104 protein-coding genes and 6 pseudogenes (1 of these 110 only partly in view) are annotated in these 112968 nt (G+C 71.9%); 63 read left to right on the top strand and 47 right to left on the bottom strand.

The window, feature by feature from the left end:
* Together Asi02nite_RS16425 and Asi02nite_RS16420 are read right to left on the bottom strand one after the other, a co-directional pair.
* Window positions 1-1031 carry the 5' portion of a GuaB1 family IMP dehydrogenase-related protein gene (locus tag Asi02nite_RS16425; protein ID WP_203713818.1) on the bottom strand. 409 nt of this gene lie to the left of the window's left edge, so only the first 1031 of its 1440 coding nucleotides appear in the window; the start codon lies at window positions 1029-1031; its stop codon lies off the left edge, out of view.
* A gap of 33 nt (window positions 1032-1064) precedes the next feature.
* Window positions 1065-2822, bottom strand: a complete 1758-nt coding sequence (locus tag Asi02nite_RS16420; RefSeq protein ID WP_203713817.1) for an acetyl/propionyl/methylcrotonyl-CoA carboxylase subunit alpha — start codon at window positions 2820-2822, stop codon at window positions 1065-1067.
* A gap of 70 nt (window positions 2823-2892) precedes the next feature.
* Between Asi02nite_RS16420 and Asi02nite_RS16415 the strand changes: the two genes are divergently transcribed.
* From Asi02nite_RS16415 to Asi02nite_RS16400, 4 genes and pseudogenes are all read left to right on the top strand, one after another.
* Window positions 2893-3510 (top strand): PadR family transcriptional regulator, encoded by a 618-nt coding sequence (locus Asi02nite_RS16415; RefSeq protein ID WP_239126755.1) that lies wholly within the window; start codon window positions 2893-2895, stop codon window positions 3508-3510.
* A gap of 62 nt (window positions 3511-3572) precedes the next feature.
* The gene (locus Asi02nite_RS16410) at window positions 3573-4532 is read left to right on the top strand and encodes an ATP-binding cassette domain-containing protein (RefSeq protein WP_203713844.1); all 960 of its coding nucleotides are present in this window, start codon (window positions 3573-3575) and stop codon (window positions 4530-4532) included.
* A gap of 5 nt (window positions 4533-4537) precedes the next feature.
* Complete coding sequence (locus Asi02nite_RS16405; protein WP_203713816.1) at window positions 4538-5302, top strand: ABC transporter permease; 765 nt, start codon at window positions 4538-4540, stop codon at window positions 5300-5302.
* Window positions 5266-6318 (top strand): annotated as a pseudogene (locus Asi02nite_RS16400) (MFS transporter); the annotation flags it as partial. The gene Asi02nite_RS16405 and the pseudogene Asi02nite_RS16400, both read left to right, overlap by 37 nt.
* Before the next feature lie 142 nt (window positions 6319-6460).
* Here Asi02nite_RS16400 and Asi02nite_RS16395 read toward each other — a convergent pair.
* From Asi02nite_RS16395 to Asi02nite_RS16380, 4 genes and pseudogenes are all read right to left on the bottom strand, one after another.
* A pseudogene (locus Asi02nite_RS16395) lies at window positions 6461-7155 on the bottom strand (nucleoside triphosphate pyrophosphatase).
* Between the two features lie 6 nt (window positions 7156-7161).
* Entirely contained in the window at window positions 7162-8250 is a 1089-nt protein-coding gene (locus Asi02nite_RS16390; RefSeq protein ID WP_239126754.1) for a S8 family serine peptidase, read from the bottom strand.
* A gap of 1173 nt (window positions 8251-9423) precedes the next feature.
* Window positions 9424-9825 carry a hypothetical protein gene (locus tag Asi02nite_RS16385; protein WP_203713812.1) on the bottom strand — a complete coding sequence of 134 codons (402 nt, stop codon included), beginning with the start codon at window positions 9823-9825 and terminating at the stop codon, window positions 9424-9426.
* Window positions 9826-9918: 93 nt separating this feature from the next.
* A complete protein-coding gene (locus Asi02nite_RS16380) occupies window positions 9919-10119 on the bottom strand; it encodes an acyl-CoA carboxylase subunit epsilon (RefSeq protein WP_203713810.1) in 201 nt (66 codons plus the stop codon).
* 83 nt (window positions 10120-10202) lie between these two features.
* Here Asi02nite_RS16380 and Asi02nite_RS16375 point away from each other — a divergent pair, with 83 nt between their 5' ends.
* The 5 genes from Asi02nite_RS16375 to Asi02nite_RS16355 are packed head-to-tail and all read left to right on the top strand — an operon-like array spanning window position 10203 to window position 14776.
* A complete protein-coding gene (locus tag Asi02nite_RS16375; RefSeq protein WP_203713808.1) occupies window positions 10203-12335 on the top strand; it encodes a serine/threonine-protein kinase in 2133 nt (710 codons plus the stop codon).
* Window positions 12336-12385: 50 nt separating this feature from the next.
* A complete protein-coding gene (locus tag Asi02nite_RS16370) occupies window positions 12386-12586 on the top strand; it encodes a hypothetical protein (RefSeq protein ID WP_203713806.1) in 201 nt (66 codons plus the stop codon).
* A 14-nt stretch (window positions 12587-12600) separates the two neighbouring features.
* Window positions 12601-13341, top strand: coding sequence for a M50 family metallopeptidase (locus Asi02nite_RS16365; protein ID WP_203713805.1), 741 nt, complete (start codon window positions 12601-12603; stop codon window positions 13339-13341).
* A gap of 36 nt (window positions 13342-13377) precedes the next feature.
* The gene (locus Asi02nite_RS16360) at window positions 13378-13872 is read left to right on the top strand and encodes a SigE family RNA polymerase sigma factor (protein WP_203713803.1); all 495 of its coding nucleotides are present in this window, start codon (window positions 13378-13380) and stop codon (window positions 13870-13872) included.
* Complete coding sequence (locus Asi02nite_RS16355; protein ID WP_203713801.1) at window positions 13865-14776, top strand: hypothetical protein; 912 nt, start codon at window positions 13865-13867, stop codon at window positions 14774-14776. The genes Asi02nite_RS16360 and Asi02nite_RS16355 overlap by 8 nt, the downstream gene beginning before the upstream one ends.
* On the opposite strand, the gene Asi02nite_RS16350 is transcribed toward Asi02nite_RS16355, so the two are convergent.
* Complete coding sequence (locus tag Asi02nite_RS16350) at window positions 14773-15279, bottom strand: MarR family winged helix-turn-helix transcriptional regulator (protein WP_203713800.1); 507 nt, start codon at window positions 15277-15279, stop codon at window positions 14773-14775. The two genes, Asi02nite_RS16355 and Asi02nite_RS16350, sit on opposite strands and share 4 nt — an antisense overlap.
* An 85-nt stretch (window positions 15280-15364) precedes the next feature.
* Here Asi02nite_RS16350 and Asi02nite_RS16345 point away from each other — a divergent pair, with 85 nt between their 5' ends.
* Window positions 15365-17074, top strand: a complete 1710-nt coding sequence (locus Asi02nite_RS16345) for an LLM class flavin-dependent oxidoreductase (protein ID WP_203713799.1) — start codon at window positions 15365-15367, stop codon at window positions 17072-17074.
* A 72-nt stretch (window positions 17075-17146) separates the two neighbouring features.
* Here the strand turns inward: Asi02nite_RS16345 and Asi02nite_RS16340 are convergent, their stop codons facing one another.
* A complete protein-coding gene (locus Asi02nite_RS16340) occupies window positions 17147-18736 on the bottom strand; it encodes an acyl-CoA carboxylase subunit beta (RefSeq protein ID WP_203713798.1) in 1590 nt (529 codons plus the stop codon).
* A gap of 102 nt (window positions 18737-18838) precedes the next feature.
* Between Asi02nite_RS16340 and Asi02nite_RS16335 the strand changes: the two genes are divergently transcribed.
* Genes Asi02nite_RS16335 through Asi02nite_RS16325 form a run of 3 tightly spaced genes read left to right on the top strand, consistent with a single transcriptional unit; the run spans window position 18839 to window position 21506 of the window.
* A complete protein-coding gene (locus Asi02nite_RS16335; protein ID WP_203713797.1) occupies window positions 18839-19996 on the top strand; it encodes a hypothetical protein in 1158 nt (385 codons plus the stop codon).
* A 9-nt stretch (window positions 19997-20005) separates the two neighbouring features.
* Window positions 20006-20890 (top strand): biotin--[acetyl-CoA-carboxylase] ligase, encoded by an 885-nt coding sequence (locus tag Asi02nite_RS16330; protein WP_203713796.1) that lies wholly within the window; start codon window positions 20006-20008, stop codon window positions 20888-20890.
* Between the two features lie 55 nt (window positions 20891-20945).
* Window positions 20946-21506, top strand: a complete 561-nt coding sequence (locus tag Asi02nite_RS16325) for a PH domain-containing protein (protein ID WP_203713795.1) — start codon at window positions 20946-20948, stop codon at window positions 21504-21506.
* Here Asi02nite_RS16325 and Asi02nite_RS16320 read toward each other — a convergent pair.
* The 4 genes and pseudogenes from Asi02nite_RS16320 to Asi02nite_RS16305 form a co-directional block, all read right to left on the bottom strand.
* Entirely contained in the window at window positions 21503-22684 is a 1182-nt protein-coding gene (locus Asi02nite_RS16320; protein WP_203713794.1) for a GNAT family N-acetyltransferase, read from the bottom strand. The genes Asi02nite_RS16325 and Asi02nite_RS16320 overlap by 4 nt on opposite strands.
* A 157-nt stretch (window positions 22685-22841) precedes the next feature.
* Window positions 22842-23286, bottom strand: a pseudogene (locus Asi02nite_RS16315) (GtrA family protein); the annotation flags it as partial.
* A gap of 70 nt (window positions 23287-23356) precedes the next feature.
* Window positions 23357-23911, bottom strand: coding sequence for a GtrA family protein (locus tag Asi02nite_RS16310; protein ID WP_203713790.1), 555 nt, complete (start codon window positions 23909-23911; stop codon window positions 23357-23359).
* Window positions 23912-24112: 201 nt separating this feature from the next.
* Window positions 24113-24868 carry an RNA polymerase sigma factor gene (locus Asi02nite_RS16305; RefSeq protein WP_203713788.1) on the bottom strand — a complete coding sequence of 252 codons (756 nt, stop codon included), beginning with the start codon at window positions 24866-24868 and terminating at the stop codon, window positions 24113-24115.
* A 391-nt stretch (window positions 24869-25259) separates the two neighbouring features.
* Here Asi02nite_RS16305 and Asi02nite_RS16300 point away from each other — a divergent pair, with 391 nt between their 5' ends.
* Genes Asi02nite_RS16300 through Asi02nite_RS16285 form a run of 4 tightly spaced genes read left to right on the top strand, consistent with a single transcriptional unit; the run spans window position 25260 to window position 29933 of the window.
* Window positions 25260-27089: a phosphoenolpyruvate carboxykinase (GTP) gene (locus Asi02nite_RS16300; protein ID WP_203713786.1), complete on the top strand. Its 1830-nt coding sequence runs from the start codon at window positions 25260-25262 to the stop codon at window positions 27087-27089.
* A gap of 48 nt (window positions 27090-27137) precedes the next feature.
* Window positions 27138-27998 carry a hypothetical protein gene (locus Asi02nite_RS16295; RefSeq protein WP_203713784.1) on the top strand — a complete coding sequence of 287 codons (861 nt, stop codon included), beginning with the start codon at window positions 27138-27140 and terminating at the stop codon, window positions 27996-27998.
* A gap of 2 nt (window positions 27999-28000) precedes the next feature.
* A complete protein-coding gene (locus tag Asi02nite_RS16290) occupies window positions 28001-29152 on the top strand; it encodes a geranylgeranyl reductase family protein (protein WP_203713840.1) in 1152 nt (383 codons plus the stop codon).
* 10 nt (window positions 29153-29162) lie between these two features.
* A complete protein-coding gene (locus Asi02nite_RS16285) occupies window positions 29163-29933 on the top strand; it encodes an isoprenyl transferase (protein ID WP_203713782.1) in 771 nt (256 codons plus the stop codon).
* 14 nt (window positions 29934-29947) lie between these two features.
* Here the strand turns inward: Asi02nite_RS16285 and Asi02nite_RS16280 are convergent, their stop codons facing one another.
* Window positions 29948-30937: a quinone oxidoreductase family protein gene (locus tag Asi02nite_RS16280; protein ID WP_203713780.1), complete on the bottom strand. Its 990-nt coding sequence runs from the start codon at window positions 30935-30937 to the stop codon at window positions 29948-29950.
* Between the two features lie 74 nt (window positions 30938-31011).
* On the opposite strand from Asi02nite_RS16280, the gene Asi02nite_RS16275 reads away from it, so the two are divergent.
* Window positions 31012-31638 carry a TetR/AcrR family transcriptional regulator gene (locus tag Asi02nite_RS16275; protein ID WP_203713778.1) on the top strand — a complete coding sequence of 209 codons (627 nt, stop codon included), beginning with the start codon at window positions 31012-31014 and terminating at the stop codon, window positions 31636-31638.
* A gap of 47 nt (window positions 31639-31685) precedes the next feature.
* Window positions 31686-32162, top strand: a complete 477-nt coding sequence (locus Asi02nite_RS16270; RefSeq protein WP_203713776.1) for a hypothetical protein — start codon at window positions 31686-31688, stop codon at window positions 32160-32162.
* Between the two features lie 123 nt (window positions 32163-32285).
* Here the strand turns inward: Asi02nite_RS16270 and otsB are convergent, their stop codons facing one another.
* The 3 genes from otsB to Asi02nite_RS16255 all read right to left on the bottom strand — a co-directional run bounded on the left by otsB (window position 32286) and on the right by Asi02nite_RS16255 (window position 34166).
* Window positions 32286-33110 (bottom strand): trehalose-phosphatase, encoded by an 825-nt coding sequence (gene otsB / locus Asi02nite_RS16265; RefSeq protein ID WP_203713774.1) that lies wholly within the window; start codon window positions 33108-33110, stop codon window positions 32286-32288.
* Between the two features lie 85 nt (window positions 33111-33195).
* A complete protein-coding gene (locus Asi02nite_RS16260; protein WP_203713772.1) occupies window positions 33196-33564 on the bottom strand; it encodes a hypothetical protein in 369 nt (122 codons plus the stop codon).
* Window positions 33565-33725: 161 nt separating this feature from the next.
* A complete protein-coding gene (locus tag Asi02nite_RS16255; protein ID WP_203713770.1) occupies window positions 33726-34166 on the bottom strand; it encodes a helix-turn-helix domain-containing protein in 441 nt (146 codons plus the stop codon).
* A 270-nt stretch (window positions 34167-34436) separates the two neighbouring features.
* On the opposite strand from Asi02nite_RS16255, the gene Asi02nite_RS16250 reads away from it, so the two are divergent.
* The 3 genes from Asi02nite_RS16250 to phoH2 all read left to right on the top strand — a co-directional run bounded on the left by Asi02nite_RS16250 (window position 34437) and on the right by phoH2 (window position 36914).
* Entirely contained in the window at window positions 34437-34793 is a 357-nt protein-coding gene (locus tag Asi02nite_RS16250; RefSeq protein ID WP_203713768.1) for a hypothetical protein, read from the top strand.
* Window positions 34794-34809: 16 nt separating this feature from the next.
* Window positions 34810-35142, top strand: coding sequence for a hypothetical protein (locus Asi02nite_RS16245; protein ID WP_203713767.1), 333 nt, complete (start codon window positions 34810-34812; stop codon window positions 35140-35142).
* Between the two features lie 383 nt (window positions 35143-35525).
* Window positions 35526-36914: an RNA 5'-3' helicase PhoH2 gene (gene phoH2, locus Asi02nite_RS16240; protein WP_203713765.1), complete on the top strand. Its 1389-nt coding sequence runs from the start codon at window positions 35526-35528 to the stop codon at window positions 36912-36914.
* 39 nt (window positions 36915-36953) lie between these two features.
* Here phoH2 and Asi02nite_RS16235 read toward each other — a convergent pair whose 3' ends face one another.
* Entirely contained in the window at window positions 36954-37544 is a 591-nt protein-coding gene (locus Asi02nite_RS16235; RefSeq protein WP_203713763.1) for a dihydrofolate reductase family protein, read from the bottom strand.
* Between the two features lie 220 nt (window positions 37545-37764).
* Between Asi02nite_RS16235 and Asi02nite_RS16230 the strand changes: the two genes are divergently transcribed.
* From Asi02nite_RS16230 to Asi02nite_RS16215, 4 genes are all read left to right on the top strand, one after another.
* Window positions 37765-38439: an aggregation-promoting factor C-terminal-like domain-containing protein gene (locus Asi02nite_RS16230; protein WP_203713762.1), complete on the top strand. Its 675-nt coding sequence runs from the start codon at window positions 37765-37767 to the stop codon at window positions 38437-38439.
* 77 nt (window positions 38440-38516) lie between these two features.
* Window positions 38517-39320 (top strand): S1 family peptidase, encoded by an 804-nt coding sequence (locus tag Asi02nite_RS16225; RefSeq protein WP_203713761.1) that lies wholly within the window; start codon window positions 38517-38519, stop codon window positions 39318-39320.
* A 27-nt stretch (window positions 39321-39347) separates the two neighbouring features.
* Window positions 39348-39950: a rhomboid family intramembrane serine protease gene (locus Asi02nite_RS16220; RefSeq protein ID WP_239126752.1), complete on the top strand. Its 603-nt coding sequence runs from the start codon at window positions 39348-39350 to the stop codon at window positions 39948-39950.
* A gap of 90 nt (window positions 39951-40040) precedes the next feature.
* The gene (locus tag Asi02nite_RS16215) at window positions 40041-41009 is read left to right on the top strand and encodes an NAD(P)/FAD-dependent oxidoreductase (RefSeq protein ID WP_203713760.1); all 969 of its coding nucleotides are present in this window, start codon (window positions 40041-40043) and stop codon (window positions 41007-41009) included.
* Window position 41010: 1 nt separating this feature from the next.
* Here Asi02nite_RS16215 and glpX read toward each other — a convergent pair whose 3' ends face one another.
* Window positions 41011-42039, bottom strand: a complete 1029-nt coding sequence (gene glpX, locus Asi02nite_RS16210; protein ID WP_203713759.1) for a class II fructose-bisphosphatase — start codon at window positions 42037-42039, stop codon at window positions 41011-41013.
* A gap of 147 nt (window positions 42040-42186) precedes the next feature.
* On the opposite strand from glpX, the gene Asi02nite_RS16205 reads away from it, so the two are divergent.
* The 3 genes from Asi02nite_RS16205 (at window position 42187) to Asi02nite_RS16195 (ending at window position 44733) form a co-directional block, all read left to right on the top strand.
* Window positions 42187-42735: a DUF4245 domain-containing protein gene (locus Asi02nite_RS16205; protein ID WP_203713758.1), complete on the top strand. Its 549-nt coding sequence runs from the start codon at window positions 42187-42189 to the stop codon at window positions 42733-42735.
* A 389-nt stretch (window positions 42736-43124) separates the two neighbouring features.
* Entirely contained in the window at window positions 43125-43886 is a 762-nt protein-coding gene (locus tag Asi02nite_RS16200) for a hypothetical protein (protein ID WP_203713757.1), read from the top strand.
* Window positions 43887-43959: 73 nt separating this feature from the next.
* Window positions 43960-44733, top strand: coding sequence for a hypothetical protein (locus tag Asi02nite_RS16195; RefSeq protein ID WP_203713756.1), 774 nt, complete (start codon window positions 43960-43962; stop codon window positions 44731-44733).
* A 39-nt stretch (window positions 44734-44772) separates the two neighbouring features.
* Here the strand turns inward: Asi02nite_RS16195 and Asi02nite_RS16190 are convergent, their stop codons facing one another.
* Both Asi02nite_RS16190 and xseA read right to left on the bottom strand, forming a co-directional pair.
* The gene (locus Asi02nite_RS16190; RefSeq protein ID WP_203713754.1) at window positions 44773-44982 is read right to left on the bottom strand and encodes an exodeoxyribonuclease VII small subunit; all 210 of its coding nucleotides are present in this window, start codon (window positions 44980-44982) and stop codon (window positions 44773-44775) included.
* On the bottom strand, window positions 44979-46229 hold the full coding sequence (gene xseA / locus Asi02nite_RS16185) for an exodeoxyribonuclease VII large subunit (protein ID WP_203713752.1): 1251 nt from the start codon (window positions 46227-46229) through the stop codon (window positions 44979-44981). The genes Asi02nite_RS16190 and xseA overlap by 4 nt, the downstream gene beginning before the upstream one ends.
* An 89-nt stretch (window positions 46230-46318) precedes the next feature.
* On the opposite strand from xseA, the gene Asi02nite_RS16180 reads away from it, so the two are divergent.
* A complete protein-coding gene (locus Asi02nite_RS16180; RefSeq protein WP_203713831.1) occupies window positions 46319-47302 on the top strand; it encodes a 4-hydroxy-3-methylbut-2-enyl diphosphate reductase in 984 nt (327 codons plus the stop codon).
* Here the strand turns inward: Asi02nite_RS16180 and Asi02nite_RS16175 are convergent.
* From Asi02nite_RS16175 to Asi02nite_RS16165, 3 genes are read right to left on the bottom strand one after another with little or no spacing between them, the layout of a single operon-like run.
* Complete coding sequence (locus Asi02nite_RS16175) at window positions 47291-47881, bottom strand: hypothetical protein (protein WP_203713750.1); 591 nt, start codon at window positions 47879-47881, stop codon at window positions 47291-47293. The two genes, Asi02nite_RS16180 and Asi02nite_RS16175, sit on opposite strands and share 12 nt — an antisense overlap.
* A 28-nt stretch (window positions 47882-47909) precedes the next feature.
* The gene (locus Asi02nite_RS16170; protein ID WP_203713748.1) at window positions 47910-48356 is read right to left on the bottom strand and encodes a hypothetical protein; all 447 of its coding nucleotides are present in this window, start codon (window positions 48354-48356) and stop codon (window positions 47910-47912) included.
* Between the two features lie 56 nt (window positions 48357-48412).
* Entirely contained in the window at window positions 48413-49561 is a 1149-nt protein-coding gene (locus tag Asi02nite_RS16165) for a DNA recombination protein RmuC (RefSeq protein WP_203713746.1), read from the bottom strand.
* 53 nt (window positions 49562-49614) lie between these two features.
* Between Asi02nite_RS16165 and Asi02nite_RS16160 the strand changes: the two genes are divergently transcribed.
* Both Asi02nite_RS16160 and Asi02nite_RS16155 read left to right on the top strand, forming a co-directional pair.
* Complete coding sequence (locus Asi02nite_RS16160) at window positions 49615-50388, top strand: hypothetical protein (RefSeq protein ID WP_203713744.1); 774 nt, start codon at window positions 49615-49617, stop codon at window positions 50386-50388.
* A 76-nt stretch (window positions 50389-50464) separates the two neighbouring features.
* Window positions 50465-51121 carry a hypothetical protein gene (locus Asi02nite_RS16155; RefSeq protein ID WP_203713743.1) on the top strand — a complete coding sequence of 219 codons (657 nt, stop codon included), beginning with the start codon at window positions 50465-50467 and terminating at the stop codon, window positions 51119-51121.
* 121 nt (window positions 51122-51242) lie between these two features.
* Here Asi02nite_RS16155 and valS read toward each other — a convergent pair whose 3' ends face one another.
* The 5 genes from valS to Asi02nite_RS16130 all read right to left on the bottom strand — a co-directional run bounded on the left by valS (window position 51243) and on the right by Asi02nite_RS16130 (window position 59346).
* Window positions 51243-53780, bottom strand: coding sequence for a valine--tRNA ligase (gene valS / locus Asi02nite_RS16150; protein WP_203713742.1), 2538 nt, complete (start codon window positions 53778-53780; stop codon window positions 51243-51245).
* Complete coding sequence (locus Asi02nite_RS16145; protein ID WP_203713741.1) at window positions 53740-55863, bottom strand: transglycosylase domain-containing protein; 2124 nt, start codon at window positions 55861-55863, stop codon at window positions 53740-53742. The genes valS and Asi02nite_RS16145 overlap by 41 nt, the downstream gene beginning before the upstream one ends.
* Before the next feature lie 94 nt (window positions 55864-55957).
* Window positions 55958-56458, bottom strand: coding sequence for a nucleoside deaminase (locus Asi02nite_RS16140; protein ID WP_203713740.1), 501 nt, complete (start codon window positions 56456-56458; stop codon window positions 55958-55960).
* A gap of 11 nt (window positions 56459-56469) precedes the next feature.
* Window positions 56470-57555, bottom strand: a complete 1086-nt coding sequence (ychF, locus tag Asi02nite_RS16135; RefSeq protein WP_203713739.1) for a redox-regulated ATPase YchF — start codon at window positions 57553-57555, stop codon at window positions 56470-56472.
* Between the two features lie 702 nt (window positions 57556-58257).
* Window positions 58258-59346, bottom strand: coding sequence for an MBL fold metallo-hydrolase (locus Asi02nite_RS16130; RefSeq protein ID WP_203713738.1), 1089 nt, complete (start codon window positions 59344-59346; stop codon window positions 58258-58260).
* A 135-nt stretch (window positions 59347-59481) separates the two neighbouring features.
* Here Asi02nite_RS16130 and Asi02nite_RS16125 point away from each other — a divergent pair, with 135 nt between their 5' ends.
* The 10 genes from Asi02nite_RS16125 (at window position 59482) to Asi02nite_RS16080 (ending at window position 71520) form a co-directional block, all read left to right on the top strand.
* Entirely contained in the window at window positions 59482-60900 is a 1419-nt protein-coding gene (locus tag Asi02nite_RS16125) for a DNA-3-methyladenine glycosylase 2 (protein WP_203713736.1), read from the top strand.
* Window positions 60897-61388 (top strand): methylated-DNA--[protein]-cysteine S-methyltransferase, encoded by a 492-nt coding sequence (locus Asi02nite_RS16120; protein ID WP_373312267.1) that lies wholly within the window; start codon window positions 60897-60899, stop codon window positions 61386-61388. The genes Asi02nite_RS16125 and Asi02nite_RS16120 overlap by 4 nt, the downstream gene beginning before the upstream one ends.
* A gap of 27 nt (window positions 61389-61415) precedes the next feature.
* A complete protein-coding gene (locus Asi02nite_RS16115) occupies window positions 61416-63179 on the top strand; it encodes an ABC transporter ATP-binding protein (protein ID WP_239126751.1) in 1764 nt (587 codons plus the stop codon).
* Window positions 63176-65014, top strand: a complete 1839-nt coding sequence (locus Asi02nite_RS16110) for an ABC transporter ATP-binding protein (protein WP_203713734.1) — start codon at window positions 63176-63178, stop codon at window positions 65012-65014. Before Asi02nite_RS16115 ends, Asi02nite_RS16110 begins: the two co-directional genes overlap by 4 nt.
* Before the next feature lie 1247 nt (window positions 65015-66261).
* Window positions 66262-66645: a hypothetical protein gene (locus tag Asi02nite_RS16105; RefSeq protein WP_203713732.1), complete on the top strand. Its 384-nt coding sequence runs from the start codon at window positions 66262-66264 to the stop codon at window positions 66643-66645.
* A 21-nt stretch (window positions 66646-66666) separates the two neighbouring features.
* A complete protein-coding gene (locus Asi02nite_RS16100; RefSeq protein WP_203713730.1) occupies window positions 66667-67146 on the top strand; it encodes a helix-turn-helix domain-containing protein in 480 nt (159 codons plus the stop codon).
* Window positions 67147-67219: 73 nt separating this feature from the next.
* Window positions 67220-67600 carry a hypothetical protein gene (locus tag Asi02nite_RS16095; protein WP_203713728.1) on the top strand — a complete coding sequence of 127 codons (381 nt, stop codon included), beginning with the start codon at window positions 67220-67222 and terminating at the stop codon, window positions 67598-67600.
* A gap of 9 nt (window positions 67601-67609) precedes the next feature.
* Entirely contained in the window at window positions 67610-67870 is a 261-nt protein-coding gene (locus Asi02nite_RS16090; RefSeq protein ID WP_203713726.1) for a YciI family protein, read from the top strand.
* A 57-nt stretch (window positions 67871-67927) separates the two neighbouring features.
* On the top strand, window positions 67928-68314 hold the full coding sequence (locus Asi02nite_RS16085) for a toll/interleukin-1 receptor domain-containing protein (protein WP_203713724.1): 387 nt from the start codon (window positions 67928-67930) through the stop codon (window positions 68312-68314).
* Window positions 68311-71520 (top strand): NACHT domain-containing protein, encoded by a 3210-nt coding sequence (locus Asi02nite_RS16080; protein WP_203713723.1) that lies wholly within the window; start codon window positions 68311-68313, stop codon window positions 71518-71520. The genes Asi02nite_RS16085 and Asi02nite_RS16080 overlap by 4 nt, the downstream gene beginning before the upstream one ends.
* Here the strand turns inward: Asi02nite_RS16080 and Asi02nite_RS16075 are convergent.
* Window positions 71508-71876: a PH domain-containing protein gene (locus Asi02nite_RS16075; RefSeq protein ID WP_203713722.1), complete on the bottom strand. Its 369-nt coding sequence runs from the start codon at window positions 71874-71876 to the stop codon at window positions 71508-71510. The two genes, Asi02nite_RS16080 and Asi02nite_RS16075, sit on opposite strands and share 13 nt — an antisense overlap.
* A 45-nt stretch (window positions 71877-71921) precedes the next feature.
* Between Asi02nite_RS16075 and Asi02nite_RS16070 the strand changes: the two genes are divergently transcribed.
* Window positions 71922-72680, top strand: coding sequence for an SDR family NAD(P)-dependent oxidoreductase (locus Asi02nite_RS16070; RefSeq protein WP_203713721.1), 759 nt, complete (start codon window positions 71922-71924; stop codon window positions 72678-72680).
* Here the strand turns inward: Asi02nite_RS16070 and Asi02nite_RS16065 are convergent.
* Both Asi02nite_RS16065 and Asi02nite_RS16060 read right to left on the bottom strand, forming a co-directional pair.
* On the bottom strand, window positions 72652-72849 hold the full coding sequence (locus tag Asi02nite_RS16065; protein WP_203713720.1) for a hypothetical protein: 198 nt from the start codon (window positions 72847-72849) through the stop codon (window positions 72652-72654). The genes Asi02nite_RS16070 and Asi02nite_RS16065 overlap by 29 nt on opposite strands.
* Window positions 72850-72856: 7 nt before the next feature.
* Window positions 72857-73168, bottom strand: coding sequence for a 4a-hydroxytetrahydrobiopterin dehydratase (locus tag Asi02nite_RS16060; RefSeq protein ID WP_203713826.1), 312 nt, complete (start codon window positions 73166-73168; stop codon window positions 72857-72859).
* Between the two features lie 180 nt (window positions 73169-73348).
* Here Asi02nite_RS16060 and Asi02nite_RS16055 point away from each other — a divergent pair, with 180 nt between their 5' ends.
* Entirely contained in the window at window positions 73349-73786 is a 438-nt protein-coding gene (locus Asi02nite_RS16055) for a (deoxy)nucleoside triphosphate pyrophosphohydrolase (protein WP_239126750.1), read from the top strand.
* A 357-nt stretch (window positions 73787-74143) separates the two neighbouring features.
* Here Asi02nite_RS16055 and Asi02nite_RS16050 read toward each other — a convergent pair.
* The 6 genes and pseudogenes from Asi02nite_RS16050 to Asi02nite_RS16025 all read right to left on the bottom strand — a co-directional run.
* Window positions 74144-74900: pseudogene (locus Asi02nite_RS16050) on the bottom strand (succinate dehydrogenase/fumarate reductase iron-sulfur subunit); the annotation flags it as partial.
* Window positions 74900-76810: a fumarate reductase/succinate dehydrogenase flavoprotein subunit gene (locus Asi02nite_RS16045; RefSeq protein WP_203713718.1), complete on the bottom strand. Its 1911-nt coding sequence runs from the start codon at window positions 76808-76810 to the stop codon at window positions 74900-74902. The pseudogene Asi02nite_RS16050 and the gene Asi02nite_RS16045, both read right to left, overlap by 1 nt.
* Before the next feature lie 10 nt (window positions 76811-76820).
* Window positions 76821-77624 (bottom strand): succinate dehydrogenase subunit SdhC, encoded by an 804-nt coding sequence (gene sdhC, locus Asi02nite_RS16040; RefSeq protein ID WP_203713717.1) that lies wholly within the window; start codon window positions 77622-77624, stop codon window positions 76821-76823.
* Window positions 77625-77742: 118 nt separating this feature from the next.
* Complete coding sequence (locus tag Asi02nite_RS16035) at window positions 77743-78210, bottom strand: hypothetical protein (RefSeq protein WP_203713716.1); 468 nt, start codon at window positions 78208-78210, stop codon at window positions 77743-77745.
* Between the two features lie 181 nt (window positions 78211-78391).
* Complete coding sequence (locus Asi02nite_RS16030) at window positions 78392-79774, bottom strand: TldD/PmbA family protein (RefSeq protein WP_203713714.1); 1383 nt, start codon at window positions 79772-79774, stop codon at window positions 78392-78394.
* Window positions 79774-81201 carry a TldD/PmbA family protein gene (locus tag Asi02nite_RS16025; protein WP_203713712.1) on the bottom strand — a complete coding sequence of 476 codons (1428 nt, stop codon included), beginning with the start codon at window positions 81199-81201 and terminating at the stop codon, window positions 79774-79776. Before Asi02nite_RS16025 ends, Asi02nite_RS16030 begins: the two co-directional genes overlap by 1 nt.
* A gap of 251 nt (window positions 81202-81452) precedes the next feature.
* Here Asi02nite_RS16025 and Asi02nite_RS16020 point away from each other — a divergent pair, with 251 nt between their 5' ends.
* From Asi02nite_RS16020 to Asi02nite_RS16010, 3 genes are all read left to right on the top strand, one after another.
* A complete protein-coding gene (locus Asi02nite_RS16020; RefSeq protein ID WP_203713710.1) occupies window positions 81453-82469 on the top strand; it encodes an ABC transporter permease in 1017 nt (338 codons plus the stop codon).
* A 9-nt stretch (window positions 82470-82478) separates the two neighbouring features.
* Complete coding sequence (locus tag Asi02nite_RS16015) at window positions 82479-83474, top strand: ABC transporter permease (protein WP_203713708.1); 996 nt, start codon at window positions 82479-82481, stop codon at window positions 83472-83474.
* A 126-nt stretch (window positions 83475-83600) separates the two neighbouring features.
* Complete coding sequence (locus Asi02nite_RS16010) at window positions 83601-85364, top strand: ABC transporter substrate-binding protein (RefSeq protein ID WP_203713706.1); 1764 nt, start codon at window positions 83601-83603, stop codon at window positions 85362-85364.
* A gap of 46 nt (window positions 85365-85410) precedes the next feature.
* Here Asi02nite_RS16010 and Asi02nite_RS16005 read toward each other — a convergent pair whose 3' ends face one another.
* Window positions 85411-86214, bottom strand: a complete 804-nt coding sequence (locus Asi02nite_RS16005) for an Fpg/Nei family DNA glycosylase (RefSeq protein WP_203713704.1) — start codon at window positions 86212-86214, stop codon at window positions 85411-85413.
* 3 nt (window positions 86215-86217) lie between these two features.
* The gene (locus Asi02nite_RS16000; protein ID WP_203713702.1) at window positions 86218-88203 is read right to left on the bottom strand and encodes a S9 family peptidase; all 1986 of its coding nucleotides are present in this window, start codon (window positions 88201-88203) and stop codon (window positions 86218-86220) included.
* Between the two features lie 77 nt (window positions 88204-88280).
* Between Asi02nite_RS16000 and mshB the strand changes: the two genes are divergently transcribed.
* The 4 genes from mshB (at window position 88281) to Asi02nite_RS15980 (ending at window position 92214) form a co-directional block, all read left to right on the top strand.
* Window positions 88281-89174, top strand: coding sequence for an N-acetyl-1-D-myo-inositol-2-amino-2-deoxy-alpha-D-glucopyranoside deacetylase (gene mshB / locus Asi02nite_RS15995; protein ID WP_203713700.1), 894 nt, complete (start codon window positions 88281-88283; stop codon window positions 89172-89174).
* A 5-nt stretch (window positions 89175-89179) separates the two neighbouring features.
* A complete protein-coding gene (locus Asi02nite_RS15990; RefSeq protein WP_203713699.1) occupies window positions 89180-89659 on the top strand; it encodes a hypothetical protein in 480 nt (159 codons plus the stop codon).
* 115 nt (window positions 89660-89774) lie between these two features.
* Window positions 89775-91706 carry a VanW family protein gene (locus Asi02nite_RS15985; protein WP_203713698.1) on the top strand — a complete coding sequence of 644 codons (1932 nt, stop codon included), beginning with the start codon at window positions 89775-89777 and terminating at the stop codon, window positions 91704-91706.
* A gap of 43 nt (window positions 91707-91749) precedes the next feature.
* A complete protein-coding gene (locus Asi02nite_RS15980) occupies window positions 91750-92214 on the top strand; it encodes a hypothetical protein (RefSeq protein ID WP_203713697.1) in 465 nt (154 codons plus the stop codon).
* Here the strand turns inward: Asi02nite_RS15980 and Asi02nite_RS15975 are convergent.
* Window positions 92183-93160: a GNAT family N-acetyltransferase gene (locus Asi02nite_RS15975; protein ID WP_203713696.1), complete on the bottom strand. Its 978-nt coding sequence runs from the start codon at window positions 93158-93160 to the stop codon at window positions 92183-92185. The genes Asi02nite_RS15980 and Asi02nite_RS15975 overlap by 32 nt on opposite strands.
* A gap of 80 nt (window positions 93161-93240) precedes the next feature.
* Between Asi02nite_RS15975 and fdxA the strand changes: the two genes are divergently transcribed.
* Genes fdxA through Asi02nite_RS15960 form a run of 3 tightly spaced genes read left to right on the top strand, consistent with a single transcriptional unit; the run spans window position 93241 to window position 95319 of the window.
* The gene (fdxA, locus tag Asi02nite_RS15970; protein ID WP_239126749.1) at window positions 93241-93567 is read left to right on the top strand and encodes a ferredoxin; all 327 of its coding nucleotides are present in this window, start codon (window positions 93241-93243) and stop codon (window positions 93565-93567) included.
* A gap of 5 nt (window positions 93568-93572) precedes the next feature.
* Window positions 93573-94676, top strand: coding sequence for a succinyldiaminopimelate transaminase (gene dapC, locus Asi02nite_RS15965; RefSeq protein ID WP_275410347.1), 1104 nt, complete (start codon window positions 93573-93575; stop codon window positions 94674-94676).
* Window positions 94669-95319 (top strand): SIMPL domain-containing protein, encoded by a 651-nt coding sequence (locus Asi02nite_RS15960; protein ID WP_203713694.1) that lies wholly within the window; start codon window positions 94669-94671, stop codon window positions 95317-95319. The genes dapC and Asi02nite_RS15960 overlap by 8 nt, the downstream gene beginning before the upstream one ends.
* On the opposite strand, the gene Asi02nite_RS15955 is transcribed toward Asi02nite_RS15960, so the two are convergent.
* Together Asi02nite_RS15955 and Asi02nite_RS15950 are read right to left on the bottom strand one after the other, a co-directional pair.
* Window positions 95316-95954 carry a DNA-3-methyladenine glycosylase family protein gene (locus Asi02nite_RS15955; protein WP_203713692.1) on the bottom strand — a complete coding sequence of 213 codons (639 nt, stop codon included), beginning with the start codon at window positions 95952-95954 and terminating at the stop codon, window positions 95316-95318. The genes Asi02nite_RS15960 and Asi02nite_RS15955 overlap by 4 nt on opposite strands.
* Window positions 95951-96271 carry a nitroreductase/quinone reductase family protein gene (locus tag Asi02nite_RS15950; RefSeq protein ID WP_203713690.1) on the bottom strand — a complete coding sequence of 107 codons (321 nt, stop codon included), beginning with the start codon at window positions 96269-96271 and terminating at the stop codon, window positions 95951-95953. The genes Asi02nite_RS15955 and Asi02nite_RS15950 overlap by 4 nt, the downstream gene beginning before the upstream one ends.
* Before the next feature lie 83 nt (window positions 96272-96354).
* Between Asi02nite_RS15950 and Asi02nite_RS15945 the strand changes: the two genes are divergently transcribed.
* On the top strand, window positions 96355-96984 hold the full coding sequence (locus tag Asi02nite_RS15945) for a nucleoside/nucleotide kinase family protein (RefSeq protein WP_203713688.1): 630 nt from the start codon (window positions 96355-96357) through the stop codon (window positions 96982-96984).
* 80 nt (window positions 96985-97064) lie between these two features.
* On the opposite strand, the pseudogene Asi02nite_RS15940 reads toward Asi02nite_RS15945, so the two are convergent.
* Both Asi02nite_RS15940 and dapD read right to left on the bottom strand, forming a co-directional pair.
* A pseudogene (locus tag Asi02nite_RS15940) lies at window positions 97065-98135 on the bottom strand (Hsp70 family protein); the annotation flags it as partial.
* Between the two features lie 135 nt (window positions 98136-98270).
* Window positions 98271-99221, bottom strand: a complete 951-nt coding sequence (dapD, locus tag Asi02nite_RS15935) for a 2,3,4,5-tetrahydropyridine-2,6-dicarboxylate N-succinyltransferase (protein WP_203713686.1) — start codon at window positions 99219-99221, stop codon at window positions 98271-98273.
* Window positions 99222-99245: 24 nt separating this feature from the next.
* Between dapD and dapE the strand changes: the two genes are divergently transcribed.
* Window positions 99246-100319, top strand: a complete 1074-nt coding sequence (gene dapE / locus Asi02nite_RS15930) for a succinyl-diaminopimelate desuccinylase (protein WP_203713684.1) — start codon at window positions 99246-99248, stop codon at window positions 100317-100319.
* A 22-nt stretch (window positions 100320-100341) separates the two neighbouring features.
* On the opposite strand, the gene Asi02nite_RS15925 is transcribed toward dapE, so the two are convergent.
* Window positions 100342-100506: a hypothetical protein gene (locus Asi02nite_RS15925; RefSeq protein WP_203713683.1), complete on the bottom strand. Its 165-nt coding sequence runs from the start codon at window positions 100504-100506 to the stop codon at window positions 100342-100344.
* 227 nt (window positions 100507-100733) lie between these two features.
* On the opposite strand from Asi02nite_RS15925, the gene Asi02nite_RS15920 reads away from it, so the two are divergent.
* The 4 genes from Asi02nite_RS15920 (at window position 100734) to Asi02nite_RS15905 (ending at window position 108983) form a co-directional block, all read left to right on the top strand.
* Complete coding sequence (locus Asi02nite_RS15920; RefSeq protein WP_203713681.1) at window positions 100734-101555, top strand: LOG family protein; 822 nt, start codon at window positions 100734-100736, stop codon at window positions 101553-101555.
* A 4-nt stretch (window positions 101556-101559) separates the two neighbouring features.
* Complete coding sequence (locus Asi02nite_RS15915; RefSeq protein ID WP_203713679.1) at window positions 101560-102096, top strand: LOG family protein; 537 nt, start codon at window positions 101560-101562, stop codon at window positions 102094-102096.
* A gap of 63 nt (window positions 102097-102159) precedes the next feature.
* On the top strand, window positions 102160-105666 hold the full coding sequence (locus Asi02nite_RS15910) for an ATP-dependent helicase (RefSeq protein WP_203713677.1): 3507 nt from the start codon (window positions 102160-102162) through the stop codon (window positions 105664-105666).
* On the top strand, window positions 105663-108983 hold the full coding sequence (locus Asi02nite_RS15905) for an ATP-dependent helicase (RefSeq protein WP_203713675.1): 3321 nt from the start codon (window positions 105663-105665) through the stop codon (window positions 108981-108983). Before Asi02nite_RS15910 ends, Asi02nite_RS15905 begins: the two co-directional genes overlap by 4 nt.
* Here Asi02nite_RS15905 and Asi02nite_RS15900 read toward each other — a convergent pair.
* Entirely contained in the window at window positions 108957-110144 is a 1188-nt protein-coding gene (locus Asi02nite_RS15900) for a M20 metallopeptidase family protein (protein ID WP_203713673.1), read from the bottom strand. The genes Asi02nite_RS15905 and Asi02nite_RS15900 overlap by 27 nt on opposite strands.
* Window positions 110144-110551: a pilus assembly protein CpaE gene (locus Asi02nite_RS15895; protein WP_203713672.1), complete on the bottom strand. Its 408-nt coding sequence runs from the start codon at window positions 110549-110551 to the stop codon at window positions 110144-110146. The genes Asi02nite_RS15900 and Asi02nite_RS15895 overlap by 1 nt, the downstream gene beginning before the upstream one ends.
* 35 nt (window positions 110552-110586) lie before the next feature.
* Here Asi02nite_RS15895 and Asi02nite_RS15890 point away from each other — a divergent pair, with 35 nt between their 5' ends.
* The 3 genes and pseudogenes from Asi02nite_RS15890 to Asi02nite_RS15880 all read left to right on the top strand — a co-directional run.
* Complete coding sequence (locus tag Asi02nite_RS15890; protein ID WP_203713671.1) at window positions 110587-111432, top strand: hypothetical protein; 846 nt, start codon at window positions 110587-110589, stop codon at window positions 111430-111432.
* A 50-nt stretch (window positions 111433-111482) separates the two neighbouring features.
* The gene (locus Asi02nite_RS15885; RefSeq protein WP_203713823.1) at window positions 111483-112778 is read left to right on the top strand and encodes a M16 family metallopeptidase; all 1296 of its coding nucleotides are present in this window, start codon (window positions 111483-111485) and stop codon (window positions 112776-112778) included.
* Window positions 112775-112968 (top strand): annotated as a pseudogene (locus Asi02nite_RS15880) (M16 family metallopeptidase); the annotation flags it as partial. The gene Asi02nite_RS15885 and the pseudogene Asi02nite_RS15880, both read left to right, overlap by 4 nt.

Genomic DNA, 112968 nt, shown 5'->3' with positions numbered 1-112968 from the left:
TCCCGCGGGTGTCGCACGCCGCCGTCGGCCCAGACATGGCGTCCGAGTGAACGGGCCGCGACCGCGCAGTCGAGCACCGCGGAGAACTGCGGCCGCCCGACGCCGGTCATCATCCGGGTCGTGCACATGGCGCCCGGCCCGACGCCGACCTTGATGATGTCGGCCCCGGCGTCGACCAGGTCCCGCACCCCGGCCGCGGTCACCACGTTGCCGGCGACGAGCGGCACGGCCGGGTCGAGCGCGCGCACCGCGCGCAGCGCCGTCAGCATCCGCTCCTGGTGACCGTGCGCCGTGTCGACCACCAGCGTGTCGACACCGGCCTCCAGCAGCGCCTCGGCCTTGCCCGCGAAATCGCCGTTGATCCCGATGGCGGCCGCGACCCGCAGCCGGCCCTTGGTGTCCAGCGCCGGCCGGTAGAGCGTCGCCCGCAGCGCGGCGGCCCGGGTCAGCACACCGACCAGCCGGCCCTCCACGTCGATCACCGGCGCGATCCGGCGGCGGCCGGCGGAGAGGGCGTCGAAGCCGCGCCGCGGGTCGGCCTCGGCCGGCACGGTCAGCAGTTCCGTCGACATCACGTGCCGCACCTGGGCGAACCGGTCGACGCCGACGAGATCCGCCTCGGTGACCACGCCGACCGGGCGGTGCGCGGCGTCGACCACGACCACCGCGCCGTGTGCCCGCTTGGGCAGCAGGTGGATGGCGTCACCGACGGTGTCGGTCGGGCCGAGCGTGATCGCCGTGTCGTGCACCAGGTGCCGCTGCTTGACCCAGCCGACCACGTCCGCGACCACGTCGATCGGGATGTCCTGCGGGATCACCGCCATCGCGCCGCGCCGGGAGACCGTCTCGGCCATCCGGCGGCCGGCGACGGCGGTCATGTTGGCCACCACCAGCGGGATCGTGGTGCCGCTGCCGTCGTCGGTGGCCAGGTCCACGTCGAGACGGGACATCAGCTCCGACCGGTTCGGCGTCATGAAGACGTCGTTGTAGGTCAGATCGTGCCCGGGTGCGTTGCCGTCGAGAAACTTCACCCGAACATCATTCCCGGGTACGGCCGGAGAACACTAAGCGATCGTGCAGATGGGAGCCCCGGCACTCACGGTGGCCCCGACCGTCGCCGCCAGCCCGGAGACCGTGCCGGCCTGGTGCGCGTTGATCGGCTGCTCCATCTTCATGGCCTCGAGTACGACGATCAGGTCACCCTCGGCCACCTCGTCACCGTCAGCGACGGCCACCTTGACGATCGTGCCCTGCATCGGGGAGGTCAACGTGTCGCCGCCGGCGGCGCCGGGGCCGCTGCGGGCACCCGCCCGCCTGCTGGAGCGCACATTTGGAGATCCGCCCGAGTTGGCGCCCGTACCCTGGGAAAAGCCGGCGGGAAGACGCACCTCGAGCCGTTTTCCGCCCACCTCGACCACGACGGTCTCGCGTTCCTCCTCCGCCGCCACGGCAGCGGCCGGCGCGTCGAAGGGCGGCACGCCGCCTGCCCACTCCGTCTCGATCCACCGGGTGTGCACGCGGAACGGCTCGTCGGTGAAGGCCGGATCGCGGACGACCAGCCGGTGGAAGGGCAGCGCCGTCGCCATCCCCTCGACCACCATCTCGTCCAGCGCCCGGCAGGAGCGCTCCAGCGCCTCGGCCCGCGTCTCGCCGGTCACGATGACCTTGGCGAGCAGCGAGTCGAAGTTGCCGCCGATGACGTCACCCTCAGTGATGCCCGCGTCGACCCGGACGCCCGGACCGGCCGGCATCCGCAGCTTCGTCACCGTGCCGGGCGCGGGCAGGAAATTGCGGCCGGGGTCCTCGCCGTTGATCCGGAACTCGATCGAGTGGCCGCGCGGCGTCGGGTCCTCGGTGTGTCGCAGCGGCTCGCCGGCCGCGATCCGGAACTGCTCGCGGACCAGGTCGATGCCGGACGTCTCCTCGGAGACCGGGTGCTCGACCTGCAGCCGGGTGTTGACCTCCAGGAACGAGATCGTGCCGTCGGCGCCGACGAGATATTCGACGGTGCCCGCGCCCTCGTACCCGGCCTCGCGGCAGATCGCCTTGGCGCTCTCGTGGATCTGCTTGCGCTGCTCGTCGGTCAGGAACGGCGCGGGCGCCTCCTCGACCAGCTTCTGGTGGCGGCGCTGCAGGGAGCAGTCGCGGGTGCCCACGACGACCACGTTGCCGTGCCGGTCGGCCAGCACCTGGGCCTCGACGTGCCGCGGCTGGTCCAGGTAGCGCTCCACGAAGCACTCGCCCCGGCCGAACGCCGCGACCGCCTCGCGGGTGGCGCTCTCGAACAGCGCCGGGATCTCCTCGATCGTCCGGGCCACCTTGAGGCCACGGCCGCCGCCGCCGAACGCCGCCTTGATCGCGACCGGGAGGCCGTGCTGCTCCGCGAACGCGACGACCTCGTCGGGGCCCTGGACCGGGTCGGGCGTGCCCGGGACCAGCGGCGCGCCGGCGCGCTGGGCGATGTGCCGGGCGGTGACCTTGTCGCCGAGGTCGCGGATGGCCTGCGGGCTCGGGCCGATCCAGGTCAGCCCCGCGTCGATCACGGCCGTCGCGAAATCGGCATTTTCACTCAGGAAGCCATAGCCAGGGTGTACGGCGTCGGCGCCGGCTCTGTGCGCGACGTCGATCAGCTTCTCGATGCGCAGGTAGGTGTCCGCGGCGGTGGCGCCGTCCAGCGCGTACGCCTCGTCGGCGAGCACCGCGTGCGGGGCGTCCCGGTCGGAGTCGGCGTAGACGGCGACGCTGCCCAGCCCGGCGTCCCGGCAGGCGCGGATGACCCGTACCGCGATCTCGCCTCGGTTGGCAACCAGAACCTTTCGCATATTCGGGAGTGTATCGGCGAGGATGATCAACTTGCCCGGGAGTCGCTGTGGGATGTGCAACGCTTGTGGCGTGTCGGCAACCCGGATGATGATCCTCGGCGCGGTCCGCCTCATGCAGCCCGTCCACGGCTACGACGTGCGCCGTGAGCTGCTGAGTTGGGGTGCCGACCGGTGGGCGAACGTACAACCTGGATCGATCTATCACGGCCTGCGCAAGCTCACCGAGGAGTCGATGCTGCGGGAGGTCGCCACCGAGGAGGTCGGTGGGCGGCCGGCGCGGACGTCGTACGAGATCACGGCCAAAGGCGAGGCCGAGTTCGAGTCGCTGCTGCGGGACCTGTGGTGGAACATATCGATGCCGCCAGATCCGTTCTTCGCGGCTTTCGCGTTCATCGATGCCCTGCCTCGGGAGGAGGCGGCGGCCGCGCTGCGCAACCGGGCGACGGTGCTGCGGGCGTCGATCGAAGGTTTGCGTGGGTCGCTCTCGTCTCGGTGGATCAGTGAGCTCAAGCCGACCTATGTGGGCTGGATGTTCGAGCTCAGCATCGTCCGCATGGAGGCCGAGGTCGCCTGGTGCGAGAAGACCGTCGATCTTGTCGAGTCAGGAATGTCGTACTACCCGCCTAGCCTGCGTGAGTCGCCCGAGTTTCGCGACTATCTCGAAAGGTCAAGCAATACTCAACGTTGACCAGTCGAGTTATATCGCGTTAGAGTCCTGGACGACAACGGTCGATCCGGGGGTGTTTCGTGATCATCGAGACCAGGGGGCTGCGGAAGTCGTTCCGCTCCCGCCAGGGGAGAGAGAAGAAGACGGTCGAGGCCGTGCGCGGCGTCGACCTGCGCGTCGACGAGGGGGAGATCTTCGGCTTCCTCGGCCCCAACGGCGCGGGCAAGACCACCACGTTGCGGATGCTCGCGACGCTGATCGTCCCCGACGGGGGCGAGGCCACGGTCGCGGGCGCCGATCTGCTGCGCGACCCGGGTGAGGTGCGTCGGCGCATCGGCTACGTCGCCCAGGGTGGCAGCACGTGGGACGACTCGACCGCGCGCGAGGAACTGGTGCTGCAGGCGCGGCTCTACGGGATCGGCAAGTCGGCGGCGCTGGAGCGGGCCGCGCGGGCTTTGTCCGCTTTCCAGCTGTCCGAATACGCTGACCGGAAGTGCAAGACCTACTCCGGTGGGCAGCGGCGGCGGGTCGACATCGCGCTGGGCATCATCCACGAGCCGCGGGTGGTGTTCCTCGACGAGCCGACGACCGGCCTCGACCCGCAGAGTCGGGCCCACATGTGGGACGAGATCCGCCGGCTGCGTTCCGAGGGCATGACGGTCTTCATCACCACGCACTACCTCGAAGAGGCCGACGCGCTCTGCGACCGCATCGCGATCATGGACAACGGCGAGGTCGTCGCGGAAGGCACGCCCGACTCGCTCAAGCGGTCGATCTCGCACGACGTGATCACGGTCGGGCTCAACGGCGCGACGGCCGATGCCGCCGCCGTGCTCGACTCGGTCGCCTTCGTCGCGCGGCTGGAGAAGCTCGACACCGGCGAGGGCCTGCGGCTCTTCGTCGAGGACGGCGCCACGGCGATGCCGCAGGTGCTGCGCGAGCTCGAGCGCAACGGCGTCACGCTGAAGTCGATCGAGCTGCACCGGCCGAGCCTCGACGACGTCTTCCTGACCAAGACCGGCCGTTCGCTGCGGGAGAAGTGACCCTGATGAAGTTCCTCCGTGACTGCTGGCTGATCTTCGCCCGGCAGATGCAACTCCTGCTGCGCAACCCGATCTGGGTCTTCGTCGGCGTCTTCCAGCCGGTGATGTACCTGCTGCTCTTCGCGCCGCTGCTCAAGCCGGCGCTGTCCCCGCTCGGCGTGACCTCCGACGCCGAGGCCTACCGGGTGTTCGTCCCCGGCCTGCTGGTCCTGCTGGCGATCTTCGGCGGCCTGTTCCAGGGCTTCGGGCTGATCGCCGAGCTACGGGCGGGCGTCATCGAGCGGTCCCGGGTGACCCCGGTGAGCCGGTTCGCCCTGCTGCTCGGCCGGTCGCTGCGCGACGTGGTGTCGCTGATCGCGCAGGCCGGCATCATCACGATCCTGGCCCTCTTCTTCGACCTGCGGGTGTTCATCGGCGACCTGCTGCTGGCCTATCTCATGCTGGCGCTGATCGCCCTGATGACCTCGGCGGTCTCCTACGGCGTCGCGCTCGCGGTCAAGAGCGAGGACGCGCTGGCCCCGCTGATGAACACCGTGGCGCAACCGGTCCTGCTGCTCTCGGGCATCCTGCTACCCCTGCAATTCGCCCCGGGCTGGCTGGAAGACGTCGCCAAGTGGAACCCGTTCTCCTGGGCGGTCGACGGCACCCGCGCCCTGTTCGCCGGCGACATCGGCAACGACCGGGTCTGGCAAGGGCTTCTGATCGTCTCGGTGCTGACCGTGCTCTCGGTCTGGTGGGCGGCGCGCGAGTTCGCCCGCAGCGTGCGCTGACCTCGGCGGCGGTGCCCGCGGGCCACGGGGCCGCGGGCACCGCCGCGTACGGTGTGGGCGTGCCCCGCCTAGTCCACGACCGAGTGACGCTGCTCCTCTACGCGCAACTCGGGGTCTGGGGCTTCTTCCTGTACGGGTTCGGCCCGGTCGTCCCGTTGCTCCGCGACGAGCAGGGTGTCAGCGCGGCGCTGGCGAGCCTGCACGGCACCGGCCTGGCGGCGGGCGTCCTGATCGCGGGGTTCGTCTTCTCGCCGCTGTCCCGCCGGATCGGCCGCGGCGCCACGATCTGGACGGGCATGGCCGGCGTGGTGCTGGTGATCGGCATGCTCTGGGTGGCGCGGCCGCTGCCGTTGACGGTCACCGCGGCGGTGCTGGTCTCGGTCTTCGGCTCGTTCATCGTCAACGGCGTCAACGCGGCGCTCTCGGACCATCAGGGCCCGGCGGCGCCGGCGGCCCTCAGCGAGGCGAACGCGACGGCGGCTTTCACGGGCGTCGTGGCACCGCTGGTGGTGGGTGCCTTCGTCGCGGCGGGCCTGGGCTGGCGCCCGGCGCTCTCGCTGGTGGTGCTGCTCATCCTGGGCGTGCTGCTGCTCGGCACGCTGCTGCGGGTGTCGGTCCCGGCGCGTCCTACGCCGGCCGACGGTCCGGCTGCCGGCGGCCGGCTGTCCCGGGCCTACTGGATCACCCTCGTCCTGCTCGCCGCCACCTCGTCGATCGAGGTCTGCTTCTCGCTCTGGTCGGTCGACGTGCTGCGCACCCACGCGGGCATGGCCTCGGGCCCGGCGGCGGCCGGCTTCGCGGCGGTGCTGGCGGGCATGTTCGTCGGCCGCCTCGCGGCGGGCCGGGTGGCGCTGCACATCGCCTCGGTCCGCCTGTTGTTGCTGTCGCTGGCCCTCACGCTGGTGGGCTTCACGGTGTTCTGGGTGGCGACGGCCCCGTGGCTGGCGGTCACCGGCCTGTTCGTGGTGGGTCTGGGCATCGCGGTGCAGTACCCACTGGTGATCTCACTGGCCCTGGCGGCGGCCCCGGGTCAAGCAGACCGCGCCGCGGGCCTGACGTCGTACGCCGTGGCATTCGGCTTCGGCCTGGCCCCGGTCCTCCTGGGCGCGCTGGCGGACCTGTCGGGCACGCACACGGCTTTCCTGGTGCTGCCGGCCTTCATAGCGGCGGCGGCAGGGTTGACGACCTGGCTGGCGCGGGCGCTGTCCCAGCCGCGGGCGTCAGCTTTTCCAGAGATCGGTCAGCCGCACGCCGAGATCGTCGAGTAGGTGCCGCAGGAGCGGCAACGAAAGCCCGACGACGGTGCCGTGATCGCCTTCGATCCGCTCGACGAACGGCCCACCGAGCCCGTCGATGGTGAACGCGCCGGCAACATGCAGTGGCTCCCCGGTCCCGACGTAGGCGGCGATCTCCTCGTCACTGAGATCGGCGAAGTGCACGGTGGTCGACCCGACGGCCCCGACGGTGACGCCCGCGAGATCGATCAGGTAGTGCCCGGTGTGCAGAACCCCGGACCGCCCCCGCATCCGCTGCCACCGCTGCACAGCGTCATCGGCGCTGGCGGGTTTGCCGTAGATCTGCCCGTCGAACTCGAGCACGGAGTCACACCCGAGCACAAGCAGCCGCGTGCCAGGGCTGACGCTGAGCCCTTCGACGCCAAGCCGCCGAGCAACTTCGGTGGCCTTCATCCGCGCGAGGGTCAAGCACAGCTGCTCGGCCGAGGGCTCCTTGACGGCTTCTTCGTCGACACCACTGACCACGACTTCGACATCGATCCCGGCGGCCTTGAGCAGAGCCCGCCGGGCGGGACTCGCCGACGCCAACACCAACGTTGTAGATCCAGCGGTACGCACGGAGAGCTACGCTACCGGTCCTCTACCCACCCGATGCCGACGGGCACGCAGATGGAGAGCGACGAGCCCGATAACGACCGCAACCCCAACCAAAGCCACAACCCCAACCCACAACCCACCATCGGAGGGCGGGATAGCTTCGGCGGTAATCGGCGGCGGCGAAGTTGGAGCCGCAGATGCTGGCGGTACATCTGTAGACAGCGCGGCGACAACGTTCAGCACTCCATAGCCATACACGTCGTCGCGGCCAGGTGGGCCTTTGTCTGTTGCAGTGGCTGTAAGCCGGCGTATCACCTCGGCGGCCTCAAGGCTAGGAAACCGGCTTCGAATCAAGGCGACTGCACCGGAGACAATCGCAGTTGAGTCCGACGTTCCAGTCCCGACGCCGTAGCCAGAGTTTAATCGGGTCGTCATTATGTCAACCCCGGGCGCGACGAGAACCAAGCCAGGACCCCGGGTCGATATGCCCGCGACAGAGCCGCTTCGATCGGATGCTCCGACCGCCACCACGCCCGGATAGTTCGCAGGGAACCCGATGATCGGCGACGGGGCGTTGCCCGCTGCGGCGACGACGACCACGTCTTCTCGCCGTGCTCTCTCGATCGCACGCTGCAGTCTCTCGGTTGGCCCGCCACTGGCGGATATGTTCACAACCGTCGCGCCGCGATCGATGGCTGCATTGATCGCGTCAGCGGTGAGGTCCGGATTTGTCGACCTGCCCGAAACAGTGTCGACGACAGGAAGGATCTGGGCGGCCGGCGCGATGCCCAGCACGCCCTTACTTCCCCTGCCGTGACCCGCGATCAAGCCAGCCATAGCCGTGCCGTGACCGCTCAAATCCGTGTTCCCGTCGCCGCTCCCGGCGGGGTCCAGCACAGCTCCAGGAAGGACACTGCCGGCCAAGTCAGGATGGGCGTCGACGCCGGTATCCACAACTGCGACGGTGACGCCCTCCCCCTTCGTCAGCTCATGGGCCTGATCGATGTTCAGGAACCGCAGGTGCCATTGCTCGTCCCGGATGTTGTCAACACCAAGGGGAAGGATTGCCACGATGATTGAGGTAGGAACCGCTGCTAGCTTTCGCAGCGTTCTCACCGGTCGAGTCCGATCGCCGGGCCGGGGTCGATTCGGACGTTGACCGCAGGTGGCAAGACGACAGACGGTACTCCTTGTCGGACCTCCCACTGATCCTCTGCGAGACGTTGCTGGATGGCGGACTTGCCGTCGTCGCGGGCCCTTCCTGGACCACCGATAGGGGCAGCGACATATGGTGTTTCGGACCGCGGCGCGATGACGGCGCTGGACACTTCAGGCCGTCGATGCGCGGTCGGGCTTTTGGATCCCGAGGGCGCGATGACGCCCCCGGTCGGCGCCACGTGCGGAATAGTTGTGCCACGGTAGGCGGTGGCCGGGCCCACGGGCTGGAGCCCGCGGGGTTGCGTCGAGGTCGTTCTTTCCCCCGCAGCGCGACCGCTTGCGGCAGCCGATACCGAGCGAGTTGCTAGGTCCTTCGGAGCCAAAGGCCGCTGAGGGTTCTGGTCGGCAACATCAGGAGCGAGCGCGGGTACTGTTCCTAATTGGGGTGTCTGCGTGAACGTGGTTTGGTTGGGTGGGCGACGAGCCGGCTCAAGGGACGTAACACGCGGAACCGCTGGTGGCGGTTGAATCGTTGGGCCGCCTTCGCGGCGTTGCATGCCAAACGGCGTCGGGCTGCTGAGCTGCCGTTCTGCCAGCACGAGGGTGCTGCTGAGACTTGACATGACCGAGCGGGCCTTGGCGTTTAGGCGCTCTAGATCCGTGTCGGTGGCGGGGGGTGGACCGATTACTGTGCCTGGCAACTGGGAGGCCTTCGTCTGCGCTATCAATGCGTCGTAGGTTTTCCTGGCCTGCAGTTTTTCCGAGTACTCGTTGTGGATCGCGGCTACCTGGGTGCGGGCCGTGTCCAGTGTGGTTGTCGCTGTCGTTAGGGCCGTGTAGTTCGTGGCCGCTACCTCGTGTGTCTGGCGGACGTGGCCGATCAGGTAGTCCAGGCGCGCGATGAATGTTCTTGCAGCCGGGCTTTTCTCCGGGGGCCAGGCCTCCGCCAACTGGTCGCGGTAGACCTGCAGGCGTGCCATGTGGATGGCAGTTAGCTCCGTCAACTTGCGCAAGCCTGCCGCGTGGCGCCAGTGGGCCTCGGTTTCCTGGGGTGCGAGCATTCGCCACATCGATGGTGCGTCGTGGCGTGCCCAGTCCGTGGCCGTCGGCGGTGGGCCTTCGGTCGGTGCGTCACGCATCGGTGCTCCCGGCTGCCGTCTTGCCGAGCGCCGTCTTGACGTCCGCTACCCGCGCGGCCGAGAAGGCGTCCGCGTCGCGGTAGTTGCGGCTCACCTCGCCGGCCGCGACGGCGAAGCCGCCTGTCACGTCCTGGTAGTAGTAGACCGTATAAGCCGTGTCCTGCGCCGATGCCGCATGGCTCTGGAGGAAACCCAACAACTCCGGAAAATCCGAATATGCTCCGGGCAACTCGGTCAGGATGTCGTCGAAGATGGGCGCGACGTGGGGAGCGAAGTTGTCGCGGACCTCGGCGTCCAGTTGGGTGGCGAAGTCTTCCAGGCGTTGGATGTCGGCCTCTATCGCCGCGTAGTCGCGGAGCCACGTCGGTGGGAGGTCCTCGTTGGACAGCGCCACCAGAGACACCTCCCCGAGTGGTCACCAAGTGGTTGCTGACCGTGAGGCTAGACCGACAGCACCATCAAGCGCAGCCCTGAATGTGCGACGACTTCAGCGCGGCAAGCCTGATGCGCGCCAGGCGCCGGGGCCGCGCAGCAGCGGGCCGGGTCTGGCGGATCGCAACCAAAGCGACGTATCCGGCACAGCCGTCGGGGGAGCGGGGCGACGGGTGGCCAGGGCCCCCACCAGCGCAGCCAGTTCCTCGGCCGTGGGGGCTCCGCGGGTGACCCTGAACAGGGGTACGTCCGACATACCGCCAGCGTACGGTCGGTCTACGTCACATGAGCAACTGCCGCCCGTGTGGCGTTCGGCGGGCACAGGTACGGTTTTGGGTGATGTCGATGACTCAGCCGCCGCTCGTCGCCGACCGGTATCGACTCGTCGAGCCGCTCGGGCAAGGTGGCATGGGCCGGGTTTGGCGTGCCCTCGACGAGGTTCTGCACCGCGAGGTCGCGATCAAGGAACTTGTCCCGCCGCCGGGACTGACCGACGACGAGCGTCGGGAGATGCGGGAACGCTCTCTGCGCGAGGCGCGGGCGATCGCCCGCCTCAACCATCTCAACGTCGTCCGCATCTTCGACGTCCTGCGTACCGACGGTGATCCGTGGATCGTCATGGAGTACGTCGCGTCCCGGTCGCTCCAGGACGTGATCGCCAACGACGGACCCCTCCCACCGGTACGCGTCGCGGAGATCGGGCTCGCCATGCTCGCCGCCCTGCGCACCGCGCACCGGGCCGGCGTCGTGCACCGCGACATCAAGCCCGCCAACGTCCTGCTCGCCGAGGACGGTCGGGTCGTGCTCACCGACTGGGGCCTGGCCACGATTCCGGGCGACCCCACCGTCACCCGCACCGGCCTCGTCCTCGGCTCGCCCGCCTACATCGCGCCCGAGCGCGCCCGCGACGGCACCTCCGGGCCGCGCACCGACATGTGGTCCCTGGGGGCGACGCTCTACGCCGCGGTCGAGGGCCAGTCGCCGTTCGCCCGGCCGTCGGCCCTCGCCACCCTCGCCGCGCTGGCCACCGAGCCGCCGGCGCCCGCGCGCCGGGCCGGGGCGCTCCGGCCCGTCCTCAATGGACTGCTCCGCAAGGATCCCGCTGACCGGATCGATCCGGACGAGGCCGACCGGCTGCTGCGCCGCGCGTCCGGCCGCAAGACCGTGCAGCGACGCCCGCTCCTCGACGGTGTACGCCGGCCCACCGCGTTCCGCGACCGCCAGGGCTTCCCGCCGCTCCCCGCGGCCCCCGCCTCCCCGGCCGCGCCCGCACCCCGGAGCCCGGCCGCACCCCAGAGCCCGGCCGCACCCGAGAGCCCAGCCGCCGCCCAGAGCCCCGCGCCGGCCGCACCCCGCACCCCGCGCCCGCGCACCCCGCACGACCCACCCGGCGCCGGCGTCTGGCCGATCTCCCCTGCCGCCGCCCCCACGAGCCCGGCCGCGCCCACCAGCCCGGCCGCGCCCACCAGCCCGGCCGCGCCGACGTCCGCGGCCGCAGCCGGCGTCGCAGCGGCCCCGACCTCGGCGCCGCCCGCCACCCAGCCCCCCGTCGTGCCCGGCTCCCCGGCAGGCCCGACCGCCCGCCCGGTCTCCCCGGCGACCCGCCCGACCTCCCCGGCGACCCGCCCGGTCTCGCCGGCCGCCCGCCCGACCTCCCCGGCCGCCCGACCTACCTCACCGGCCGGGCGCGCCGCGGTCCCACCGCCGCCGCCGCCCACCGACGTTCCACAGCGGACAGACCGACGCCCGGACCCGCAGCCCGCCAAACGCAACCAGCGGAACCCCTCCCTGGCCATCCTGGCGGCGGCGCTGGCGGCCGTCGTACTCATGATGACCGTCGTCCTGCTCATGCTCCGCAACGACGACGACCAGCCCACCAACCGCGGCGCCGGCACCGATCCCACGACCGGCACCAGCACCGGCACCAGCCAGAGCACCCCGGCCGCGACCACGCCCGCCGCCACCCAGCCGGCAACGGCCCCGCCGACAGCCCCGCCCTCCCCGGCCGGCCCGCCCGCGTTCACCCTGCCCGCGGGCTGGCGGATGCGCGACGACGGCAGCGGCTTCCAGGTGCCCGTGCCCGAGGGTTGGACGTTCAGCCGCGACTCCGGCGGCCGCGCCCGGTGGTCCGAGCCCAACGGCAACCGCTTCCTGCTGATCGACCAGACCAACAACCCGAAGCCCGATCCCAAGAAGGACTGGGAGACCAACGAGCAGTACCGGCGCAGCGGCTACGCCAACTACCGCCGGATCCAGATCGAGACCGTCGACTACTGGAAAGCCGCCGCAGACTGGGAGTTCACCTACACCAGCAACAGCGGGACCCGCCTGCACGTGCTCAACCGCGGCTTCGTCACCGCGCGGAACAAGGCGTACTCGATCTACTGGAGCACGCCCGACAGCCAGTGGCAGGCCAGCCGGCCGATGCTCGACGTCATCATCGAGGGGTTCAAGCCAGCACGGCGGGACTGAAAAGCCTTCCGGTGGGTAATGACACCCGCGCACCGGAAGGAGGTGACGACATGGTTCACCGGCGACACGGGACTCTCCCGAGCTATCTGCTCTGGGCGCTGGTCGCCCTCGGCGACCTCATGCTCGTCGTGGTCAACGCGGGACTCACCGCGCTGATCGCCCTTCTCTGCGTAGCCACCGGTGGCGTCGCCTTCGGCTGCAGGTCGCGGTTCCGTAGGGCGCACAAAGTGCCGGTCGCGCGCGACGCGTAGTACTGTCGCGGGCCATGCGGCTCGACGAGGTCACCGACATCTGGGATCGCCTGTTCGGCGCCCAGCCCGACCCACCTTCCTGGCTGGTCGTGGTGACCGCCGTGCTGGCGCTCGTGGTGGTCGCGGTGCGCGGCCCGTGGCGGGTGGCGCGCAACGCGATCACGATCGCGCACGAGGGCGGTCACGCCTTGGCGGCGCTGCTCACCGGCCGCCGGCTGCGCGGCGTCCGGTTGCACTCCGACACGTCGGGCCTGACGCTCTCCGCGGGGCGGCCGACCGGGCCGGGGATGGCGGTCACCCTGTTCAGCGGGTACGTGGCTCCGTCACTGCTCGGCCTCGGGGGCGCGGTGCTGCTCGGCGGAAACCACATCACGCTGCTGCTCTGGGTCACCGTCGTGCTGCTGCTGGCGATGCTGGTGCTGATCCGCAACCCGTACGGCGTCTTCTCGGTCGTCCTGACGGGTGCGGTGGTGTTCGCGGTGTCCTGGTTCGGCTCACCGCAGGTGCAGGCCATCTTCGCGTACCTCGCGGTCTGGTTCCTGTTGATCGGCGGCGTCCGCCCGGTCGGCGAGTTGCAGACGCTGCGCAGCCGCGGCCGTCTGCCGGACTCCGACGCCGACCAGCTTGCCCGGGTCACCCACGTGCCGGCGCTGCTCTGGGTCACGCTGTTCGGCGCCGTCGCCCTGCTCGCCCTGGTCGTCGGTGCGTATCTGCTCGGTGACCCGATCCTGTCGGCTGCGGGAATCACCACCTGAGGCAACCGATCGCGCAACCCACGCGTGTAGCTCTTCGTGGACAGCACCGACTTCGACGAGTTCTACCGGGCCAGCCGGCAGCGGCTGCTCGGCTTCGTCTACGTGCTGACCGGCGACCTGTCGGAGGCGCAGGACGCCGTCCAGGAGGCCTACATCCGGGCCTGGCAGCGCTGGTCGACGGTGCGTGACTACGACGACCCCGAGGCGTGGATGCGGGTGGTGGCCGCCCGGATCGCGGTGAGCCGCTGGCGCAGCCTGCGCAGCCGGGCCCGCGCCTACCTGCGGCACGGAGCCGTCGAGTCGGTGCCGCCGCCGACGACCGACACCGTCGAGGTGGTCGCCGCGCTGCGCCGCCTGCCCGAGGAGCAGCGCACCGCGATCGCGCTCTACTACCTGATGGGCATGCCGGTCGCCGAGGTGGCGCGGGAGACCGGCGCGCCCGAGGGCACGGTCAAGGCCCGCCTCGCCCGCGGCCGGGTCGCGCTGGCCGGGCTGCTCTCCGTCGAGTTGGGGGAGGTGGCCGATGCCTGACGACAGCGACCTGGCCGCCCGGATCGCCGCCGACCTGGGCCAGGTGCGGTGGCCGGCGGCCGAGGAGATCCGCCGGTCGGCCCGTCGCCGTACGCGTCGGAGCGTTCTGGCCGCCTCGCTGTCCGTACTCGTGCTGTTCACGGGTGTCTGGGTGGCCGCGACGCGCCCCTTCGATCAGCCACCGGCGACCCAGCCGGAGTTCGCCGCCCAACCGTCGCTGCCGGAGCCCGTCGCGACCACGGTCGGTCCCGGCGACCCGGCCTGGATACCGCCCGAGGCGCTCCTCGGCCCCGAGGACGTCGGCGCGGGCCTGGTCGTCTCCCGCGTCGAGGTCGACCAGGACCGGCCGGTCGACGGGCTGGTGTTCGCCCTCGAGCCGTGCCCCGCGTACCCGAAGGTGCGCACCTACCAGGGCGCGTACCAGTTCCGCCGCCAGCAGACCGTGGGATATCCGCCGAAGGTCCCGGGACAGCCCGAGACCGCGATGGCGGTGCTGCACCAGACGGTGTTGCGGCTGCCCGACGGCGGGGCGCGCGAGTTGATGACCGAGGCCGTCCGGGGCGCCGAGGTGTGCGGGAAGTACGTCTCGTCCGGGACGCTGTCAGCCACCAACGACGAGGCCGGCGGCGCCGTGGTCAAGCAGATGAAGGTGGAGACGGCGCACACCTGGTCGCTGCTCGACCGGGGCTTCGCCGGCGACGACTCGTTGCTGTTCGAGCACCGGATGACCGCGTACGCCGGCCGGATGGACACCGACCTCGGTGTCTCGACCGTCGTCGTGCTCCGCGTCGGTGACCTGGTCGCCACCGTCGAGCAGGTGAACGGCGATCCGCCGGACAGCACCCGCAAGCTGGCCACCCGGGCCGCCGCCTGGCTCTGCACCGCGGCGACGCCGCCCTGTTAGACCGCCCGCGCGAGCTCCGCGGCCGCGCGCAGGTGCGCGTCGTCCTCGGCCAGCCGGGCCAGCACCGCGCCACTGATCTCGGTGAGCGCGTCGAGTTGCTCGGGCGTCAACAGATCGAGGAGGTACGTCCGGACGGCCGCGACCCGGTCGCCGGTGGCCGCCTCGACCGCGGCCTTGCCCTCCGGGGTGAGCTGGAACACGGCACCGCGCGAGTCCTCGACGCACTCCTCGCGGACCACCAGCCCGCGGGTCTGCATCCGGCCGAGGTGGTGGGAGAGGCGGCTCTTCTCCCACTGCACCTCACAGCGCAGCGCCAGCCCGCGCAGCCGGTGCCTGGGGGCGCCGAGCAGCGCGGAGAGGATCGCGAAGTCGGCGTCCGAGAGCCCGGTGTCGGCCATGAGCTGCCGGTTGAGCTGGCTGGAGAGCAGCCCCTGCATGCGGCGGTAGCCGTCCCAGGCCCGCTCCTCCCGGGGAGTCAGCGGGCGCGTGCCGTTGGTGGCCATGCTGTGACGATAGCCATTGGTTGACGCATCATCCAGTTGCGTTATGGTTGACGCGTCAACCGTGTCTGATCGAGGAGTACCCCCAGTGACCGACTACGGGCACGATCTCTTGTTCGGGACGTTCATCACCCCGCGCGCCGACGCGCCGGAGCGGGTCGTCGCGCTCGCCCAGCTCAGCGAGCAGGCCGGCCTCGACCTCGTCACGGCGCAGGACCACCCGTACCAGGCGGGGTTCCTCGACACCTGGACCCTGCTCTCGATGATCATCGGTCGGACCGAGCGGATCCGGGTCTCGCCCAACGTGGCCAACCTGCCGCTGCGCCCGCCGGCCGTGCTCGCCCGCTCGGCCGCCAGCCTCGACCTGCTCAGCGGCGGGCGGGTCGAGCTGGGCCTGGGCGCCGGCGCGTTCTGGGACGCGATCGTCGCCAACGGCGGCCCGCACCGCACCCCGGCCGAGTCGGTCGAAGCGCTCGAGGAGGGCATCGCGGTGATCCGGGGGATCTGGGGCCAGACCGGGCGTTCGGTACGCGTGGACGGCAAGCACTACCAGGTACGCGGTGCGAAGGTCGGTCCCGAGCCCGCGCACGACATCGACATCTGGGTCGGCGCCTACAAGCCGCGGATGCTCCGCCTGATCGGCCGGCTCGCGGACGGGTGGCTGCCGACGCTCGGCTACGTGCAGACCGAGCAGCTGCCGGAGATGAACAAGCTGATCGACGACGCTGCCGTGAAGGCGGGCCGGTCGCCGGCCGACATCCGGCGGCTGGCCAACTTCGGCGGCGGGTTCGGGCGCGGAGCGGGTGGTGTCGTCAGTGGGACCGCCGACGAGTGGGCGGAGCAGCTCGCGGAGTTGGCGCTGGTGCACGGCCTGAGCACGTTCATCCTGGCCGGAGACGACCCGACGTCGATCCAGCGGTTCGGGGTCGAGGTGGCGCCGGCGGTGCGGGAGTTGGTGGCCGCGGAGCGGGCGCGCCCTAAGCCGACCGGAGCGACGGAATCGACCGGAGCGACAGAACCGACCGGAGCTACGGAATCGACTGGAACCACGGGGCCGACTGGAACCACAGGGCCGACCGGAGCCACGGGGCCGACCGGGGCGGGGGAGCAGACCGGGGCAGCCGGCTCGACCGGCGCCGGCGAGCCGGGCGGGCGGGCGGGAGCGAACCGGGAGTCGATCACCGTCGCCGGCGGGATCCCCGGCTTCGGGGTGACACCGACCCCGGACGACGGCAAGCGGCTCTCCGCCCGGACGGTCTGGGACGAGAGCGCCCGCCCGATCGCGCCGCGGATCGACGAGGAGCACGCGTACACGCGGCACGAGCTGGCCCGCGGACAGCAGCTCGTCGACATCCACGACCACCTGCGCCAGGAGCTGGCCCAGGTGCGCGACCTGGTCGACCAGGTCGAAGCCGGGATGCTCGGCATCGGCGAGGCGCGCTCGGCGATCAACGAGATGACGCTGCGCCAGAACAACTGGACGCTCGGCACCTACTGCGAGTCGTACTGCCGGCTGGTCACCACGCACCACACCATCGAGGACGCCTCGATGCTGCCGAACCTGCGCCGCGCCGACGCCCGGCTGGCCCCGGTGACGCTGCGGCTCGAGGAGGAGCACAAGGTCATCCACGAGGTGATCGAGGCGGTGGACCGGGCGCTGGTCGCGCTGGTGGGTGGCAAGGGCGACCTGAAGGGCCTGCGCGACGAGGTCGACCTGCTCACCGACACGCTGCTCTCGCATCTGTCCTATGAGGAGCGTTCGCTGGTCGAGCCGCTGTCGCGGTACGGCGCGCACTGACGCGCGCGGCGCGCGCGTTAGGAACGGTCCGTTCCAATCGGAATCCGATTGGAACGGACCGTTCCTAACGGCTCAGAGCGGGATGTTGCCGTGCTTCTTCGGCGGCAGCGTCTCGCGCTTGGTGCGCAGGGCCCGCAGCGCGCGGACGATCTGCGTACGCGTCTCGTGCGGCGGGATGACCGCGTCGACGTAACCACGCTCGGCCGCGATGTACGGGTTGGCGAGGGTGTCCTCGTACTCCTGGATCTTCGCGGCGCGCAGCGCGACCGGGTCCTCGGCCTCCGCGAGCTCGCCGCGGTACAGGATGTTCACCGCGCCCTGCGCGCCCATCACCGCGATCTGCGCGGTCGGCCAGGCGAAGTTGAGATCGGCGCCGAGGTGCTTCGAACCCATCACGTCGTACGCACCGCCGTACGCCTTGCGGGTGATGACCGTGACCTTCGGGACCGTGGCCTCGGCGTACGCGTAGATGAGCTTGGCGCCGCGGCGGATGATGCCGTCCCACTCCTGGCCGGTGCCGGGCAGGAAACCGGGAACGTCCACAAAGGTCAGCACCGGGATGTTGAACGCGTCGCAGGTGCGCACGAACCGGGCCGCCTTCTCGGACGCCGCGATGTCGAGCGTGCCCGCGAAGTGCATGGGCTGGTTGGCCACCACGCCGACCGGCCGGCCCTCGACCCGGCCGTAGCCGACCACGATGTTCTGCGCGTAGAGCGGCATCACCTCGAGGAACTCGCCCTCGTCGAGGACGTGCTCGATGACCGTGTGGATGTCGTACGGCTGGTTGGCCGAGTCGGGCACGAGCGTGTCGAGCTCGTGGTCGGTGTCGGTGATCTCGAGGCTGGCCGGCGCGGGGAGGACCGGCGGCTCGTCGAGATTGTTCGAGGGCAGGTAGGACAGCAGCGCCTTGACGTAGTCGATCGCGTCGTCCTCGTCGCTGGCCAGGTAGTGGGCGTTGCCGCTGCGGGTGTTGTGCGTGCGGGCGCCGCCCAGCTCCTCCATGCCGACGTCCTCGCCGGTGACCGTCTTGATCACGTCGGGGCCGGTGATGAACATGTGCGAGGTCTGGTCGACCATCACGGTGAAGTCGGTGACCGCGGGCGAGTAGACCGCGCCGCCCGCGCACGGACCCATGACGAGCGAGATCTGGGGTACGACGCCGGAGGCGCGGACGTTGCGGAAGAAGATCTCGCCGTAGAGGCCGAGCGAGACCACGCCCTCCTGGATCCGGGCGCCGCCGGAGTCGTTGATGCCGATGACGGGACAGCCGGTCTTCATCGCGAGGTCCATGACCTTGACGATCTTCTCGCCGAAGACCTCGCCGAGGGAGCCGCCGAACACCGTGAAGTCCTGCGCGAAGACGCAGACCTGGCGACCGTCGACGGTGCCGTAGCCGGTGATCACGCCGTCGCCGTACGGGCGGGTCTTCTCGAGTCCGAAGGCGACGGAGCGGTGCCGGGCCAGCTCGTCGAGCTCCACGAAGCTGCCCTCGTCGAGCAGCATCTCGATCCGCTCGCGGGCGGTCTTCTTGCCGCGCGCGTGCTGTTTCTCGACCGCGCGCGCCGATCCCGCGTGGGTCGCGTCGTCGCTCCGGGCCGCGAGGTCGGCAAGCCGCCCGGCGGTGGTGCGGATGTCGACGTCGGCGCTGCGTTGATCTGTCACGGCCCGATCGTAACGACGGTTCAGGCGCGGGGCCTTGTGCGGTTGGTCTCGACGCGTCGCTAGCGTTTCGCGGTTAATGCCCCATTCGTTATAGCTCTCGTGATGATGGTCGTCGGACTGCTGTTCCTCATCGGAGGCGTCGGCATCCTCCTCACGATGAACCGCCTCCTCTGGCCACTGGCCGACGGCCCCGCGCCGTCTGTGGCCCCGGAGAAGCTCAGCCATTCCGGGGGCGGGCGGGTGGCGGGCGACCGGCCGGGGTCGCCCCGCCAGCCGCACCAGAACGGCCGGGCCCGCTCGACAGCCGTGTACGGACGCCGCACCCCCGCGGACCACGATCCGTCCGCGGCCCTTCCCGCGCAGCCACCCGCGGGCGCGCAGATCGCCGCGCGGCGGATGGCGCCGCCGCGGGTGGAGGACGGCCCGGCCGTCGCACCGTCATCGGCGCGTTCGCGCCTGCGCGCGGTGCCCGCCGCGGAGCATGGCGTGGCGTCGGCGGCGGACCGTGGTGCGGCCGCGTCGTCGTCGGCGCGGTCGCGGTTCGCTCGGCCGGCGGGTGCGGATCGCGGCCCGGCCGTGGGCGCGGCTGCGCCGTCGTCGGCGCGGTCGCGGTTCGCCCGCTCCTCGGGCGGTGGGAGCGGCCCGGGCGCGGACGCGGATACGTCGTCACCCGGGCGCTCGCGGGTTGCCCGCCCGCCGGTTGCCGTGCCGGCGGTGGACTCCGGCCAAGCGGCGGACGCGGCTGCGTCGTCGTCCGCGCGGTCGCGGTTCGCCCGCTCGGCGGGTGGGGCGTCGGGCTCGGATCGCGGCTCGGTCGTGGGCGCGGATGCGTCGTCGCCTGGGCGGTCGCGGGTTGCCCGCCCGCCGGTTGCCGTGCGGGCGGTGGACTCCGGCCCGGCGGCGGAGGCGGCGGCTGCGTCGTCGTCCGCGCGGTCGCGGTTCGCTCGCTCATCAGGTGCGGCGCCGGGCGGGGCGCGCGGCCCGGTAGCGGACGCTGCTGCGTCGGCACCTGGACGCTCGCGGTTTGGTCGCCCGCCGGGGACCGCGCCGCCCGCGGAGCGCCGCCCGGAGGGGAGCCACGCCGCACCGCCGCAGGCCGCTCAGCCACAGGGACCGCAGGCCGCGCGGGCCGAGCCGGCTCGGGCCCGGCTGCGGGTCGTCACCGTGCCCGACCGGCAGGCCGCGCACACCGCGCCGGTCGCGGGTGGCCAGGTCTACGGCGGCCGCCGCGCGGCGGGGAGTGGCAACCGCTGGTCGTAGGCTTGGCGGGTGCCCGGCTCCCCCTATACCGATCTTGATCGCCCGCCCCTCAACGCTCGTGCGCTCGAGCGGGCCCTGACCGGGCCCGGGCAGCTCTGGACCCGGATCGATCTGCGGGCCGAGACACCCTCGACCAACGCCGACGTGGTCGAGGCCGCGCGGGCTGGGGAGCAAGAAGGGCTCGTCGAGGTCGCCGAGCGGCAGACCGCCGGCCGCGGCCGGCTGGGGCGCGTCTGGATGTCGCCCGCCCGCGCCGGCATCGCGGTCAGCGTGCTGCTCCGGCCCGGCATGCCCGACGAGGAGCGGGGCTGGCCGGCGCTGCCGGCGAAGGCGTACGCCTGGCTGCCCCTGCTCGCCGGCGTCGCGCTGGCCGAGGCCGTGAACCGGCTCGCCGAGCTGCCCGACGGCGTGCTGCCCGAGCTCAAGTGGCCCAACGACCTGCTGATCGGCGGCGCCAAGTGCGCCGGCATCCTCGCCGAGGGCGTGCCCGACGGTGGTCCCGGCGGGCCCGCCGTGGTGCTCGGCATCGGCCTCAACGTGACGCTCCGCGAGGACGAGCTGCCCGCGAGCCCGACCGGGCTGCCGGCGACCTCGCTGCGGCTGGCCGGCGCCGAGGTGACCGACCGTGATCCGCTGCTGCGGGCGACGCTGCGTGGGCTGGCCACCTGGTACGAGCGGTGGCGCGAAGCCGGCGGCGACGCGGCGGCCAGCGGGCTGCGCGGCGCCTACCTGAGCCGGTGCGCCACCGTGGGCCGCGACGTGCGCGTGCTGCTGCCGGGCGGCGAGCACTTCACCGGCGCCGCGACGGGCGTCGACGAAAGCGGCCGCCTGGTCGTGCGTACCCGGGAAGGCGACCGGACCGTCGCGGCCGGTGACGTGCTGCACGTGCGCTGAGACCCGACAACATCCGGGGGTACGCCCTGCGCGGGCGAGGCAGTAGGTTCTCCCCGTGGCTTTCCCCGACGACGTGCTGACCAGTGAGGAACGGGTGGTCCTCCACCTGCATCCGCACTGGAAGACGCTCGCCCGCCCCATCCTGCTCGCCGTCGTGGTGATCGCCGCGGCCGTGGTCGCGCTGGTCTTCGTGCCGAGCGGTCTCGGCAAGCTGATCATCGGTGCCGCGGCGCTGGTCGTGCTGGTCTGGTTGCTGCTGCGGCCCGTGCTGGTCCGGCAGACGACCCACTACGTCTTCACCGACCAGCGCATCCTCGTGCAGGTCGGGATCTTCAACCGCGACCGGCGGGACATCCCGCTGAGCCGCGTCAACGACCACTCGATGAACCAGCACTTCCTCGAGCGCCTGCTCGGCACCGGCACGCTGGTCATCGAGTCGGCGGGCGAGCGCGGCCAGCAGGTGCTGCAGGACATCCCGCGCGTCGAGAAGGTGCAGACGCTGCTCTACGAGCTCGTCGAGGCCGACCACGACAAGGGCACCCTCGACGAGGGCGAGATGCGCGACATCATGCGCGAGCACCGCGAGGCCAAGGCCGGCGACGCCGAAACCGTCTAGAACTCCGCGCAGACGAACGGCGGCCGGGCCGGGAACAGGTCCCGGAGCGCCTCGGCGGCCTCGAGCGGGATCGTGCCGAGCCCGCGCAGGGCCACCTCGGTCGGGTCGAGCACCCCGTAGACCAGGGCGGACAGGCCCGCCGCGGTCAGCGACGCCGCGGGCGGGGCGTCGGTCGCGTCGACCAGCAGCGTGCCGCCGGTGCCGTCGAGGTGCCAGCGGCCGGCCAGCAGCGCGTCGTCGACCACGTCGACGGTGATCGCCGCCGGGCCGGCCTCGATGCCCTCGATGCCCTCGACCGAGAGCACCCGGGCCATCGGCGCGTTGGTGCCGAGGGTGCGTACATCGGCCTTGGTCTCCACGCGGATGTCGTCGGCCCACAGCTCCGGCGTGTCACCCGGCAGCAGCCCGAGCTTGACCCGGTCGACCTGGTCGGCGTGCCGGGCCAGGAAGCTCAGCAGCAGGAGCCGGCCGGCCGGCCCCGTGTGCAGCAGCGTGTCGGCCTGCAGCTCACCGAGGTGGTCGTCGATCCGGTAGCTCAGGGCGCCCGCGACCGCGCCGTCGACGTGCGCGGTGACGACCCACTTGCGGTCGTCCCGCAGCGACACCGCGCGGAAGTCGGGGAACGTCGCGAAGCCGTGCCGCTCGCCGAGCAGCCGCATCGTCAGCGCCCGGTGGTCGGCGTAGCCCTCGGCGATCCGCCGCCAGCGCAGCTCGCCCGGCAGGTCGGCGCGGAGCAGGCCGCCCAGGCCCTCGGGGGAGAACGTGGCGGAGCGGTGCTGCGGCAGCGTCACGTACCCGAACCGCGCGTAGAACGACGGGCGGAACGGGTAGAGCACCGAGACCGGGTTGCCGTCGTCCCGCATCTCCTCGAGGAGCTGGTTGAGCAGGGTGCGGACGAAGCCGCGACGGCGGGCCAGCGGATGGGTCGCCACACCCGCGACGCCGGCCATCGGCAACACCAGGCCGCGTACGTTCTGCTGCATCGGGATGCCGGACACCGCGGCGACCGTCGCGCCGTTCTCCTCCGCGACCAGCGTGTGGTTACCCGAGTGGTACGGCAGGAAGTCGCGGTAGTGCTTCGAGACGTCCTGGTCGGTCGGCGACCGGTCGAACGCGTACGACTGGAGCGGGAACGAGGTCGTCAGCCGCTCGTCGCCGCTGACCCGGCGGACTCTCAACGCCGGCGGCGCGCCGTGCCGGCGGACTCGAACTCTTCGACGACCTCGGCCAGCTCGGCGACGGGGTCGAAGGTGGCGATCACGTCGCCGTCGATCGGGTGGTGCGCGGGCTGCTTGACCGTCGCCGCCATGGTGGCGGGGCCGGTCGGCGCGACCGCGGCGGGCTTGGGCGCGGCCCGGAAGACGAAGGTCCGGTAGGTGTAGAACCGGAAGACGGTGGCCAGGCCGAGGCCGAGGAACTTGAAGACGTTGAGGACGAGCAGGCTTTCGGTGCCCAGGCCGTATTTCGCGATGCCGAGCACGCCGAGCTCGATGACCAGACCCGTCGCGTTGAAGAGCACGAACAGCGTGGTCTCGCGGCGGATCGCCGACTTCGGCCGGTCCTTGTAGGTCCAGTGCCGATTCATGAAATAGGACGTGAACGTCGCGAAGACCGTTGCCACCACATTGGCCTTCAGCTGCCCGCCGTGGAACACGGTGAGCGCCAGCGCATTGAAGACCGCGAAGTTGATCACGGTGTTGACGCCGCCGACGATGCCGAACTTCAGCGCCTCACGGAGAAGTTTGTTCCACCGCTCGGGCAGGAGTCGGTCCACGCGCATTTGGCCACCTTACGGGAGACGAACGGTTCAGTTCGTGCCAACGGCGGGCGCTGGGGGAGAAGTCACTCCCTTAATCACCCTTGGTTACCGCCGCTGAAGCGGACGGTGTTCGTGGTGCTGCCGTCGCATCGACGAAAACGAACCGCCGGTAGGACCAGAAACGGAAAAGTGTGCCGGCCGCCGTGCCGACCAACTGGCCGGAAACGTTGTCGGCCAGTGTGGTCTGGAAGATGTGCGGCCAGAAGTTGCCCAGGATGTAATGACTGATACCCAGGCAGGCCAGGCCTATGCCGAGGCCGACGGCATTGAAGAAGAAATAGAGCAGGTATTCGCGGCGCAGGCCGTTGCGCTCGCGGTGCCGCCAGGTCCAGAACCGGTTGCCGACGAAGGCGAGCGTCGCCGCGATCACCGTGGAGATCGTCTTCGCGATCAGCGGCGGTGTGCCCGCGCCCGAGATCAACAGGTTGAAGATCAGCAGGTCGACGAGGAACGCGATGCCACCCACGGTGCCGAACTTGCCGAGCTCCTTGACCAGGTGGCCGAAGCGCTCACGCAGCCGCGCCACCACCCCGGAGGGTGGTGCGGCCGAAGATGACGACTCGTCGTCGGCAACGGTTGCGGACACGGGCCGAGACTACCGTCTGTGTGCACCCCCCGTTCGCCGCGCCGGATTTGTTAACCAGACTGTGCTGCCGCCGATGCCTGGACTGACAGTCGGCATGGAGAATCCAGGCCAACGGTGCTGACGGCCGTGGTCAGCCGGGGCTAGCACGTCGGCTGGCGGCCGTGATCAGCCGGCGGCTGGCACGTCGGCTGCTGGCCGTGGTCAGCCGGCGGCTGGTAGGTCGGAGAGTTCGTCCAGGGCCGCGCGGCACTGGGCGCAGGTGGCCAGGTGGCCGTCGACCGAGGTGCGGGCCCGGCGGGCCAGGCGGCCCCGCAGGTAACCGGCCAGCCTGGTGGCCACCTGCCGGCACGCCGGCGCGTCTCCGGGCGCCACGTGCTGTTGCAGGTAGATCTGGCGCAGCCGCTCGCGGGCCCGGAAGGCCAGCGCGGCCACCCCGCCCGGCGTCAGGCCCAGCCGGCCCGCCACCTGGGCGGGCGACTCGCCCTGGACGGCGGTGTGCCAGAGCACCGCCCGCCACCGCTCGGGCAGCCGGGCGAAGGCCTGGGCCGCGAAGATCCGGTCGAGCTGGGCCACGGTGGGGTCGGCGAACGGCACCCCCGCCTCGTAGCGGCTCAGGTCGTCGGTGAACTCGACCTTCTGCTCCGCGCGGAGTCGGTCGTACCGCAGGTGTCGCAGTGTCGTGTAGAGGTAGGGCCGGAACGCGTGGGCCGGGCCGCGGCCGGCCCGGAGCGTGGCGAGCACCTTGGCGAACGTCTCCGCGACGAGATCGTCGGCGTCGGCGCGGTCCCGGACCAGGGTGCCCGCGAGGCGACGGGCGCCCCTCGCGTGCCGGACGTAGAGGGTGCCGTAGGCCCCGGTGTCACCGGAGCGGACGGCGTCGACGAGATCCGCGTCGGAGGGCTCGTCATCGCCCTCCGGGGGCTCGGGTCGCTGGTCGGTGGTCGTCGGACTGGTCATGCCGCCTCCAGGGGGAGGAATGGGGCGGAAATGCCTATAGGGAATGTGAGGGAGAAAACCCTCGTTATGAGGAAAAGCGTAGGTCACTCCGTAGCGTGAGGGAAGAGGCGTTTTGGCAGCGTGGGGCGCCGATGGGTGGGTCCGCCGCAGCCGGCCGTAGACCCGGATGAGGGACGTCTATGGGTGCCGTGCGCGAATGTGCGCGGAAGAGCGCGACATCCAGCGCTCAAAACCAAACCCACCGTCCCTTGTGCAGATTTTCACAACCGGCCGCGCTGCCCTTAACGCTGGTTCGGTTTAGTCTGAGTTGAACCCCGAGATGCACTGGCGTGGCGCGAGCCCGCCCTGGTTCGTGCACCCATAGGTCAGCGTCGACCGCGAGGAGTTCACCATGACTGCAAGCCCGGCCACCCTTCCCGGCGCCGACGAAGCCCCGACTTCGCATCCGCGCCTCCTCGCCTGGGTGAAGGAGGTCGCCGAGCTCACCACACCCGATCGCGTGGTGTGGGTCGACGGGTCCGAACAGGAGTGGACCCGGCTGACGGAGGAGCTCGTCGAGGCCGGCACGCTCGTCCGTCTCAACGAGACGAAGCGCCCCAACTCCTTCTGGGCGCGCACCGACCCCACCGACGTCGCGCGGGTCGAGGAGCGCACCTTCATCTGCTCGGTCGACGAGGCCGACGCCGGGCCCACCAACAACTGGATGGCGCCCGGCGAGATGAAGCGGGAGATGACGGAGCTCTACCGCGGCAGCATGCGCGGCCGCACGATGTACGTCATCCCGTTCTGCATGGGCCCGATCGAGGCCGCCGACCCGATGTTCGGCGTCGAGATCACCGACAGCGCGTACGTGGTCGCCTCGATGCGCATCATGACCCGGATGGGCACCACGGTGCTGCGCGCGATGGGCGACGACGCCGACTTCGTGCCGGCGCTGCACTCGCTGGGCGCGCCGCTCGAGCCGGGCGAGCCGGACGTGGCGTGGCCGTGCAACCAGACCAAGTACATCTCGCACTTCCCGGAGACAAGGGAGATCTGGTCGTACGGGTCGGGCTACGGCGGCAATTCGCTGCTTGGCAAGAAGTGCTACTCGCTGCGAATCGCCAGCGTCATGGCGCGCGACGAGGGCTGGCTCGCCGAGCACATGCTCATCATGAAGCTGACGTCGCCCGAGGGCGTGGTCAAGTACGTCGCCGGCGCCTTCCCGTCGGCCTGCGGCAAGACCAACCTCGCGATGCTGGAGCCGACCATCCCGGGCTGGAAGGTCGAGACGATCGGCGACGACATCGCCTGGATGCGGTTCGGTCCCGACGGGCGGCTCTACGCCGTCAACCCCGAGTTCGGCCTGTTCGGCGTCGCGCCGGGCACGGACTACAGGACCAACCCCAACGCCATGCGTACGCTCGCCCGCGGCAACTCGGTCTTCACCAACGTCGCGCTGACCGACGACGGCGACATCTGGTGGGAGGGCATGGGCGAGCCGCCCGCGCACCTGACCGACTGGAAGGGCAACTCGTGGACCCCGGACAGCGGTGAGCTGTCGTCGCACCCCAACAGCCGGTTCTGCACGCCGATCGAGCAGTGCCCGATCATCGCGCCGGAATACACCGACCCACAGGGCGTGCCGATCGACGCGATCCTGTTCGGTGGCCGCCGCAAGACGACGATCCCGCTGGTCACCGAGGCGCGCGACTGGGTGCACGGCGTCTACCTCGGCGCGACGCTCTCCTCGGAGACCACCGCCGCCGCCGCGGGCCAGGTCGGCGTGGTGCGCCGCGACCCGATGGCCATGCTGCCGTTCATCGGCTACAACGCCGGCGACTACTTCGCCCACTGGATCGAGATGGGCAAGGGCGCGGGCGCCGACACGGCGAAGCTGCCGAAGATCTTCTACGTCAACTGGTTCCGGCGCGACGCGGACGGCGGTTTCCTCTGGCCGGGCTTCGGCGAGAACTCGCGCGTGCTCAAGTGGATCGTCGAGCGGATCGAGGGTCGCGGCGAGGCGATCGAGACCGCGGTCGGTCACGTGCCGACGCCGGAGGCCCTCGACCTGTCGGGTCTCGACATCGACCCGGCCGCGGTGGCCGCCGCGCTGCGCGTCGACGCCGACGAGTGGCGGGCCGAGATCCCGCAGGTCACCGAGTGGTTCGAGAAGTTCGGCGACAAGCTGCCGGGCGTCCTCTGGGCGGAACTCGACGCCCTCAAGGCCCGATTGAGCTGATTTTCGTCGGGGAGGCTCGCGGGCGCGGGCCTCCCTACACTCAGCGGCATGCCCCCCACGGTGCGCGCCCTCATCGCGCTCCTCTACGCGACGGCCGCGGCCACCGTCGCGGTCGAGTTGGTCAACTGGGCCTACGCACCCGAGCAGGGGTTCGGTCTCGGTGTGCGGACGGGCTGGGCGTTGCTGCGGTCCTTCGGCTTCCTGATCCTCGTCTGGCACGTGCGCCGCGGCCGGGCCGGCGCCAAGCCCCTCGGCCTGATCCTCGCCGTCACCACCGTCTTCGCCGTCGGCCGGCTGATCGTCCCCCGCTCCGGCGTGCCGCCGCTGCCGGGCGCGCTCGGCTTCGCGGTGCTCACCGCGCTCTGCCTCGCCGTGGTCGTGCTGCTCTACCGGGCGCCCACCGTGGACGCTCACCTCGTACGCCATCCGCATCGGCTCGTCGTCGACCGGCGCGGGATCGGCTGGCAGGAGAGCGTGCCGCGCCGCCCGCCGGTCGCCGCCTGGAACCTGACGGCGCGGGTGGCGGCGTTCACCTATCCGGCCCTGATCGCGGTGCCCGCGCTGGTGGCGCTGGGGCAGGGCGGCCTGCGCCGGCTGCCGGTCACGCTGCTCTGGCTCGGCGTCGCGGTGGTGGTCGGCAACGTGCTGCTGCCGATCGCCGTCTTCCTCGTCCGCGACCGGGGCTGGGCCCGGGTCGCGCTGGTGGTCGTCACGGTCCTGGTGCTCGCGGTCGACCTGCCGCTCTGCTATTTCCTGCTGGGCGTCGACGGGCTGGTCCGCGACGGCGGCCCGTTGCTGGTGGCGGCCGGCGTCGCGCTCTGGGCGGTAGCCCGTGCCAAGGTGGCGGCCGCCACGGTGCGGGTGCCTTCGCCGCGCGCGGAGCGCCCCGTCCCGGATACGGTTCCGTAGTGATCGATTACGACGTGCTCGTGGTCGGCGCCGGGCCCGCCGGTGCGACGGCGGCGGTGGCCGCGCGGCGGGCGGGTGCCAGCGTGCTGCTGCTCGACCGGTCCAGCTTCCCGCGCGACAAGACCTGCGGTGACGGCATCGCGCCGCACGTGCTCGACGTGCTGGGCGCGCTCGGCGTCGAGGACGTGGCGGCCGGCTACGCGCCCGTGCGCGCCCTGAGCCTGGAGACACCCGACGGCTGGGCGGGCGGCGAGTTGCGGAGACCCGACTACACGATCCCGCGGTACGTCCTGGACGCGCGGATCGTCGACGCGGCCGTCGGTGCCGGGGCGGAGTTGCGCCGGCACACGGTGCGGTCGGTGCGGGTCGAGGCCGACCGGGTCGTGGTCGACGACACGATCGCCGCCAAGGTGGTGATCGGCGCCGACGGGGCCGGGTCGCTGGTGCGCCGTGCGTTGGGTCACCCGGCCAACCGTGGCCGGCACCTGGCGGTGGCGATGCGGGGCTACGTGGCCTTCCCGGGCCTGACCGATCAGCGGATCGTCACCTCGGGACCGCGGTGGCCCGCGTACGCCTGGGCGTTCCCGATCGGCGACGGCACGGCGAACGTCGGCTACGGCGAGGTGATGCGGGGTCGACCGCTCAGCCGGGCCCACCTGCTCGACCGGATGGCCGACCTGTTGCCCGAGATCGATCTCGCCGACGTCACCCGGTTGCGGGCCCATCACCTGCCGCTGTCGACCCGGCGGCCGCCGCACGGCACCGGCCGCGTCCTGCTGGTCGGCGACGCGCAGTCCCTGATCAACCCGTTCACGGGCGAGGGCATCTTCTACGCGGTGCTGTCGGGCTCGCTGGCCGGGCACGCGGCCGCGGTGGCGCCGGCCCGGGCGGCCCAGGCGTACGGTGCGGCGCTGCGCCGGCGGCTCGGCCGGCACCTGCGGCACAGCGCCGCGGCGGCCTGGCTCGCCCGCACGCCCGCCGTGATCCAGGCCGCGGTCCGGGCCGCCGGGAACGACCGCCAGGTCTTCGACTCGATCGTCGAGTTGGGTCTCGGCGACGGTCTGTTACAGCCCCGTACGCTGGGGCGCATCGCCCGCGAGTTGACCGTTCGGACAGAACAAGCTCGTCCGTTCGTCCATGGCGGAGGTCGTTAGTCTGCAAGTGATGAATCTGCGTGATCTCGTCTATTCGATCTACGAACGGCGGCTGACCTCCCGGCTGACCGGCAGGCCGGTGCCCCGGCACGTCGGCGTCATGTGTGACGGCAACCGCCGGTGGGCGAAAGAGATGGGCTACGTCGACCCCAACGACGGTCACCGGGTCGGCGCCGCGAAGATCAAGCACCTGCTCGGCTGGTGCGACCAGGCGGGCATCGAGCACGTCACGCTCTACCTGCTCGCCACCGACAACCTGCGCCGCCCGGCGGCCGAGCTCGACCCGCTCCTGCAGATCATCGAGGACCTGGTGGTCGAGCTGGCCGAGGACGCCAACCCGTGGCGGCTGCGCATCGTGGGCGCGCTCGACCTGCTGCCCGCCCAGACCGCGGCCGCGCTGAAGGCCGCCCAGGAGCGCACCCAGGACCGGGTCGGCGGCGCCGAGGTCAACATCGCGGTCGGCTACGGTGGCCGCCGGGAGATCGCGGACGCGGTGCGCTCGCTGCTCCAGGAGCACGCCTCCCGCGGCGGCACGCTCGAGGAGCTGGCCGAGGTGCTCGACGTGGACCACATCGCGGAGCACCTCTACACGCGCGGCCAGCCGGACCCGGACCTGGTCATCCGCACGAGCGGCGAACAGCGGCTCTCGGGCTTCCTGCTCTGGCAGTCGGCCCACTCGGAGTTCTACTTCTGCGACGCGAACTGGCCCGACTTCCGCCGCGTCGACTTCCTGCGGGCGCTGCGCTCGTACGCGAGCCGCCAACGCCGCTACGGCGCCTGAGGCCCGCCCGGTCGCTAGCCCGCGATCTTGACCACGATCTTGCCGGGTGGCGGGGTGGTCTGCTCGGCGATCATGTCCGGCACCTGGTCGAAGGACCAGACCTTGCCCACCGGCGTACGCAGCAGGCCCTGCTCGGCCAGCTCCGCCAGGCGACCCCAGGCCGCCTCCTCGCCCGCCGGTGAGTGCGCGTCGGCCAGCACGCCGACCGCCGTGTAGTTGCGCAGCAGCATGTCGACCGGGTCCAGGGCGACCGGGGCGCCGGAGGCGAAACCGACGATCGCGATCCGGCCGTGCCGCGCCAGCGCCCTGACCGCGGTGCCGGCGGTCTCGCCACCCACCACGTCGAAGACCAGGTCGGCGCCGCCGCCGGTCGCCCCCCGCAGCTCCTTCGCCAGATCCTGGTCGCGGTGGCTGACCGCGTGGTCGGCACCGATCGACCGGCAGAACGCCACCTTCTCGGGGCTGCCCGCCACCGCCGTCACGGTCGCGCCGAGCGCCTTGCCGAGCTGGATCGCGGCGACACCCGAGCTGCCGGCGCCGCCGAGCACCACGAGTTGCTCCCCGGCGGTCAGGCCGCCGCGCTCGACCAGGCCGGCGTACGCGGTGCGGTAGGCGATCGGGAAGCCGCCCGCCTCCTCGTCGGTCAGCGGGGCCGGCACGGGGATGGCCGAACCTTCCCGGACGTACGCGTACTCGGCGTAACCACCCCAGCCGCGCAGGAAGGCCGTGATGCCGAGGATCCGGTCGCCGACCGTGAACCGCGAGCCCGGCCCGACCGCGACGACGTCGCCGCAGACCTCCTCGCCCAGGCCGAACGGCGGCTCACCCAGCAGCGGGAACGCGCCGGCGGCCATCATCGCGTCCGGGTAGCCGGCGCCGGCCGTGCGGGCCCGCACCAGCACCTCGCCGGCCATCGGATCCGCGTACCGAAGCTTCTCCTGCCGGACCCCCGTGCGCGGATCGCCGAACGCCGTCAAGCGCCACGCCAAACCCTCGGTCACCACGTGTGTTCTCCCATCGGACATGTTGTCGGACACTATGTCCGACGGAATCTACCCGGGCCGCCTAGGATCAGGGGGTGGCCTCGATCACCCGCCGGCCGGCGGCCGACCCCAGTCGACGGGCCGCCGTCGAGGCCGACGTGCTGGCCGCCACCGAGCGCCTGCTCGCCGGCGGCGCGCGGTTCACGGAGCTGGGAGTGCAGCGCATCGCGGCCGAGGCCGGGGTCGCGCGGTCGACGTTCTACCTCTACTTCCGCGACAAGACCGAGCTGCTCCTGCGGCTCGCGGCCACCCTCGGCGACCTCGCGTACGGGATGGTCGGCACCTGGTCCCCGGCGGCGCCTGACGCCCTCGACCGCCTGGCCGCGACGCTGCTCGAGGTGGTCCGGTTCTACCGCGACCGCCGGCACGTGCTGGCCGCGGTGCTCGAGGTGGCCGGCTACGACCGCGTGATCAACGAGTTCTGGGAGGCGCAGCTCGGCCTCTTCGTCGCGCGGGCGGAGGAGCTGCTGCTGGCCGAGCAGCAGGCGGGCCGGGCGCCGGCTGATTTGCACGCGGCGACGGCGAGCCGGGTGATGATCTGGGGCGGCATGCGGGTGATCGCCGACCAGGTCGCCAACAGGCCGGCGGAGGAGGACGCGGCGGCGGCCCGCGAGCTGGCGGCCAACGAGTGGTGGGGCGCCTTCCGCCGCCCGGAAAGCTGATCTTCGCGGGTGGCGGCCGTCGATGCGGCGCGGCAGACTCTGTGGACATGAGGCTGCGCGGTGTGCTCCAGGTCGGGCTCGTGATCGCGGCCGGGGCGCTCGCCCTCGGCTGCACGTCCACGGTGGATCGCCAAGCCGCACCCCGGCCGGGCGGCACCAGCGCGCCCGCCGCGCCGACGACGGGGCCGGCGACCGAGCCGACCGCCGCGACGGGGCCGACGGCGACCAGCGTGCCCGGCACCGAGATGACGCCGCCGCAGGACCGCAACGTCTGCGGCCGGGTCCGTACGGCTACCAACGACTACTCACGGTCCTACGACAACGCGGCGCAGGGCGACAAGGCGATGATTGGCAAGAAGTGGTCGGGCTTCATCCGCGAACGCGCGAAGGAGGCGAAGGACCCGAAGCTCGTGGCCGACCTCGACAAGGTGGCCGACGAGATCGACCGCTGGCGCCCAGGACAGCCGGACCTGCGCGCTTACACGAGCCTGCTGAACACGGCCTGCGCCCGCTGGGCGGCCTGAGCGGCCTGCGCCCTGCGGCCTGAGCGGCCTGCGGCCTGAGCGGCCTGCGGCCTGAGCGGCCTGCGGCCTGAGCGGCCTGCGGCCTGAGCGGCCTGCGGGCCCGCGATTCGAGCGGCCTGCGGGCTAGCGCAGGGCCGCGACGGCCTCGTCGAGGAAGTCGCCGAGCGCCTCGGGAGACTCGAACGTCAGGTCCGCGGCGCCGGCGACAGCCTGGCCGGTCTCGGGGTTGGCCACCGCGACGCAGACGCCGAAGAACGACGGGTCGCGCTGCTCGCGGTCGCGCAGGGCGGCGAAGGCCTTGAGGTCCGAGACGTCGTCGCCGAAGTACCAGGCGCAGCCGGCCGAGGCCACCGCCTCGCCGATCACCAGGCCCTTGTCGCGGTCGACCGGTGGCTTGAGCTCGAGCACCATCCGGCCGGTCTGCACCTTGAGGCCGAGCCGCTCCGCCTCGGCGCTGCCCCAGCGGGAGACCTCGCCCGCCAGTTCCGGGGCGGTGCGGTAGTGCAGCGCCACCGAGAGTCGTTTGTATTCGATCAGGATCTCGGGCGGCAGCTCCGCCCGCGCCCGCTCGGCCAGGTCGGCCATCGCGGGCACCCACGGCAGCGCGGCGGGCTCCGTGACCGTCGGGCCGGCGCCGTGGCTGTGTTCCAGGCCGTAGAGACCGTAGAGGTCCACGTCGGCCGCCCCGTGGAAGCGGTCGCGGAGGAAGTCGACCGGGCGGGCCGAGACGATCGCGACCCGGCGGACCACGGCGGCGAGCGCCGAGATCGCGGCGAGCGCCCGGGGCACCGGGCGCACCGCCGTCGGATCGTCTTCCACTGGCGCCAAGGTGCCGTCGAAGTCGAAGAAGAGCACACACTCGTCGGCCCTGTCGGCGGTCGCCCGCCACGCGCTCTGCGCACTCAGCGGGCGGTCATCGCGCCCGTGGCCCTGATCTGACCCCCGCACAGCACAAAGCCTACCGGGTGCGGGTCGGCCTCGGAGCCGACGGTTCAACCGGTTGACAGTAGATCGTTTGTAGTTGTCGAACCCCTCAGTCGTCGATCAACCCCGTGCGGCGCGCCGGCCGGCTGCCGAACGGGACGATGGCGCCGGTCGCCTGCTCGCCGTGGCTCAGCAGGTAGCCCTCCACGAATCCGGCGTTCCGGTCACCCGTGTGCGCGTCGACCTCGTTGAGACGGGCCGCCACGAACTCGGCGAGGGCGTTGAGCCGCACGTTGACGCGGTTGTAGAGCTCGGCCAGCACGGCCAGGATGACCCCCACCGACGTGGCCGCGACAGTCACCAGGTTGAAGGCGACGGGAAGTTCGTTCTCGTCCAGCAGTCCGACAATGATGTTGGCGCTCGCGAACATCGTCGCCGAGATCACGGCGACGACGACCGACCCCCATTTCAGGGCCATCGATAGACCCCTCCTCCTTGTCCCGCAGGGCTTTGGCTGACCTCCGGTGCTAGCCACCCGACCCGAGCCCGAGCAGTACAAGGGCGCAGGTTACTGCGCGACAGGGGTAAAGATCGTGCCATTCGCTACTTGAGTTGCAGCTTCTTTCGCCATTTGCCGAACTAGACGGCCCTACCGCGCTTCTGCGGGCGATCGGACGGCAACAACGGGCGGTACGCCAGATAGCGAATGGTCTCGCGGATGTGGAACTTCTCCGCGTCCGAGACGTTCGGATCGACCAGCCGGCGCAGCAGCGCCTCGACGTCCGGATCCATCGGCGGAGCGGCCGGCGCGGGCCGCCCGGCGCCGCCGGTGTCCCAGCCGAGCACGCCGAAGGCGACCGACGGGTTGAGGCCGAGACCCGTGCAGAACGCGACCACCCGCTCCGCCTCGGGGTCGCTGGACCAGTCGGCCCGGACCCAACGGTTGACGGTCTGACGGGAGACGCCCGTGCGACGGGACACTTCGGACCCGCTCCAGGCGCGCGTGGTGCGGGCGTCCTCGAGCGCCTTACGGACGAATGCGGCGAACGCGATCTTGCGTCCCGGGGAGGTGTCCGGCACCGGGTGACGGTACGGCCAGTTCTCGATCTTCCCGCCGAATGCGCCGGAGGTGTATCGCGTGCGTGACGGCTCCGACCGGGCGCCGGTAAACGATCGAGCAGGCTTTTCGTCGGGCGTCACGTGGTCAGAGTAGGGCGCCGCAGGTTCCGTGCTAATCGCCCGAAAAGCCGATGCTGTCACGCACGCGATACGCCTTACGGTGTGTCACGTGAACGAGACAGAACGTGCGAATGGGCGTCACTTCGACGTGACAGCACAAGGATTCGAGCGGTGACCGGGCTGGCCACCCGCGAGGAGGCGTTCGAGCTGATCGCGGCCGGCGTTGCCGCCGGCATCGCGGCGCCGTGGCGGCTCTACCTCGCCCGCGGCTGCCGGTACGTGTCGCTGCGGGTCGCCGACACCGCCGAGTGGGACGCGTGGCGGATCCACCTCGGCTGCGCCGACCTGCGGATCCGGGTCTATGACACCGGCGCCGAGGTGCGCCGCAGCTCGGTGGCCGAGGTCGTCATCGACGACTGCCGGGTCGCCGTCGAGCTCCTCGAGGAGGTCGGCGTCGACGACATCGACCACCTGCTGGCCGGCCAGCCCCGGATCGACCGCGCGCCGCGCTACCCGGACGAGCCGTGAGGGGCAGCACGGACCGATGACGCTGTACTTCGCGATCTTCCTCGTGCTGCTGCTGGGCTCGTCCAGCTACGCGATGGGCCGGTTGCACGGTGGCTTCAACTACCGCACCGGCTACCGACACGGCTACTACGACGGCGACCGGGGCGCGTGGAACCGCCGGCGCCGGGAGGTGCAGAAGGTGGCCGTCACGGCCCGGACGGAACCGCGGCAACGGTCCGCATCGGACGTGCCGACCACCTTGATCGGTTCGGGAACCACCTATCTCAGCGCCTCCTTCGTGGGGACCACAACCGACGGCGGACGGCACGCCGTAGGGGCCCGCGTGATCGCGGGTCAACCCGCGGCGTGAGTGGTAACCCACGAGCGCGGACCGTTCGGTGACCGACGGTTCGCGCACCCGGGATCGGGCCAGTCCGGTGGCCTGATCCCCACGGCCACGACGCGTGAGGGGCGCGCGTCGTTGCCGGTGGCCGGCCCGGCGAGCGCCCGCCGGGTCGGCCAACCCCTATGCGAAATCCCGGTAAACGAAGGCTGCTTAGTTCGGCGTGTACTTCCCCAGGACGGCCGACGCCAGTTAGCGTCTAGCCATGGCGAGGGGTCATCCCACGCCAGCCGGCCGGCCCGGACCTGCGACGACATCGCCACGGGGCCCGCATCCGACCCCGTGCTCCCGGGCACCGGACGAGGCGGAACACGCGGGCGGTCCGGGTGCACGCTCGCCGGAGCAGGCCTGTGACGACTCAGCGCACCACTTCCCGGGCCACCCAGGACACCCCCGCGACCGGCCGCGCCACTCGCGCGCGCAAGGCCGCGGCGAAGGAGGACGGGCCAGGCAGGCCCGTCTTCGTCCTGGACACCTCGGTCCTGCTGTCCGACCCCGCGGCCTTCCGCCGCTTCGACGAGCACGAGGTCGTGCTCCCGCTGGTGGTGATCACCGAACTGGAGGGCAAGCGCCACCATCCCGAGCTCGGCTGGTTCGCGCGGCAGTCGCTGCGCATGCTCGACGAGTTGCGGATCAAGCACGGGCGGCTCGACCAGCCGGTGCCCATCAACGACCTCGGCGGCACGCTGCGCGTCGAGCTCAACCACTCCGACGACGGCGTGCTGCCGCCGGGCTTCCGCAACGAGTCCAACGACGCGCGGATCCTGTCGGTGGCCCTCAACCTCGCCGGTGAGGGGCGGCCGGTCACGCTGGTCAGCAAGGACATGCCCCTGCGGGTCAAGGCGGCCGCGGTCGGCCTGCTGGCCGACGAATATCGCCACGGGCAGGCCAGCGACCCCACGTGGACGGGCATGGCCGAGATCGAGGTGGCGGACGACGAGATCAACGAGTTGTACGGCGGTGCCGACCTGGCCCTGGACGGGGCGGCCGAGCTGCCCTGCCACACCGGCCTGGTGCTGCACTCGTCGCGCGGCTCGGCGCTCGCCCGGGTGCTGCCCGACAAGGTGGTCCGGCTGGTCCGCGGCGACCGGGAGGCGTTCGGCCTGCGTGGCCGCTCGGCCGAGCAGCGGATCGCCCTGGACCTGCTGCTCGACGAGTCGATCGGCATCGTCTCGCTGGGCGGGCGGGCCGGCACGGGCAAGTCGGCACTGGCGCTGTGCGCGGGGCTCGAGGCCGTGATGGAGCGCGGCCGGCACAAGAAGGTGATCGTGTTCCGCCCGCTCTACGCGGTCGGCGGCCAGGAGCTCGGCTACCTGCCGGGCTCCGAGTCCGAGAAGATGTCGCCCTGGGCCCAGGCCGTCTTCGACACGCTCGGCGCGGTGGTCCACGAGAACGTCCGGGAAGAGGTGCTCTCCCGCGGCATGCTCGAGGTGCTGCCGCTGACCCACATCCGCGGTCGGAGCCTGCACGACGCGTTCGTCATCGTCGACGAGGCGCAGTCGCTCGAGCGCGGGGTGCTGCTCACCGTGCTGTCCCGGATCGGCCAGGGCTCGCGAGTGGTGCTCACCCACGACGTGGCCCAGCGCGACAACCTCCGGGTCGGCCGGCACGACGGCGTCACGGCGGTCATCGAGGCGCTCAAGGGCCACCCGCTGTTCGCGCACGTCACCCTGACCCGCTCCGAGCGGTCCGCGATCGCCGAGGTGGTCACCGACCTGCTGGAGGACATCCCCAACTAGCGCGCGGAGGGGGCCCGTGCGCGGGCTCCCTCGCCGCCGCTACTTCTTGACGCGGTAGCGCAGGTGGGTGACCCGGTCGCCCTGGATGGTCTGCAGGGGACCCTCCAGCTCGACCGGCGCCACGCCGAGCCCGCTGAAGAACGGCGTGCCGCCGCCGAGGAGCACCGGCACCAGGTCGACCCAGACCTCGTCCAGCAGCCCGGCGTTCAGCGCCTGGCTCGCGATGGTGCCGGAGTTGAGCCCGACGCCCTTGCCGCCGGCGAGCTCACCCGCCCGGGCGATCGCGCTCTCGATGCCGTCGCTCACGAACTCGAACCATTCGCTGTCCTCGTACCCGGTGGGCGGGTTGTGGGTGAGGACGACCGTCGGCACCTCCAGCGGGTGCTTGCCGCCCCACCCGTTCGTCATGTCGAACAGCTTGCGACCGACGACCAGGGCGCCCAGCTCGCCGAGCCAGGCCTTCTGGTGCTCGTAGCTCGCGCGGGTCAGGCGGAACGTCATCTCGGGGTTGCCGGTCGGCATCTCGACGTCGCCGTTGCCGTACCACGCGAAGAGGTGCTCGAAGCCGGACTCGCCGGGGCCGGAGACGTAACCGTCGATGGACATGCTCGCGCCGGTGCTGACCTTCATCGTTCTTCCTCCTGAACTCGACTGCCTTCGTACCCACGCGTCGTCCAGGCGGGCCGCGGATCGACAGGATTACGGAAACTTTTTGGCCGCGCAGCGCTTTGCCCGAACTTACCCACCTTTACCCCGTGACCCAGGTCACACAATGGCCTCCTCAATTCCCTCTGGACTCACTGTGCGCAATGGTGTCTGGGTCCTTGCCACCGACGAGAGGAACGACTTCGTGACTCGGCTGTGGAGCCGGTTCGGGGTCCGGGCGTTGGCGGTCGGCATCCTCGCGGTGGGGGTGGGCGGCGGCTACTACCTGGGTCAGGACAACAGGGTCCAGGAGCAGGGGATCGACGCGCAGTTCGCCGCGCAGGCCCAGCAGGCCGAGAACTCGCTGCTCAAGGCCCACCACCTCGACCACGAGTCGATGATGGCCCAGCGCCGGGAGGCCGAGGCGATCGCGACGCAGCGGGCCCAGGCCGCGGCGAAGGCGGCCGCCGAGCGGGCCAAGCGTGCGGAGGAGGCCAGCCGCAAGAAGCGGGAGAAGGCCGACGACCCGCCGCCGGCCAAGCCGTACGACGGGCCCATCCCGACGTCGTGCAACGAGTACAGCGGCAACCGCAAGATCGGCTGCGCCATCCTGCTGGAGCAGGGCTTCAAGATCGATCAGATGCCCTGTCTCGACAAGCTCTGGACCAAGGAAAGCGGCTGGAACCCGAAGGCGCACAACTCCTCGTCCGGCGCGCACGGCATCCCGCAGGCCGTGCCCGGCAGCAAGATGGCGAGCGTGGGCGCTGACTGGGAGACCGGGGCGGCGACCCAGATCAAGTGGGGCCTCGGCTACATCAAGGGCCGCTACGACAACCCCTGCGGTGCATGGGCCCAGTCCCAGGAAGAGGGCTGGTACTGACCTGAAACGTGAGGCAGAGGGTACGAACACTCGCGTTCGTACCCTCTGCGGCTTTTGCGGCCTCTAGGGTCTCAATCATGCGAGGGTTTCGCTTTTACAGCGCACTGACGGTCCTGGTCATGACGGCGGTGGTGGGTCTGGTGGCCGGACCCGCGCAGGCCACGGACGACGGCGGCCACGAGCGCATCGTCGGCGGCAGCCGGGTCGACGAAGGCGTCTTCCCCTGGGCCGTCCGCCTGTCGGTCGGCTGTGGCGGCTCCCTCGTCGCGCCGCAGGTCGTGCTCACCGCCGGCCACTGCGTCAAGCGCAGCGGACCGGACACCTCGATGCGGATCACCGCTGGCTCCGTCGACCTGCAGTCGTCCCGGGCGAAGACGGTGCGCTCCACCGAGGTCTACCGGGCACCCGGCTACGCCGACGCCACCCGCGGCGACGACTGGGCGCTGATCGCCCTCGACCAGCCGCTCGACCTGCCGACGCTGAGCCTCGCCGCGGACACCGCGTACGACGAGGGTCGGTTCACGGTCCTGGGCTGGGGTTCCACCAAGGAGGGTTCCCGCACGCAGCAGCGCTACCTGCGCTCCGTCGAGGTCGACTTCGTCTCCGACTCGTCCTGCGACCGCAAGTACGGCAAGATCGGGATGGAGATCGTCGGATCCGACATGATCTGCGCGGGTCGTACGGGCAAGGACTCGTGTCAGGGCGACTCGGGCGGCCCGCTGGTGCGCCTCGACGCGACCGGTTCCTGGCTGCAGGTGGGCATCGTGAGCTGGGGCTACGGCTGCGCCCGCAAGAACTTCCCCGGCGTGTACGGCCAGGTGTCCACATTCGCGCCCGGCATCGCGGTCGGCCTGGCGGTGCTGAGGTCGCGTTTGGCGTGAGGGCTGCTCGCCTGATAACCCTTGTGCGTGTCCGACGACTGGACGACCGGGCCCGACCGACTGCGCTTCGGCAGTGAGCCGTTCTACGCGGCCGTCGGTCGGGCCTTCGTCGCGATGTGTGCCGCGATCCCGGTGCTGTTCGTGATCGAGGCTCTCGACTACTGGCTGGGCCTGGGGCTCGACCCGCGCGGCGGGATCATCCCGCGCAGCGTGTACGGCCTCGACGGCATCGTCTTCTCACCCCTGCTGCACGCCGACTTCGCGCACCTCTACGGCAACAGCGTCCCGCTGATCCTGCTCGGCACGTTCGTGCTGGCCGCCGGTTCGCGCCGGTTCATCTGGTCGACGGCGTTCATCATGCTGGTCGGCGGCCTCGGCGTATGGATCGTCGGCGACCCCCGTACCGTGGTGGTCGGGGCCAGTGGGGTGATTTTCGGTTACTTCGGCCTGCTGTTGGCCCGGGGGATCGTGGAACGCACGTGGTGGAACCTCGGCGTCGTGGTGTTGGTCGGGCTCCTCTACTGGTGGCAACTCTTCGGGATCCTGCCGTCGGACCCCTACGTCTCGTGGCAGGGCCACCTCTTCGGCTTCCTCGGCGGCGCGGTCGCGGCCGTTCTGTTCCGCCGATAGCCACGACACGGCGGCAGTCCTTGCCGGTGCCCCATCGCTGTGCCTACCGTCGATGTCGACATCGGGTCGCCGGAAGGGCAATGGTGGGCCATGCGGGAAATCGACGTCGCGATCATCGGGGCGGGTCCGTCGGGGTTGTTCGCCGCCTACTACGCCGGCTTCCGCGGGCTGTCGGTCGCGCTGATCGACAACCTGCCCGAGCCGGGCGGCCAGGTCACCGCCATGTATCCGGAGAAACAGATCTACGACGTCGGCGGGTTCCCCGCCATCAAGGGCCGCGAACTGGTCGCCAACCTGGTCGAGCAGGCGGCGCCGTTTCGGCCCGAATACATCCTCGACACCAGGGCAGACCAACTGTCGTACGCGGACGGCCAGCCGGTGTTGACCCTGTCGACGGGCGAGCGGTTGCGCTGCGGCGCGGTGCTCATCACCGGGGGCATGGGCAGCTTCAAGCCGCGCCCGCTGCCGGCCGCCGAGACCTTCGCCGGCACCGGCCTGGTCTTCTTCGTGCCGCACCTGGCCGACCTGGCGGGCCAGGACGTGCTCATCGTCGGCGGTGGTGACTCGGCGTTCGACTGGGCGCTGGCCCTGGAGCCGCTGGCCAAGTCGGTCACGCTGGTGCACCGCCGCGACCGGTTCCGCGCCCACGCCGCCACGGTGGCCCGGGTGCAGGACCTGAGCGTCCGGATCGTCGTCAACGCCGAGGTGGCCAAGATCCACGGTGAGGACGCGATCACCCACGCCGACATCGCGGTCAAGGGCGGCGAGACCGAGACGATCCCGGTCGACACGGTGGTGGCGGCCCTGGGCTTCACCGCCGATCTGGGCCCGCTGGCCGACTGGGGCCTCGACCTGGACCGCCGGCACGTCAAGGTCGACAGCACGATGGCGACCAACCTGCCGCGCGTCTTCGCGGCGGGCGACATCACCGAATACCCGGGCAAGGTCCGCCTGATCGCCACGGGCTTCGGCGAGGCCGCCACCGCCGTCAACAACGCCGCTGTCGTGATCGACCCGGCGGCGCACCTCTTCCCGGGTCACTCCTCCGACAACGGCTGAGCTACGGGGTGTCCTGCTCCGCGATCGGGCGGCCGTCGAAGTCGACCGACGAATAGAGGGCCAGCTTCTCCAGCTTGTGATAGGAATCGATGATCCGGATCGTGCCGCTCTTGGAGCGCATCACGATCGACTGCGTGTAGGCGCCGCCCGCCCGGTAGTGCACGCCGCGCAGCAGGTCGCCGCTGGTGACGCCGGTCGCGACGAAGAACGCGTTGTCGCCCGCCACGAGGTCGTCGGTGTGCAGGACCCGGTCGAGGTCGTGGCCGCCGGCCAGCGCCTTCTCCCGCTCCGCGTCGTCGCGCGGCCAGAGCTTCGCCTGCATCGCGCCGCCCATGCACTTCAGCGCGCAGGCCGCGGTGATGCCCTCCGGCGTGCCGCCGATGCCCATCAGCACGTCGACCTCCGACGTGTCGCGGGCCGCGTAGATCGCGCCCGCGATGTCGCCGTCGGAGATGAACCGGATCCGGGCGCCCGCGTGCCGGACCTCCTCGATCAACCGCTCGTGGCGCGGGCGGTCGAGGATGCAGACCGTGACGTCGGCCACACTCGACTTCTTGACCCTGGCGATCCGGCGCAGGTTCTCGGTGGCGCCGGCGTTGATGTCGATCACGTCGGCGCAGTCCGGGCCGACCGCGAGCTTCTCCATGTAGAAGACGGCGCTCGGGTCGAACATCGCACCCCGCTCCGCCACCGCGAGCACGGCCAGGGCGTTGGGCATGCCCTTGCTCATCAGCGTGGTGCCGTCGATCGGGTCGACCGCGACGTCGACCTCCGGCCCGGTGCCGTCGCCGACCGCCTCGCCGTTGTAGAGCATCGGGGCGTTGTCCTTCTCGCCCTCACCGATCACCACGACGCCGCGCATCTGGATCGAGTTGATCAGTTTGCGCATGGCGTCGACGGCGGCACCGTCGCCGCCCTCCTTGTCGCCGAGGCCGACCCAGCGGCCGGCGGCCATCGCCGCCGCCTCGGTGACCCGGACCAGGTCCAGGGCCAGGTTACGGTCAAGATCTTGGGGGATCCGGGCGCTCATCGGGCGGCCTCCTCGCGTCGCGACGCTGCAGCGTGAGTTTCGGTCGTTACCAGTGATCCTGGCACGACCGGCCGCCCGGGAGGCCGTTCGGGTCACGGTTTCGGCCCGGTGTGGCCGCCCGGACGGCCGGTCGGCACAATTACCCTCGTGGAAGAGCAGGGCACCCAGGAGATCGTCGAGTCGGTACGGCGCAGCGAACGCCGCCCGCGCGACATGGTGATCTCCATGCTGGTGCTGCTGGTCCCGATCCTGCTGGCCTTCGGCGCCTACCGGGTGTTCCTGGACGGCGGCGACCCGATCGCGGTCGACACGACGGCGGCGATCGACGACGCCCGCCACGCCAACGCGTTCCCGGTGCTGGTGCCGACCGGCCTGCCGGACGACTGGACGACGGTCAGCGCCCGCTGGCAGAACGTCGAGGGCGGCAAGGCACTGCGGTTCGGGCTGGTCACCCCCGACGGCAAGGGCGTGCAGGTGCTGCAGACCGACGCGGACCCGACCAAGGTCATCCCGACTGAGCTGACCGGTGACGCGCGGCCGCTGGACAAGACCGACATCAAGGGCGCCACCTGGCAGTCGTACTCGACCCGGCCGGGCGAGCGCGCGCTGGTCAAGCTCAACCCGGACCACATGATCATCGTGGTAGGCGGCGCGGGCGCCGCGGACCTGCGTACGCTGGCCGGCTCCCTCAATTGATCTAGGTTAGTACGCTCCCGGGTCACGTCGATCCCAGGAGCTTTCCCGTGCCGCTCGCCACCCGGGCCGCCGCGTTCGCGGCGGCTGTCGCTGTGATCTTGCTTCGCCGCCGACCCGCGGCTTCCGTGGACCGGCAGCCACCGCATTGGCCGACCGGAACGGCGGGAGGCGCCGGCCTGGGCCGACGCAGCGCGCCCGCGCTGCGCGTGCGGCCGGCGTCCGCGCTGGGTGCGGGGCGGGTGTCCCGTGGGTCCGCGGCGTCGGCGCTGGGGATGGGGCGGGCGTCCCGAGCGGCCGCCCCGCCCGCGCCGCGAGGGTGGCGAACGTCCCGAGGGCCCGCGCGGCGGCCTATTCCGCCGGTCCGGCGTGACCGCCGGCGGCGCCGAGGGATGCTGCTGCTCGCCGCCCTGCCGTTCGCCTTGGCCGCCTGCACCGGCGGGTCCGGGGCGTCGGTCGCCGCCCCGACCACGACGCCGCCGGGCCCGACCGCGTCGCCGCCGAGTGCGACCACGACGCAGGCACCGGTCGACCCGCGGACCCAACTGGCCATCGCGGCGCGGGACCTCGCGAAGACCGGCTACCGGATCGACCAGACCGACGGGGACGACCGCAGCGTCTGGCAGGTGCACGGTCCGAGCGGCAGCTTCCGGGTCACCCCGACCGGCGCGCCCGGCGGCACGATCCAGATCGGTCGTGACCGGTGGGTGACCGGTGTCATCGGCGGCAACGTACCCGGCGCCAGGACAAAATGGATCAAGCTGCCGCCGGGGGCAACGCAGCCGATGCCCGACGAGGTCGCCGCCCGTCTGGTCGCCGCTTCCACCGGCCTCACCGAGAGCGCGCCCGGCACGTTCACCGGCGAAGTGCCCGAGCCGGTGTGTCGTGACGTCATGCTCTTCGCCGCCGACGTCGTCCAGGTCGTGCTCGCCGATCCGCCGAAGACCACAGCGTGGGCGGCTACCGGCACGATCACGGTCACGCTCGACGAGCGCGGCCGGTTCGCCGGGCTCGCCGTCGGGGTGCCGTCCGCCGACGGGAAGACGGCCAAGAAGGTGACACAGGTGTACCGCGACTTCGGCACGGTCGGCCGGGTCGGCAAGCCGCCCGCGAAGGACGTTCTGCAGATGCCGGAACTCCCCGGCGAGGAGTGACTCGCGGGGCGGCGGCGCCTCGTGGGTCCCGCTAAGCTACGGCCTTCTTTCGCAGACTTCCTTGGAGTTCCCCTTGCGTACCCCCAAACTGGCTGCCCTTTCGGCCGTCGCCCTGATCGCGCTGGCCGGTTGCGGTCAGGCCACCGAGGCGGGCGGTGGCAGCCCGGCCGCCGCGACCACCTCCGCGCCCGCCGACCCGGCCACGCGGATCGACGCCGCCGCTCGCAAGATGGACCAGAGCAGCTTCAAGTTCACGATCGACGCGGCCGGCATGAAGGCCGAGGGCGTCCAGCACGCGCCGTCGAAGAGCATGCAGCTCAAGATGACCGCGGCCGCCGAGGGTCAGGAGTTCACGGTCGATCTCGTCTCCATCGGCGAGAAGGACATGTACATGAAGATCGACCTGGGCATCGACCCCGGCGACGACCCCGTGATGCAGGGCTTCGCCGAAGGTCTCGGTGGCTGGCAGCACGTCAGCAAGGAGCAGGCCGAGAGCGAGTTCGGCTCCCTGGCCCGGGCGGGCGCCCAGGCGATGGGCGCCAGCATGGTCAAGGGCATGACCGGTCTGAAGGAGACGGCACCCAACACCTTCACCGGTACGGTCGACCTGACCGTCAACAGCGACCTCGACGTCACCGACGAGGAGACGCTCAAGGCCCTCGGCGACAAGGCGAAGTCGATCCCGATCACCGTCACGCTCGACGGCGAGGAGCGGCTCAGCTCGCTGGTCATGGAGATCCCCGCCGCGGGCAAGGCCAAGGCGCAGAAGGCGACGATCACCTTCTCCGACTTCGACAAGGTCGAGCAGCCGAAGGCGCCCCCGGCGGACCAGATCAAGAAGAACTGAACCGGACGGCGACGGCCGGACTTAGCAGGACGACATGAGCTACGCCTCGGCGCCGGCCTGTTGGCGGGCGGCGTCGAGGCGTTCGCGGGCGCCGTCGAGCCAGTGTTGGCAGATGTCGGCCAGGCGTTCGCCGCGCTCCCACAGGGCCAGCGACTCCTCCAGCGAGATGCCGCCCGCCTCGAGCTTCTCGACCACCGACGCCAGCTCGGCGCGGGCCTGCTCGTAGCTCAGGTTCTGCTGCTCGGTCACCGGTTCTCCTCGATGGTCGCCTCGTCCACTGTGGTCGAGAGTTCACCCGCGGCCAGCCGTACGCGCAGCACGTCGCCCTTGGTCACCTCGGTGGCCGAGCGTACGACGTGGCCGGACCGGCCCTGGACGATGGCGTAGCCGCGGTCGAGGGTCGCGGCGGGGGAGAGCGCGCGCAACCGGGCCACCGTGTGCCGCAACTCGTCGCCCGCCGCCCGGATCCGGTGGTCCAGACTGCGGGCCGCCCGGTCGCGCAGGGCCGTGACGTCGACGGCCCGGGCCTCGATCATCACGCCCGGGCGGGCCAGCACCGGGCGCGACCGGATCGCGTCGAGGCGGTGCTGCTCGCGGTCGATCATGCCGAGCACCGCCCGGTCGAGCCGCTGCCGGGCCGTCTGGATGACCCGCACCTCCTCGCCGAGGTCGGGGACGATCCGCTTGGCGGCGTCGGTCGGCGTGGAGGCCCGCACGTCGGCGACGTAGTCGAGCAGCGGCGCGTCGGTCTCGTGGCCGATCGCGCTGACCACCGGCGTGCGGCAGGCGAACACCGCGCGGCAGAGGGTCTCGTCGGAGAACGGCAGCAGGTCCTCCACCCCACCGCCGCCGCGGGCGATCACGATCACGTCGATCGTCTCGTCGGCGTCGAGCACCTTGAGCGCGTCGACGATCTGCGGCACCGCGGTCGGGCCCTGCACGGCGACGTTGACCACCCGGAACTCGACCGCCGGCCAGCGCCGCCGGGCGTTGGTCAGCACGTCGCGCTCGGCGGCCGAGGCGCGCCCGGTGATCAGGCCGATCCGCCTCGGCAGGAACGGCGGGCGGCGCTTGCGCCGGTGGTCGAACAGGCCCTCCGCGGCGAGCAGCTTCTTGAGGCGTTCGAGCCGGGCCAGCAGCTCACCGAGCCCGACCTGGCGGATCTCGTCGGCGCGCAGGCTCAGCGTGCCCCGCGCGGGGAAGAAGTCGGGCTTGGCGTGCAGCGTGACCCGGGCCCCTTCCTCCAGGTTGGGCGCACCCAGGTCGAGCACGTCGCGGTTGGTGGTGACCGTGAGGCTGAGATCGGCCGAGGGGTCACGCAGGGTGAGGAAGACGGTGCTCGCACCCGGCCGGCGGCTGATCTGGGCGACCTGGCCGTCCACCCAGACCCAGCCCAGCTTGGCGATCCAGCCACTGATCTTCTGGCTCACCACCCGCACCGGCCACGGCTCATCCGCGGTGCTCTTCGGGATGCCGTTGGGCTCGGGCGTGGTCACCGCACCACCCTACGGCGGGGGCATGGTCGAGGGGTGGCAGCGGCCGGCATTCTGCCGGCGTCGGGCGCGGCACGTACGATTGGCTGGTGATCGAGGAACCCGCCCGTAAGCGTGTGCTCCTGGCCAACCCGCGTGGCTACTGCGCCGGCGTCGACCGCGCCGTGCTGACCGTGGAGGAGGCGCTCAACCTCTACGGTGCCCCCATCTACGTGCGCAAGCAGATCGTGCACAACAAGCACGTGGTGGCCACGCTCGAGCGCCGCGGCGCGATCTTCGTCGAGGAGAACGAGGAGGTGCCCGAGGGCGCCACCGTGGTCTTCTCGGCCCACGGCGTCGCGCCCGAGGTCCACGAGCAGGCCAAGGCCCGCAACCTCAAGGCGATCGACGCGACCTGCCCGCTGGTGACCAAGGTCCACCAGGAGGCCAAGCGGTTCGCGGCCGACGACTACGACATCCTGCTGATCGGGCACGAGGGCCACGAAGAGGTCATCGGCACCGCCGGCGAGGCGCCCGCGCACATCCAGCTCGTCGACGGCCCCGAGGGTGTCGACAAGGTGACGGTGCGCGACCCCGCCAAGGTCGTCTGGCTGTCGCAGACCACGCTCTCTGTCGACGAGACGCTGGAGACGGTCGACCGGCTCAGGGCGCGACTGCCGCTGCTGCAGTCGCCGCCGAGCGACGACATCTGCTACGCCACCCAAAACAGGCAGCAGGTGGTCAAGCAGATCGCGCCCGACTGCGACGTGGTGATCGTCGTCGGCTCGACCAACTCGTCCAACTCGGTCCGGCTGGTCGAGGTCGCCCTCGACGCCGGTGCGCGGTCGGCCTACCTGGTCGACTACGCCAGCGAGATCGACGACGCCTGGCTCGCCGGTGCCACCACGGTCGGCGTCACCTCGGGCGCCAGCGTGCCGGAGGACCTGGTCGACCAGCTTCTCGACCACCTGGTCGCGCGCGGCTTCGCCGACGTCTCCGAGGTGACCACCGTCGACGAGCGGCTGGCGTTCTCGCTGCCGCAGGAGCTCAAGCGCGACATGAAGGCGGCCGCCGCGGCGAAGGCCTCAACCGACTGACACCAGGTCGGCCCGCGCGACCAGCTCGCGGGGGTCGTCGGCCCAGAAGTGCACCTCGCTGACCGGCCCGCGCTTCAGGCCGACGTCGACCGGGGCGCGCAGCACCACCTCGACGTTGGTCTGCCCCAGCACCACGACCTTGCCGATCAGCCCGCGGTCCGTCTCCTCGAACTGCAGGCCCTTGCTGGACTCCAGCGGCCGGTTGCGGGTGCGGATCTGCGCGACCGCCGACCAGGGTACGAACGCGTCGACGGTGAAGCTGTGCCGCACCCGCAGGCCGTCGGCGGTGACGAGGTGCGGATGCACCCGGACGGCGCCGAGCAGGCCGACCATCCAGAGCAGGCCCCAGACGCTGATCACGAAGACGATGATCCGCACGGTCTGCCAGGGCAGCAGGAAGTGCAGGATCGGGATCTCCACGATCGAGACACCCAGGAACGCCAGGAGTACGGGCATCATCGTCGCGCTGTAGCCGAACGGCGTGCCGGGGCCGGCCGGGTCGGGCCGCCGGAACACCCAGCGGAACAGGCTGACCCAGACTCCCCGCTCGTACGCCATGGCGGTGCGCAGCAGCGTCATGCGCCGAGTTTACATTGCAGTCGTAACGTCAAAGCCGCTGGGCCGAGGTGATCATCGCCGGTGTGCCCTGCATGCAGGTGGTGACCAGGTCGGTGCGCACCTCGAGCGTCGCCTTCACCCGGACGCCCTCGTAGACCAGGCTCGTCGGGGCGTTGACCAGGAGGTAGCCGTCGAGCAGGAGGCAGCCGGGCTCGACGCCCGCGGTGACGGTGCCGGTGACGTTGACCACTCGCGGCGACTTGGCGCCCGACGGGCGCGGGCTGGCCGGCCGGGGCGACGGGACGCGCCCGGTCGGCGGCGGCGGCGCGATCGACAGCGACGGGCTCGGCCCGGCCGGCGGGGCGACGGACGGGGTCGAGACCGGTGCGGAAGGGCTCGCGGGAGAGGGCGCCGGCCCGCCGCCCTCGCGGCTCGCCGAGCAACCGGCGAGCGCGACGACCAGCACTGCGACCAGCGGCACTGTGATCCTGCGCATGACGTCGAAGTGTGTCATTGGGATGGGACGCGCGCCAGCGGTGGCCGGGTTCCCGCTCAGCCGAGCTCCTGCGCCTGCAGCTCGGGCGCCTGGAGCTGGCGCGGCGTGCTCTCGACCTGCGCCGGCGCCACCAGGTCGTCGCCGGAGACGCCGAGGTCGGCCAGCTTGCGGGCGCTGACCAGCACGCGGGCCTCCAGCGACCCGACCGCCCGGTTGTAGGAGGTGACCGCCGTGCCCAGCGCCGAGCCCAGCTTGCCGACGTGGTCGCCGAGCGTGGCCAGCCGTCCGTAGAGCTCGCGGGCCAGCTCGTGCACCGACACCGCGTTGCGGGCCAGCGCCTCCTGCCGCCACGAGTAAGCGATCGTGCGTAGCAGCGCGACCAGCGTCGCCGGGGTGGCCAGCACGATGTTGCGGGCGAACGCGTGCTCGAGCAGCGTGGCGTCGCGCTGCAGGGCCACGTCGAGGAACGGGTCGGCCGGCACGAACAGCACGACGAACTCGGGCGACTGGGCGAAGGCCGACCAGTAGGACTTGGCGGCCAGCCCGTCGACGTGGGCCCGGAGCTGCCGCGCGTGGGCGTCGAGGTGGTGGTCGCGGGTGCGCTCGTCGCGCGCCTCCATGGCGGTGAGGTAGGCGTCGAACGGCGCCTTGGCGTCGACCACCACCGACCGGCCGCCGTGCAGGCGGACCACCAGGTCAGGCCGGACGCCCTGGTGGTCGGTCGCGGCGGTGACCTGCTCCGAGAAGTCGCAGTGCTCCAGCAGGCCGGCCGCCTCGACGATCCGGCGGAGCTGGTGCTCGCCCCAGCGCCCCCGCACCTGCGGCGCGCGCAGCGCGGCCACGAGCTGCTTGGTCTCGGTGCGCAGCTCGCCGGAGACCGTCGACATGGCCCGGACCTGCTCGCGCAGCTCGGCGTAGGCGTCGACCCGCTCGCGCTCGAGCTCGGCGACCCGCAGCTCGTAGCGGCGCAGCGTCTCGTGCAGCGGGGCGACCGCGCGGGCCACCGCCTCCTGCGACTGCACCGTCGCCTCGAAGGACAACGCCCGCATCGACTGCTCCAGGCGCCCCTCGCCCTCGCGGGTGGACTCGATGGTGGCCTCGAGGCGGGCAACTCGGGACGCTGACCGCGAAACCGCCGCAAACCACCCGCCGGCCGCGCCGATGGCCAAGCAGAGGACCACCACGGCCACCGTCGAAAGGTCCATCCGGTAAGACTTGCAGACAGGTACGACATGACAAGGCTGGGTACCGTCGTGTCATGGGTTGGTTGTGGTTGATCGCGCTACTGGTGATCGTCATCGCGCTGGTTTTCTACTACCAGCGGGCGGTGGCCGGCCGCCGCGAGCGAGAGCTGGCGGATGCCCGGGCCGACGCCCAGCGCTGGTACGAGCGGCTCGGCGGGCAGGTGATGAACCTGCACGGCTCCGAGCCGGCGGTGCGACAGGCGTTGGCCGACGCCGGTGAGCGCTACACGGCCTCGGGCAGTCAGCTCGAGCAGGCCCGCTCGACACGGCAGTACGAGCTGGCCCGGGAGACCGCGCTGGAGGGCCTGACCTACATCCGGGCGGCCCGCACGGCGATGGGCATCGACCCCGGCCCGGAGTTGCCGCAGCTCGCCGCGGCCCGGGGTGTCGGCACGCTCACCAAGGAGCGGACCGTCGACGTGCAGGGCGAGCGGTTCACCGCGGGCCCGCAGCCGAGCAACTCGACGCCGTACTACTACCCGGGTGGCCGCTACCAGGGCCGTCCGGTGCCGGCGGGCTGGTACTCCCAGCCGTGGTGGCGGCCGGCGCTGGCCGGCGCCGCCGGTGCGGTCGGTGGCCTGCTGATCGCCGACGCGCTGTTCTCGCCGGCATTCGCCGACCCGGGCTACGGCTACGACGCCGGTTACCAGGAGGGCTTCCAGGACGGCACCGGGTACGACGGCGGTGACGGCGGGGGAGACGGCGGCGACGGTGGCGGCTACGACGGCGGTGGCGACTTCGGTGGCGGCGACTTCGGTGGCGGCGACTTCGGCGGGGGCGACTTCTGATACGCCCGTCCTCCTGACCGGTCGGGTAGGGCTAGCCGGATGGCGTCCGGGGAGTCGGGTCGGCACAGTTGGTGACGTGACCACGACGTACCCGGAGACCTCGTCCTCGACCTCCACCGTGCGGCGGGGCGGCGGCGGAGCCGCTCCCTGGCTGGCCGGCGGCGGCATCGCGTTGCTCGCCTGCGCGCTGGCCAGCATCCTGGCCCAGGCCGCGCACGACTTCCGCTGGTGGTCACTGTTCGTGGTGATCCCCACGTCGTTGATCGCGGCGGCGGGCTTCGTGGCGCTCTACCGCGGCGGCGGGATCCTGGCGTACGCGCTCGGCAACGTCGGCCTGATCGCGTTCACGGTCGGCGTGCTGCTCATGATCGGCGACGTGCCGCGGTTCTGGCCGCTGCTGATCGCACTGCCGGCGGCGGCGATCGCCGGCAGCTACTGGTGGCGTCCGCAGGACCCGCTGGGCCGCTCGTTCCACCGCACCCTGGCGATGCTGGCGACGATCGCGGTCGCCCTGGGCATCACGTTCCAGTTCATCCGCTTCGACGCCTTCGACCCGGAGCCGCGCTGGTGGGCGTGGTTCATGGTGGCGGCCGGCGTGGTCGTGGTGGGCAACGGCGCCGAGCTCATCCGCCACCGGATGGTCTACCGGATCCCGGCCGCCGCGCTGGCCGCCGGCCCGGGCATCATCACGATCCTGCTGGGCATCCGCTTCCTGCGGGGTTGGTGGTTCTAAGGTCTTCCTTGCTCGGGTGCGCGGTGGCCGCGACCGTTGCTCCCGCCAGACACCGCTGCGCTGCCAGGTCCGCGGTGGGCGATGGACGAGGGCCCGTCCTGACGGACGGGCCCTCGGCGATTCAGAAGGCGGACGCGACGACCAGCTCTGTCGTGCGGTCCGGTAGGAGGTCGAGCTTCCCGATGCGGCCCGCGGCCCGCAGATCGTCGGTCGCGAGAGACAACGTCTCCAGCATCGCCGCCGGGCCCAGCACCTCGGCCAGCGGGACCTCGGTGCGCATCGACACCTTGCGCTCCGATTTCGCCCGGCGCACCTGGGAGAGGGCTTCGCCGGTGAGTCTCAGCAGGTCGGGTGTCGCGTCGCCGGACAGCTCGTGCACCGTCGGCCAGGGCGCCCGGTGCACCGAGCCGTAGCGCCACCACGACCAGACCTCTTCGGTCACGAACGGCAGGAACGGCGCGAACAGCCGTAGCTGCACCGCGAGCGCCGTGGCCAGCGCCGCGCGGGCCGAGCCGGACGCGGCCGTCGTGCCGTAAGCCCGCTCCTTGACCAGCTCGATGTAGTCGTCGCAGAAGCGCCAGAAGAACGACTCCGCGACCTGCAGCGCGGTGGTGTGGTCGTAGTCCTCGAACGCGGCGGTGGCCGTCGCGATGACCTCGCGCAGGCCCGCGAGCATCGACCTGTCTAGCGGCTCCGTGATGGTGCCGGTCGTGGCGCCGAGCCCGAGCGCGAACTTCGACGCGTTGAGGATCTTGGTGGCCAGGCGCCGGCCGACGCGGATCTGGGCCGGGTCGAACGCCAGGTCGGTGCCCGGGCGCCCGCTCGCCGCCCAGTAGCGCACCGCGTCGGAGCCGTTGTCGACCAGCAGGTCCATCGGCGTGACCACGTTGCCCTTGGACTTCGACATCTTCTTGCGGTCGGGGTCGAGGATCCAGCCGGACAGGATGGCGTCGCGCCACGGCAGCGTGCCGTGCTCGAAGTGGGCCCGCACGATGGACGCGAACAGCCAGGTGCGGATGATCTCCTGCCCCTGCGGGCGGAGGTCCATCGGGAACACGCGGGCGAACAGGTCGGGGTCGGTCTCCCAGCCGCTGACGATCTGCGGGGTCAGCGACGAGGTGGCCCAGGTGTCGAACACGTCGGGGTCGCCCGCGAAGCCGCCCGGCACGCCGCGCTGCTCCTCGGTGTAGCCCGCCGGCACGTCGATCGTCGGGTCGACCGGCAGCTCGGCCTCGGTCGGCACCAGCGGCCGGTCGTGGTCGGGCCGGCCGTCGGCGTCGAGCGGGTACCAGACAGGGATCGGCACCCCGAAGAAACGCTGGCGGCTGACCAGCCAGTCGCCGGTGAGGCCGCCGACCCAGTGGTCGTAGCGGTGCCGCATGTGCGGCGGCACCCAGCGCAGTTGCCGGCCCCGGTCGAGCAGGTCCGCCTGAAGGTCCGCGTCGCGGCCGCCGTTGCGGATGTACCACTGTCTCGTGGAGACGATCTCCAGCGGGGAGTCGCCGCGCTCGTAGAACTTCACCGGGTGGGTGACCGGGCGCGGCTCGCCGATCAGGTCGTCGGACAGCAGCCCGACGATCTCGCGCCGGGCCTGGTTGACGGTGCGGCCGGCGAGTTTCGCGTAGATCGTCGGGTCGACGCCCTGCGGTGCCTCGGGGAGCAGGCGCCCGTCGCGGCCGATCACCACGCGGGTCGCCAGCCGCAGCTCGCGCCACCAGGTCACGTCGGCGAGGTCGCCGAACGTGCAGACCATCGCGATGCCGGTGCCCTTGTCCTGCTCGGCCAGCGGATGGGCGTGCACCGGCACCTCGACACCGAAGACGGGCGTACGCACGGTCGTGCCGAACAGGTGCGCGTAGCGCTTGTCGTCGGGGTGGGCCACCAGGGCCACGCACGCCGGCAGCAACTCGGGCCGCGTGGTCTCGATCTCGACCGGCTCGTCACCGGGGCCGTGGAAGCGCAGGCGGTGGTAGGCGCCCGGCCGCTCACGGTCCTCCAACTCGGCCTGCGCGACCGCCGTGCCGAAGCCCACGTCCCACAGCGTCGGCGCCTCGGCGGTGTAGGCCTCGCCGCGCCGCAGGTTTCGCAGGAACGCGCGCTGCGAGGTGAGCCGGGCGTGTGCGCCGATGGTCGTGTAGGTCAGCGACCAGTCGACGGAGAGCCCGAGCCGCCGCCAGAGCGCCTCGAACACCCGCTCGTCCTGCACCGTGAGCCGTTCGCACAGCTCGATGAAGTTGCGCCGGGAGATGGCCGTCGGGTTCTTCCGCGCGGCGTCGTCGACGGGCGCGTCCGGTGGCGTCCACGCCGGGTCGTAGGGCAGCGACGCGTCACCGCGCACGCCGTAGACGTTCTGCACGCGGCGTTCGGTGGGCAGGCCGTTGTCGTCCCAGCCCATCGGGTAGAACACCGTGCGGCCGCGCATGCGCTGGAACCGGGCCACGGTGTCGGTGTGGGTGAAGCTGAACACGTGACCCATGTGCAGCTCGCCGGATACGGTCGGCGGAGGCGTGTCGATCGCGTACACGTCGGACCGGGTCTTCGACCGGTCGAACGCGTACGTCCCCTCCTCCTGCCAGCGGCGCGACCAGGTGTCCTCGATGCCGTCCAGGGACGGCTTCTCAGGGATACCGGCGCGCCTGTTGCCTGCCGTATCCGTCATGTGGCCAGGGTACCGCCGGGTTCGAGCCATTTTCGAAGGCCAGCGCGGCGCTCGGCGGGTCGAAACCGCGCTCCGGCTGGCCTGTCACGGCCTGCTTCAGCACCTCGGTGACGGCCCTGATCACATCGACCTGTACGGCGCCGCCGACCCCGTCGCTCGGGTGGGTCGGGTTGGCGGCGATGCCGGCCGCGGCGACCTGTGGCGTGAAGCCGACGAACGACTCGGTGGCGTTGGCCTCGGCGCTGCCGGTCTTGCCGGCCACCGGTCGGCCGCCGAGCATCGTGGACACCTGGGTGGCGGTGCCGCCGTCGCACTGGCCGAACGCGCCGTCCTGGCCGACGGGGCAGCGGGCGGCGTCGGTGGCGGCCCGGGCCACGTCCTGGTCGAGCACGCGGTGGCAGTTCGGCTCGCCGGCCGCGACGGCGGCGCCGGTCGCGTCGGTGATCGTCGTGACGGGCAACGGGGCGCAGTAGGTGCCGTCGGCGGCCAGGGTCGCGTACGCGTTGGCCAGGTCGAGCGGCGTGGTGTCGGCGACGCCCAGCGTGAAGGAGCCCCAGTCCGCGGCGTCGTCCCGGGCCCGCTGCGCGTCGGCCTTGGCGCGGAACTGGATGCCCAGTCGCTGGGCCATCTCGACGGCCTTGTCGGCGCCCACCTGTTCCTCCAGGTGGACGAAGTAGGTGTTGACGGAGCGGCCGAAGCCGGTCCACATGGTGCGGTAGCCGTCCATCCACTCTGGATTATCGTTGGCGGGGCAGTAGAAGCCGCCGCAGGAGGCCGGGCCGCTGTCGCGCCAGTGGGTCGGGAGTCGCGACGGCGCGTCGAACCCGTCGTCCAGGGTGTGGCCGTTCTCCAGGGCGGCCAGCATGGTGAAGAGCTTGAAGGTCGAACCCGCCTGGTAGCCGGTCACCGAGTCGCCGCCGGCCACGAGTTGGTCGACGGTGCTGCCGGGCTTCTTGTCGAGGCTGTAGTGGCGGTTGACGGCGAGGGCGAGCACCCGCCCGGTGCCCGGTTGCACGGCGGCGATCGGCAGGGCGCCGGCCGCGTCGTACCCGTACACCTCGGTCGCCGCCCTGGTCGCCGTGTCCTGGACCTTGGGGTCGAGCGAGAGGGTGATCGCGTAACCGCCGTCGCGCAGGGCGGCGAGCCGTTGCTGCGGGGTGTCGCCGAACGCCTTCTGTCGCTGCCACCAGGAGACGAAGTAGTCGCAGAAGAACCGGGCGTTCTCGGGCTCGGCGGCGGTGCAGCCGTTGGGGACGGTCCCGGGGTGCAGGCCGAGCGGGCTGGTGCGGGCCTGCTCGGCGTCCGCCGGGCTGACGTCGCCGGCCTTGACGAGGGCGTCGAGCACGTAGCCACGACGGGTCTGGGCGGCGGCCTTGTCGCCGTGGATCGGGTCGTACGCGTCGGGCGACTGGACGAGGCCGGCGAGCAGGGCGGCCTGGGGGAGGGTCAGCTTGTCCGGGGTGGTGTCGAAATAGGCCCGGGCCGCGGCGGCGATCCCGTAGGCGCCGGCGCCGAAGTAGACGATGTTGAGGTAGCCGGTGAGGATCTCGTCCTTGCTGAGGGTGTCCTCGACGGCGACGGCGTACCGCATCTCCTGCACCTTGCGCCCGAGGTCGTCGGCGGTGGCGGCTTCCCGCTCGGCCTGGGTGGCGTTCGGGTCGGTCTTCAGCACATTTCGGACATATTGCATGGTCAACGTGGAGGCGCCCTGCGCGGTCTCGCCGCTGCGCCCGTTGGCGACGACGGCCCGCAGGACGCTCCGGAGATCGACGGCGCCGTGCTCGTAGAAGCGGGTGTCCTCGGCGGCGACGATGGCCTGCCGCATGACGGGGGCGATCTGGTCGAGGTCGACATTGGTCCGGTTGAGATCGGCGAAGGTGGTGATCAGCGTGCGGCCGTCGGCTGCGTAGAGGCGGGAGGCTTGGGGGAGACTGGGTTGGGCGAGGGCGGGGGGCAGGTCGGTGGAGGCGAGCGTCGCCTTTGTCGCGATAAATCCGGCTAAAACGCCGCCGGGTACGGCCGCCGCGGCCACCAACAGCCCCGCCACGCCGGCGCCGATCGCCAGCCGCGCCCACTTCGCCATCGATGCCTCCCGAGTGATCCTCACTCAGGATCCGCACTTTCTGCTGTATTGCCCAGCTATCGGACCAAACTCACACCGCCCTGCCAGCGACCGCTCAGCGATCGGTCAGGAGGGTCCACACCCAGTCGCGGACGGGTCCGGCCGGCGCGGTGTGGCAGTACCGCCGGAACAGCGCCCGGCTCTCCTCGCGCCGGATCCCACCCCGCATGGCCGGCGCGGCGAACCACGGCGCGTCGGGGCTGGTCGTCCACTCGCCGGCGATCCGCGCCCCACCGTCGCTGGGCGACTCGAGCGCGTAGGAGACCTCGCGCACCCCGAGCATCATCGCGGCGCCCAGACACATGACGCAGGGTTCCAACGTGACGGCGAGCCGCAGCGGGCCCTCGCGCCTGCGCCACCCGAGCAGCTCGTCGGCGGCGACCATCGCCAGCAGATCGGCGTGCACCAGCCGCCGCCCGAGGGCCTTCTCCTGCGTATAGGCGCGGCTGACGATCTCGTCGCCGACGGCGACCACGGCACCGATGGGTTGCTCCCCGGCGCGCAGCCCGGCCTCGGCCACCTCCAACGCGGCCAGGACAAGGTCGTCAGGAGTCATGCCCGGGTCCGTCAGACGTTGAAGCGGAACTCCACCACGTCGCCGTCCTGCATGATGTAGTCCTTGCCTTCGATGCGGACCTTGCCCGCCGCCTTGGCCGCTGTCATGGTGCCCGCGGCCATCAGGTCGTCGTACGAGACGATCTCGGCCTTGATGAACCCGCGCTGGAAGTCGGAGTGGATCACACCGGCGGCTTCCGGGGCGGTGGCGCCGATCGGGATCGTCCAGCCGCGCGCCTCCTTCGGCCCGGCCGTGAGGTAGGTCTGCAGCCCCAGCGTCCGGAACCCCACCCGGATGAGCTGGTCGAGGCCCGGCTCGGGCTGGCCGATCGACTCGAGCAGCTCGCGCGCCTCGTCCTCGGGCAGGTCGATCAGCTCGGACTCGACCTTGGCATCCATGAACACGGCCTCGGCCGGCGCGACCAGAGTCCGCAGCTCGTCGAGGAACGCGGCGTTGTTGAGCTCCTCCTCGTCGACGTTGAAGACGTAGAGGAACGGCTTGGTCGTCAACAGGTGCAGCTCACGCAGCTCGGCGACGTCGATCCCGGCGGCCTTCGCGCCGGCGTAGAGCGTGACCCCGGTGTCGAGCAGCTCCCCGGCTGCCTTGGCCGCCGCCGCGACGGAAGCGCGCTCCTTACGCAGCTTGGCTTCCTTCTCCAGCCGCGGCAGCGCCTTCTCGATCGTCTGCAGATCCGCGAGAATCAGCTCGGTATTGATCGTCTCGATATCGTCGGCGGGCGACACCTTGCCGTCGACGTGCACGACGTTGGGGTCGGAGAACGCCCGCACCACCTGACAGATAGCCGAGGCGTCACGAATATTGGCGAGGAACGCGTTGCCCCGCCCCTGCCCCTTGGAGGCGCCCCGCACGAGCCCGGCGATATCGACGAACGAAACGGGCGCCGGCACGACCTTCTGCGAGTCGTAGAGCTCGGCAAGCTTGCCGAGACGCGCGTCGGGCAGCCCCACGACACCGACATTCGGCTCGATGGTCGCGAACGGGTAGTTCGCGGCAAGCACGTCGTTCTTCGTCAACGCATTGAACAGCGTGCTCTTGCCGACGTTGGGCAGGCCGACGATCCCGATGGTCAGACTCACGACAGACCAGCTTACGCAGTGGCGGTTGGCTGCTCGCTCTCGGCTTGGGAGGTTCTGCCCGGCGCAGAAGATCAGGTCTATTTCCCGGGTCCGCCGGGGGCACGACCGTCGCTCCCGCCGGACACCGCTCCGCTGCCACGCCCGCGGCGGCCAACGGCCAAAGATCAAAGCGCCCGCTTCCGACCGAGACCTCGACTTGCGGCGGACGACCGCGCCACCAAGACCCCAGATCCAGCCAGCCCGCCGCGGCGAGTGGCGGGCGCGCCGCCAGCCCGGTTGCCGCCCTGCCGTGGTCCGGGCGGCGGCTGCCGCCGCGTCGCGTGGCGCGCGCCTCAGTCCGGTTGCCGCGCAGCCCGGGCCAGCGTCGTCACCATGTGCCCGACCAGCCCGGCCACGTCCCATAGCGGCACGGTGTCGGCCGTGCCCAGTCCGCGGGCCCAGCCCCAGCCCGGTTGCGGCGCTGCCGCGCCCTTGGCGGCGGGCGCGGCGACGCATGGCGGACGCGCCCCAAACCCGGTCGCCGCGCTGCCGCGCCCTAGGCGGCGGCCGCCGCGACGCATCGCGGGCGCCCCAGCCCGGTTGCGGCGCTGCCGCGCCCCAGGCGGCGGCTGCCGCCGCGATGCCCGGTCGCACGCTGTCGCGCCCTGAGCGACGGCGGCCGCCGCGACGCATGGCGGGCGCCGCCGGTCGCGGTGCTGGTGGTCAGGCGATCGCTTGCCACCAGCCGTCGACCGCCGGTGGCGTGTCGACGTCGACACGTTCGCCCGGTCGCGGCACCGCGAGCGTCACCCCTTCCGCCTTGGCCTCCGACCATAGGCGGTCCGCCGGCTCTGACCAGTCGTGGAACGCCAGCACGAACGTGCCCCAGTGCAGCGGGACGAGCAGGCCGCCGCGGACCGCGCGGTGGGCGCGGACCGCGTCCTCCGGGGTCATGTGGATGTCGGGCCAGCCGTCGCCGTAGGCGCCGATCTGCATGAGCGTCGCGTCGAACGGGCCGTGGGTCGCGCCGATCTCCGCATAACCATCGAAGTAGCCCGAGTCGCCCGTGTAGAAGACCTTGCGGCCGTGGCCCGCGACCACCCACGACGCCCAGAGGGTCTCGTCGCGGGCGATGCCTCGGCCCGAGAAGTGGCGGGCCTCCGTGGCCGTCAGGGTCAGGCCGCCGACCGTGATCGACTCGTCCCAGTCGAGCTCGATCACGCGTTCCGGGGGCACCCCCCAGCGGGCGAAGTGGGCGCCCACGCCGAGTGGCACCACGAACGGGGCCGAGGACGCGCGGGTCAGCTCCTCGATGGTGGGCAGGTCCAGGTGGTCGTAGTGGTCGTGCGAGATCACGATCGCCGACAGCGGTGGGATCTCGTGCAGCGGGAGCGGCGGCTCGTGCAGGCGGCGCGGGCCCACCAGGTGGGACGGTGAGCAGCGCTCGCTCCACACCGGGTCGAAGAGCACCCGCTCGCCCTCGATCTCGACCAGCGCCGAGGAGTGCCCGTACCAGGTGATGTGCAGGCCCGACGTCGTCGCGTGCGACGGTGCGGCCAGTGGGATCGGCAGGCGCGGCTTGCGGCGCTCGCGGTCGCGCATGAACGAGCTGAGCATCGAGCCCGCCGGCTGCGTCATCGTGCGGGCCGCGACCCGGTTGTGGAACTTGCCGTCGCGCCACTGCGGCGACGGGCCGACCCGGCGCTCGTCGGGGTGGGCGCCCATCGCCCGCGGCACGTCGCGCGCCGCCCAGGCCAGCGTCGCCGCGGCCGCGCCCAGGATCCCCAACGCCCAAGTCGACTTCTTCGCCATGACCACAAGTGTGCAGCACCACACCGACAAAAACCTGAGCCTCTCCTCAGCCGACGACGACGGCCTACGGCCGCGCTGACGGCGATGTCCGAATCCCGCGAGCCAAGACGCCCGATCCGGGGCAGGATCGATGGCATGGAACTGGAGTTCGAGCGGTGCTACCGGGCGGTCGACAGCCGTGACCAGCGGTTCGACGGCTGGTTCTACACGGCCGTGACGTCGACCGGCATCTACTGCAAGCCCTCCTGCCCCGCCATCACGCCGAAGCGGGCGAACGTCACGTTCTACCCCTCGGCCGCCGCCGCCCAGAAGGCCGGCTTCCGCGCCTGCAAGCGCTGCCGCCCCGACGCCGCCCCCGGCTCGCCCGAGTGGGACGTGCGGGCCGACACGGTCGGTCGCGCGATGCGGCTGATCGGCGACGGCGTGGTCGACCGCGAGGGCGTCCCCGGCCTGGCCGCCCGCCTCGGCTACACCGAGCGCCACCTGCACCGGATGCTCACCGAGGAACTCGGCGCCGGCCCCCTGGCCCTGGCCCGGGCACAGCGCGCCCAGACGGCCCGCATCCTGGTCGAGACGACCGACCTCGGCCTCGCGGAGATCGCGTTCGCGGCGGGTTTCGGCAGCGTGCGGCAGTTCAACGACACGATCAAGGAGGTGTACGGCGGCCCGCCCTCGACCCTCCGTCAGAAACTGCCGAAAGCCAGCGAATCCGGCGTGGTCAACCTGAGGCTCGCCTACCGCCCACCGCTGCACGCCCCGGCCCTGCTCGAGTTCCTGGCCGCCCGCGCGATCCCGGGCATCGAGGACGTCACGGACGGCACCTACCGCCGCACCCTGACGCTCCCGCACGGCCCGGGCGAGGTCGCGCTGACGCCGATCCCGGGCCACGGGTCGTCCGCCCACGTCGCCGCGACGCTCACGCTCAAGGACGTCCGCGACCTGGCCCCCGCCGTGGCCCGCTGCCGCCGCCTGCTCGACCTCGACGCCGACCCGGAGGCCGTCGACGCCACCCTGGGCGCCGACGACAAACTGGCCAGGACCGTCGACAAGGAGCCGGGGGTACGCGTACCCAGAGCCGTCGACGGCTTCGAGACGGCGGTCCGGGCGATCGTCGGCCAGCAGATCTCGGTCTCCGCGACCCGCACGATCCTCGGCAAGATCGCGAAAGCGGCCGCCACGACCGGCTTCCCGGACGCCGCGGCGGTCGCGGACCTGCCCGACGAGGCGTTTCCGATGCCCACCGCCCGGCGGGAGACGATCAAGGGCCTGGCCCGCGCGGTCGCCGCCGGCACCGTCGACCTCGACCTCGGCGCTGACCGCGAGGAACTGGTCGAGAGCCTGGTCGCGCTGCCCGGCATCGGCGCCTGGACGGCCGGTTACGTCGCGATGCGGGCGACCGGCGACCCGGACGTCTTCCTGCCCACCGACCTCGCCGTCCGCCGCGGAGCCCGGGCCCTGGGCCTGCCGGACGACCCCGAGACGCTCGAGGCGCACGCCGCGAACTGGCGGCCGTGGCGCTCGTACGCGCTGATCCGACTCTGGAGGAACGCGTGAACACCACCACCATGGCGACCCCGACCGGCCCGCTGACGATCATCGCGACCGACGAGGGCGTCGTCCGCGCCGCCGGCTTCACCGCCGACGTCGACGAGTTGTTGGCCCTCGTACATCCGGACCTGCGTGGTCAGCCGACACCCAGAGCGGACCTCGGCCCGATCACGGCCGCGACGCTGTCCTATCTGGACGGTGACCTGACCGCGATCGACGCCGTGCCCGTCGAACAGCGCTCCGGCGGCGCGTTCCTTCCGCACGCGTGGCGCGTACTCCGCGATGTCAAGGCCGGCGAACCCGTCACCTACACCGAGTACGCGGCCCGCGCCGGCAACCCGACCGCGATCCGCGCGGCCGCGCAAGCCTGTGCCCGCAACGCCGTCGCCCTGTTCGTGCCCTGCCACCGGGTGCTGCGCACCGACGGCACGTTGGGCGGCTACCGCTACGGCCTCGATGTGAAAAAGTGGCTTCTCGGGCACGAGCTGCGTTAGGCGGGTCGCAGAGATTACCGTCACGGGGTGCGTACCAAACGTGACCATCAGTCCGGGGTACGCAACCTGTGGCGGCTGCGCCGCTACCTCCGGCCGTACCGGCTGCAGTTCGCCCTCCTGGTCCTCGCGGCGCTGGCCGGCACGGCAGTCGGCATCGCGGTGCCGCTGGTCGTCCGCCGCGTCGTCGACGGCCCGATCGCCGACCGCGACCCGCGCGGCCTGCTCGCGCTCGGCGGGCTGGCGCTGCTGTTCGGGATCGCCGAGGCGGTGCTCATCTTCGTCCGGCGCTGGTCGCAGTCGAGCCAGTCGCTCGGCATGGAGGCGACCATCCGCCAGGAGATCTACGCCCACCTGCAGCGGCTCCCGGTCGCGTTCCACGACCGCTGGCAGAGCGGCCAACTGCTCGCCCGGGCCACCGCCGACCTGGGCGTGATCCGGCGCTTCCTCTCCTTCGGGCTGCTGTTCCTGATCGTCAACCTGACGACGTACGCCGTGGTCGTGGCGCTGTTGATCCGTCTGCACTGGCCCCTGGGCCTGCTCGTCGCGGCGAGCGCGGTGCCGCTGGTCGTGGTCAGCCGCCGGTTCACCCGCACCTATCTGCGCACCTCCCGACGGATGCAGGACGAGCAGGGCGACCTGGCCACGCAGGTCGAGGAGACCGCGCGCGGCCTGCGCACCGTCAAGTCGTTCGGCCGGCAGGCGTTCATGAGCGACCAGTTCGGCGCCGGCGCCGACCGGCTGCACGACACCGCCGTCGACAAAGGTCGCCAGCTCGCCGGTACGTCCGCGCACTTCGACCTGATCCCCAACCTGACGCTGGCCGCGGTGCTCGTGCTCGGCTCGGTCGAGGTAGCCGCGGGCCGGCTGACCATCGGCGAGCTCGTCGCGTTCGTCACGCTGCAGCTGATGCTGGTCTGGCCGATCGAGTCGCTGGGCTGGATCATCGGCAACGCGCAGGAGGCGATGACCGCCTCCGACCGGATCTACGAGGTCCTCGACGAGCCACCCTCCATCGTGGACAGGCCGGGCGCGGCCCGGGCCGCCGCCGTCCGGGGCGAGGTGCGCTTCGAGGACGTCCGTTTCAGCTATCCCGGCGTCGCGGCGCCGGTGCTGCGCGGCATCACGCTGACCGTGCGGCCCGGCGAGACGCTCGCCGTCGTCGGCACGACCGGCTGCGGCAAGACCACGCTGGTCTCGCTCGTGCCGCGGCTCTACGACGTCACCGCCGGCCGGATCACCCTCGACGGCCGGGACATCCGCGACCTGCCGCTCGACTCGCTGCGTGAGGTGGTCGGCGTCGCGTTCGAGGAACCCACACTGTTCTCGATGTCGGTGCGGGAGAACCTGGCGCTGGGCCGCACCGACGCGAGCGACGACGAGATCCACGAGGCGCTCGCGCTGGCCCAGGCCGAGTTCGTCGACGACCTGCCGTGGGGCCTCGACACCCGGGTCGGCGAGCAGGGCCTGTCGCTCTCCGGCGGCCAGCGGCAGCGGCTGGCGCTGGCCCGGGCGATCCTGAGCCGGCCGCGGGTGCTGGTGCTCGACGACCCGCTGTCGGCGCTCGACGTGCACACCGAGGCGCTGGTGGAGAAGGCGCTGGCCGGGGTGCTGGCCGACACGACCGCGCTGCTCGTCGTGCACCGGCCGTCGACGATCGCCCTGGCCGACCGGGTCGCGCTGCTCGACGGCGGCGTGATCGCGGCGACCGGCACCCACTCGGAACTGCTGGCCACGGTGCCGGCGTACCGGGCGGTGCTCGCGGAGGCGGCGGCGACCGCGGACGCCGTATGACGGCGCACGCCTGGCGCGGCCGGGCCGCGGATCTCGACGCCGACCGCACCACGGCCGAGGACGCGGATCCGGCGGCGGTCGCGCGGCTGCGGGTCCGCAGCCGGTCACTGCTGGCTTCGCTGGTACGCCCGCACCGGCGCGCGCTGGCCGCCACGGTCGCGCTGCTGCTGCTGCAGAGCGCCGCGGGGATGGCCGGGCCGCTGCTGGTGATGCTCGCGATCGACCGCGGCATCCCGCCGTTGCGGGCCGGCGACCCGGTGCTGCTGATCGAGATCGGCCTGGTGTTCGTGGCGGCGGCGTTGGCCGAGTATTTCGGGAAACGCGGCTTCCTGCGGCTGTCGGCCCGGATCGGCCAGGACGTGCTGCGGGACCTGCGGCAGCGGGTCTACGACCACTTCCAGCGGCTGTCGATCGGCTTCCACGAGCGTTACACGTCGGGCCGGATGGTGGCCCGGCTGACCAGCGACATGGACTCGATCAGCGAACTGGTCGACGGCGGCATCGACGACCTGGTGCTGGCCGGCCTGTCGGTGGTCTCGGTGGCCGGCATCCTGCTCTGGCTCGACCCGCCGCTGGCGCTGGTGACGCTGCTGACGTTCCCGTTCCTGCTGTGGCTGTCGCGCTGGTTCGCGCTGGCGTCCGCGGTCGCGTACCGCCGCACCCGCGAGGCGGTCGCCCTGGTGATCGTCCACTTCGTCGAGTCGCTGGGCGGCATCCGGGCGGTGCAGGCGTTCCGCCGCGAACCGCGCAACCAGCAGATCTTCGACGCGCTCAACGACGACTACCGGAGAGCGTCCCTGCGCGCGTTCCGGCTCATCGCCGTGTACTCGCCCAGCCTCAAGCTGATCGGCAACGTGGCGATCGCCGGCGTGCTGACGTTCGGCGGCTGGCAGGTGCTGCACGGCCGCACGGCGATCGGGGTGCTCGCGGCCTTCCTGCTCTATCTGCGGCGGTTCTTCGAGCCGATGCAGGAGCTGAGCCAGTTCTACAACGCGCTGCAGTCGGCGACGGCGGCGCTGGAGAAGCTGGCGGGGGTGCTCGACGAGCGGCCCGCGGTGCCGGAGCCGGCGTCACCGGTGCCGCTGCCCGCTTCCGCCGCCGGCCGGTCGATCTCCTTCCGGGACGTCACGTTCGCCTATTCCAACGGGCCGGCGGTGCTCTCCGACCTGAGCATCGAGATCCCGGCCGGGCAGATCGTGGCCCTCGTCGGTGCGACCGGGGCCGGCAAGTCGACCGTGGCGAAGCTCGTGGCGCGGTTCTACGACCCCGTCTCGGGCGTGGTGCGGCTCGACGGGGTCGACCTCCGCGAGGTGGGCGACACCGACCTGCGCCGGGCGGTCGTCATGGTGACGCAGGAGAACCACCTGTTCGCGGGTACGGTCGCCGACAACCTGCGGTTCGGGCGTCCCGACGCCACCGACGCGGATCTGGTGCGGGCCGCCCGCGCGATCGGCGCCCACGAGTTCATCGCGGCCCTGCCGGCCGGGTACGACACGGACGTGCACCGCCGCGGTGGTCGGCTGTCGGCGGGCCAACGCCAGTTGGTGGCGTTCGCCCGGGCGTTCCTGGCCGACCCGGGCGTGCTGATCCTGGACGAGGCGACGTCGTCGCTGGACGTGCCGACGGAACGGCTGGTGCAGCGGGCGCTGCGGACGATCCTGCGGGACCGGACGGCGTTGGTCATCGCCCACCGCCTCTCCACGGTCGAGATCGCCGACCGCGTGCTGGTCGTCGACGACGGCCGCGTGGTCGAGGACGGCCCACCGTCACGCTTGGTAACCGGTGGCGGTCACTATGCGATGCTGCACTCGCAGTGGCGGAATTCGCTTATCTGACCTCGATGGGCGGCGGAGGTTACCAGAGGAGGTCGGCGGCAACGGGTATTTCCGCGTGCCAATCCGATGCGGTTTTCTGATGGTGCGAACAGTCGCCGCTGGAAGATCAAAGGGTCGTTCCGAGCCGCGAGAACACGCTCTCCGCGTCGGATTCCGGCATTCGATCATGCCGCAGCCCGTCGAGAGTGTCCCGAAGGGGTGAAGATCCGCACCACGCGGGCGGCGTGAAACGCGTGAAGATCTCGTTTTCGCTGGATGGGCGCACATTCTGTGCGACCTCCCTCGGGCCGTTATTCGTTATGGTTCCACCGAGAATCCGCTTATCCGATCTCTGTCTCCGAAGATTCTCCATTCGTCGGCGATCTTATTCCGTTGGTCGCCGAAGATTCGATGACGCCCGCCTCCGGCACCGTTCCGGGTGCCCTCACTCGCACGGGTGGAGGCGGTGCGCACCAACGCGGTTCGACGCCTGTCGCACGGTGGAGCGCGGCGCGTTGACGCGTTGCGAAGCACCCTTGATCAACTAAACGCACAGTCATCGGGTGCGCCGAATCCGCACACTCTCCGTCATAAACGATCACCGATCGGGATGGGAGGATGCGGCCTATATCGGGCATTTCGTCCGACGGAATTCGTGGCTTGACCCTGTCGCACTTCGTTGCACCTGTTGCAAGGACTGTTCTGGGTGGCCGCATTGGCCCAACCTGGAACACACATCCTCGTTCATCGAGGGAATGGCTCGCTGATCCACGATCGGCTCGGCCACCGAGTTGCTGTCTGCTGGTCCAGACGGACGTTCGGGAAAACGAAACGAGGACCGCCCGTTGCAGCCGGGCGGTCCTCTTCTTTTTCGGATAGGGCCCGCGGCCACGGACCGGCGCCGCGAACAATTCCTCGGTGGACCACTCGGTACCGTCGAATGATCTTTCGGCGGCGTGTCGCGAAGCGGTCGTTGCAACCTGGTTCACGGGCGTGACGGCCCCTCGGGGATCCAGCATGATGGACACGCACCGTTACGGCTGAACCTGCTCGCTGCAAGAGCGACGACGCCGGCGCGGTGCCCGTTCCACGATCGAGCGGATCTCCACGCACGTCCCGCCACCAGCAGGACAACTCTGGACCAGCAAAGGGTGGCGGAGGAACCGACCCCTCCGCCCCCGCACCGCCGCGCGGCCCCAACCCGCCACAGCGCGTACACAGACAACTCAGGAAAGGTCAGTAGAGCCTTGGTCACCGTAGATCAACTCTTGGAGCCACCCGAGCCGGACGTCCGGGCCGCGGCGCCCGGCCCGCGCCGCGCGTCGTGGTGGCCGATCGTGGTCCCCGCCCTCCTCGTCCTCGCCACGACGACTGTGGTGCTGCTCGCGGGACACCCGCTGCAGGACGCCCTCGTCTGCGCCGCCGGCTTCGCGCTGATCGGCAACCAGGTGGCGCGGCGGCTGGTCGGCGACGCGAGCCCCCTCCCCACCGTGATCGTCGGGTCGGCGGTGACGGCCTTCGGTGCCGTCCTCGTCCTGATGGGATACGACCTGTTCGACGCGGCCCTGGGCGCCGGCCTCGCGGGCGTGGTCGCCGGCGAGGTCGCGGGCCGACTATCCGCGAGCGGCCCCATCCGCCGGACGGAGGTGTAGCGGACGCGTTCCGCGGACATCATGGCCGAATCCGTCGACAAGGACCTGAACGAGTTGCTCACCCTGCTCCGGGCGACCTACCGCCGCGCGCAGGAGCCCTCGTTGCGGGAGATCTCGCGACTGTGCCAGCGGCGCATCTCGCCGTCCACGATCAGCCGCATCTTCAACGCCAGCAAGCCGCCGAAGTGGCGCAACCTGGAGACCCTGCTGGACGCCCTCGGCGTCGACCCGGACGATCTCGAGCAGATCTGGTACCCGCTCTGGGCCAAGGCGCAGAACAAGGTCAACCCGATCGAGCCCGGTGACCGGCCGGTCGGGCGCCTGCACCCGCGGCAGGCAGACAAGATCTGCGAGGAGTGCGGCGCGCTGATCGGCGACGCCGGGAAACACCGGGCCTATCACGCCTCGAACCGGCCGACCGGGCACGTCGAGCGCGGCCTGCGGGCCATCGTGCAGCCGGGCCGGCGTACGCAACCCCGGGTGCCCGCCCGGACGCGCTAGTTCAAGTCCACCGGCCCGGGAGCGGCACGATCCCGGACGCTCCCGGGCCGGTCTCCACCTGGAGTTGATAGACGTGACGACCATCCTCATGGACCTGCGACCCGCCACCGTCCCCGCTCCGGCCGAGGTCTGGCGGAGCATCTGGGACATCACGGTGACCTGGCGCGCCGGCTGCGACTCACGGCTCGTCGTCGACGACCCGGCGAAGCTGGCGACGGTGGTGCTGCGCTGCTCGACCGACCCGCGCGTGGTCGGCTACCGCTACGACCGGCACGACCTGCTCGACATGGCCGCGAGCCCGGCGACCTGCTTCGGCTGCGGAGAGCCGTACGCCCTGGCCCGCCCCCGCCACTGGTGGCGCCCCTGCGACTGCGGCGGCCACCACGTCTACGAGTGCGCGGCCTGCGCACACCGGCAGACGTACCCGGAGGTCGTGCCGACCTGCGGGATCTAGGATGTGCTCATGTTCCTGCTCGAGCTCTCCTTCGACGGCAACCCGGAGCGCCTGGACCACCGGCCCGCACACCGGGAGCTGGTGGCCGGGCTCAACGAGCGAGGGCTGGTCGCGATGGCCGGTCCCTACGCCGACGAGTCGGGCGCGCTGCTCATCTTCGACGTCGCCACCGAGGCGGAGTTCGAGGAACTGATCGCCGCCGACCCCTACTACCGCGCCCCGGGCGTCACGATCGCCGCCAAGCGGAAGTGGAACCTGGTCGTCCGTTGACCCGATCAGGGTGACCAGCGGTACCGCTCACGGTACTCGCGTCGCTACCATGCGCCGATGGCCGTCGTATTCGTCAGCCACCGTGTGGCCGACGCCGCCCTCGCCGAGAAGCTGGCCGACGACATCCGCGCCGCCGGGCACGACGTCCGGCTGGACGAGACCGACCTGGCGGTCGGTGACTCCATCGTGGAGTGGATGAACGCGGGCCTGAGCGCCGCGGACTACGTCGTGCTCTGCTACTCCACCCACGGCGTCGAGTCGCCCTGGATCACCCGGGAGTGGGCGTCCGCGCTGGCGCGGCAGCTCCAGGGCGCGGGGGTCAGGTTGCTGCCGGTGGTGCTCACCGGCGGTGACGCGCCCGCGATCCTGGCCGACCTCAAGACCGCCGACCTCACCCGCGACCGGGCGGCCGGCGTGGCGCGGTTGCTGCGAGCCATCCGGTGAGCGTCACCGTCCTGATCGCGCACGCCCACGGTGAGGAGGACCTGGCCGAGGAGCTCGCCGGCCCGATCCGGGCGGCCGGCTACGAGGTGCACCACGGCGGCACCGTCCTGGTCGGCGACTCCCTCGTGGAGGAGGCGCAGCAGCTCCTCAACGCGGGCGCGCCGGTGGTGCTGTGCGGCACGATCAAAGCCGTCGGCACGTCCTGGGCGCGCCGCGTGGTCAACGCCGCCCGCGCGGCGAGCCGGCAGAACCGCGTCTTCGTCGTCCAGATGGAGGAGGACGCGGACACCGACTCGATCAGCCTCGACGGCCGGGTCGCCGCCTGGTGGCGCAACCAGGCGCGGGCGGGGGCCGAGCTCGTCGTCGCGCTGGCCCGTTATTTCCCGCTCGACCAGCGGGCCGCCGATCGCGGCGTGGCCGCCACCGCGGAGGACCGCTACCGCGCCCTGGCGCTCGAGGCGTGTGACCTCGTCGACCTCGCCAACCTGCCGGAGACCGACCGGCACATCGCGCTGCGGCAGCTCGAGCTGCGGCGGCTGTACGTGGCGCTGCGGGTGCGCCCGCTTCCGGCGAAGTCGCTCGGCGACACCCTCGAGCAGCTCGAACCGGCCGGTGCGCGGGAGCCGGGCGACGGTGCGCGCATGCCCGTCGGCCGGCAGCTCGGCGACGCGCGGCGGGTGGTCGTGCTCGGCGACCCGGGTTCGGGCAAGAGCACGCTGCTGCGCTGGATCGCCACCGCCTACCTGTTGCGCCTCGCCGAGGATCCGGACTGGCGTGCGCTGCCCGACGTCGGCACGCTGCCGGACGTCGATCTGCTCCCGGTGCTGATCCGGTGCCGGGACCTGCGCCCGGAGTCCGTCGGAGGCGCCTTCGACGACATCCTCGACGTCGTCCTGCGGCAGCAGGAGATGGCCGAGACGGAGCGGGTCGCGCTCCGTGGGCTGGTCCGTGAACGGCTGACGGAGGGCACCGCGCTCCTGCTCGTCGACGGGCTCGACGAGATCACCGACCCGGGTCTGCGCATCCGGTTGTGCCGACAGATCGAGCGGGTCGCGGCCGCGTACCCGCGCGCGTCGATCGTCGCGACCTGCCGGATCGTCGGCTACCGCGAGATGGACTACCGCATCGGCCGCGGGTTCGCGCACGTGTTGGTGGACGCGTTGGAGCCGGCCGACAAGGACGACTTCGCCGCCCGCTGGTGCGCGCTGGTCGAGCCGCCCGACCGCCGGGCCACCGCGACCGCCGAGTTGATCCGCGACGTGCACAGCACCCCGCAGATCGAGGCGCTGACGGCGAACCCGATGCTGCTCACCACCATGGCGCTGGTGAAGCGCAAGATCGGCAAGTTGCCCAGCCGCCGGGCCGACCTCTACTGGGAGGCCGTGCAGGTGTTGCTCAACTGGCGCCGGGAGGTCGATCTGCCGCTGGACCCGCGGGAGGCGATGCCTCAGCTCGAGTACCTCGCCCACGCGATGTGCGCGGCCGGCGTCCAACGGCTGCGGGAGGACGAGGTGCTCGACCTCCTCACCGCGATGCGGGCGGAGTTCCCGCAGGTGCACTCCGCGCGCAACCACGAGCCGAAGAAGTTCCTCGAGCTGGTCGAGGCGCGCACCGGCCTGCTGGTCGAGTCCGGCGAGGTGCGACACAAGGGCAGGCCGGTCCCGGTGTTCGAGTTCCGCCACCTGACGTTCCAGGAATACCTGGCGGCCCGGGCCCTGGTCGAGGGCCACCACCACGGCCATGACCCGACGTCGTCGCTGGCCGACGCGGTGGTGCCCCTCGTGGTCTCCGACGGCCCCGAGTCGACGGGCGCCAGTTGGCACGAGCCTGTCCAGCTCTGCGTCGCGAGCTGCAACGACGCGGACGCCGAGGAGATCCTGCGTGAGTTGCTCTCCCACGGCGGCGACCGCCTGGTCGGGCTGACCCTGCGGTGCCTGGCCGACGAGCCGAACGTGAGCGGGCGGATCCTCGACCAGGCACTCGAGGCGTGGCGGGAGAGCAGCAGCTACTTCGGCGACGAGACGGCCGACCTGCTGCGGAGCCGTTGGCGGGGCGACGCGGTGCGGTTCGTCGTCGAACGGTGCGACGGGAGCGTCCGAAGCGACTCCAGGCTCGTCTGGAAGCTGCTCGGCCCTCGGACGCAGTCCCCGAGGTCGTCCGGGACCGACGCCGCGGGCCTGCGACGCAGGCTGCGTTCGACCGACCTGAGCGACGCGTTGACGGCCGCCTTCGAGATCATGCAACGCGGTGCCAACGACGACATGCAGGACCTCGCGGAGGACTTCGGCGGTCTGACGGAGGACCTGGTGGCCCTCACGCACGAGCGGCGGCCGTTGCCGATGACGGCGGTCTGGGCGCTGGCCTGGATCCACCGCAAGGACGGGCCACACCGCGTGCCGACGGTCGTGGCCCGCCGTTGCGCCGACCTGTTGCGGACGGACCCGATCGACCCGGAGGTGGCCCGCTTCGTGCTCTGGCTGGCCCGTGGTGAATGTGGCTTCGGGGATCCCGCGGACCTGGATGCCGTCCAGGCGGCCATGCTCGACTGGCTGAGCCGCGCGGAACCAGCCATGGCCGTCTACGCGCTGACCGAGTCCGACTGGCGCCGGCTTCCGGTGCGGACGAAGATCACCGAGATCGCCGCCCGGTCCACCGACCCTGGTGTCCGCGCGGCGGGCGCGCGCATCGTCGAGGTACGGGAGTTCGACGAGTTGACCGACCTGGCGGCCTGGCTCGGTCGCGAGTCGGACCCGGACGTCTGGGCCACCGCGATCGCTTCCCTGGCGAGAGTCGAATGGTCCGCCGCGGGCTTCGCCGGGCATCGCGACGTCATCCGCCCGGTCCTGGCTGACTTCGTGCCGCGCACGGAGGAGCACGGCATCCATGCCGATCTTATTTCGGCGGAACTCGGAGACCCGCGCGCACACGAGCGGCTCCGAGACCGCCTGCGAAACCAGGGCATCGACGCGGCCGGGCGGCGGCGGGTGCTGTCCGTGATCGCGGACTGCCGCTTCGACAAGATCGACCGACGCCTGGTCGGCGATCAATGGTCACAGGTCGCCCACGATCCGGCCGCGGTGATCGCGACAACCGATGTCGCCGAGCACGCGAAGCGCCTGGAACTCACGGAAGACGAGGTGCGCGGCCGGTACGCCCGCCTCGCGCAGCGGTGGGGTCTGCGGTTGGAGTGGGCTCAGGAGATGTAGTGCAGCACCACGTTGTGGACGTGGTGGGCCTTGTCGGAGCCGCGGAACTCCACCTCGTAGGTGTGTGTGCCCACGTGGATCGCGATCGAGCCCGTCGAGAAGAACGAGCCGCCCCAGGACTTGTTGCTGACCACGCTGACGCTGGTGATCTTCGCGTACGGGATGCTCGTGATCGCGACCTTCTTGCCCACGAAGCTCTTGTCCTGCACGATCACCCGGCGGTTCGTGACGCCGATGAAGCCCGTGCCCGTGCCGATCGCGTCGTAGACCGCGATCACCTCCTCGCCCTGCAGCAGTCCACTCTCGATCTGGCGAAGCTGCTCTTTGCGGTCGTACTTGGCGTTCGTGGCGGTCATGAATCTCACGTTAAGGACCACCGTCAAGGCTGGCATGCTGTCGCCATGAGTCTGCGTGGCGTGGTGGCGTTGGTGACGGGCGGTTCGCGGGGCATCGGGCGGGCGGCGGCGCGCCAGTTGGCGGCGGGCGGGGCCACGGTCGTCGTGCACTACGTCAGCGACAAGGCCGCCGCGCAGGACACAGTGGACAGTCTCGGGCCCGGCGGGCACGAGTCGCGGCAGGCCGACCTCAAGGATCCCGCGCAGGCCAGGGATCTGGTCGACCAGGTCGTGGCCGCGCACGGCGGCATCGGGGTGCTGGTCAACAACGCCGGGATGTACGCGCGGCACGCGGTCACCGAAACCTCGTACGAGCAGTGGCAGGACGTCTGGCGGCGGACGCTGGACACCAACCTCCTCGGGCCCGCCAACCTCATCCACGCCGTGGTGCCGCACATGATCGCGGCCGGCGGCGGTCGCATCGTCAACGTGACGTCGCGCGGCGCGTTCCGCGGCGAGCCCGCCCATCCGGCCTACGGGGCCAGCAAGGCCGGGCTCAACAGCCTGAGCCAGTCGATGGCCAAGGCGCTCGGCCCGCACAACATCTTCGTCACCGCGATCGCGCCCGGGTTCGTCGACACCGACATGGCGGCGCCCTACGTCAACGGGCCGCGCGGCGAGGAGATCCGCAACGAGACCGCCATCGGGCGGATCGCGGACGCCGACGAGGTCGGCCGGCTCGTCGCGTTCCTGGCGACCCCGGGCACCGAGTCGATGACCGGCGCGATCATCGACATCAACGGCGCTTCCTACCTGCGTACGTGACGAGCACGGCGGCCACCAACGCGCAGAGGCAGCCGCAGAGCAGCGAGGTGCCCACGGCGGAGTCGTTGGCTTCGTAACCGTCGGTGAGCAGGTAGGGCCAGAGCGCGCCGGAAACGCAACCGAGGGCAGTGGCGGCGAACACCCACAGCAGCGAACGGCGGTGGGTCACCGGGCGGCTACTCCTCGTTGAGGACGAGGCGGTAGGCGTCTTCGATGCGGGCCGCGAGGGTCACTTCGCGCTCCGTGATCGACACGCCGTCGGCGGCCGCGAGCTTGACCTGTGTGTAACCATCTAGGCGACGGATCTCAGCCCGGAGGTGGAGGGCGTCGGCGCAGACCTTCACTCGTTCGGTGAGGTCGCTGTGCTGCGAGTTGTCGAGCAGAAACAACCGTTTGAGCTGCTTGTCCTCGCGGGTCCAGCCGGCCAGCAGGGCGAGCGCGTCGGAGAGGTAGTCGCCTCGACTCCGCCCGTTCCACAGGGCTCGCATCCACACCTCCCAGGCGTCGTTGCCGGCTTGTGGCCAAATCGTCGCCATCTCGTCATGGTTCGGTGCCCTCAGTCTTTCGCTGACCGGCCCCCGTGTCCACGCCCACATTTCCCCCTTGTGGTGACCTAGGGGACGGCTCCGACACCCGAAACGGCAATTCGTCTGGCACGCTGGTTGGTCGTGCACGCCGAACGTCCGAGCCTGTCCGACGGCCGGGGGACTCATGCCCTCCGCGTCATCGTCGGTGCCGCCATCGTTGCTGAGCGTAAAGTTCTGGCCTGTGCTCGGGCACATCCTCCCGAATTAGCCGGCATGTGGGAGTTCCCCGGCGGAAAGGTCGAGCCGGGCGAGTCCGAGACCGGGGCACTCGTGCGGGAATGCCTGGAAGAACTGGGTGTGCGAATCGCGGTCGGTGATCGCATCGGCGACGATATCCCGCTGGGCCACCGCCGTACCGTATTGAAGATTTTCGCCGCACGACTGGTTGACGCGCAGCCGCGGGCGTTGGAGCATGCCGCCCTGCGCTGGCTGGCCGCCGACGAGCTCGACGACGTGCCCTGGCTGCCGGCCGACGCCCCGATCGTGGCAGCGCTCCGCGCCGGCCCCTGGCTCCGCTGACGCCGGAACAACGGAAAGGCCCCCGGCCGAAGCCGGGGGCCTTCACGAGAAGACCAGATCAGTCCTGGTCGGGGTGCGCGTAGTTCAGGTTGCGCGGCGGCATCGGGAACTCCACGTCGTCGCCGAACGGCGACGCGGCACCCGAGCGGTCGAAGGCGGCCTCGCTGACCCCCAGGCGGCCGTTGGCCCCTACCGCGGGCAGCTGCGCCGGCGCCAGCTGCCGGTGCCAGTTGACGCCTCGCTCCACTTCCTGCTCCTCCGTGCGCTCGTGTGCGTCCGGCAAGTCCTCACCCCTCATGACAGGTCCCGCCGGGTTGACCAGCGAGTGCCGCTCGCCGGCCTGGGACAGTTCGTCGTCACCCGGGTGCCGCCGGAAGATCTTGCTGCCCAGCCACACCAGCGGATCGTACTTACGGTCCACCACGCGCTCCTTCATGGGAATGATCGCGTTGTCGGTGATCTTGATGTGCTCAGGGCACACCTCGGTGCAGCACTTGGTGATGTTGCAGTATCCGAGACCCTGATGCTGCTGAGCGTACGTCTTCCGGTCGTCCTGCGCGTCGAGTGGATGCATATCCAGCTCCGCGGCGCGGATGAAGTAGCGCGGACCCGAGAACGCCTTCTTGTTCTCGTCGTGGTCGCGGACCACGTGGCAGGTGTTCTGGCACAGGAAGCACTCGATGCACTTCCGGAACTCCTGTGAGCGCTCGACGTCGACCTGCTGCATCCGGTAGTCGCCGGGCGCGACACCGACCGGCGGCGCGAACGCCGGGGTCTCACGGGCCTTCTCGTAGTTGAACGAGACGTCCGTGACCAGGTCCCGGATCACCGGGAACGTCCGCAGCGGCGTGACCGTGATCGTCTCGTCCTCGGTGAAGGTCGACATCCGGGTCATGCAGCCCAGCCGCGGCATGCCGTTGATCTCCATAGAGCACGAGCCGCACTTGCCGGCCTTGCAGTTCCACCGGCAGGCGAGGTCGGGCGCCTCGGTGGCCTGCAGGCGGTGGATGATGTCGAGGACGACCTCGCCCTCGTTCACCTCGACCTGGTAGTCCTGCAGGTCGCCGCCGGTCTCGTCACCCCGCCAGACCTTGAATTGGCGCTTCGTTCCCATTACTTACCCGCTCCCTCGGCCAGCGCGTCGAAGTCCGCCAGCTCTTCCTCGGTCAGGTACTTCGCCAGCTCGGCCCGGTCGAAGAGCTGGACCAGCTCCGCCCGGATCTTCGGCAGCGGCTTGTGCTCCAGCCGCACCTTGTCGCCGTCGAGCGAGCACACGAGGTTGACCGTCCGCCACTTCGGGGACATCGCGGGGAAGTCCTCGCGGGTGTGGCCACCCCGCGACTCCGCCCGCTCCAGCGCCGCCTTCGCGGTGCACTCCGAGACCACCAGCATGTTGCGCAGGTCGAGCGCCAGGTGCCAGCCCGGGTTGTAGCGGCGACCGCCGGCCGCGCTCACCTTCGCCACCCGCTCGCGCAGCTCGGCGAGCTTGCTGATGGCGTCCTCGAGCTCACCCTGGCGCCGGATGATGCCGACCAGGTCGCCCATCACGGCCTGCAGATCCTGCTGCAACGTGTACGGGTTCTCGCCGGTGTCCCGGGACAGCGGGGCGAGCGCCGTGTCGACGGCCGCCTCCACCGCGCCGGCCGGCACCGCGGGTCGCTTCTCCATGCCGTCGACGTAGCGGGCCGCGAACTCACCCGCGCGCTTGCCGAACACCAGCAGGTCGGAGAGCGAGTTGCCGCCGAGCCGGTTGGAGCCGTGCATGCCGCCGGACACCTCGCCGGCCGCGAACAGGCCCTGCACGTGGCCCATCGCCGCGCCGGAGTCGGGGTCGACCTCGACGCCGCCCATCACGTAGTGGCAGGTCGGGCCGATCTCCATCGGCTCCTTGGTGATGTCGACGTCGGCCAGCTCCTTGAACTGGTGGTACATCGACGGGAGGCGCTTGGTGATGTAATCCGCGGAGCGGCGCGACGCGATGTCGAGGTAGATGCCGCCGGCCGGGGTGCCGCGACCCTCCTTGACCTCGTTGTTGATCGCGCGGGCGACCTCGTCACGGGGCAGCAGCTCCGGCGGGCGCCGGTTGTTGTCCGGGTCGGTGTACCAGCGGTCCGCCTCCTCCTCGGTCTCCGCGTACTGCTTGCGGAAGACGTCGGGGACGTACTCGAACATGAACCGCTTGCCCTCGGAGTTCTTGAGGACGCCGCCGTCGCCGCGGACCGACTCGGTGACCAGGATGCCCTTGACCGAGGGCGGCCAGACCATGCCGGTCGGGTGGAACTGCAGGAACTCCATGTTGATCAGCGTCGCGCCGGCCCGCAGGGCGAGCGCGTGGCCGTCACCGGTGTATTCCCAGGAGTTCGAGGTGACCTTGTAGGAGCGGCCGACGCCGCCCGTCGCCAGCACCACCGCGGGTGCCTGCAGCAGCAGGAACTCGCCCGACTCGCGGTAGTAGCCGAACGCGCCGGCCACCTTGTCGCCGTCGAGCAGCAACTCGGTGATCGTGGTCTCGGCGAACACCCGGATCCGGGCGTCGTAGTCGCCGAACTCCTTCTTGTCCTCCTGCTGCAGCGAGACGATCTTCTGCTGCAGCGTGCGGATCAGCTCGAGACCGGTGCGGTCGCCGACGTGCGCGAGGCGCGGGTATTCATGCCCGCCGAAGTTGCGCTGCGAGATCTTGCCGTCCGGCGTGCGGTCGAACAGCGCGCCGTAGGTCTCCAGCTCCCAGATTCGCTGCGGCGCCTCCTTGGCGTGCAGCTCGGCCATCCGGAAGTTGTTGAGGAACTTCCCGCCGCGCATGGTGTCGCGGAAGTGGACCTGCCAGTTGTCGCGCGCGTTCGCGTTGCCCATCGCCGCGGCGGCGCCGCCCTCGGCCATCACCGTGTGGGCCTTGCCGAACAGCGACTTGGAGATGATGGCGACCCGCTTGCCGGCCAGCCGTGCCTCGATCGCCGCCCGCAGGCCGGCGCCGCCGGCGCCGATCACGACGACGTCGTAGTGGTGTCGTTCGATTCGCTCAGTCATGTCAGTCGCCTCAGTTGATGAACCGCACGTCGCCGAACCAGTCCGCCGAGACCGCCATGATGTAGAAGTCCGTGATGGCGAGCGTCGCGAGAGTGATCCAGGCCAGCTGCATGTGCCGGGTGTTCAGCTTGGACACGAACGTCCAGAAGCGGTAACGCACCGGGTGCTTGGAGAAGTGCTTCAGCCGCCCGCCGGCGATGTGCCGGCACGAGTGGCAGGAGAGCGTATAGGCCCAGAGCATGACCACATTCGCGATAAGAATGAGGTTGCCGAGCCCGAAGCCGAATCCCTCGGGGCTGTGGAACGCCTTGATGGCATCCCACGTGTTGATGACCGAGATGATGCCGGCGGCGTAGAACGCGTACCGGTGGGCGTTCTGGAAAATCAGCGGGAAGCGCGTCTCGCCGGAGTAGGTCTTGTGCCCGTCGGGCACCGCGCAGGCCGGCGGGGAAAGCCAGAACGAGCGGTAGTACGCCTTGCGGTAGTAGTAGCACGTCAGCCGGAAGAGCAGCAGGAACGGCAGCGTGAGGGCTGCCTCCGGGATGATCCACCAACTCGGCAGGAAGGTGCCGAACTCCGCCGCTTCGCCGCACCTGTCGGTCAGACACGGTGAATAGAACGGCGTCAGGTAGTGGTATTCCTCCACGAAGAACCACTTGTGCATGTAGACCCGGACGGTCGCGTAGGCGATCCAGGCGCTCAGCCCGATCACGGTGATGAGGGGCGCGAGCCACCATCGGTCCGTACGCAACGTCCGAGCCGAAATCGAGGCGCGCGCCTGCGCCCCGACCGGCCTCGTCGCCGTTGTCGTCATGAAGTCTCCCGCAAGGTTCTTTAGGCCGCTGGCGGCGCGTGACGGTGCACACGTTACGCCGATGGAAACAAGCGACTCGCAGAGGTGCCAGCGGGTGTGATCAATCCGGTGTACGGCGCTACAGATCCGGTGCCGCGAGTCGACGGACTGCTGCGGCGCACTGGTCGTGCCGACCGCTCAACCGTTGCGCGACCGCGTCGCCGCGCTCGTCGACCGGTGCGACGAAGAAGGCCGGCGCGCCGCTCGCGACCTGCCGGTCGAGTGCGTCCGCGTAGGCCGTGCGGGCCGTGACGAGTTGGGTCCAGCGGCGGGCGAGGCGCTCGTCGCCGGCCCGGCCGAGGTCGTCGAGGAACGGCACGAGGGCCGCGTTCTCGTCGCGGATCGCGCGGGCGCGTTCGCGCGGGTTGGCCGCGGCGCCGGGCGGCGCCAACCGGTTGAGCCGCACCTCGAGCGCCGCGCAGGAGTCGCTGACGCGCACCCTGTCGCGACCGTCGTCGTCGGCCGCGTCGGCGACCTGGACGACGCCGGCCACCGCGAAACCGCAGGCCGCGACCAGGACCACGGCCCCGGCAACGATCCCGGCCACGACAAATCGGCGCTTACGCCGTTTGTCCACATTATCCGTTTCTGTCGGGCTGGAGGATTCGGTCTCCGGATCAACGGCGGGCGCATCGTTCCAGCCGGTCGCGACCGGCTGGGTCGCCGGCTCGTCGTCGTCGGGCGACCTCGGGTACGGCGGGGGTGGCGGGGTCGTCATACAGACGAATCTATCCCGAGGCGCCGCCGGTGAAGTTCCACGAGGCGAGCCGCAGCGACGGGCCGGTGAAGCCGAAGATGTCCCAACTGTCGGCCGGCGTGATCGCGTTGCCGCCGATGCCGAGCACCGCGCCCGGCCCCAGCGCCAGCGGGTAGGACTGGGTGAACCGGAAGTTGCGTACCGGCCGGGTGATCTCGCCGTCCTCCACGAGCCAGACCCCGTTGCGGGTCAGCCCGGTGACCACCAGCGTCTTGGGGTCGAGCACCCGGGTGTACCAGAAGTCGCTGACCAGCAGGCCACGCTCCATCGTGGACACCAGCGCCGCCGTGTGCCCGTCGGCCACCGGCCCGGCGACCGCCGCACTCGGCGCGCTCTCGTCGGGCAGCAACCGCAGGTTGGCCGCCAGCGGGCCGAAGGAACTGCCGCCCGGCCAGGCGTGCCCGGTCGACGCGGCGCCCGCCTCGGCCGCCGAGCGCCGGTCGTGCGCGACCGCCGTCGTGATGCCGTCGCCGACGAAGGTGACGGCGCGCTTGGGCGTGCCCTCGCCGTCGAACGGCACGCCGAAGCCGGCCGTCGCGGTCACGTCGTCGACGATCGTCACGGCCGGGTCGAACTGGGCGGCGCCGATCTCGGCGAACGACTGGCGCTCGTTGTGCAGCTTGCCGTTGAAGCCGTAGAACGCGAAGTTGGCCAGCAGGTCGGCCACCGCGGTCGGCTCGAGCACGACCTCGTAGCGGCCCGGCGGCAACTCGACCGCGTCGGCGCCGGCCCGCGCCTTGAGCGCGGCCCGCCCGCCCAGCACGGCGCCGTCGATGTCGGCGAGCCGGCGCGAGCCGAGTCGCGCGACGCCGTCGGCGCCGGGCACGCGGGCGATGCCGTCCATCGCCGCCTCCGCCGCGCGGCCGGCGACGGCCTGCCCCGCGCTGTTGGCGAACGCGCCCGACCAGTGCACGGTGCGGCAGTAGCCCGCCGTCTCCAGGCCCGCGGCCGCGTCGACGAACGCCCGGACGCGCAGAGCACGCTCGTCGGGGCCGGCCTGCGCGGTGGCCTCGTCCCAGGCATCGTCGCCGCTCAGCGCCGCCGGCGGCGCGAGCCCGGGCCAGCCGGGGTCGGCGGGCGTCAGCGCGGCCGCGGCGATGGTCCGCTCGACCAGCGCGGTCAGCCCGGCCTCGTCGACCACGGTGGTCGAGCCGCCCGCGGTGCGGCCGTCGACGTGCACGCGCAGCCGGACGCCGGTCGTGGCGTCGGCGACGTTCTGGTGGATCCCGGAGTTGGCGAACCGGGTGAGGGCCAGGGCGGTGTGGTCCACCAGCACCTCGGCCTGGGCGGCGCTGCCCGCCAGGCGGCGGACCAGGTCGACGACCCGGCCCGCGAGGTCGAGCTCCGCCGACATCAGCCCGTCACCCCCACCCGTACGCCGGTGAACCGCGCGGCGGCCGCCGGATGGCCCGTGTGGCCGGTCTGACCAGGTTGGCCCTTGCCGCAGTTCGGAATGCCCCAGTCGGTCACCTCCGACGAGAGCATGTCCATCGACTGCCAGAACGTCGGGCCGATCCCGGTGTAGGTCGGGTTGCGCAGCATCCGGCCGCGCTTGCCGTTCTTGACCTCCCAGCCGATCTCACAGCCGAACTGGAAGTTGAGCCGCCGGTCGTCGATCGACCAGGAACGGTTGGTCTCCATCAGGATCCCGTCGTCGGTCGCGGCGATGATCTCGTCGAGCGTGTGCGGGCCCGGGGTCAGCCCGACGTTGGTCATCCGCACCATCGGCAGCCGGGCCCAGCCGTCGGAGCGGACGCTGCCCGCGTAGTCGAGCCCGGCCACGGACGCCGAGTCGCGCCCGGCGAGCACGCCGACCCAGACGCCCTCGCGGACGGCGTAGCGCATGGCGGCCGGCGTGCCCTCGTCGTCGAAGCCGAAGCTGCCGAGCGCGCCGGGGATCGTCGGGTCGATGGTGATGTTCATCAGCGGCGAGCCGTACCGCATGTTGCCGAGCTTGCGCACGTCGAGCCAGGAGGTGCCGGCGTAGGCCGCCTCCCAGCCGAGGATCCGGTCGAGCTCGATCGCGTGCCCCACCGACTCGTGGATCTGCAACGCCATCTGCTCGCTGCCCAGGATCAGCGTGGTCTCGCCGGCCGGGCAGGGTGGCGCGGTCAGCAGCTCGCGCGACTCGGTCGCCACCCGGGCCGCGTTGCCCGGCAGGTCGAGCCCGGTGACGAGCTCCCAGCCGCGGGTGCCGTACTGGTTGCCGTAGGAGCGCCGCTGCGACTCGCCCTCGCCGATCGACGTGGCGGTGATGCCGCCCCCGCACTCGCGGAACCGTTGGTCGACGCGGTGGCCCTCGCTGGAGACGAACCACTTGGCGGTGTCCCAGACGCGGTAGTGGCTCTCGGCGACGTCGGCGCCGTGCTCGCGCATCGTGGTGGTGAGACCGACGAGCAGCGCGGCCTTCTCCGACAGCGGCACGCCCAACGGGTCGACCTCGCACGGCGACGACCACGAGCCCGACGCGGGTGGCAACGGGATGAGGCCGGTCGCCGGGCCGGGCACGGTGGCGCTGGCCGCGGCGATCTTCGCGGCCCGGGTGCCGGCCGCGCGGGCGGCGGCGTCGGAGATGTCCGGAACGGCGTAGAAGCCCCAACCGGAACCGACCAGGGCGCGTACGCCGACGCCGGCGTCCTCGTCCTGGTTGAGCTCTTCGATCTCGCCGTTGCGGGCCGACATGGACTCGGTGCGGCGATGCATCACCCGAGCGTCCGCGTAGCGCGCCCCGGCGTCGAGAGCGGCCTGGACCGCTGCTGCGGCCGCGTCGAAATGGGTCACCCGGATGACCTTAACCGCGCGGTCCCCGCTCGTCATGCGCCTGCGCCGCTCCCAGCGACAGGTCACGATTCCGTCGCGAGCGCGAACCCAGGGCGGCGCATAAGGCGTCCTCGATGCAGAGTCGTTACCGCCGACCCGGCTGACAGTTCGCAAGCTGTAGCTTACTTTCAGCGCCAACGGTCGGATGCAACTTCCTTTCGCGTTCGAAGCGTTCACTGCACAGTGCACGACCCCGAAGGGAGGTGACCGCCATGACCGATGGCGCCACCGGGCCGGTCGGTCTCGCGGTCGCGACGCCCGAGGAACCCGGCGGTGACCGGCCCGCGGCCACCGCCAAGGACTTCGTCGGCCGGTCGCCCGGGCAGCTCGCCTGGCTGCGGCTCAAGCGTGACCGCACCGCCTGGGCCAGCGGCATCGCGCTGGCGGTCTTCGCGCTGACGGCCCTCGGCGCGCCGCTGATCGAACGGCTCTACGGCAAGGGCCCCCTCGACCGCTTCACCGACAAGCTCGACCGCAACGGCAACCCGCTCGGCTATCTCGGCGGCATCAGCGCCGAGCACTGGCTCGGCGTGCAGCCCCGGCTCGGCCGCGACGTCTTCATCCAGATCGTCTACGGCATGCGCACGTCGCTGATCGTGGCGCTCTCCGCCGCGCTGCTGACCATCGTGCTCGGCGTGGTCATCGGCATCGTCGCGGGCTATCTCGGCGGCAAGGTCGACGCGGTGCTGAGCTGGCTGACCGACCTGACGCTGGCGTTCCCGTTCTACATCTTCTGCTTCGCGTTCGTGCCGATCGCGGTCGCCCAACGCTACGGCCCCACCGACCAGGAGGCGTCCTGGTTCCGGCCGGTCCTCCTGATCATCGTGTTCGTGCTGTTCAACTGGACCTACAGCGCCCGGTTGGTCCGCGGCCAGGTGCTCACCCTGCGCGAGCGGGAGTTCGTCGAGGCGGCCCGCGCGTCCGGCGCCCGTACCCCGCACGTGCTGTTCAAGCAGTTGCTGCCCAACCTCTGGGCGCCGATCCTGGTGACCTTCTCGCTCAACGTGCCGGCGCTGATCACCGCCGAGGCGGCCCTGTCGTTCCTGGGCATCGGCATCCTCGAGCCCACGCCCGACCTGGGCCGGCTCATCTCGGACAGCGTCAACTACATCCGCGACGACCCGGCCTTCACGCTGACCGGCGGCATCACGCTGTTCGCCCTGGTCCTGGCGTTCAACCTGTTCGGCGACTCGCTGCGCGACGCCCTCGACCCCAAGTCCGACCGGTAGGAGGCGTCGATGCTGCGGTTCTTCCTCAAGAAGGCGCTCCTCGCGGTCGCCACGCTGTTCACGGTCAGCGTGCTGACGTTCGGGCTGTTCTTCGCGGTGCCCAACAACCCGGCCGAGTTGATGTGCGGCAACCGCAAGACCTGCTCGGCCGAGCAGCAGGCCAGCATCGAACGGCGGATGGGCCTCGACACACCGGTCGTCCAGCAGTACGCCGACTTCATGGCCGGCATCGTCAAGGGGCGCACCTTCGGCGAGGGTGACGCGGCCCGGCACTGCCCGGCGCCGTGCCTGGGCTACTCGTTCCGCAACGACGAGCCCGTCACCGACATCATCGGCCGCACGCTGCCGGTGACACTGTCCATCGTGTTCGGTGCCGCGGTGGTCTGGCTGCTGATCGGCGTATCGGTCGGCATGGTCTCCGCCCTGCGCAAGGGCACGATCTTCGACCGGGGCGCGGTCGGTTTCTCGCTGACCGGCGCCTCGATGCCGATCCTGCTGTTCGGCCCGCTCTTGTTGATCATCTTCGTGTACGAGACGGGCCTGCTCGGCTATCCGAGCTACGTGCCCATCACCGAGAACCCCGTCAAGTGGGCGGCGGCGATGCTGCTGCCCTGGCTGGCCCTCGGCTTCATCAACTCGGCGAGCTACGCGCGGCTGGCCCGCGCGCAGATGTTGGAAACCCTGTCCGAGGACTTCGTGCGCACCGCACGGGCCAAGGGCATGACCAAAATGCGGGTGTACGGGCGACACGCGTTGCGCGCGGCGATCACGCCGATCGTCACCATCGCGGGCCTCGACCTGGGCACCTATCTCGGCGGCACGGTGGTGACCGAGACCATCTTCGGCTTCACCGGGCTGGGCAAGGCATCGCTCAACGCGGCCATCAACCTCGATATGCCGCTGGTGATGGCGACGGTGCTGCTCGCCGCGTTGTTCATCGTGGCGGCCAACCTCGTCGTCGACGTCCTCTACTCGTTCATCGACCCGAGAGTTCGTCTCGCGTAAGCCCACGGGCGCGTGTCGGTGTGGGCCGTGCCGACACGCGCCCGTGACCTGAAAGAAATGTTCGTTCTACAGGCTCATGTCGGAGGATTTCTGCAAGTCCTCCGTGGGATTAGGGAGGAGTGACCGATGCGCTCACCACGGGCGTTGCGGCGCGCGACCGCCGCCACCGGCGCCGCGCTGCTGTTGGCGGCGTCGCTGGCCGCCTGTTCCAAGAACACCGGCGAATCCGCGGAGGAGGGCGGTGAGGTCGTCTCGCGAACCGGAGCGATCTCGACCGACCCCAAGGAGTCGCAGGGGCCCGCGCCCGAGGTGCAGGGCGCGACCCGCGGCGGCACGCTGAAGATCATCCAGCAGTCCGACTTCGAGCACACCGACCCGCAGCGGACCTACACCGTCAACGCGATGGCGATCCAGCACCTGCTGGTCCGCAACCTCACCCAGTTCCGTGAGGACGGCAAGGGCAAGCTCACGCTGGTCGGCGACCTGGCCGAGGACCCGGGCAAGGACGTCAACGGCGACTGCAAGACCTGGGAGTACACGCTCAAGAAGGGCGTGAAGTACGAGGACGGCAGCGAGGTCAAGGCCGCCGACGTGGCCTACGGCATCGCCCGGTCGTACGAGGAGTCGATCGACGGCGGCCCGACCTACGTGCAGGAGTGGCTCGCCGACAACCCGGAATACAACGCCACCTACAAGGGCCCCTACACCTCGGGCAGCACCACGGTGCCGGGCCTGACCGTCAACGGTGACTACGGGCTCAAGTTCGAGTTCAAGAACCCGCACTGCGACCTGCCGTTCGCGCTGAGCATGGGCACGTCGGCGCCGCTGCCGCAGGCCAAGGACACGAAGCTCGAGTACGACCGGCGGATCTTCTCGTCCGGCCCGTACAAGATCAAGGAATACACCAAGGACAGCAAGATGGTGTTGGAGCGGAACCCGAACTGGGACCCCAACACCGACCCGATCCGGCACAACTACCTCGACGGCGTCGAGGTCGAGATCGGCCCGGACGACGCCGCGCAGACCGAGCGCGCCATCGCGGGCGGTGCCGACGCCAACGCGATCGCCTACGACAACGTGCCGCAGTCGCTGGTCAGCAAGGTGCAGGGCGACCCCGCCCTGAAGGAGCGGACGATCGACACGCCGAGCCTGTTCGTCTACTACCTGGCGATCAACAACCAGAAGATCACGGACATGAACGTCCGGAAGGCGATCGGCTGTGCGCTCGACAAGCAGGGCATCCTGCTGACCCAGGGTGGCGACGCGGCCGGCCGGCTGACCAACAACCTGCAGGCCGACACCACGATCGGCTACCAGGAGATCGCCGACCCGACCGGCTGCGGCCCGACCGGCAACCCGGAGAAGGCCAAGGAGATGCTGGGCGGCAAGAAGATCAAGCTCGCCTTCATGTCCCGTGACAGCGCGTTCGGCCAGCAGACGGCGCCGGTCGTCAAGGACAGCCTGGAGAAGGCCGGCTTCGAGGTCGTCGTCTCCTACATCGCGGCCGCGAACCACAACCCGACCGCGCGGACCAAGGCCAACCCGTACGACATCTACATCAGCAACTGGGGTGCGGACTGGCCGAGCGGCGCGTCCACGATCCCGGTGCTGTACGACGGTCGCAAGATCGGCCCGCTGGGCAACTCCAACGTGTCGTACTTCAACGGTGACGACGTCAACGCCGAGATCGACAAGGCCTCCGCGCTGCCGGCCGGCGAGGCGGGCGACGACTGGTCCAACATCGAGAAGACGATCGTGGAGAAGTACTACCCGGTGGTCCCGATCTACCAGAACAAGACCTTCCTGGTCATGGGCGACAAGGTCGGCGGGGTCTTCCACTCCGACTCGATCGGCACGACGGTCTACTACAACGCCTACATCAAGCAGTAGCCGCGGGTGAGTGACGAGGGGCTCCCGATCCCCGGGGGCCCCTCGTTCACCGTCTCTGGTCGACCGGGCAGAACCAGGTGGTGCGGCCGCCGTAGACGCCGTGCTCGCTGGGCGAGCCGTCCCGCGGGCAGCGGCCGTCCGGGCCACGCAGCTTCAGGCTGCCCAGCGTGTGCACGCCGCCGTCCCGCACCGAGGTGCGGATCGCGTACCGGGTCGCCCGCAGCAGCGCGCTCACGTCGTCCGTGGTCAACTCGTCGACCGGCCGACCCGGGTGCACCTTCGCCCGCCAGAGGATGTCGTCGGCGAGCAGGTTGCCGATGCCGGCGACCGCGTGCTGGTCGAGCAGGCGGGCCTTGACCGGCGCCGTGCCGCGGCCGAGCATCGCGCGGAACTGCTCCGGCGTGATCGCCGTGGCGTCCGGCCCCAACTCCTCGATCGGCGGGTCCAGCCGGATCCGGCCGAGCCGGCGCGGGTCGACCAGCATCAGCCGGCCGCCGTCCGCGAAGGTGAGCGCGAACCGGGCGTACCGGTAGTCGCCCGCCGCCCGCCCCCGCTCCCAGTAGTCGCCGCCGTCGACCTCGGTGCCGTCGGCGTCCGCGACGACGATCTTGCCGGACATGCCGAGGTGGATGCCGAGGACCGGCCCGTCCTCGGACGTCTCGCACCACATGCTCTTGCCGCGCCGGTGCGCGACGGTCAGCTCGCGGTCGACCAGCGCGGCGCGGATCTGCCCCGGCGGATGCGGCCGGCACACCCACGTGTCGTGGTCGTCCACGTCCACGATCCGCCGGTGCAACCCGGCCCGCGCGATCACCGTGCGGGCGTTCTCGACTTCGGGTAGCTCGGGCACCCCTCAGACGCTACGGCGCAGGAAGTCGCGTTCGGCCGGGAGGCGGCGGGCCGGGTCGGCCTCGTGGAGCAGTTCGTGCGGGCGGTCGGTGCGGGTCAGCACCGTCGAGAGCCGGGCCACCTCGGCCGCCTCCACCGGGTCGGCGGGGTCGGCGACGATCAGCAGCGGGCTGACCGGGGACCTGCCCGGCGGCTCGGCGGCCGCCTCCAGCAGCGAGTGGTGCGCGTAGATCTCCGGGCCGTCGACCGGCTGCCCGAGGTAGCGCTCGGCGTAGGCCGTGCCGCACTGGGCCCAGTCGACGATCGGGCCCTCGGCGACCGCGCACCGGAACACCTCGGGGCGGCGCAGCACCGCCAGCGCGGCGAGCCACCCGCCGAACCGCCGGCCGCGCACCGCGACCCGGGTGAGGTCCAGGTCGGGGTGCTTGCCGCTGAGCGCCCCGAGGGCGTCGGCCTGGTCGGTGAGCATCACGTCGGCGAGCCGGCGGTGCACCACCTTCTCGAACGACGGGGCGACGCCGGGCGTGCCCCGGTTGTCGACGGTCACCACCGCGAAGCCGTTGTCGGCCCACCACTGCCGCTCGATCCAGGCGGCCCGCTCGGCGCGCACCTCCTGGTGCCCCGGCCCGCCGTCGATGTCGAGCAGCACCGGCAGCCGGCGACCGTCGACGTGCCCGGTCGGATAGACCACCGCTGCCGGCAGCCGCCGGTCGGTGACCCGCTCCAGCGCGGGCCGCGGCGCCGCCGCCGGCTCGGCCGAGAGCATCTCGAGCTTGGCCACCTGGGCGTCGCCCTGCCAGACCGTCCAGCGGGTGCCCGTGTGCTCCAGCGACCGGGCGCCGATGACCAGCACGTCGCCGCCGACGGCTCCCGTGTGCCACCCGGGCGCGGTGGTCAGCCGGCGCGACTCGACGCCGCCACCGCCGATCGCCGTGCGTACCCGGAAGAGGTGTTGCTCGCTCGGCTCGCCGTCACTGGCCTCGACCAGCAGGTCGGGGGAGCCGCCCGGACCGGGCATCCGGCCGACCACCCGGCGCAGATAGAGCGAGGGCGGGGTGAGCAGCGTCCCGTCGGCGAACAGGCAGCGCGCGTCGTAGCCGTCGTGGGCCAGTTCCCCGCCGACCAGCACCCGGCCGTCGGGCAGGTGGCAGGGCGTGCCGGCGACCGGCTCGACCCAGCGCGGGTCGGCCAGCTCGGCGTGCACCTGGGTCTCCCCGGTCCGCGGGTCGACCGCCAGCACCAGGCCGTGTTGCTGCATCCGGCGCAGCACGGTGATCAGCGGGCCGCCCTCGACCCAGTCGACGGCGACCAGGTAGGGATAGGTCTCCCGGTCCCAGTGCACGTCGACCCAGCCACCGTCGAGATCCAGCAGGTGCAGGCTGACCTCCGCGTTGACGCCGCCTGCCCGGGGCGTGCGGACATCCTCGCCGGGGGTCACGCGGGCGTCGTCGACGCGGGTCGCGAGCAGGGTCTGGCCGTCGGGTGACCACCAGTAGCCGCGGCGGCGGTCGAAGTCCCGCCGGGCCACCTCCTCAGCCCGGCCCCAGCTCACGTGGGTGCCCTCGCCGGCCAGCAGCACGTCGGCGCCGTCCGGCTCGATCACCCGCAGCTCGCCGGCCGGGCTCAGGTAGGCGATCCGGGTGCCCGTCGGGTCCGGCCGCGCGTCGGCGACCGGGCCGTTCGCGGCGACGTCGCTGACCGCGCCGGTGCGCAGGTCGACCCGGCGCAGCCGGCCGTCCGTGACCAGCGCCGCGACCCGGGCCTGCGGGTCTGCCGCGTACGCGTCGATCGGCCCCTCGGCGACCAGCCGCTCGACCGCCTCGCCGCCACCCGCACGGGGTAGGTCGAGCGTCCAGAGCGAGTCGGTGGGATCCTCCGGGCCGGCGGAGCGCAGGAACAGCACCCGTGCGCCGTCGGCTGCCACGGTGACCTGGTGCGGCGCGCCGCGGGTGAACAGCGAAGTCCGCGCGGCCAGCTCGGGAAACTCCACATCCGGATCGTATGGGGTCGAAGAGGCTGGTGAGAGTCGTTCCGGGAGGCCGCCGTCGACGCGCGTAGAGTGGCCCGGTGGCTCGACGACTACTGCTGGTGCACGCCCATCCGGACGACGAGTCCATCAGCACCGGCGCGACCATGGCGCAATATGCCGCGCAGGGCGCCGAGGTCACGCTGGTGACCTGCACGCTGGGCGAGGAGGGCGAGATCTACGTCCCCGAGCTGGCGCTGCTGGCCGCGGCGGAGGCCGACCAGCTCGGCGGCTACCGCATCGCGGAGCTGCGGGCCGCCTGTGCGGCGCTCGGCGTCGGCAACGTCCGCTTCCTCGGTGGGGCGGGCCGCTACCGCGACTCCGGGATGATGGGCATGCCCACCAACGACAACCCGCGCGCGTTCTGGCAGGCCGATCTCGACGAGGCCGCCGGCTACCTGGTCGAGGTGATGCGGGAGACCCGGCCCCAGGTCATGATCACGTACGACGCGCACGGCTTCTACGGTCACCCTGACCACATCCAGGCCCACCGGGTCGCGATGCGGGCGGCCGAGCTGGCCCGGGCCGAGGGTGTCGGGCCCGAGAAAATCTACTGGACCGCGCTGCCCAAGAGCGTGCTCGAGGCGGGCCTGCACGCCTTCGCCGACACCGTCGGCAACCCGTTCGAGGGCGTGGAGAGCGTCGACGACTTCCCGTTCGGCACGCCCGACGCGGAGATCGCCGCCCGGATCGACGCCACCGACCTGCACGACGCGAAGGTCGCCGCGCTCAAGGCGCACGCCACCCAGATCCCCGAGGCGTCCTGGCTGTACGCGCTGGCGGGCGACTTCGGCAACGAGTTCATGGGCGTCGAGTACTTCACGCTCGCGGCCGGCGAGCGCGGCCCGGGCGACGGGCCCAACGGCTGGGAAGCCGACCTGTTCGCCGGCCTCGCGGTCGACGAGCCCGCGCCGGCGGAGGCCGGTTCGAGGTGAGCGCCGTGCCGAGCCCGACCGACCAGCTTCCGCCGCCGCCCGAGCCGCCCGCGGAGCCGCCCGCCGAACAGGCTCCCGAGCCTCGCCCGAGCCGCGACCGCGGTGTCGTGGCCGTGCTGCTGACCACCGCCGGCGTGCTGTTCACGGTGCTGCTGTCGGTGCTCTCCGCCGTCCTCGAGCTGCTGTTGATCAGCGTGCGGATCGGCGGGACCCTGATCGGCGTCTCGGCCGTGCTGGCGCTGGCCGGCAACCTGTTCATCGGCTGGTTCGCCTACCGGTCCACCAAGCGCCGGCTGACCGTCCTGCCGGCGGCCCTGATCTGGCTCGCGATCACCCTCCTGGCCGCCGGTCGGACTACAGAGGGTGACTATCTGATCGCAGCGGATAACTGGGTCGGCTGGGCGATGATCGGCGCCGGATCGCTGGGCTGGACCATCGTCGGCATCCGCCTTGTCTCTTCTCCACCTGCGAAAACGCTGTACTGAGGCGGCTGCCCACCGGGCAACCGGGTAGGTGAGCGGCGCCACGCACGGGTGTCAGTTCCGAGATCTCTTCGTTACAGTCGGTGCGGTCCGAACAAATCCGGCTTTAAGGTATTTGATGCAGACCGCCCCCCGGAGCACGAAGCGTCGCCGGCTCGCCATCGGTGGCTCCCTCCTCGCCCTGCTGCTGATCCTCATCGGTGCCCTGGCCGGGTTCGCGTACAAGGGTGACGTCCCCCGCGGCACCTCCGTGCTCGGCATCGACATCGGTGGCCTGGACCGTGCGTCCGCCGTCAGTCGCCTGCACTCCGGCCTCGACGGCCGGCCCGGGCTGGACAAGCCGATCACCGTCCACATCACCGGCGACTCCGCCCGCACAGCCGACGCGCAGGTCACCCCCTCCCAGGTCGGCCTGGCCGTGGACGTCGACGCGACGGTGGCCTCGGTCGCCGGCGGCGGCCCGCACCTGTGGGGCGGCGACGCGGTGAAGCCCACGGTCACGGTCGACGCCACCAAGCTCGACGCCGCGCTCCGGCCGACGGTCGAGCGGGTCACCGGCGACGCCGCCACCCCCGCCTCGATCACCTTCGACGGCGTCACCCCCCACGTCACCTACCCGTCGCCCGGCAAGGGTGTCGACCTGCCCAAGGCGGTCGACGCGGTCAAGACCGGCTGGGTCGACGCGATCTCCGCGGCCGGCGTCACCGCCGGCGGGACCATGCCGGGCCCGGGCCAGCCGGGTGCCGCGACCGCGTCGGTGCCGCTGGTCCAGGTCGACAACGCCAAGGCCCGCGCGGCGGTCGACCAGCTCATGGACTCGCTGGTGAAGCCGGCCGTGGCCGCCCCCGTCACGGTGCACTCCGCCAAGGGCGACGTGACCATCACCCCCGACATGATCGCCAAGAGCCTGAAGATCGACGCCGCGGCGGACGGCACCGTCACGCCGTCGGTGGACCCGGGCGCGCTGCGCACGGCGCTGGGTCCCGCGATCTCGAAGATCGAGTCCTCCCCGCCGTCCGCGGTCAAGGGCGAGGGCGCGACCCAGCAGGTGCTGGTCAGCCAGGCCGGCGGCGAGTACGTCGACGGCGGCAAGCTGGCCACCGACGTGCTCGGCGTGCTGCCCAACGGCGGCCCGCGCACGGTCGACGCCGTGCTGACCCCGGCCCCGGCCGCGGTCGCCGACGCCAACCTGCAGAAGCTGGGCGTCAAGGAGAAGGTCTCGACCTTCACCACCAAGTTCACCGGCGGGCTCACCGAGCCGCGGGTGAAGAACATCGTGACCGTGGCCAAGAAGGTCGACGGCGCGGTGGTCAAGCCCGGCGAGACCTTCTCGCTCAACGGCTTCACCGGGTGGCGCGGCTACGAGCAGGGCTACGTCGACGCCCCGGTGATCGAGAACAACAAGCTCGTCCCGGCCGTGGGCGGCGGCATCTCGCAGTTCACCACGACGCTGTTCAACGCCAGCTACTACGCGGGCCTGAAGGACGTCGAGCACAAGCCGCACTCGTTCTACATCTCCCGCTACCCGTCGGTGATCGAGTCGACGATCTACTGGCCGAACCTGGACCTGAAGTTCCAGAACACGACGCCGTACGGGATGCTCATCGACACGTCGTACACCAAGGACTCCATCACGGTCTCGATGTGGAGCACGAAGGTCTACGACAGCGTCAAGACCGAGTGGCAGCCCAAGCACGACGTGACCAAGCCGGAGACCAAGACGCTCCCGGCCGGCCCGGACTGCATCGCCACGACCGGCACCGACGGCTTCACGCAGGACGCCTACCGCGTCATCACCAAGGACGGCAAAGAGGTGCAGCGCGAGAAGTTCAGCTGGCGTTACGATGCTGAACCGCGTTACCTCTGCGAGAAGCCCGACCCCGCCGACGAGGCCAAGAGCGACCAGGCCGCGACCGACCAGGCTCAGCCTGACCAGGACGCGCCCTCGGCGCCCGACAGCCAGCCGGAGCTCCCGTCGACCGACGTGCCCGTCGCGCCGGTGACGCCGCCGTCGAACAACAACGGTGGCGGCGGCTGGGGCGGCCGCTGACCCGCCGACGTGACGCTGCTGGCTCGGCGTCAAGGAGGCGTGGATGAGAAACCGCTGGCTGCGGATCGGCGCACTGGCCGGCGCGCTGTTCGCGATCAACCTGGTTGCCCGGGGGGTCGCGAACATCGCGTACGGCGACGACACCGACATGCAGGACCGCGTCTCGCTGGCGTTCTTCGGCGCCGTCGCGCTGGTGCTCGCGGTCGTCGCGTTCCGCTGGGGGCGTGACCGGCCGGTCGGCGTGCTGCTGGCCGACATGGCGGGCGCCGCGGTGGTCGCCTGCCTGGCCACGGTGCTGCTCGGCCCGGCCGTGTTCGGCGCCAACCCGTTCGGCGGCGGCGCGGGGGAGTTCTTCGCCCAGGTCTGGCTCTACGCGGCGTTCTTCGCGGGCGGCTTCCTGGTCGGCTACCTGCTGCTCGTCGTGCTCGGCCGCGACTACCGGTCCCGCCAGCTCGCCGCCTACTCCAAGGCCAAGCTCAGCAAGCCGCGTCGCGTGGTGCGCCGCTGAGCGGCTGCTCCCGCGTCAGATAGCTGTGGTGCGTGCTGAAGCCCAGCCCGCCGTAGAGCGCGATCGCGGCCGTGTTGCGCTCCTCGACCTGCAGGAACGCGTGGGTCGCGCCGAGCTCGGCGGCCCAGCCGGCCAGCGCCGCGGTGACCTGGCGGGCGAGCCCACGCCGCCGGTACGCCGGGAGCACCTCGATCGATCCCAGGTGCAGCCACCGCCGTTCCTCGCCGACGACCGCGCCCCGGCCGGCGGCGATCAGCGTGTCGCCGTCGTACACGTGCGCGAACCGCACCTCGGGTGGCGCGGTCAGCACCTGTCGTGCCGCGGGCGGGAGGCTCTTCTTGCGCGCCTCGTAGATCGACAGCCAGTCGTCGCCGGGTGCTTTGGCGAGCGACACGCCCGAGACGTCGCCGTCGATCACCAATGGTGGCAGCGGTGCGGTCTGCACCAGGGTGAGCGGCCGGGCGGTCCAGCCGCGGTCGTCCAGCGCCGCGCCGACCGGCGCCGCGAGGGGCAGCGGTGTGTTGACCAGGGCCGGCTGGCCGCGCTCCGCGTACCAGGCCTCGATCGCGTCGATCGCCGCCTCCAGCGGCCGGTCGGGGTCGCCGATCGGCAGCGCCGAGTTGGCCCGGCCCGTCCAGCCATCGGCGCTGCGCAGCAGCCAGTCGCCCAGCTGGGCGCGGATCGGCGCAGGCCAGGCGGCGTCCGCGGCGAGCTCCAGCGCGATCACGTCGGCGGCGGTCGGCCGGCGCTGCGGCGGCACCCGCTTGGCCCGGTGCACCTCCGACAGGGGTACGACGATCGTCCCGTTCGCGGTGGCCACAGTGAGGTTGGTCTCGTCGACCGCGACCAGCTCGCCGAGCGCGTCCGAGTAGAGCGGACGACCGTTGCGAACACCGACAATCCGCCGGATCACCACACGGTGTCCTACATCCTGCCGTCGGAGCACGATCGACCCCCCTCCACGCGAGATACTAGGCTCTTGACCGCCGCGTGCGATCGCGGCGTGGCTACGGAGGAGAGAAACCCGTGACCTACATCATCGCGGAGCCGTGCGTCGATGTGCTCGACAAGGCGTGCATCGAGGAATGCCCCGTCGACTGCATCTACGAGGGCAACCGGATGCTCTACATCCACCCCGATGAGTGCGTTGACTGCGGGGCCTGTGAACCGGTCTGCCCGGTCGAGGCGATCTTCTACGAGGACGACGTGCCGGAGCAGTGGAAGGACTACACCACTGCCAACTACGAGTTCTTCGAGGACCTCGGCTCTCCGGGCGGTGCGTCCAAGGTTGGCAAGATCGAGAAGGACCACGCAGTCGTGGCCGCCCAGCCCCCGCGCGAAGGCGAGCACTGACCGGCGTGCGGGTCTCGGCCACTCTGCCGGATTTCCCGTGGGATCTGCTCGAGTCCGCTAAGGCGGTCGCCGCGGGGCACCCCGACGGCATCGTCGACCTGTCGATCGGCACGCCGGTCGACGCGGTGCCGGCGGCGATCCGCGACGCGCTGACGGCCGCGGCCGACGCGCCGGGCTACCCGCTCACCGCCGGCACGCCCGAGTTGCGCTCGGCGATCCGGCGGTGGGTGGCCCGCGCCTGCGGTGCCACGTTCGAGGACGTCGGCGTGCTGCCCACGATCGGCTCCAAGGAGCTGGTCGCGGGCCTGCCGGCGCAGCTCGGGCTGGGCGCCGGCGACGTCGTGGTGATCCCGCCGGTCTGCTACCCGACCTACGAGGTCGGTGCCCGGCTGGCCGGCGCCAAGGTGATGCGGGCCGACTCGCTGCTCTCGCTCGGCCCGGCCACCGACGTCAAGCTGATCTGGGTCAACTCGCCGGCCAACCCGACCGGCCGCGTGCTGCCGCCGGCCCACCTGCGCAAGGTGGTCGACTGGGCGCGCGAGCGGGGTGCGGTCGTGGCCAGCGACGAGTGCTACCTGACCCTCGGCTGGGAGGTCGAGCCCACCTCGATCCTGTCGCCGTCGGTCAACGGCGGCTCACTCGAGGGCCTGCTCGCGGTGCACTCGCTGTCGAAGCGGTCCAACCTCGCGGGCTACCGGGCCGGCTTCGTGGCCGGCGACCCGGCGCTGGTCGGCGAGCTGCTCAAGGTGCGCAAGCACGCCGGGCTGATCGTCCCCGACCCGGTGCAGGCCGCGATGGTCGCCGCCCTCGACGACGAGGCCTCGGCGACCGAACAGCGCACCCGGTACGCCGCCCGGCGCGGCGTGCTGCGGGAGGCGCTGGAGAAAGCCGGCTTCGCGGTCTCGCACTCGGAGGCAGGCCTCTACCTGTGGGCGTCCCGCGACGAGGACTGCTGGTCGACAGTGGACCGGCTGGCCGCGCTCGGCATCCTGGTCGCGCCCGGCGCCTTCTACGGCCCGACCGGCGAGCGGCACGTCCGGGTGGCGCTGACCGCGACCGACGAGCGCGTCGCGGCCGCCGCCGCGCGGCTATCCTCAGCGGATGGCTGACCCGATCGTCGCGGTCCGCGGCGAGGCGACCCGCGAGGTGCCGCCCGAGCTCGCCCGGTTCTCGGTCGTGGTGGAGGCGCGCGACAAGGACCGCGAGGCCACCCTGCGGCGGCTGGCCGAGCGGGCCGAGCAGGTCCGGGCCCTGATCGACGGCTACGGCGCGGCCGTGGAGCGGCGTGAGACGGGCGGCCTCCAGGTCTTCCCGGAGCGCCGGCGGTCGAGCGAGAAGGTCGCGAGCTACCACGGCACCGTGAGCACCACCGTGACCGTGGTCGACTTCGAGGTGCTCGGCGAGCTGATGCTGCGGCTCGCCGACCACGACCAGACCTCGGTCGCGGGTCCGTGGTGGGAGCTGCGGCCCGACAGCCCGGCCCAGCGTGCGGTGCGCCGGGCGGCGATCGACGACGCGATCGCCGTGGCCCGCGACTACGCGGCCGCGCTGGGTGCCCGGATCGCCGCGCTGGTCGAGGTGGCCGACGCGGGGATGCGGCCGCAGCCGATGTTCGCCCGCGCCGCCATGGCCGACACCGCGATGGAACGCGGTGGCGCCCCGACGATCGACCTCGATCCGCGGGTGCAGACCGTGCACGCCGCGATCGAGGCCCGGTTCACCATCAGCGAGCCGACCGCCCTGCGCGACTAACGCAGGTCGGCCGAGGTGCCGCCGGGCTCGAAAGCGGCCGCGGCCCAGCAGTAGCGGGCCACCACCGTGCGGTAGGGCCGGAACCGCTCGCCCTCCGGCTCCAGTTGCTTCGCCGTCGGCACCGTGTCGCGCGGCCAGATGTGCGTCAAGCCCTGCCGCACCCCGAGATCGTCGACCGGCCACACGTCCAGCCGGCGCAGCTCGAAGATCAGGAACATCTCGGCTGTCCAGGGGCCGATGCCGCGTACCGTGACCAGCCGTTCGATGATCTCGTCGTCCGACATCCGGGCGCCCGCCCGCAGCACCACGGTGCCGTCGGCGACCTTGGCCGCCAGGTCCCGCAGAGCGGCGGTCTTGTTGCCGGAGAGCCCGGCCGCACGGAGTCGCTCGGTCGAGAGCGCCAGCAGCGCCTCCGGCGTCAACGGCCCGTCCACCAGCGCCCGCAGCCGGCCGTGGATCGCGATCGCGGACCGCCCCGAGAGCTGCTGGAACGTGATCGCCCGGACCAGGGCGCCGAACGGCCCGTCGGGGTCGCGCTTGCGGTGCCGCAGCGGCCCCGCCCGGCGGACCACCCTGGCCAGGGCCGGGTCGACCGCGGCCACCCGCCCGGTCGCCTCCGCCAGGGCGACCGTCAAGAGTCCCGGACCTCCACCGCGACGTCGACACCCGGGTAGAACCGGTTCACGTCGTTGGCGCCGTACTTGCTGCTGAACTCCTCGAACACGTGGGCGACCCGGCCCTGGTCGGTGATGAGCTGGGCCTTGCCCGAGGCCGAGCCGAGCTTGATCGTCGGGTTCTTCCGCAGGTTCCGGAACCACTGGCTGCCGCGCCCGCCGACGGGCAGCAGGAAGGTGGACTTGCCCTCCCGGATGAACCACACCGGGATCGAATGACCCTGCCCGGTCCGCCGGCCGATGGTGGTGATCTCGATCTCCGTCGCTTCCGCTGCCATGGCACACCCCCTGCTCACCACGGTAGGTCGGTCAACTCCGGCGCGCGCCGATACGCGGTAACGGCCGTGCGATAGTTCCACGCGTGACGTCGTACCCCCTCGATGTGCTCACGGCCCGGGCGGCCGCGCTGGCGGACCTCGGCCCGCGCCGGCTGCTGGGCATCGTCGGCCCGCCCGGCGCCGGCAAGTCGACCCTGGCAGCCCGGATCGTCGACGCGGTCGGGCCCACGGCGGCGCTCGTCCCGATGGACGGCTACCACCTGGCCGAGGCGGAGTTGCACCGGCTCGGCCGGCACGACCGCAAGGGCGCGATCGACACGTTCGACGCGGCCGGCTACGTCTCGATGCTCGGCCGGCTGGCGGCCGCCGGCCCGGAGACCGTCTACGCCCCGGCGTTCCACCGCGAGATCGAGGAGCCCGTGGCCGGGTCGATCCCGGTGCCGCCGGAGGTGCGGCTCGTCGTCACCGAGGGCAACTACCTGCTGGTGCCGGACGAGCCGTGGTCAGGGGTGCGGCTGCTGCTCGACGAGGTCTGGTACGTGGACCTGGACGAGGAGGAGCGGCTGCGCCGGCTGGTCGCCCGGCACATGGCGTACGGGCGCAGCCAGGTCGAGGCGAAGGCCCGCTCGTACGGCAGCGACCAGGTCAACGCGGAGCTGATCGCCACGACCCGGTTACGCGCCGATCTGGTCGTCCGGCTGGTCGACGGCTGATCATCTGGCGTACGGCGCCGGGGTGTGGCTGATCCGCCGGTACTCCATCTGCCAGCCCTCACCCAGCACGTTGATGGTGTCTAGGCGAGCTTGTTGTCGACGGTGCGGTAGGTGCTCCGCAGCGTCCCGGTGTGGGTGACCCGGTAGGTGTTGCCGCCCGCCTTCCCGCCGGTGGTGACGCCCGTGCGGCTGTCGTTCCAGGACGTGCCGTCGGCCAGGAAGTTGACGATCTGGCCCTTGCCGACGAGGACGAGGTCGACGTCAGCGCCGAAGAGCCCGACGTCGTACTCGTCCCAGGTCACGACCTGCCACTGCCCGACCAGGCAGGGGTCGACGCCCGGCACGACCCTGAGTGTCGGTGTGGGCGACCCGGTCGGCGACGGCGGCGGGGTCGACGACGCCGCGACGAGACCCGCGGGAGTGCGCGCGTCCGGGGCGAGCACCAGCGCCATCGCGGCGGAGACCGCGACCACGCCGATCCCGGCGGCCAGCACGGTGATCCGGCGGGACACCCGCCGCCGGCGCTCCGGTCGCACCTCTGGTGTCGCCGCCTCCACGGCCGGCCCGGCCGCGAGCCGCACCGCGCCCTCCGCCACGGTCAGCTCGGGCTGCTCGACCCTCACCGGAGTGCTGCCCAGGGCCTGGTGGAGCACCGTGGCCACGAGGGGATAGCGGCTCGCGCCCCCGACCAGGTAGGTGCCCGCGAGGTCGCCGGCCCGGACCCCCGCGGCGGCCAGGGCGGCCCGGCACGCGGTGACGGTCCGGTCGACCAGCGGCCGGGCGAGCGCGTCGAGCTGTTCGCGGCCGAGCAGCGCGTCGTCCTGGCCCGGCAGCGGGATGCGGGCCGACGTGCGGCGCGACAATGACTCCTTGGCGGCGCGCACGTCGTCCCAGAGCTGACGGTTGACCCGCCGCTCCTGGTCGGTCGCGGGCTCCACCACCCGGGCCCAGCGCGCGTCGCCGCCGTGCACCGCGGTCAGGTAGGCCACGATCGCGGCGTCGATGTCGAGCCCGCCGGCGCCGACCAGCCCCTCGGTGGCCAGCACGGTGAAACCGCCGGCGTCGCGCCGCACCACCGAGGCGTCGAAGGTGCCGGCGCCGAGGTCGTAGACCAGCGCGTATCCGCCGTCGGGCAGCGTCCCGACCGCGAACGCCGCCGCGACCGGTCAGCACCAGCCGCTCGACCGGCTCTCCGGCGGCCCGGACCTGGCGGCGGTGTTGGAGGTGCCGAAGTCGATGCCCAGCACGGCCGCACGCATAGACACCACCGTATCCGGTGGGCCGTGCTAGTCGTTGGCGTGCAGCGCCGCGTTGAGCTCGATGCCCTTGCCCGCGCGGGGCTTGGCCTCCAGGGAGCCGGTCACCGAGTTGCGCCAGAACAGCAGGTTGTCGAGGCCGGCCAGCTCGCGGGCCTTGACCACCCGGCCGTCCGGCAGCGTGATCTTCGAGCCGGCGGTGATGTAGCAGCCGGCCTCGACAACGCAGTCGTCGCCGAGCGAGATGCCGATGCCGGCGTTCGCGCCGAGCAGGCAGCGCTCACCGATCCGCAGCTTGTCCTTGCCGCCGCCGGACAGGGTGCCCAGGATCGAGGCGCCGCCGCCGATGTCGGAGCCGTCGCCGACCACCACGCCCGCCACGATCCGGCCCTCGACCATCGAGGTGCCCAGCGTGCCGGCGTTGAAGTTGACGAAGCCCTCGTGCATCACGGTCGTGCCGCTGGCCAGGTGGGCACCGAGGCGCACCCGGTCGGCGTCGGCGATCCGCACGCCGGCGGGCACCACGTAGTCGATCATGCGCGGGAACTTGTCGACGCCGTACACGGTGAGCTGTCGACCGGCCAGCCGCTCGCTCACCCGCAGCTCGTCGACGCGGTCCGGCGGGCACGGCCCGGCCGACGTCCAGGCGACGTTGGCCAGCATGCCGAAGATCCCGTCGAGGTTGGGCTCGTTGGGCCGCACGATGCGGTGGGAGAGCAGGTGCAGCCGCAGGTACGCGTCGGCGGCGTCCTTGATCGGGTCGGCCAGCGAGCCGATCTCCACGACCACGATCTCGGTGCGCAGGCCCGGGAGTGCGCGCTCGCCGACGGCACCGGCCGCGGCGCCGAGCAGGGCGGCGGGGTCACCGGTCGGGAGGGGGCCGAGCCCCAGGTTGGCCGCGGGGAACCAGGCGTCCAGCACCTGACCTTCCGCGGTGCTGGTCGACAGGCCGATTCCCCAGGCAGGCTGCTCGCTCGTCACGTCTCAAACGGTAGCGTGCGAGCTATGACCAACCCGCTTACCCCCGCTGTGTTGTCGGACCCGGTCGAGCTGACCCGTGTGCTCGTCGACATCGAGTCGGTGTCGCTGCACGAGAAGGACATCGCGGACTGTGTCGAGCAGGTCCTGCGGGCGGTGCCGCACCTGCGGGTGGAGCGGCTGGGCAACACGGTCATGGCCCGTACGGACCTCGGCCGGGCGCAGCGGGTGGTGCTCGCGGGGCACCTCGACACGGTGCCGATCGCGGACAACCTGCCGGCCCGGATCGACGGCGAGATCATGTACGGCTGCGGCACGTCCGACATGAAGTCCGGCGTGGCGCTGGCGCTGCAGCTCGCGGTGGCGCTGCCGGAGCCGCGGTACGACCTGACCTACTTCTTCTACGAGGCCGAGGAGATCGACTCCGCGTACAACGGGCTCACGCTCGTCGGCAAGAGCCACCCCGAGTGGCTGGCCGCCGACTTCGCCGTGCTGCTGGAACCGACCCACGGCGTGGTCGAGGCGGGTTGCCAGGGCACGATGCGGGTGCACGTCTCGACCACCGGCAAGCGGGCCCACTCGGCCCGGTCCTGGCGCGGGGTCAACGCCATCCACGCCGCGTCCGGGGTGCTCGACCGGCTGGCCGACTACGACGCCCGGCGGGTGACCATCGACGGCTGCGCCTACCGCGAGGGGCTCAACGCCGTGCGGATCAACGGCGGCATCGCCGGCAACGTGATCCCGGACCGCTGCGAGATCGAGATCAACTACAGGTTCGCCCCGGACCGGACGGTCGAGGAGGCGGAGGCCCACCTGCGCTCGCTGTTCGAGGGGTACGAGGTGACGCTGATCGACGCAGCCCCGGGTGCGCTGCCCGGGTTGACCGCCGCGCCGGCGCAGGAGTTCCTCGCCGCGGTCGGCAGCGACCCGATCGGCAAGCTGGGGTGGACGGACGTGTCACGGTTCGCGGCGATGGGCATCCCGGCGCTCAACTTCGGCCCGGGCGACCCGAACGTGGCGCACGCGGTCGACGAGCGGGTCGAGATCCCGTTGATCCGGGAGGGCGCGGCGACCCTGCACCGCTGGCTCGCGACGGGGTAGCCCGAAATGGCGCGACCGCCTCCTAGGAGGCGGTCGGCATCGCGTCGTCGATGGGCCGTATCTCTATGGTCGGCTCGTCATCGTCGTCGGTGATCGGCGCGATGCGGTCCATCCGGCGCTCGGCCACGACCGCCCGGATACGGCGGTGCATTTCACGGCGCTGGCGGATCTGGTCGAAGCGGGTCATCGTGGCTCTCCCTCCCCCGTCGGTCACGACGTGCCCGGCGATACCGGGCGGGCCTGCATACCCAGTATTTGAAAATAAGACGCCCAGCAAGCGAATTCGGTTGCGGCCGCATCCGGGTTAATTTCTTGTTCCGCCACATTGCTGGCCGGATGGCCTAATCGTCCGGTGGGAATCTTCGCGCGGGCCGCAACCCGATGGCGCGTGGCGACTTGGCTACCGTGGTGACCATGACCCACGGAAACGGCCGGAACCCCGACAGGCTGCGCGGCCCGGAGCGCCACCGCGGTGCGGTCACGCTGCGCCGGGACGCGATCCCGTTCAGCACCGCCGACCAGCGCCTGCTGGACTCGCGTACGCGGGCCGACTGGAAGACCAAGGACGCCTGGCGCGCGTTGCGCATCCTCTCCGAGTTCGTCGAGGGCTTCGACACGCTCGCCGACCTGCCGCCGGCCGTCAGCGTGTTCGGCTCGGCCCGGAGCAAGCCGCAGAGCCCCGAATGCGTGCTGGCCGAGCAGGTCGGCGCCGGGCTGGCCCGGGCCGGCTACGCGGTCATCACCGGCGGCGGCCCCGGCGTCATGGAGGCGGCCAACCGCGGCGCGACCGAAGCCGGCGGCCTCTCCGTCGGGCTCGGCATCGAACTGCCCTTCGAGCAGGGCATCAACGACTGGGTCGACATGGGCATCGACTTCCGCTACTTCTTCGCGCGCAAGACCATGTTCGTCAAGTACGCGCAGGCGTTCGTCGTGCTGCCCGGCGGCTTCGGCACCATGGACGAGCTGTTCGAGGCGCTGACCCTGGTGCAGACCGGCAAGGTCACCCGGTTCCCGGTCGTGCTGATGGGCGAGTCCTACTGGCGCGGCCTGCTCGACTGGATGCGCGAGACGCTGCTCGCCGACGGCAAGATCGGCGAGGCCGACCTCGAGCTGATCTGCGTGACCGACGACGTCGACGCCGCGGTCCGCTACATCGTCGACGCCGACGCGGCGCTGGCGGCCGAGCAGGAGGCTCTCCAGGAGGCGGCGGCCGCCCGGCGCGGCGCCGACGCCTGAGCCGATGGCGGCCGTCTGCGTCTTCTGCGCCTCGTCGCGCCTGCTGGACCAGCGCTGGCTCGACCTCGCCACCGAGGTCGGCGACGCGCTGGCCCGCCACGGGCACGTGCTGGTCTCCGGCGGCGGCCGGGCGGGCCTGATGGGCGCGGTGGCCGAGGGCGCCCGTGGCGCCGGTGGCCACACGATCGGCGTGATCCCGCAGTCGCTGGTCGACCGCGAGATCGCCGACACGAAGGCCGGCGAGCTCGTCGTCACCGACGGGCTGGCGAGCCGGAAGAACCTGATGATCGAGAAGTCGGACGCCTTCCTCACCCTGCCGGGCGGCATCGGCACGCTGGACGAGCTGTTCGAGGTGTGGACCACGTCCTCCCTGCACGTCCACGACAAGCCGGTGGTCGTGCTGAACACGGACGGCTTCTACACGGGCCTGCTGACCTGGCTGGACTCCCTCGCCCCGACGGGCTTCGTCCGCCGCGAGGCGCTGGACCGCCTCGTGGTGGTCGACACGATCGAGGAGGCCCTGGCCGCCCTGCCCCGCTGACGTCGCCCGTCGGGGTGGGTGGGGTCGGTGTGGCTTGTCGGACCCGCGTGGTTCGATGGGCGGATGCAGGCGTACCGGCTGGTTCGCCGGGCGCCCGCGCCGGAGGAGCCTCGGGCTGACCGGCTCGACCCTCTCCAGGCCACTGTGGTCGCGCACACCGACGGGCCGCTGCTCGTGCTCGGTGGGCCCGGCACCGGCAAGACCAGCACGCTCGTCGAGGCCGTCGCCGCCCGGGTGGCTGCCGGCGTCGATCCCGAGCGGGTGCTGGTGCTCACGTTCAGCCGGCGCGGCGCCACCGCGCTGCGCGAGCGGATCGAGGCCCGGGTGGCCGCCGGTGACGGCCGGGTCGTGCACGAGCCGCTGGTGCGCACCTTCGCCGCCTACGCGTTCGGCATCCTGCGCCGGGCCGCGGCCCTGCGCGGCGAGCCGTCGCCGCGGCTGCTCACCGGGCCCGAGCAGGACCTGGTGATCCGCGAGCTGCTCGACGTGGTCGGGCCCGACGGCGAGGCCGACGACCCGATCGGCTGGCCCGAGCACCTGCGTCCCGCCCTGCGCACCCGGGCGTTCGCCGAGCAGCTCCGCGACCTGCTGATGCGCGCCGCCGAGCGGGGCATCGGGCCGGTCGAGCTGGCCCGGCTCGGCGAGCGGCTGCGGCGCGACGACTGGCCGGCGGCGGCCCGGTTCCTGCGCGAATACGTGGCGGTGCTGGCCCTGCGCGACGTGACCACCCGCGGGTCCGTGGCCTACGACGCCGCCGAGCTCGTGCGGGCCGCCACCGGGTTGCTCGACGACGACCCGGAGCTGCTGGCCACCGAGCGCGGGCGGCTCGACGTCGTCTACGTCGACGAGCTCGCCGACACCGACCCGGCGCAGCTCGACCTGCTGCACCGCGTGGCCGGCGGCGGCACTCCGCTGATCGCGTTCGCCGACCCCGACTCGTCGACCTTCGCGTTCCGGGGCGCCGACCCGGCCGGGGTGACCACGTTCGCGCACCGGTTCCGCACCGCGTCCGGCGCGGTGGCCCGGTCGATCACCCTGCGCACCGACTACCGCTCGGCCGGGCCGCTCTTCGAGGCGACCGGGCGGGTCGCCCGCCGGCTGCGCGGGCCGGTCGGCCACCGGCGCGCGCTGACCGCCCCCGACACCGTGCCTGGCACCGTCGAGGTCCGCACGTTCCGCTCGCGCACCAGCGAGGCCGCTTTCCTCGCCCACGCGCTGCGCGAGGCGCACCTGCTCGACGGCGTGCCCTGGTCGCGGATGGCGGTCGTGCTGCGGTCGACCACGCTGCAGCTCCCGGCGTTGCAGCGGGCGCTGCACTCGTCGGGCGTGCCGACCGTCGTCCACGCCGAAGACCTGCCCCTCCACCAGCAGCCGGCGATCGCGCCGCTGCTCCTGCTGCTGCGCTGCGCGCTCGAGCCGGCCTGGCTCGACGAGGAGGCGGCGGTCGCGCTGCTGCACTCGCCGCTCGGTGGCGCCGACCCGCTCGCCGAGCGGCGGCTGCGGCAGGGGCTGCGCACGCTCGCGCTGGCCGCCGGCGACCGGCGCCCCTCCGGCGAGCTGCTGGTCGAGGCCCTGCGCGACCCGGCCGAGCTGGCCGCGGTCGAGCGGCGCTGGGCCGCGCCGGCCAAGTCGGTCGCCCGGCTGCTGGCCACCGCCCGGGAGGCCGCGGCCGAGCCGGCCAGCACCGCCGAGGACGTGCTCTGGGCCCTCTGGCGGGCAACGGGGCTGGGCGACCGGTGGTACGGCGCGATCGTCCGCGCCGGCCGCGCCACCGGCGAGCCCGACAACGGCCCCCGCTGGCGGGCCGCGGCGGCCGACCGCGACCTGGACGCGGTCGTGGTGCTCTTCGACGCGGCGGCCCGGTTCGTCGACCGGCTGCCGGGCGCCCGCACCGAGGTGTTCCTCGACCACGTGCTGGGCCAGCAGCTACCGGCCGACTCGATCGCCCCCAGCGCCGACCGCGGCGAGGCGGTCCGGCTGCTGACCGCCCACGCGGCCAAGGGTCTCGAGTGGGACCTGGTGGCGGTGGCCGGCGTGCAGGAGGGCATCTGGCCCGACCTGCGGCTGCGCGGCACGCTGCTGGGCTCCGAACGGCTCGTCGACGTGGTCTCGGGGCGCGACGACGGCACGGGCGTGGCGGCCTCGCTGGTCGGCCAGGCGTCGGCGCTGCTCGACGAGGAACGGCGGCTGTTCTACGTCGCGGCCACCCGGGCCCGGCGACGGCTGCTGGTCTCGGCGGTCAACTCGTCGGCGGTCGGCGGGGCCGACCACGAGGAGCAGCCGAGCCGGTTCCTGCACGAGCTGCTGGGGCCGGGCGGCGACCAGCAGGACCGGGACGACTCCGGTCCCGACGGGCCCGACCCCGGTGACGACGACCTGCCGCCCGATCCCGACGACCTGCCGCCCGACGATCTTCCGCCCGACCCGTCCGACGCCGAGCAGCTCCTGCCGGATCCCGACGACCTGCCGGTCGACGCCGACGGCCGGGTGATCTGGCCCGACGACGAGTGGCCCGAGGTCGCCCCGCCCGGTGGTGCCGCACCGGTCTCCGCCGTGCCCGCACCGCGCGACGACACCGACGACCTCCCGCTGGCTCGGCCGCCCCGGGCGATGACGCTGCCCGCGCTGGTCGCCGAGCTGCGTACCGCCGCCACCGACCCGGCCGCGACACCCACCCGACGGCACGCGGCGGCGCGCGAGCTGGCGCGGCTGGCCGCCGCCGGCGTGCCGGGCGCCCATCCCGACGACTGGTGGGGCCTGCGCCCGCTCTCCGACGACCGCCCGCTGGCCGAGCCCGGCGAGACCGTCCGGGTCACGCCGTCCACGATGGAGAGCGCGCTGCGGTGCAGCCTGCGCTGGTTGCTCGAACGCCACGGCGGCGGCGCGCCGCCCACGGCCGCCCAGGGCATCGGCAACCTGGTGCACAACGCCGCGATGCTCGCCGAGGACGCCGCCGTCGACCGCGAGCGGCTCATCGAATACGTGTCGGCCCGGTTCGACGCCATCGACCTGGCCGCCCGCTGGCTGGCCGGCCCCGAGCGCGAGCGGGCCGAGGCGATGGTCGACAAGCTGCTGGTCTGGCTGGCCGCCAACCCGCGCCGACTGCTCGCGATCGAGCAGGAGTTCGCGGTGCGGCTCGAGGACCCGGCCCACGACATCGAGCTGCGCGGCCGGGTCGACCGGCTCGAGGTCGACGCCGACGGCCGGCTGGTCGTGGTCGACCTCAAGACCGGCCGCACCACCTCCACCGCCGAGGACCTGGCCGAGCACCCGCAGCTCGCGGCCTACCAGGCGGCGGTGCAGGCGGGCGCGTTCGATCCGCACGGCGCCGAGCCCGGCGGCGCCGCCCTGGTCCAGCTCGGCACCAGCGCCAAGGCCGCCAAGGAGCAGGTGCAGTCGTCGCTGGCGGAGCACGACGAGCCGGGCTGGGCGCAGGCCCTGGTGCGCCGGACGGCCGAGACCATGGCCGCGTCGACGTTCCACGCCGTCGCCAACAGCCGGTGCCGGGTCTGCCCGGTCCAGACGAGCTGCCCGATCTCGGGCAAGGGGCGCCAGGTGGTCGAGCCGTGACCCAACCGTCGCTGTTCACCACGGCCCCGGCGCCGCGGCGCGCCGCGTCCGCCGGCCCGCGCTACACGCCCGTGGAGCTGGCCCGGCTGCTCGGCATGCGCTACGCCCCGACACCCGAGCAGTCCGCGATCATCGCCGCGCCGGTCGAGCCGCTGCTCGTCGTCGCCGGCGCCGGCTCGGGCAAGACCGAGACGATGGCCGCTCGCGTGGTCTGGCTGGTCGCCAACGGCTACGCGACGCCCGACCAGATCCTCGGCCTCACCTTCACCCGCAAGGCGGCCGGCGAGCTGGCCCACCGGGTCCGGATGCGGCTGGGCCAACTCGTCCGCCGCCTCGGCCGGGCCGGCGACCTGTCCGGCGAGGCCACCATCTCGACCTACCACTCGTACGCCGCCCGGGTCGTCACCGAACACGGCCTGCGCTCGGGCTACGAGCCGGCCAGCCGGCTGCTGACCGAGGCGTCCCGCTGGCAGATCGTCGACCTGATCGTGCGCAACTACGACGGCGACATGTCTGATGTGGACCGAGCGGCCAGCACGGTGACCGACGCCGTCCTCTCGCTCGCGTCGGAGCTGGCCGAGCACCTCGTCACCCCCGACGAGCTGGCCGGCTGGACGGGCCGGTTCTTCGCCGAGGTGCAGGGCCGGCCGGGCCGGGTCTACGCCGACGTCCGCAAGGCGCTGGCCACCCAGCAGGCCCGGCTCGCGCTGCTGCCGATGGTGCGCGCGTTCGAGAAGCGCAAGCTCGACTACGAGGCGATGGACTTCGGCGACCAGATGGCCCGGGCGGCCCGGGTCGCCCGGGATCACCCCGACGTCGGCGCGGTCGAACGCGCCCGCTACCCGCTCGTGCTGCTCGACGAGTTCCAGGACACCAGCCACGCCCAGGTGGTGCTGCTGCGGTCCCTCTACGGCGGCGGCCACCCGGTCACCGCGGTCGGTGACCCGTGTCAGTCCATCTACGGGTGGCGCGGCGCCAGCGCCGGCACCCTCGAACGGTTCCCGCACGAGTTCGCCCGCGCCGACGGCCGGCCGGCCCGCTCGCTCACCCTGACCACGAGCTGGCGCAACCGGCCCGAGATCCTCGGCATCGCCAACCAGCTCTCCGCCCCGCTGCGGGCGGCCGGCGCCCAGGTCGCCGAGCTGGCCCCGGCGTTCAGCGTCGACGAGCCGATCCGCGGCCGCGCCACCGTCCACTGCGCACTGCTGCACACGGTCGGCGACGAGGCCGGCTGGATCGCCGACAGCGTGCTCGCGGCCTGGCGCGGCGCGGCCCGGATGCCCGACGCGCTGCCCGAGCACATCCCGCTGGAGAAGCGGCCCACGACGGCCGTGCTGGTCCGGGTGCGCAGCCAGATCCCGGCGATCGAGACCGCGCTGCGCGCCCGCGGGCTGCCGGTCGAGGTGGTCGGCCTGGGCGGGCTGCTCGACACCCCCGAGGTTCGCGACGTGGTCTGCACGCTGCGGGTGCTCGCCGACCCGACCGACGGCGGCTCGCTGCTGCGCCTGCTGACCGGGGCGCGCTGGCGGATCGGCCCGCGCGACCTGGTCGCGCTGCACCGCCGGGCCCGGTCGATCGCGGCGGCCCGGCGCGACCTGACGGGTGTCGACGGCGACGCCGACCTCGTGCCCGACGCGCTCGACGAGGCGACCCTGGTCGAGGCGCTGGCCGACCTCGGGCCGGCGCAGCTCTACTCCGCCGAGGGCTACGCCCGGCTGCGGGCCTACGGCAACGAGCTGGCCCTGCTCCGCTACCGGATCGACCAGCCGCTGCCAGACCTGATCGCCGACGTCGAGCGGACCATCGGGCTCGACGTCGAGGTCGCGGTCCGGGCCGGCACGGGCGGCCGGGGCGGCGACGCCGGCCTGTCCCGCGGTCACCTCGACGCGCTCGGCGACGTGGCCGCCCGGTTCGCCTCCGACAGCGACGGCGGTGCGCTGCCCGGGTTCCTCGCCTACCTCGCCGCGGCGGAGGACGAGGAGCGCGGCCTCGAGCCGGGCGAGGTCGAGGTGGTCGAGGGCGCCGTCCAGGTGCTCACCGCGCACGCCGCCAAGGGCCTCGAGTGGGACGTCGTCTCGGTCGCCGGCCTCACCCGGGGCGGCTGGCCCGGCCCGGCCCGCGGCTCCGACCACTACCTGCAGGGCATGGGTGTGCTGCCGTTCCCGCTGCGCGGCGACGCCGGGGGGCTGCCGCGCTTCCCGGTCGACGACGCAGGCGACCAGCGCGAGGTGATGGCCGCGCTGACCGAGTTCAACGACGAGTGGAAGGCGCACGACGAGCGCGAGGAACGCCGCCTGGCCTATGTGGCGGTGACCCGCCCGCGCCGGCTGCTGCTCTGCTCCGGCTACTGGTGGGGCGAGGGCGTCAAGCGCCCCCGCGGACCGTCCCGGTTCCTGGTCGAGGTGCACGACGCCTGCGTCGCGGGCGGCGGCCAGGTCGACGAGTGGGCCCCGGAGCCGGCGGGTGAGGCCAACCCGACGGTGGAGGAGACCCCGCGCGCCGAGTGGCCGGGCGACCCGCTGGGCGCGCGCCGACCGGCGATGACCGAGGCGGCGGCGCTGGTGCACCGCCTGATGACCGAGCCCGACGCGGAGGCGCTGCTCGACCCCGAGGCGGCCGACGACGCCGACCGCTGGCGGCGCGAGGTCGACCTGCTGCTGGCCGAACGCGACCGGCTGGTCCGCGGCCCCGGCCCGCTCGAGGTCGTGCTGCCCGGCCACCTGACGGTCTCGCAGCTCGTGCTGCTGCGGCGCGACCCGCAGGCACTGGCCCGCTCCCTGCGCCGGCCGATGCCGGCACGCCCCGACCCGTACGCCCGCCGGGGCACCGCCTTCCACACCTGGCTCGAGCAGCGCTTCGGCGCGGTGCGCCTGCTCGACGTCGACGAGCTGCCCGGCGCCGCCGACGAGGACGCGGCGCCCGACGACGCCCTGGCGGAGCTGCAGGAGCTGTTCCTGGCCAGCGAATGGGCCGACCGCACCCCGATCGAGGTCGAGGTGCCCTTCGCCACCGCGGTCGGCGGCGTGGTGCTGCGCGGCCGGATGGACGCCGTGTTCGCCGACCCGGGCGGCCGCTACGACGTGGTCGACTGGAAGACGGGCCGCCGCCCGACGGGCGCCGACGAACGCGCGGCCGCGATCCAGCTCGCGGCCTACCGCCTGGCCTGGGCCAACCTGGCCGACGTCCCGGTCGACCGGGTCCGCGCGGCCTTCCACTACGTCCGCGACGGCGAAACGGTCCGCCCGGCGGACCTCCTCGACGCGGCGGGCCTGGCAGCCCTGGTCACGGCGCTACCGGCGCAGGCGGCGGAAGGCTAGCTCGGCCAGCAGGGCGCTGCCGTCGGGGACCACCGCGTCGTCGAAGAGGGCGTCCGCCGAGTGGTTGCTCGGGGCCGTGGCCGGGTCGCGGTCCGGGGGGCAGGCGCCCAGGTTGAGGTAGGCGCCCGGCACCTTCTCCAGCACGAAGGACATGTCCTCGGAGCCCGTCTTCGGGTTGAGCAGCCACTGGTAGCGCTGCTCGCCGAAGATCTCCGCCGCCGTCGCCGCCGCGAAGTCGGCCTCCGTGTCGTCGTTGACGACCGCCGGGTAGCCCCGTTCGAAGTCGACGTCGACCTCCAGGTCGTGCGCCGCGGCGATGCCGCGGACCACCTCGGCGGTACGGCGGACCAGCTTCTCCCGGGCCGGCGCGGAGAACGAGCGCAGCGAGGCCGCGAACTCGGCGGTGTCCGGGATGACGTTGTCGACCGTGCCCGCGTGGAACTGGCCGATGGTCAGCACCACCGGGTCGAACACGTCGAAGCCGCGGGTCACCATCGTCTGCAGCGCGAGCACCATCTCGCACGCCGCGGGGATCGGGTCGCGGGCGCGGAACGGCGTCGACCCGTGCCCGCCCCGGCCCCGGACCCGCACCTTGCAGGTGTCGTGGGCCGCCCCGAACACGCCGCGCCGGCCGAAGAACAGGCCGCGCGGGAAGACGGCCGCGACGTGCAGGCAGTACGCCGCGATCGGCGGGTCGCCGGCCGCCGAGAGCACACCCTCGGCGAGCATCGGTTCGGCGCCGCCGGGGCCCTCCTCGCCCGGCTGGAACATGAAGATCACGTCACCGGCGAGCTGGTCGCGGACCGCGGAGAGCAGCCGGGCCGCCCCGACCAGGATCGCCGTGTGCAGGTCGTGCCCGCAGGCGTGCATCGTGCCCGGGACCGTCGACGCGTACGGCAGGCCGGTGCGCTCGGTCACGGGCAGCGCGTCCATGTCGCCGCGCAGCAGCACCGACCGTCCCGAGCTCGCGCCCCGCAGCACCGCGACCACCGAGCTGAGCGCCCGCCCCGTGCTCACCTCCAGCGGCAGCCCGTCGAGGGCGGCCAGCACCGCCGCCTGCGTCTCGGGCAGGTGCAGCCCGACCTCGGGCCGCTGGTGCAGCCGGCGGCGGAACGCGATCAGCTCGTCGCCGATCCGCGCCGCGGACTCCCGGAACTCCATCAGTCGACTCCCAACCGGATCAGGTCGAGCAGTGCCGCGCCGTACGCCTCCTCCGCGGTGCCCGCCTCGAACGTAAGCCGCCGGTCGCCGACGGACAGCTCCACGCGATATCCCGTGCCGGCGCGTTCCAGCATGTGGAAGGTGCCGCCGAGCAGCTCGCGGAGCTGGTCCTCGCGGGGCAGCCAGATCGCCTCGCTCTGCTCGAGGTCGTCCATCGCCCACTCGGTCGTGCCGTTGAAGCCGATCACCGGGCCGTCGGGCAGCTCGTGGACGGCGATCACCATGTTGCTGAGGACGAACACCTCGTCGTCGAGGTCACGGTCGGGGATGGCGAAGCGGTCGCCAGGCGCGGGTTTCCAGCGCAGGCCGGCGTCGCGCAGGCGGAGGGCGAGTGGCACGGACAGCACGCCCTCCATGGTGCCCCGGATGTTTCACTAGTCGTATGGCGAACGCCGAAGGGTTTCCCGCGGGTGCGGTGACCCGGCTCGGCCCGCCGCCGCCCGACCTGCCCCCGCCGGCTCCGCCCGAGGGCCCGCGGCGGCCGCGTCGCCTGCTCTGGTGGTTCGCGGGCGCGGCCACGCTGATCATGCTGGTCGGGCTGTTCGCGGTGGTCGTCACGCGCCCCGGCGGCGGCCTGTTTCCGGACCACCTCGACGCACCGGTCGACGCGCGCCCGCCGCTGGCCCGCGCCTGTCCGCCGCCGCCCGACGTGCCGGGCGGCACACCGGCACCGAGCCCGTCCGCGCCGCTGCCCGCCCCGAGCGGCGGCGCGCGCACCGTCGACGAGCGGACCGGGATCTCCTACCCGGCGTACGGGCCGCCGTGGGAGACCTGGCACACGGTGTGGAACGCCGGCGAGCTGGAGGTGCCCTACCGGGTCGGGCAGCATTTCGTCACCGAGCGGGCGTACGACGGCGCCAGCGACTATCACGCGTCGGTGCTCTCCGGCGCGGTGCCGGCCGCCACCAACGACGCGTTCACGTTCGACCTGGAGTGCGTCGGCCGGCGGGTGGCCACCGACGCCCGCACCAACTACTACCCGCAACCCAACGAACAGGAGCTGATCCGCGACGAGCGCACCGTCCTGAGTGGACGTCCGGCCTGGGTGACGGTGTTCCGGCTGCACTTCAGCGCGCCCGGCCTGCGGGCCCGCAGCGAGCTGGTCGCGCTGGCCTGTATCGATGTCGGCCGGCCGACGGCGGCGGTGCTCTACGTCTCGGTGCCCGAGACGCACCGCGAGTGGGACTGGGTGATCGACGACGCGTTGGCCGGAATGCGCCCGGTCTGACGGTCGCGTTCGCGGGTGAGCGCGCTAACCTCGGCCGTGTGGCCCGCAAAATGAAGATCCCGGCGACCAAATATCCGGTCGAGCGGTTCACGCTCGACAACGGCCTGCGGGTGGTGTTGGCGCCTGATCGCAGCGCTCCCGTGGTCGGCGTCGCTGTGGTCTACGACGTCGGCATCCGCAGCGAGCCCGAGGGGCGCACCGGTTTCGCGCACCTCTTCGAGCACCTGATGTTCCAGGGTTCGGAGAATCTCGAGAAGCTCGCCCACTTCCGGCACGTCCAGGGTGCCGGCGGCACCTTCAACGGGTCGACCCACCTCGACTACACCGACTACTTCGAGACGCTGCCCTCCGGCGCGCTCGAGCGGGCGCTCTTCCTCGAGGCCGACCGCATGCGCGGGCCGCGACTGACCGAGGAAAATCTGCGCAACCAGGTCGACGTGGTCAAGGAGGAGATCCGGGTCAACGTCCTCAACCGGCCGTACGGCGGCTTCCCCTGGCTGAAGCTGCCCCCGGTCATGTTCGACACGTTCCCGAACGCGCACGACGGGTACGGCTCGTTCGAGGACCTGGAGAGCGCCACGGTCCCCGACGCGGCCGAGTTCTTCGCGCGCTACTACGCCGCCGGCAACGCGGTCCTCTCGGTCGCCGGTGACCTCGACGTCGCCGCGGCCACCGAGATGATCGAGCGGCACTTCGGCGACGTGCCGGCCCGGCCGGCGCCGGCCCGCCCCGACTTCGACGAGCCCGACCTGACCAGCGAGCGGCGCGAGTCGTACGCCGACAAGCTGGCCCCGCTGCCCGCGGTGGCCGCCGCCTGGCGGGTGCCGGACCCGATCAACGACTTCGCGGCCTACCTGCCCTACGTGGTGCTGGCCGAGGTGCTCACCGACGGCGACGCGTCCCGGCTGGTCGAGCGGATGGTGCTGCGCGACCGCACGGTCACCAGCCTGGGCGGCTACCTGGGCTTCATGGGCGAGCCGTTCGAGGTGCGCGACCCGACCGCCGCGCTGCTGCAGTTCCACCTGCCGCCGGGCGGCGACGTCGACAAGGTGCTGCGCACCGCCGACGAGGAGCTCGAGCGCCTGGCCACCGAGGGTCTCGACGCCGCCGAGCTCGGCCGCGTCCAGGCGCGGATGGCCACCCACCTGCTGCGCGACACCGACGCGGTGCTGGGCCGGGCGCTGCGGATCGCCGTCCTCGAGGAGCAGCGCGGCGAGCCCGAGCTGATCAACGAGCTCCCGCGGCTGATCGGCGAGGTCACCCGGGCCCAGATCCAAGAGGCCGCGGCCACCCTGACCCCGCAGCGCCGGGCGTCCATCGAGGTCATCCCCGGAGGCGGACAGTGAGCGAGACCAAGCGGGCGTTGCCCGCCCTGCTCCCGGCGGCGGCGATCGCGCTGCCGACCCAGTCGGAGCGCCGGCTGACCAACGGGCTCACGGTGATCGCGATCCGCCGCCCGGCAGTGCCGCTGGTCGAGGTGCGGCTGCGGGTGCCGTTCGCCCGGGCCAACCTGGCGCGCGGCGCGATGCTGTCGCA

The organism is Asanoa siamensis, assembly GCF_016862555.1.
GTDB lineage: Bacteria > Actinomycetota > Actinomycetes > Mycobacteriales > Micromonosporaceae > Asanoa > Asanoa siamensis.
The sequence above is the reverse complement of the archived record's forward strand: the minus strand, read 5'-3'. Positions and strand labels throughout refer to the sequence as shown.

Bases quoted from the DNA above. Each gene is read 5' to 3' on its own strand.
- sdhC (WP_203713717.1), bottom strand. From the start codon at position 77,624: ATGACGACAACGGCGACGAGGCCGGTCGGGGCGCAGGCGCGCGCCTCG.
- Asi02nite_RS16350 (WP_203713800.1), bottom strand. From the start codon at position 15,279: ATGGCCACCAACGGCACGCGCCCGCTGACTCCCCGGGAGGAGCGGGCC.
- Asi02nite_RS16375 (WP_203713808.1), top strand. From the start codon at position 10,203: ATGTCGATGACTCAGCCGCCGCTCGTCGCCGACCGGTATCGACTCGTC.
- Asi02nite_RS15960 (WP_203713694.1), top strand. From the start codon at position 94,669: ATGGCTGACCCGATCGTCGCGGTCCGCGGCGAGGCGACCCGCGAGGTG.
- Asi02nite_RS16245 (WP_203713767.1), top strand. From the start codon at position 34,810: ATGACGCTGTACTTCGCGATCTTCCTCGTGCTGCTGCTGGGCTCGTCC.
- Asi02nite_RS16090 (WP_203713726.1), top strand. From the start codon at position 67,610: ATGTTCCTGCTCGAGCTCTCCTTCGACGGCAACCCGGAGCGCCTGGAC.
- Asi02nite_RS16130 (WP_203713738.1), bottom strand. From the start codon at position 59,346: ATGGCGAAGAAGTCGACTTGGGCGTTGGGGATCCTGGGCGCGGCCGCG.
- Asi02nite_RS16420 (WP_203713817.1), bottom strand. From the start codon at position 2,822: ATGCGAAAGGTTCTGGTTGCCAACCGAGGCGAGATCGCGGTACGGGTC.
- Asi02nite_RS16100 (WP_203713730.1), top strand. From the start codon at position 66,667: ATGGCCGAATCCGTCGACAAGGACCTGAACGAGTTGCTCACCCTGCTC.
- Asi02nite_RS16140 (WP_203713740.1), bottom strand. From the start codon at position 56,458: ATGACTCCTGACGACCTTGTCCTGGCCGCGTTGGAGGTGGCCGAGGCC.
- Asi02nite_RS16335 (WP_203713797.1), top strand. From the start codon at position 18,839: ATGATGGTCGTCGGACTGCTGTTCCTCATCGGAGGCGTCGGCATCCTC.
- Asi02nite_RS16235 (WP_203713763.1), bottom strand. From the start codon at position 37,544: ATGAAGGTCAGCACCGGCGCGAGCATGTCCATCGACGGTTACGTCTCC.
- valS (WP_203713742.1), bottom strand. From the start codon at position 53,780: ATGACGGATACGGCAGGCAACAGGCGCGCCGGTATCCCTGAGAAGCCG.
- Asi02nite_RS16070 (WP_203713721.1), top strand. From the start codon at position 71,922: ATGAGTCTGCGTGGCGTGGTGGCGTTGGTGACGGGCGGTTCGCGGGGC.
- Asi02nite_RS16405 (WP_203713816.1), top strand. From the start codon at position 4,538: ATGAAGTTCCTCCGTGACTGCTGGCTGATCTTCGCCCGGCAGATGCAA.
- Asi02nite_RS16020 (WP_203713710.1), top strand. From the start codon at position 81,453: ATGACCGATGGCGCCACCGGGCCGGTCGGTCTCGCGGTCGCGACGCCC.
- Asi02nite_RS16225 (WP_203713761.1), top strand. From the start codon at position 38,517: ATGCGAGGGTTTCGCTTTTACAGCGCACTGACGGTCCTGGTCATGACG.
- Asi02nite_RS16270 (WP_203713776.1), top strand. From the start codon at position 31,686: ATGAGGCTGCGCGGTGTGCTCCAGGTCGGGCTCGTGATCGCGGCCGGG.
- Asi02nite_RS15900 (WP_203713673.1), bottom strand. From the start codon at position 110,144: ATGGAGTTCCGGGAGTCCGCGGCGCGGATCGGCGACGAGCTGATCGCG.
- dapE (WP_203713684.1), top strand. From the start codon at position 99,246: ATGACCAACCCGCTTACCCCCGCTGTGTTGTCGGACCCGGTCGAGCTG.
- Asi02nite_RS16170 (WP_203713748.1), bottom strand. From the start codon at position 48,356: ATGCGCAGGATCACAGTGCCGCTGGTCGCAGTGCTGGTCGTCGCGCTC.
- Asi02nite_RS16060 (WP_203713826.1), bottom strand. From the start codon at position 73,168: ATGCGAGCCCTGTGGAACGGGCGGAGTCGAGGCGACTACCTCTCCGAC.
- Asi02nite_RS15950 (WP_203713690.1), bottom strand. From the start codon at position 96,271: ATGGCAGCGGAAGCGACGGAGATCGAGATCACCACCATCGGCCGGCGG.
- Asi02nite_RS16160 (WP_203713744.1), top strand. From the start codon at position 49,615: ATGGGTTGGTTGTGGTTGATCGCGCTACTGGTGATCGTCATCGCGCTG.
- Asi02nite_RS15980 (WP_203713697.1), top strand. From the start codon at position 91,750: ATGAGAAACCGCTGGCTGCGGATCGGCGCACTGGCCGGCGCGCTGTTC.
- Asi02nite_RS16125 (WP_203713736.1), top strand. From the start codon at position 59,482: ATGGAACTGGAGTTCGAGCGGTGCTACCGGGCGGTCGACAGCCGTGAC.
- Asi02nite_RS16175 (WP_203713750.1), bottom strand. From the start codon at position 47,881: ATGACGCTGCTGCGCACCGCCATGGCGTACGAGCGGGGAGTCTGGGTC.
- Asi02nite_RS16260 (WP_203713772.1), bottom strand. From the start codon at position 33,564: ATGGCCCTGAAATGGGGGTCGGTCGTCGTCGCCGTGATCTCGGCGACG.
- Asi02nite_RS16145 (WP_203713741.1), bottom strand. From the start codon at position 55,863: ATGGCGAAGTGGGCGCGGCTGGCGATCGGCGCCGGCGTGGCGGGGCTG.
- Asi02nite_RS16365 (WP_203713805.1), top strand. From the start codon at position 12,601: ATGCGGCTCGACGAGGTCACCGACATCTGGGATCGCCTGTTCGGCGCC.
- Asi02nite_RS16075 (WP_203713722.1), bottom strand. From the start codon at position 71,876: ATGACCGCCACGAACGCCAAGTACGACCGCAAAGAGCAGCTTCGCCAG.
- Asi02nite_RS15910 (WP_203713677.1), top strand. From the start codon at position 102,160: ATGCAGGCGTACCGGCTGGTTCGCCGGGCGCCCGCGCCGGAGGAGCCT.
- Asi02nite_RS16045 (WP_203713718.1), bottom strand. From the start codon at position 76,810: ATGACTGAGCGAATCGAACGACACCACTACGACGTCGTCGTGATCGGC.
- Asi02nite_RS16355 (WP_203713801.1), top strand. From the start codon at position 13,865: ATGCCTGACGACAGCGACCTGGCCGCCCGGATCGCCGCCGACCTGGGC.
- Asi02nite_RS15890 (WP_203713671.1), top strand. From the start codon at position 110,587: ATGGCGAACGCCGAAGGGTTTCCCGCGGGTGCGGTGACCCGGCTCGGC.
- Asi02nite_RS16010 (WP_203713706.1), top strand. From the start codon at position 83,601: ATGCGCTCACCACGGGCGTTGCGGCGCGCGACCGCCGCCACCGGCGCC.
- Asi02nite_RS16370 (WP_203713806.1), top strand. From the start codon at position 12,386: ATGGTTCACCGGCGACACGGGACTCTCCCGAGCTATCTGCTCTGGGCG.
- Asi02nite_RS15885 (WP_203713823.1), top strand. From the start codon at position 111,483: ATGAAGATCCCGGCGACCAAATATCCGGTCGAGCGGTTCACGCTCGAC.
- Asi02nite_RS16285 (WP_203713782.1), top strand. From the start codon at position 29,163: ATGAATCTGCGTGATCTCGTCTATTCGATCTACGAACGGCGGCTGACC.
- Asi02nite_RS16295 (WP_203713784.1), top strand. From the start codon at position 27,138: ATGCCCCCCACGGTGCGCGCCCTCATCGCGCTCCTCTACGCGACGGCC.
- Asi02nite_RS16300 (WP_203713786.1), top strand. From the start codon at position 25,260: ATGACTGCAAGCCCGGCCACCCTTCCCGGCGCCGACGAAGCCCCGACT.
- Asi02nite_RS16380 (WP_203713810.1), bottom strand. From the start codon at position 10,119: ATGTCGGACGTACCCCTGTTCAGGGTCACCCGCGGAGCCCCCACGGCC.
- Asi02nite_RS15985 (WP_203713698.1), top strand. From the start codon at position 89,775: ATGCAGACCGCCCCCCGGAGCACGAAGCGTCGCCGGCTCGCCATCGGT.
- Asi02nite_RS16015 (WP_203713708.1), top strand. From the start codon at position 82,479: ATGCTGCGGTTCTTCCTCAAGAAGGCGCTCCTCGCGGTCGCCACGCTG.
- Asi02nite_RS15925 (WP_203713683.1), bottom strand. From the start codon at position 100,506: ATGACCCGCTTCGACCAGATCCGCCAGCGCCGTGAAATGCACCGCCGT.
- glpX (WP_203713759.1), bottom strand. From the start codon at position 42,039: ATGAGCGCCCGGATCCCCCAAGATCTTGACCGTAACCTGGCCCTGGAC.
- Asi02nite_RS15920 (WP_203713681.1), top strand. From the start codon at position 100,734: ATGACCCACGGAAACGGCCGGAACCCCGACAGGCTGCGCGGCCCGGAG.
- Asi02nite_RS16215 (WP_203713760.1), top strand. From the start codon at position 40,041: ATGCGGGAAATCGACGTCGCGATCATCGGGGCGGGTCCGTCGGGGTTG.
- Asi02nite_RS16305 (WP_203713788.1), bottom strand. From the start codon at position 24,868: ATGACCAGTCCGACGACCACCGACCAGCGACCCGAGCCCCCGGAGGGC.
- Asi02nite_RS16165 (WP_203713746.1), bottom strand. From the start codon at position 49,561: ATGGACCTTTCGACGGTGGCCGTGGTGGTCCTCTGCTTGGCCATCGGC.
- Asi02nite_RS16085 (WP_203713724.1), top strand. From the start codon at position 67,928: ATGGCCGTCGTATTCGTCAGCCACCGTGTGGCCGACGCCGCCCTCGCC.
- Asi02nite_RS16200 (WP_203713757.1), top strand. From the start codon at position 43,125: ATGCTGCTGCTCGCCGCCCTGCCGTTCGCCTTGGCCGCCTGCACCGGC.
- Asi02nite_RS16110 (WP_203713734.1), top strand. From the start codon at position 63,176: ATGACGGCGCACGCCTGGCGCGGCCGGGCCGCGGATCTCGACGCCGAC.
- Asi02nite_RS16030 (WP_203713714.1), bottom strand. From the start codon at position 79,774: ATGTCGGCGGAGCTCGACCTCGCGGGCCGGGTCGTCGACCTGGTCCGC.
- Asi02nite_RS15915 (WP_203713679.1), top strand. From the start codon at position 101,560: ATGGCGGCCGTCTGCGTCTTCTGCGCCTCGTCGCGCCTGCTGGACCAG.